General features: G+C 40.2%; 86 protein-coding genes and 1 riboswitch (2 of these 87 cut by a window edge). Of the genes, 44 read left to right on the top strand and 42 right to left on the bottom strand.

Features of this window, described 5'->3' with window-relative positions:
• The 4 genes from L0657_RS10050 to L0657_RS10065 form a co-directional block, all read right to left on the bottom strand.
• Positions 1–122, bottom strand: partial view of an NAD(P)-dependent oxidoreductase gene (locus tag L0657_RS10050; protein WP_235150485.1) — the 5' portion only. It extends 799 nt beyond the left edge of the window; only the first 122 of its 921 coding nucleotides appear in the window; its start codon is at positions 120–122; the stop codon falls past the left edge of the window.
• A gap of 111 nt (positions 123–233) precedes the next feature.
• Positions 234–941, bottom strand: a complete 708-nt coding sequence (locus L0657_RS10055) for a peptidylprolyl isomerase (protein WP_235150486.1) — start codon at positions 939–941, stop codon at positions 234–236.
• A 6-nt stretch (positions 942–947) separates the two neighbouring features.
• On the bottom strand, positions 948–1,541 hold the full coding sequence (locus tag L0657_RS10060) for a hypothetical protein (RefSeq protein WP_235150487.1): 594 nt from the start codon (positions 1,539–1,541) through the stop codon (positions 948–950).
• A gap of 183 nt (positions 1,542–1,724) precedes the next feature.
• On the bottom strand, positions 1,725–3,200 hold the full coding sequence (locus L0657_RS10065; protein ID WP_235150488.1) for a BamA/TamA family outer membrane protein: 1,476 nt from the start codon (positions 3,198–3,200) through the stop codon (positions 1,725–1,727).
• A gap of 187 nt (positions 3,201–3,387) precedes the next feature.
• Between L0657_RS10065 and L0657_RS10070 the strand changes: the two genes are divergently transcribed.
• The 5 genes from L0657_RS10070 (at position 3,388) to L0657_RS10090 (ending at position 12,074) form a co-directional block, all read left to right on the top strand.
• Positions 3,388–3,567 (top strand): hypothetical protein, encoded by a 180-nt coding sequence (locus L0657_RS10070; RefSeq protein WP_235150489.1) that lies wholly within the window; start codon positions 3,388–3,390, stop codon positions 3,565–3,567.
• A gap of 83 nt (positions 3,568–3,650) precedes the next feature.
• On the top strand, positions 3,651–7,079 hold the full coding sequence (locus L0657_RS10075; protein ID WP_235150490.1) for a SusC/RagA family TonB-linked outer membrane protein: 3,429 nt from the start codon (positions 3,651–3,653) through the stop codon (positions 7,077–7,079).
• Between the two features lie 33 nt (positions 7,080–7,112).
• Positions 7,113–8,756, top strand: coding sequence for a SusD/RagB family nutrient-binding outer membrane lipoprotein (locus tag L0657_RS10080; RefSeq protein ID WP_235150491.1), 1,644 nt, complete (start codon positions 7,113–7,115; stop codon positions 8,754–8,756).
• A 151-nt stretch (positions 8,757–8,907) separates the two neighbouring features.
• Complete coding sequence (locus L0657_RS10085) at positions 8,908–10,269, top strand: PhoPQ-activated pathogenicity-related family protein (protein WP_235151388.1); 1,362 nt, start codon at positions 8,908–8,910, stop codon at positions 10,267–10,269.
• Between the two features lie 17 nt (positions 10,270–10,286).
• Positions 10,287–12,074: a metallophosphoesterase family protein gene (locus L0657_RS10090; protein WP_235150492.1), complete on the top strand. Its 1,788-nt coding sequence runs from the start codon at positions 10,287–10,289 to the stop codon at positions 12,072–12,074.
• Positions 12,075–12,194: 120 nt separating this feature from the next.
• Here the strand turns inward: L0657_RS10090 and L0657_RS10095 are convergent, their stop codons facing one another.
• From L0657_RS10095 to L0657_RS10105, 3 genes are read right to left on the bottom strand one after another with little or no spacing between them, the layout of a single operon-like run.
• Positions 12,195–12,833 carry a hypothetical protein gene (locus L0657_RS10095; protein ID WP_235150493.1) on the bottom strand — a complete coding sequence of 213 codons (639 nt, stop codon included), beginning with the start codon at positions 12,831–12,833 and terminating at the stop codon, positions 12,195–12,197.
• Between the two features lie 4 nt (positions 12,834–12,837).
• Complete coding sequence (locus tag L0657_RS10100; RefSeq protein ID WP_235150494.1) at positions 12,838–13,593, bottom strand: hypothetical protein; 756 nt, start codon at positions 13,591–13,593, stop codon at positions 12,838–12,840.
• 20 nt (positions 13,594–13,613) lie between these two features.
• Positions 13,614–14,045 (bottom strand): hypothetical protein, encoded by a 432-nt coding sequence (locus tag L0657_RS10105; RefSeq protein WP_235150495.1) that lies wholly within the window; start codon positions 14,043–14,045, stop codon positions 13,614–13,616.
• A gap of 327 nt (positions 14,046–14,372) precedes the next feature.
• On the opposite strand from L0657_RS10105, the gene L0657_RS10110 reads away from it, so the two are divergent.
• The 3 genes from L0657_RS10110 (at position 14,373) to L0657_RS10120 (ending at position 18,902) form a co-directional block, all read left to right on the top strand.
• A complete protein-coding gene (locus tag L0657_RS10110) occupies positions 14,373–15,440 on the top strand; it encodes an efflux RND transporter periplasmic adaptor subunit (protein ID WP_235150496.1) in 1,068 nt (355 codons plus the stop codon).
• Between the two features lie 56 nt (positions 15,441–15,496).
• The gene (locus L0657_RS10115; RefSeq protein ID WP_235150497.1) at positions 15,497–18,613 is read left to right on the top strand and encodes an efflux RND transporter permease subunit; all 3,117 of its coding nucleotides are present in this window, start codon (positions 15,497–15,499) and stop codon (positions 18,611–18,613) included.
• 73 nt (positions 18,614–18,686) lie between these two features.
• Complete coding sequence (locus tag L0657_RS10120) at positions 18,687–18,902, top strand: hypothetical protein (protein WP_235150498.1); 216 nt, start codon at positions 18,687–18,689, stop codon at positions 18,900–18,902.
• 93 nt (positions 18,903–18,995) lie between these two features.
• On the opposite strand, the gene L0657_RS10125 is transcribed toward L0657_RS10120, so the two are convergent.
• The 4 genes from L0657_RS10125 to L0657_RS10140 all read right to left on the bottom strand — a co-directional run bounded on the left by L0657_RS10125 (position 18,996) and on the right by L0657_RS10140 (position 23,559).
• Positions 18,996–19,958 (bottom strand): acyl-CoA desaturase, encoded by a 963-nt coding sequence (locus L0657_RS10125; protein ID WP_235150499.1) that lies wholly within the window; start codon positions 19,956–19,958, stop codon positions 18,996–18,998.
• Positions 19,959–20,329: 371 nt separating this feature from the next.
• Entirely contained in the window at positions 20,330–21,610 is a 1,281-nt protein-coding gene (gene metK, locus L0657_RS10130; protein ID WP_235150500.1) for a methionine adenosyltransferase, read from the bottom strand.
• A gap of 235 nt (positions 21,611–21,845) precedes the next feature.
• Positions 21,846–22,724 carry a lipoyl synthase gene (gene lipA, locus L0657_RS10135; protein ID WP_235150501.1) on the bottom strand — a complete coding sequence of 293 codons (879 nt, stop codon included), beginning with the start codon at positions 22,722–22,724 and terminating at the stop codon, positions 21,846–21,848.
• A 70-nt stretch (positions 22,725–22,794) separates the two neighbouring features.
• Positions 22,795–23,559 carry a hypothetical protein gene (locus L0657_RS10140; RefSeq protein ID WP_235150502.1) on the bottom strand — a complete coding sequence of 255 codons (765 nt, stop codon included), beginning with the start codon at positions 23,557–23,559 and terminating at the stop codon, positions 22,795–22,797.
• A gap of 211 nt (positions 23,560–23,770) precedes the next feature.
• Between L0657_RS10140 and L0657_RS10145 the strand changes: the two genes are divergently transcribed.
• Positions 23,771–25,042, top strand: a complete 1,272-nt coding sequence (locus L0657_RS10145; protein WP_235150503.1) for a 3-deoxy-D-manno-octulosonic acid transferase — start codon at positions 23,771–23,773, stop codon at positions 25,040–25,042.
• A gap of 48 nt (positions 25,043–25,090) precedes the next feature.
• Here L0657_RS10145 and L0657_RS10150 read toward each other — a convergent pair whose 3' ends face one another.
• Complete coding sequence (locus tag L0657_RS10150) at positions 25,091–26,326, bottom strand: ROK family transcriptional regulator (RefSeq protein ID WP_235150504.1); 1,236 nt, start codon at positions 26,324–26,326, stop codon at positions 25,091–25,093.
• A 291-nt stretch (positions 26,327–26,617) separates the two neighbouring features.
• Between L0657_RS10150 and rsgA the strand changes: the two genes are divergently transcribed.
• Both rsgA and mce read left to right on the top strand, forming a co-directional pair.
• Positions 26,618–27,553, top strand: a complete 936-nt coding sequence (gene rsgA / locus L0657_RS10155) for a ribosome small subunit-dependent GTPase A (protein WP_235150505.1) — start codon at positions 26,618–26,620, stop codon at positions 27,551–27,553.
• A gap of 19 nt (positions 27,554–27,572) precedes the next feature.
• Entirely contained in the window at positions 27,573–27,986 is a 414-nt protein-coding gene (mce, locus tag L0657_RS10160; protein WP_235150506.1) for a methylmalonyl-CoA epimerase, read from the top strand.
• Between the two features lie 22 nt (positions 27,987–28,008).
• On the opposite strand, the gene L0657_RS10165 is transcribed toward mce, so the two are convergent.
• The 4 genes from L0657_RS10165 to L0657_RS10180 all read right to left on the bottom strand — a co-directional run bounded on the left by L0657_RS10165 (position 28,009) and on the right by L0657_RS10180 (position 39,021).
• Positions 28,009–30,462 (bottom strand): BamA/TamA family outer membrane protein, encoded by a 2,454-nt coding sequence (locus L0657_RS10165; protein ID WP_235150507.1) that lies wholly within the window; start codon positions 30,460–30,462, stop codon positions 28,009–28,011.
• On the bottom strand, positions 30,452–35,383 hold the full coding sequence (locus tag L0657_RS10170; protein ID WP_235150508.1) for a translocation/assembly module TamB: 4,932 nt from the start codon (positions 35,381–35,383) through the stop codon (positions 30,452–30,454). Before L0657_RS10170 ends, L0657_RS10165 begins: the two co-directional genes overlap by 11 nt.
• A 139-nt stretch (positions 35,384–35,522) precedes the next feature.
• Positions 35,523–36,239 (bottom strand): hypothetical protein, encoded by a 717-nt coding sequence (locus L0657_RS10175; RefSeq protein WP_235150509.1) that lies wholly within the window; start codon positions 36,237–36,239, stop codon positions 35,523–35,525.
• A gap of 352 nt (positions 36,240–36,591) precedes the next feature.
• A complete protein-coding gene (locus tag L0657_RS10180; RefSeq protein ID WP_235150510.1) occupies positions 36,592–39,021 on the bottom strand; it encodes an outer membrane beta-barrel family protein in 2,430 nt (809 codons plus the stop codon).
• A gap of 294 nt (positions 39,022–39,315) precedes the next feature.
• Between L0657_RS10180 and L0657_RS10185 the strand changes: the two genes are divergently transcribed.
• Positions 39,316–39,519 carry a hypothetical protein gene (locus L0657_RS10185; protein WP_235150511.1) on the top strand — a complete coding sequence of 68 codons (204 nt, stop codon included), beginning with the start codon at positions 39,316–39,318 and terminating at the stop codon, positions 39,517–39,519.
• Positions 39,510–39,971 (top strand): hypothetical protein, encoded by a 462-nt coding sequence (locus L0657_RS10190; protein WP_235150512.1) that lies wholly within the window; start codon positions 39,510–39,512, stop codon positions 39,969–39,971. Before L0657_RS10185 ends, L0657_RS10190 begins: the two co-directional genes overlap by 10 nt.
• Before the next feature lie 30 nt (positions 39,972–40,001).
• Here L0657_RS10190 and L0657_RS10195 read toward each other — a convergent pair whose 3' ends face one another.
• Entirely contained in the window at positions 40,002–41,618 is a 1,617-nt protein-coding gene (locus L0657_RS10195; protein ID WP_235150513.1) for a restriction endonuclease, read from the bottom strand.
• A 367-nt stretch (positions 41,619–41,985) separates the two neighbouring features.
• Between L0657_RS10195 and L0657_RS10200 the strand changes: the two genes are divergently transcribed.
• The 7 genes from L0657_RS10200 to L0657_RS10230 all read left to right on the top strand — a co-directional run bounded on the left by L0657_RS10200 (position 41,986) and on the right by L0657_RS10230 (position 50,513).
• A complete protein-coding gene (locus L0657_RS10200; protein ID WP_235150514.1) occupies positions 41,986–43,017 on the top strand; it encodes a quinone-dependent dihydroorotate dehydrogenase in 1,032 nt (343 codons plus the stop codon).
• Between the two features lie 65 nt (positions 43,018–43,082).
• Positions 43,083–45,662 (top strand): DNA translocase FtsK, encoded by a 2,580-nt coding sequence (locus L0657_RS10205; RefSeq protein WP_235150515.1) that lies wholly within the window; start codon positions 43,083–43,085, stop codon positions 45,660–45,662.
• Positions 45,663–45,826: 164 nt separating this feature from the next.
• Positions 45,827–46,267 (top strand): hypothetical protein, encoded by a 441-nt coding sequence (locus L0657_RS10210; RefSeq protein WP_235150516.1) that lies wholly within the window; start codon positions 45,827–45,829, stop codon positions 46,265–46,267.
• A gap of 187 nt (positions 46,268–46,454) precedes the next feature.
• On the top strand, positions 46,455–47,705 hold the full coding sequence (fucP, locus tag L0657_RS10215; protein WP_235150517.1) for an L-fucose:H+ symporter permease: 1,251 nt from the start codon (positions 46,455–46,457) through the stop codon (positions 47,703–47,705).
• Positions 47,706–47,711: 6 nt separating this feature from the next.
• Positions 47,712–48,611 (top strand): ROK family protein, encoded by a 900-nt coding sequence (locus L0657_RS10220; RefSeq protein ID WP_235150518.1) that lies wholly within the window; start codon positions 47,712–47,714, stop codon positions 48,609–48,611.
• A 184-nt stretch (positions 48,612–48,795) separates the two neighbouring features.
• Positions 48,796–49,446, top strand: a complete 651-nt coding sequence (locus L0657_RS10225; protein WP_235150519.1) for an outer membrane lipoprotein carrier protein LolA — start codon at positions 48,796–48,798, stop codon at positions 49,444–49,446.
• Positions 49,447–49,679: 233 nt separating this feature from the next.
• The gene (locus L0657_RS10230; RefSeq protein WP_235150520.1) at positions 49,680–50,513 is read left to right on the top strand and encodes a mechanosensitive ion channel family protein; all 834 of its coding nucleotides are present in this window, start codon (positions 49,680–49,682) and stop codon (positions 50,511–50,513) included.
• 379 nt (positions 50,514–50,892) lie between these two features.
• On the opposite strand, the gene ahcY is transcribed toward L0657_RS10230, so the two are convergent.
• From ahcY to murF, 4 genes are all read right to left on the bottom strand, one after another.
• Entirely contained in the window at positions 50,893–52,212 is a 1,320-nt protein-coding gene (gene ahcY / locus L0657_RS10235; RefSeq protein ID WP_235150521.1) for an adenosylhomocysteinase, read from the bottom strand.
• Positions 52,213–52,584: 372 nt separating this feature from the next.
• Positions 52,585–53,175 (bottom strand): carboxymuconolactone decarboxylase family protein, encoded by a 591-nt coding sequence (locus tag L0657_RS10240; protein ID WP_235150522.1) that lies wholly within the window; start codon positions 53,173–53,175, stop codon positions 52,585–52,587.
• Positions 53,176–53,281: 106 nt separating this feature from the next.
• Complete coding sequence (locus L0657_RS10245) at positions 53,282–53,833, bottom strand: peroxiredoxin (protein ID WP_235150523.1); 552 nt, start codon at positions 53,831–53,833, stop codon at positions 53,282–53,284.
• Between the two features lie 231 nt (positions 53,834–54,064).
• The gene (murF, locus tag L0657_RS10250) at positions 54,065–55,369 is read right to left on the bottom strand and encodes a UDP-N-acetylmuramoyl-tripeptide--D-alanyl-D-alanine ligase (protein WP_235150524.1); all 1,305 of its coding nucleotides are present in this window, start codon (positions 55,367–55,369) and stop codon (positions 54,065–54,067) included.
• A 225-nt stretch (positions 55,370–55,594) separates the two neighbouring features.
• On the opposite strand from murF, the gene L0657_RS10255 reads away from it, so the two are divergent.
• The 12 genes from L0657_RS10255 (at position 55,595) to L0657_RS10315 (ending at position 73,788) form a co-directional block, all read left to right on the top strand.
• Positions 55,595–57,730, top strand: a complete 2,136-nt coding sequence (locus L0657_RS10255; RefSeq protein WP_235150525.1) for a T9SS type A sorting domain-containing protein — start codon at positions 55,595–55,597, stop codon at positions 57,728–57,730.
• 274 nt (positions 57,731–58,004) lie between these two features.
• A complete protein-coding gene (gene rhaT / locus L0657_RS10260) occupies positions 58,005–59,087 on the top strand; it encodes an L-rhamnose/proton symporter RhaT (RefSeq protein ID WP_235150526.1) in 1,083 nt (360 codons plus the stop codon).
• 187 nt (positions 59,088–59,274) lie between these two features.
• Positions 59,275–60,465: a VCBS repeat-containing protein gene (locus L0657_RS10265; RefSeq protein WP_235150527.1), complete on the top strand. Its 1,191-nt coding sequence runs from the start codon at positions 59,275–59,277 to the stop codon at positions 60,463–60,465.
• A gap of 41 nt (positions 60,466–60,506) precedes the next feature.
• Positions 60,507–61,352 (top strand): sugar phosphate isomerase/epimerase, encoded by an 846-nt coding sequence (locus L0657_RS10270; protein WP_235150528.1) that lies wholly within the window; start codon positions 60,507–60,509, stop codon positions 61,350–61,352.
• 235 nt (positions 61,353–61,587) lie between these two features.
• A riboswitch (SAM riboswitch) is annotated at positions 61,588–61,680 on the top strand.
• Positions 61,681–61,831: 151 nt separating this feature from the next.
• Complete coding sequence (locus L0657_RS10275) at positions 61,832–63,085, top strand: peroxiredoxin (RefSeq protein ID WP_235150529.1); 1,254 nt, start codon at positions 61,832–61,834, stop codon at positions 63,083–63,085.
• A gap of 39 nt (positions 63,086–63,124) precedes the next feature.
• A complete protein-coding gene (locus L0657_RS10280; RefSeq protein WP_235150530.1) occupies positions 63,125–64,312 on the top strand; it encodes a cysteine desulfurase family protein in 1,188 nt (395 codons plus the stop codon).
• 37 nt (positions 64,313–64,349) lie between these two features.
• Positions 64,350–67,550 (top strand): SusC/RagA family TonB-linked outer membrane protein, encoded by a 3,201-nt coding sequence (locus tag L0657_RS10285; RefSeq protein WP_235150531.1) that lies wholly within the window; start codon positions 64,350–64,352, stop codon positions 67,548–67,550.
• A gap of 38 nt (positions 67,551–67,588) precedes the next feature.
• Complete coding sequence (locus tag L0657_RS10290; protein ID WP_235150532.1) at positions 67,589–69,034, top strand: SusD/RagB family nutrient-binding outer membrane lipoprotein; 1,446 nt, start codon at positions 67,589–67,591, stop codon at positions 69,032–69,034.
• Positions 69,035–69,283: 249 nt separating this feature from the next.
• Positions 69,284–69,562: an ACT domain-containing protein gene (locus L0657_RS10295; RefSeq protein ID WP_235150533.1), complete on the top strand. Its 279-nt coding sequence runs from the start codon at positions 69,284–69,286 to the stop codon at positions 69,560–69,562.
• Positions 69,563–69,747: 185 nt separating this feature from the next.
• A complete protein-coding gene (locus L0657_RS10300) occupies positions 69,748–70,242 on the top strand; it encodes a GNAT family N-acetyltransferase (RefSeq protein WP_235150534.1) in 495 nt (164 codons plus the stop codon).
• On the top strand, positions 70,239–71,162 hold the full coding sequence (locus L0657_RS28050; protein ID WP_310588277.1) for a GNAT family N-acetyltransferase: 924 nt from the start codon (positions 70,239–70,241) through the stop codon (positions 71,160–71,162). The genes L0657_RS10300 and L0657_RS28050 overlap by 4 nt, the downstream gene beginning before the upstream one ends.
• Positions 71,163–71,652: 490 nt before the next feature.
• Positions 71,653–73,788: a HAMP domain-containing sensor histidine kinase gene (locus L0657_RS10315; protein ID WP_235150535.1), complete on the top strand. Its 2,136-nt coding sequence runs from the start codon at positions 71,653–71,655 to the stop codon at positions 73,786–73,788.
• 77 nt (positions 73,789–73,865) lie between these two features.
• On the opposite strand, the gene L0657_RS10320 is transcribed toward L0657_RS10315, so the two are convergent.
• From L0657_RS10320 to L0657_RS10330, 3 genes are all read right to left on the bottom strand, one after another.
• A complete protein-coding gene (locus L0657_RS10320; RefSeq protein WP_235150536.1) occupies positions 73,866–75,395 on the bottom strand; it encodes a malate:quinone oxidoreductase in 1,530 nt (509 codons plus the stop codon).
• Positions 75,396–75,697: 302 nt separating this feature from the next.
• Positions 75,698–78,181: a T9SS type A sorting domain-containing protein gene (locus L0657_RS10325; RefSeq protein WP_235150537.1), complete on the bottom strand. Its 2,484-nt coding sequence runs from the start codon at positions 78,179–78,181 to the stop codon at positions 75,698–75,700.
• A gap of 102 nt (positions 78,182–78,283) precedes the next feature.
• Positions 78,284–79,054: a hypothetical protein gene (locus tag L0657_RS10330; RefSeq protein WP_235150538.1), complete on the bottom strand. Its 771-nt coding sequence runs from the start codon at positions 79,052–79,054 to the stop codon at positions 78,284–78,286.
• 417 nt (positions 79,055–79,471) lie between these two features.
• On the opposite strand from L0657_RS10330, the gene L0657_RS10335 reads away from it, so the two are divergent.
• Together L0657_RS10335 and L0657_RS10340 are read left to right on the top strand one after the other, a co-directional pair.
• Positions 79,472–80,704, top strand: coding sequence for a sensor histidine kinase (locus tag L0657_RS10335; RefSeq protein WP_235150539.1), 1,233 nt, complete (start codon positions 79,472–79,474; stop codon positions 80,702–80,704).
• A gap of 14 nt (positions 80,705–80,718) precedes the next feature.
• A complete protein-coding gene (locus L0657_RS10340; protein ID WP_235150540.1) occupies positions 80,719–81,354 on the top strand; it encodes a response regulator transcription factor in 636 nt (211 codons plus the stop codon).
• A gap of 42 nt (positions 81,355–81,396) precedes the next feature.
• On the opposite strand, the gene acpP is transcribed toward L0657_RS10340, so the two are convergent.
• Complete coding sequence (acpP, locus tag L0657_RS10345; RefSeq protein WP_235150541.1) at positions 81,397–81,630, bottom strand: acyl carrier protein; 234 nt, start codon at positions 81,628–81,630, stop codon at positions 81,397–81,399.
• A gap of 476 nt (positions 81,631–82,106) precedes the next feature.
• Between acpP and L0657_RS10350 the strand changes: the two genes are divergently transcribed.
• Both L0657_RS10350 and L0657_RS10355 read left to right on the top strand, forming a co-directional pair.
• Positions 82,107–85,121 (top strand): C25 family cysteine peptidase, encoded by a 3,015-nt coding sequence (locus tag L0657_RS10350; RefSeq protein WP_235150542.1) that lies wholly within the window; start codon positions 82,107–82,109, stop codon positions 85,119–85,121.
• A 25-nt stretch (positions 85,122–85,146) separates the two neighbouring features.
• Positions 85,147–88,557 (top strand): C25 family cysteine peptidase, encoded by a 3,411-nt coding sequence (locus L0657_RS10355; protein WP_235150543.1) that lies wholly within the window; start codon positions 85,147–85,149, stop codon positions 88,555–88,557.
• Between the two features lie 10 nt (positions 88,558–88,567).
• Here L0657_RS10355 and L0657_RS10360 read toward each other — a convergent pair whose 3' ends face one another.
• The 8 genes from L0657_RS10360 to gcvT form a co-directional block, all read right to left on the bottom strand.
• On the bottom strand, positions 88,568–90,562 hold the full coding sequence (locus L0657_RS10360) for an asparagine synthase-related protein (RefSeq protein WP_235150544.1): 1,995 nt from the start codon (positions 90,560–90,562) through the stop codon (positions 88,568–88,570).
• The gene (locus L0657_RS28155; RefSeq protein ID WP_409015033.1) at positions 90,522–90,659 is read right to left on the bottom strand and encodes a lasso RiPP family leader peptide-containing protein; all 138 of its coding nucleotides are present in this window, start codon (positions 90,657–90,659) and stop codon (positions 90,522–90,524) included. The genes L0657_RS10360 and L0657_RS28155 overlap by 41 nt, the downstream gene beginning before the upstream one ends.
• Before the next feature lie 138 nt (positions 90,660–90,797).
• Positions 90,798–91,532: a hypothetical protein gene (locus tag L0657_RS10365; protein WP_235150545.1), complete on the bottom strand. Its 735-nt coding sequence runs from the start codon at positions 91,530–91,532 to the stop codon at positions 90,798–90,800.
• A gap of 125 nt (positions 91,533–91,657) precedes the next feature.
• Positions 91,658–92,308: a uridine kinase gene (locus L0657_RS10370; RefSeq protein ID WP_235150546.1), complete on the bottom strand. Its 651-nt coding sequence runs from the start codon at positions 92,306–92,308 to the stop codon at positions 91,658–91,660.
• Positions 92,309–92,377: 69 nt separating this feature from the next.
• Positions 92,378–94,180, bottom strand: a complete 1,803-nt coding sequence (locus L0657_RS10375) for a T9SS type A sorting domain-containing protein (protein WP_235150547.1) — start codon at positions 94,178–94,180, stop codon at positions 92,378–92,380.
• A 26-nt stretch (positions 94,181–94,206) separates the two neighbouring features.
• The gene (locus L0657_RS10380) at positions 94,207–96,087 is read right to left on the bottom strand and encodes a hypothetical protein (RefSeq protein ID WP_235150548.1); all 1,881 of its coding nucleotides are present in this window, start codon (positions 96,085–96,087) and stop codon (positions 94,207–94,209) included.
• Positions 96,088–96,126: 39 nt separating this feature from the next.
• Positions 96,127–96,837: a 2-phosphosulfolactate phosphatase gene (locus L0657_RS10385; RefSeq protein ID WP_235150549.1), complete on the bottom strand. Its 711-nt coding sequence runs from the start codon at positions 96,835–96,837 to the stop codon at positions 96,127–96,129.
• A gap of 86 nt (positions 96,838–96,923) precedes the next feature.
• The gene (gene gcvT / locus L0657_RS10390) at positions 96,924–98,006 is read right to left on the bottom strand and encodes a glycine cleavage system aminomethyltransferase GcvT (protein ID WP_235150550.1); all 1,083 of its coding nucleotides are present in this window, start codon (positions 98,004–98,006) and stop codon (positions 96,924–96,926) included.
• 161 nt (positions 98,007–98,167) lie between these two features.
• On the opposite strand from gcvT, the gene L0657_RS10395 reads away from it, so the two are divergent.
• Positions 98,168–99,337: a VCBS repeat-containing protein gene (locus tag L0657_RS10395; RefSeq protein ID WP_235150551.1), complete on the top strand. Its 1,170-nt coding sequence runs from the start codon at positions 98,168–98,170 to the stop codon at positions 99,335–99,337.
• A gap of 304 nt (positions 99,338–99,641) precedes the next feature.
• Here L0657_RS10395 and L0657_RS10400 read toward each other — a convergent pair whose 3' ends face one another.
• The 4 genes from L0657_RS10400 to panD all read right to left on the bottom strand — a co-directional run bounded on the left by L0657_RS10400 (position 99,642) and on the right by panD (position 102,358).
• Complete coding sequence (locus L0657_RS10400) at positions 99,642–100,322, bottom strand: zinc metallopeptidase (RefSeq protein ID WP_235150552.1); 681 nt, start codon at positions 100,320–100,322, stop codon at positions 99,642–99,644.
• A gap of 87 nt (positions 100,323–100,409) precedes the next feature.
• Positions 100,410–100,895, bottom strand: a complete 486-nt coding sequence (rfaE2, locus tag L0657_RS10405) for a D-glycero-beta-D-manno-heptose 1-phosphate adenylyltransferase (protein WP_235150553.1) — start codon at positions 100,893–100,895, stop codon at positions 100,410–100,412.
• 31 nt (positions 100,896–100,926) lie between these two features.
• Entirely contained in the window at positions 100,927–101,961 is a 1,035-nt protein-coding gene (locus tag L0657_RS10410) for a lysylphosphatidylglycerol synthase transmembrane domain-containing protein (RefSeq protein ID WP_235150554.1), read from the bottom strand.
• 31 nt (positions 101,962–101,992) lie between these two features.
• A complete protein-coding gene (gene panD, locus L0657_RS10415) occupies positions 101,993–102,358 on the bottom strand; it encodes an aspartate 1-decarboxylase (protein WP_090332998.1) in 366 nt (121 codons plus the stop codon).
• Positions 102,359–102,706: 348 nt separating this feature from the next.
• On the opposite strand from panD, the gene L0657_RS10420 reads away from it, so the two are divergent.
• Complete coding sequence (locus L0657_RS10420; protein ID WP_235150555.1) at positions 102,707–104,182, top strand: Gfo/Idh/MocA family protein; 1,476 nt, start codon at positions 102,707–102,709, stop codon at positions 104,180–104,182.
• Between the two features lie 60 nt (positions 104,183–104,242).
• Here the strand turns inward: L0657_RS10420 and panC are convergent, their stop codons facing one another.
• Positions 104,243–105,085 (bottom strand): pantoate--beta-alanine ligase, encoded by an 843-nt coding sequence (panC, locus tag L0657_RS10425; protein ID WP_235150556.1) that lies wholly within the window; start codon positions 105,083–105,085, stop codon positions 104,243–104,245.
• Between the two features lie 231 nt (positions 105,086–105,316).
• Between panC and L0657_RS10430 the strand changes: the two genes are divergently transcribed.
• From L0657_RS10430 to L0657_RS10445, 4 genes are all read left to right on the top strand, one after another.
• Positions 105,317–106,123 carry a glycogen/starch synthase gene (locus L0657_RS10430; protein WP_235150557.1) on the top strand — a complete coding sequence of 269 codons (807 nt, stop codon included), beginning with the start codon at positions 105,317–105,319 and terminating at the stop codon, positions 106,121–106,123.
• Between the two features lie 300 nt (positions 106,124–106,423).
• A complete protein-coding gene (glmS, locus tag L0657_RS10435) occupies positions 106,424–108,262 on the top strand; it encodes a glutamine--fructose-6-phosphate transaminase (isomerizing) (protein ID WP_235150558.1) in 1,839 nt (612 codons plus the stop codon).
• A gap of 164 nt (positions 108,263–108,426) precedes the next feature.
• Positions 108,427–109,020, top strand: a complete 594-nt coding sequence (gldD, locus tag L0657_RS10440; RefSeq protein WP_235150559.1) for a gliding motility lipoprotein GldD — start codon at positions 108,427–108,429, stop codon at positions 109,018–109,020.
• Between the two features lie 72 nt (positions 109,021–109,092).
• Positions 109,093–109,815, top strand: coding sequence for a hypothetical protein (locus L0657_RS10445; RefSeq protein ID WP_235150560.1), 723 nt, complete (start codon positions 109,093–109,095; stop codon positions 109,813–109,815).
• A 7-nt stretch (positions 109,816–109,822) separates the two neighbouring features.
• On the opposite strand, the gene L0657_RS10450 is transcribed toward L0657_RS10445, so the two are convergent.
• The 3 genes from L0657_RS10450 to L0657_RS10460 form a co-directional block, all read right to left on the bottom strand.
• Positions 109,823–110,611: an SDR family NAD(P)-dependent oxidoreductase gene (locus L0657_RS10450; protein ID WP_235150561.1), complete on the bottom strand. Its 789-nt coding sequence runs from the start codon at positions 110,609–110,611 to the stop codon at positions 109,823–109,825.
• A gap of 186 nt (positions 110,612–110,797) precedes the next feature.
• Positions 110,798–111,298: a transposase gene (locus tag L0657_RS10455; protein ID WP_310588278.1), complete on the bottom strand. Its 501-nt coding sequence runs from the start codon at positions 111,296–111,298 to the stop codon at positions 110,798–110,800.
• A 227-nt stretch (positions 111,299–111,525) separates the two neighbouring features.
• Positions 111,526–113,244, bottom strand: coding sequence for an IlvD/Edd family dehydratase (locus tag L0657_RS10460; protein WP_235150563.1), 1,719 nt, complete (start codon positions 113,242–113,244; stop codon positions 111,526–111,528).
• Positions 113,245–113,362: 118 nt separating this feature from the next.
• Here L0657_RS10460 and L0657_RS10465 point away from each other — a divergent pair, with 118 nt between their 5' ends.
• On the top strand, positions 113,363–114,628 hold the full coding sequence (locus tag L0657_RS10465; RefSeq protein ID WP_235150564.1) for a serine hydrolase: 1,266 nt from the start codon (positions 113,363–113,365) through the stop codon (positions 114,626–114,628).
• Here the strand turns inward: L0657_RS10465 and L0657_RS10470 are convergent, their stop codons facing one another.
• Positions 114,629–115,024 (bottom strand): MerC domain-containing protein, encoded by a 396-nt coding sequence (locus L0657_RS10470; RefSeq protein WP_235150565.1) that lies wholly within the window; start codon positions 115,022–115,024, stop codon positions 114,629–114,631.
• A gap of 198 nt (positions 115,025–115,222) precedes the next feature.
• On the opposite strand from L0657_RS10470, the gene L0657_RS10475 reads away from it, so the two are divergent.
• Positions 115,223–115,343, top strand: partial view of a Fur family transcriptional regulator gene (locus L0657_RS10475; protein WP_235150566.1) — the start only. It continues 296 nt past the right edge of the window; 121 of the gene's 417 nt are visible here — the first part of the coding sequence; its start codon is at positions 115,223–115,225; the stop codon falls past the right edge of the window.

Genomic DNA, 115,343 nt, shown 5'->3' on the forward strand with positions numbered 1-115,343 from the left:
CCACGCGCTGTTGCTATCGTTTTTATGGAAGAATCCTGAATTAGTAATTCAACGAGTTTTTGCCCTAGAAGTCCGTTTGAACCCGTGATAAGAAAGCGTCTTTTATTGGAATCAGCTGCCATGAAAATGTAACGATGTTTGTCTGGTGCAATATAGAATATAAAAATCTAAAAAATAAAGCTGTCTCCCAGGTCGGGAAACAGCTTTATTCCGTTTTGTCAGCGCATCAAAATCTAACTTGCAAAAACGTAACCATATTTTTTAGTGATTTTTTTCTTCTTCATCTTTTTGACAGTGACCTTCATTTTTATGTCTTTATCCGGTCTGTCGCGCTCGTCTTTCGGCTTTGCACTTATCGCATCCACAACTTCCATTCCATCAATAACCTGACCGAAAACCGTATATGCGCCATCCAGGTGAGGCGTTCCACCTTCTGTTTCGTAAACCTTTCTCTGAGCATCAGTAATTTTTCTGGCTGCACGGGCAGCTTGCTTATCCAGCTCATTTTTGCTCCATTTTCTACCTTCCACGATATAAAACTGGCAACCGCTTGATTCTTTTTTAGGATTATTATCCCGTGCTGCGGCTAATGCTCCCTTCCGATGAAAAAGATTTGGTCTGATTTCTTCCGGAATTTTATATCCGTTTTCGCCTCTTCCCAAAACGTCATCTGCCTTAGCATTTTTCGAATCAGGATCACCACCCTGAATCATAAAATCTTTAATAACCCTATGAAAAAGAAGGTCGTTGTAAAACTTGTCTTTTGAAAGTTTAATAAAGTTTTCCTTGTGTTTGGGCGTCTCGTCATAGAGTATCACCCGCATTTTTCCCTGATCTGTATCAATCGTAACAAGGTAATCTTTTTTGGATTTTTTCTGGGCAAGTGTGTTTAAAGCAAGCAGACAGAAAACGGTCAATAACGTTAGTCGATTCAATTTCATTTTCAATTATTTAACGGCAAGTACATTTTTATCAGGCGTGAATTGAAATTTCAGGCCATAATCTTTCCCCTCCGACACATCTTCCATCGTCACATGCACGGAGTTTTTAAACCAGGATACGGTTTTATCTTTTTCTTTCGGAGTTTCGTAAAGTTCGGTGAAATGTCCTTTTGCAGCGTTCCATAGTTGTTTTGTTGCATCAGGACTGTTCAGGTATACATCTACCATAATTTTATTTACCTTTTTGTCGGAAGTAATAAAATACTGGATATCAATCGTTTCCAGCTTTTCAGTTTCTTTGGTAAAACCTACATGGTCAGCCGCATCTTCAAACATTTCATACGTTTCAGTAGCCTTAACTTTGCTCAGCGGATCGCCGAAAGAAATACTGCGAAAAACGCCGTCTGTCGATGTGCCAAGCACTTCCTGGAGCAATGCCGATTGGTCACTGTTAAGTTCTTCCGGCGCAGCCTTTACAACGGAAGATGAATCTTGTTTGGGTGTCTCTTCTTCATCTTTTGTCTTGGTATTACAATTTTGAAGCGTAACGGCCAGAAGAATTAGTACAAAAATGTTTCTAAGTGTGTTAGAGTATGTCATGTTTCGCTAAAAGAATATATACCGCAAATCTAACTATAATCAATATCTTTTTTCAAAGCCGCCATCATTTATACCAAAATGTTTGTCGGATTTTACCTGGGGAAACTAAAATTTTATGCCGTTTGATTCTGAAATAATCGAAAATGGAATATCAGGAAAATGTTACACAGCTTTTTGAGAGCATTAAAACTCTCTGCCTATGTTGAAGAAAAAACGACGTTCACCTTTTCCGTTGATGGTGAGGTTAAAACGTGCGACGATGTTATAAAAAGTGACAACGTCCAAGCCGGCACCTGCGCCATAGATAAATTTATTCCCCAATCTGGTGTTACTTAACTCAGGATAGCTGTTTTTAACATAAGCAGCATCTGCGAAAGTATTCAGGTAAGCAGCGAGCGGAATGGTGTTAAACTGACGAATTGGAATCCACGGTATTGTTTTCTGGGTAGAAAATATTTTGTATTTCAACTCATTTTTCAGCAACCCGTAACTTTGGCCGTCTATTACATACAATTCATATCCGCGCACAAGATCGTTGCGATATCCCAGTCCGATGGTCTGGAGATAAGGCTGTCGCTGCGGTATAGAAGTTCTTGCCCGGATACCGGAATTGGCAAAAAATCGCTCGCTTAATTGGAAAAACTGCTTGTAGGATGCATACACGTATGCCTGATTTATATTATCAGAAGGTAATAAACCAATCTTTGAAAACTGAACGCCGCCTACTTTTCCTCTCAAAGGATATTGAAAATTATCCCGCTTGTCGTAACTGAATGAATATGTCAGCTGAAAATACTTTTGATCTGTTCTGCTTTTTAGTAAATAATTTGGATTTAAGATAGCAATGGTATCCGAAATCTGCGTCGAACTCCATCGTAAATCCAGCGAATGAAAGGTATAATATTTATTCCTTCGTGTTAGAGAGACGAAGGTATAAAAACGTTTTTTGTTGATATCCTCACTATTCAGATAGCTCAACTTATCCCGCCAGGTCCGAAAAGCCATCGTTTTATTTGTTGAATAAGAAGCGCCTACTGTAATACCCGTTTTTTGTGCTTTATCAAGATAAGGTAAGGAATACGTCACCTCAAATTTTGGAATAAAACCAAATTCAGCCAGGACCCTTAATTTGTCAGCCCTCCCGGTAACATTACCGTAGCTCATATAAACACCGTAAATAATTCTGCTCAGGTCGCGGTTCCTGTCATACCACCATTCGTTGAAATTCCTGTCTGCCAGCTGAAAAACCGGCGTTGCAATAAAATACCAGCGCTCTTTGACCAAGATTCTGATATTGGTACGGATAGAATCTGCATTTGCCTCGGGGATCATTTCTACCGTTATGAACAAATTGGTATTAACCACTTTTCTTCGGTCAATTTCCAGTGTCTCAGCGAGTAAACTTGTCGGTATGGTGTCGCCGGACTTAATGACAAGTTCTCTTGTGATAATATTGGTTCGTGTGTGGTGATTGCCTTCCACGATGATATCTCCCAAAATAACCTGCGGTATGCTATCCGCAGGAATCTGAGCGTGCAATGCCGTAGAAAGAAGTGTAAATAAAAATATAAAGTAAATATCCTGATAGCGTAGGGTTCCCTTCATTCTGCTCTTTCCATGTTCTGTTTTGAAACGATCTTTAATTTTGGTCTGCTTCATATTTTGTCAAAAATACGCCTAAATCATTTGGAACAGTGCTTCTGCCTTAAATAAACTAACGGTTTTCTTCTGCAAGCCGGTCAGCTACCGAATGTTATGTAATTGTTAATAATTAAAAAACCAAGACAAATGATAGTCTGTTTTTTGACGACGCGAGTATCATATCACAAGACTAACAGGCGATCATATGACACCATCCCGTGCCGAAGATTTGATTAATAAACTGATCGCTAACAAGCTTTCCGGGGATGAATTGACCGAACTATTAGCCGGTATAAGTAATGAAAATGAAAAGCAAAAATATTCCGATGCTCTTGAAATTTATTTTAATCAGCTCCTGAGAGAAAACAGGGATGAGCATGAATAAAAGGAAAGTAAAGAAAAATGCATGAAGTCAAAAGTTCTGTCTAAATCTACAATCTATGTTTTTAACAATTACTCTCTTGTAAAATGAACACAAAAACAATTATTTTATCATCATTCCGATGTTTGCTTATCCTCCTGATGACGGTTGGATTTGGAGCTTCGGTTGTAGCCGCAGAAAAGCCAGCCGCGTTGTCAAAAACGACAAAATTGGCCCGGACGATTTCAGGTCGCGTAACTTCATCGAACGATGGAACAGCCATACCGGGAGTCAACATCATTTTAAAAGGGTCGCAGATAGGAACAACTTCTGATGCATCCGGTATGTATTCCATATCTATTGATGAAGCCAAAAATCCTGTTTTGGTGTTCTCTTTTATTGGCTTTGAAAATCAGGAAATTTCTGTCGGGAATGAATCTGTGATTAATGTTGCCCTAAAAGAGGGATCAGAAACGTTGCAGGAACATGTCGTGACAGCACTAGGTTTAAATCGTGAAAAGCGCTCGCTTGGCTATTCAGTCGGCCAGGTTGATGGAAAAGAAATCAGTAGAGTTGCCCAGGAAAACATTCTTAATTCCTTATCAGGAAAAGTTCCGGGCGTTTCGATCAGTGCAACAGGCGGAACAGGCTCTTCTGTCAGTATGATTATTCGCGGGGCAACTTCGCTGAGCGGTGATAATCAGCCGTTATTTGTGGTGGATGGTGTGCCGATAGCGAACACACTAAACAACATCAGCCAGGTTGGTAATGATAACCGTGTCGATTACGGAAATGCGATTTCAAGCATTAACCCGGACGATGTTGAAAGTGTTTCGATTCTGAAAGGCCCAAGTGCCGCAGCGCTTTATGGATCAAGAGCCGGTAGCGGTGTTGTCTTGATTACAACAAAAAGTGGCAGCAAAGCGAAGAAAATGACGGTGTCTATAACTTCAAATACTGTGTTTGATAAGCCTTATCGTTTTTTGAAAATGCATTCAAAATTTGCAACCGGGATTTTACCTTTTACACCTGATAATAATCCATATCCGGGCGGAGTTTTGCAGATAGATGAAGGTTCGGCAGGAGGCGTGGGCCCGGAACTGGATAAAGGTTATAAGGCAATTCAATGGAACAGCCCGCTTGATGCAGATGGAAATCCAGTCGCGACGGAACTGGTATCACATCCTAACAATGTGAAGAATTTTGTCCAAACTGGGATTACCACGACAAACGGCGTTTCTATTGCGAACAATACGGAATCGATTACTTATCGCCTTTCTTATTCCAATATGACCAATCGCGGTATCGTCCCGAATTCTGATTTGTTTCGTAATTCTTTGAACGTGAGTACTTCGCTGAAAGCAAGTAAAAAACTGACGATCAGTACAAACCTTGATTTTAGCAGAAACAATTCGAATAACCGTCCATCGGGAAACCGCGGAACGAATCCTTTGCAATGGGCTTACGCAGTTTCTCCGCATATTGACATTCGGGACCTGAAAAATTATTGGGTTCCCGGACAGGAAGGTTTACAGCAATTATCCCAGGCGCAGGGCGATTACAATAACCCATACTTTTTAGCTTATGAGGTAAACAACAGCTTTGTCCGTGATCGTGTTTTTGGAAACCTTAAAGCTGATTTGCAAATCACTCCGCATTTAAGTTTGATGGCCCGGTATGCTCTGGATACTTACAATGAGCAGCGGGAGACAAAAATCGGAAATAGTTATACCAATGATTCAAGAGGCGGATATGGTATTATTGATTTGAAGCGGTTCGAGCGTAATGCGGATTTCCTCGCTACTTATAAAAGAGATATCAGTGATTTTAGTTTATCTTTTTCAGCCGGGGGAAATACACGTTACCAAACAAATACAGATGTCAATAACGCTACGAAAAACGGTGCCGGTCTTATCATTCCCGGGTTGTTTACGATCGCTAACATTGCTCCTGCAAATCTTCGCTATGATAGTTATTTTTCTGAAAAAGCTGTTTTCAGCGTATATGGTCTGGCGAACTTCGGTTACCGCGATATGATTTTCCTTGACGTTACAGCGCGTAACGATTGGTCAAGCACGCTTCCGAAAGAAAACCGTTCCTATTTTTATCCGTCCGCGTCACTTAGTATTTTGTTAAACGAAATGATTCCTGTCTCTGAACAGATCAGCTTGTTTAAATTAAGAGGTGGTGCAGCGCAAGTTGGAAAGGATACCAATCCTTATAGTTTGTTTGCAACATTGGAGAATGCCGGTGCGTGGGACGGAGTTCCGCGTCTGTCAAAATCAGGTAAGATTTTGCTTCCTGATCTGAAACCGGAAATAGCAACGTCTTATGAAGCAGGTGTGGATTTGAATATGTTCCATAATAAATTACGTTTTGCCGGAACATATTATCAGGTTGAAAACAGAAATCAGATCATTCCGACAACCTTGCCGGGATCGAGTGGATTTACTTCTAAAAACATCAATGCAGGTTTGTTGGTAAGTAAGGGCGTTGAGCTTTCGCTGGGAGGAACACCTTTGGATAAAAACGGATGGCGCTGGGATATAACGGCCAACTGGTCGCGTAACCGGACTACAATCAAAGAATTGTCTGACGGATTGGAATTTTACGATTTGTGGGCAGACGCCAAAGGTGGTGCACGAACATATGTGGGCGAACAAATCGGAGATTTGTATGATGCAGAAGTTGTCACTGTTACGGATAAATCTTCAAAATATTTCGGATATCCGATCCTCGACAGTGATGGTTCGTGGCAAAGTGTGAGTTACTCAAACACCCGAAACAAGATCGGAAATTTTAATCCTGATTTTATACTGGGTATGCAAACATCACTTACTTACAAAGGATTTAGCTTGAACATGACCTTCGACTGGAGAAATGGCGGAAATTTTGTTTCTCAGACTTACCGTTATGCTGAGTCAGATTTGCGGTCTGAGAGATTCCTGGATCAGTTGATAAACCCGAACGGACTTTCAGGAGATGCCCTTGCCAATATGCTGACTTCTGATCCTGACAAGTATATAAAAATCAGCGGCAACCGTTTTCCAATCGTCGGTGGCCCGACCGCTGAATATGGTGGATTTCCTTACGAATATGGAGGGAATACCTACAATTATGCAGTATTCAATCCGGGTGTGATCGCAACGTATGACGAGGGCGGAAATATTACAGGTTACACTGAAAACCTTGGCGGAAAAGACACGAAATATATTCCTTATGGCGATAATTATCCATGGAGTTTTATGCGCGCGGCAACTTTTGACGCGTCGTTTATTAAACTACGTGAGGTTTCTCTTGGATATGATCTTCCAGCCAGTTTTGTGAAAAAGATCGGAGTCCAGGCTGCCAACGTTTCGGTATACAGCCGTAACATTATGTTATGGACAAAAGCCAAAATTGGTATTGATCCTGAAACGGCGTTCCAGCAGGAATCATCTGCGCAGGCAGGAACGCAGTTCCGTCAGGGAATTGAACGGTACAATGTGACGCCATGGGTTATACCTGTTGGTTTTAAACTTGGACTAACTTTCTGATAATCAAAACACAATTGTTTTAAAAATATCAATATGAAACTTATTAGCAAAAAAATAATAGCGTTCTCCTTACTTTTCTGCGGGCTTACATTTTCTTGTAAGGATCTGACGGAATTGAACGAGAATCCGAATGGAGTTGGACCTGAATCGGTAAACCCAAATCTTATTATGCCAACGGTCTTGACCGAAGCGGCCAGGACTTATGTAGAACTTGGTTATCAGGATATTGCCGGCGTTGTACAGCATACGCAGAAGGACGCTTGGTCAAGCGGACACAATGATTATGATTGGGGCGGCGACCAAAGCTGGAACCGTTACTATGACGTTTTAAGAAATAACGATTTGCTTTATAACAGAGCTGTCGAGATGAAACTGGAATTTCACCAGGGCGTTGCGCTGGTCATGAAATCGTTTATGTTCGGCCTGATCACGGATTTGTGGGGCGACGCTCCTTATACCAATGCGTTAAAAGGTGAACTGGGAAGTACTGCTGATATCAAACCTGTTTTTGATGACCAGTCGGTAATTTATGCAGGCATCATTGCCGATCTTGAAAAAGCAAATACCTTGTTGTCAAAATCAAAAAGTGAGTATTCCGGTATTGTTGATAATGTCGACGTTTATTACAGCGGTGATCCTGTAAAATGGAGAAAAATGGCCAATTCGCTGCTTTTAAGATATTACATGCGTATTTCTGCTAAACAACCTGACATTGCAAAAGCAGGAATTGAAAAAATAGCAGCGAGTGCTGATAAATATCCGATCATTTCGGTAAACACAGACGATGCCACGATGGGTTTTGCCGGAAATAGCGAAGGTGATTCCTGGCCTGCTGATACAGTTATTGATGCCAGCGGAAGTAATTACAGAAGATTAAAAATGTGTGCAACTTTCGTAGAAAAACTTCAGGCACTGAAAGATCCGAGACTTGCGATATGGGCAAATAAAGTTCAGGTTCCGTTGGTCGTTGATGCGACGCTTCCTGCAGGAACGGATAAAATTGTGAATGGAAAAAGAATGCTTTCTCCCGATAAAGTGGGAAGCGCGCAAATCGATACAGATCCGGAATATGTCGGATTGCCACCAAGTTTTTCAGCACTGCCGTCGGCCTATAATCTAAATCCGACTCCGGGGCAAACATCTTATAACCCGCACGTTTCATTTTTAAATAATATTTACAAATTCGCCAAAGGGCCGTTGTTAAGAGTACGCCTGATTTCTGCCGCGGAAGTTCATTTTATTCTTTCCGAAGCTGCGTTGAAAGGTTGGTCAGCGGGAAGTGCGAAAACACATTATGAGGAAGCTATCAAAGCTTCTTTCAATACCTGGACCGTTGCCAGTTCTTACGCAACTTATATGGCGCAACCGGGTGTTGTTTTTGATAATACGTTGAAGCAAGTGATCGAACAAAAGTGGATTGCAAGCTGGACAGCGGCCACAGAAGCGTGGTTTGATTACAGAAGAACAGGTTTGCCTGAATTGAAAGCTGGCCCTGCTGCGAAGAGACAAGTTTTGCCTGTGCGGTTCTACTATATGCGTAATGAGATAAATATCAACAAAGTCAATGCAGAACAGGCTTTAAGCAAATTACAGATTACCAGTTTCTCGCAAGCAGATAAGGAAAATAGTCCCTGGTCGAAGCAATGGCTGATTCAGGGTACCAATAAGCCTTGGTAGTCCTGATGCAATTCTAGTTTAAGCAAAAACGGGCCGATCATTGTCGCCCGTTTTTGCTTTTTAAAATGGCGACTGCTGTAATCGTTCTAAATGATCAACCTCAGCTTTTGAAAAAAACAACCATACTGACTTATCAATTAACCTCTGCATGATGAAAAGTAATATTCCAAAACTGATTTTTAATATACTGATTTTTTCTTTTTTGTTTGGCGTGAGCGTGAAAGCGCAGGAGCAGATAAAACCAGAAAATGCGCTTCAAAAATATCTTGACAATGGAGATAAATCTTTGAAATGGGAGATTAAAGAGACTTTCTTACAAGATGAAAATACATTTTACAACCTGCTCGTTACCTCTCAAAAATGGCGGGAATTTACATGGACGCATCAATTGACAATCATCGTTCCAAAGAAAAATAATTATGATGGAGCCCTCTTGTTTATTACCGGCGGGTCCAATAAGGAAGGACTTCCCAATTGGAGCAACAAGCGGGACGACAATTTACTCGTCTCTTTAAGTAATGTTGCCAAACAAAATCAGGCCATTGTAGCATTATTAAAACAAACACCCAATCAACCATTTTTCGGTGATCTTACCGAGGATGCTTTGATTTCTTACACCTTACACAATTTCAAAAAAGATAAAGACTATACATGGCCGCTGCTTTTCCCAATGGTGAAAAGTGCTGTGCGTGCAATGGATGTGGTTCAGGAATTTTCTAAGCAGAAATTGAAACATGATATAAATAGATTTGTAGTTTCCGGCGCTTCAAAAAGAGGATGGACAACCTGGCTCACGGGTGCGAATGACAAAAGAGTCGCAGCGATTGCACCGATGGTAATTGATATCCTGAACATGCCGGTAAGTCTGGATTATCAGATTAAATCCTGGGGAGATTACAGCGTCCAGATCGAGGATTATGTAAAACTGGGGATACCTCAAAACAGCAACACGCCGGACGGTTCTGCGATTACCACCATGATCGACCCTTATTCCTACCGTTCAAAACTTACAATGCCGAAATTAATCGTGATGGGAACCAATGACGAATACTGGGTTGTAGACAACATCAAAAATTATTTAAAAGAGATTCCCGGGAATAATATGCTTCACTATGTACCAAATGCCGGGCATGACCTCGGCGGTGGAAAACAGGCATTGGAAGCCTTGGGGGCATTTTTCGGTAATACGCTTACGGGGACGCCATATCCGGTTTGTGAATGGACACAATCGATTGATAAAAAGGGCGTCAACCTTTCTGTAAATGCCTCGGCGGATCCCTTGGTTGATGTGATTTTATGGTCGGCGGATTCGAAAGATCAGGATATTCGTGATGACAAATGGACTGGAAAAAGTCTGGGAATCAAAAATCAAGGCAAGGTTAAAGTGAGCCAGGCATTTCCTGCCAGCGGTTTTCGTGCATTTTATATTGATTTAAAATACAAGGATAAAAACGGCGGGACATATACTGAAAGCACCCGCGTATTTCTAACAAACAGTAAAGAACTGCTTTGAAAAAATTAATATTTAAAATGAAGCTAAATTTTAACCTTAATAATTTGACAGGTTCAATCCTGCTGATTTTTATTTGCTGTTCGGCAGTAAGGTATCAAACTGCAAATTCCGATACGGTGAAGAACGTGATTGATCATGTTGTAACAAGACTATATCAAGATCTTACTGTTCAACAGCTTGACGCTATCAATGATCGTTTTATTCTCAATTTTTTAACGAATGACGAAAAGCGCACACTGGCGACCAAATTCTGGACATTCGATGTAAATGTTCCAGTTACTGTATCACTGATGAGGCATACCAAACAGTTGGAAATTCCTTTTTGGATTAAAGAGAGCGGCTTTAAGAAAACAGGTTTGATCGTAAAAAATGAAGAATATGATTACGAGGTTTGGCAAAAAGATTTTGAGCAGGGGAAAGTTGAACTTGGGATAAATGGTTTTGACAAACATCGTCCTGTCTATTTTATAAGTGTTGCACCGCAGAAGAAGAGCGAGGAGCTAAAAGTAATGCACGTTTATCCGTCAGACTTTCCATTGTCGGTTATGAAAAAGGGTGCGTTTACCTACCATGACTGGGACGGTTTGGTTTTGACAGAAGTACCGGCCGAGCTGGACGGGCAGATTCTTTTTACAACCGTTCGTGGACGAGCGCGGGAGGCTCACCTGGTCGATGCTTTTCGTAAAACTATAACACCTTCGTCGACAAAACCGGATCAGATTTTGCTCACGATAAGTGATGATCCCAAAACGACCATGGATATTCAATGGCGGACAAATGGCACTACCGCTGGCGGTATGGTTAAATATTGGAATGAAAATGAGAAAGATACACTGTTGATCGAAGCCTCTTCGGAAAAAATGGAGGACAGACTACTGCAAAATGACCGATATATTTTTCGTCATACTTCGAAGCTCAAAAAACTTAAACCAGGGACTGTTTATAATTACAAGGTTGGATCTGAAAATGGAGTATGGTCAGATGTTTCTGGTTTTACAACAGAAGATTTATCTAATAATGGATTTTCATTCATTTGGTTTGGCGATACACACAAGTCTGAGATCTGGGGTGACATGGCTCAAAAGTCATTGAAACGACATCCTGAAATTTCGTTCTTTAATATTGCGGGAGATATTGTAAGCACGGGTCTGCACCGGGATGAATGGGATGAACTGTGGCAACATTCCGGCGAAGTTTTTCGATATAAACCGCTAATGCCAATACCGGGAAATCATGATAGCCAGGACGGATTAGGCGCTGAAATGTATCAAAATATGTTTAGCCTACCAGAAAATGGTCCTAACGGCTTGCCAAAAGAAATGACTTATGCTTTCAATTATCAGAATGCACTGTTTGTCATGATCGATGCGACGCTTTCGGTACCTGCACAGACGGCCTGGCTTGAACAAAAACTTAAAACTTCAAAAGCGAAATGGAAATTCGTTTTTTTTCATTTTCCTCCGTACAATTTTGTAGAGCCTTACGATGAAATCCGCAGGGAGTGGTGTACATTGTTTGATAAATATCATGTGGATATGGTTATGAGCGGGCACATGCACTATTATCTCAGAACCAAACCAATGAATAATGGGAAATCAATGAATTCACCTGCAAAAGGTACGATTTACACGATGTCGATAAGTATTCCTGGCAAACAGCCAGAATGGCCGGCAGAAGACTACGCAGTAAAAAGATATCCGGATGGCCCACTATATCAACACATTTCGATGAAAGGAAACAAGTTGACATATAAATGTCTGAATCCTGATGGTGTTGTGAAGGATGCTTTTGAGATAGTTAAGTAACCTGATTATTACAATACAATAAAGACAAAGGGAATTTTGTCTTTATTGTATTTTGGTTAGTTAGTGCCGAATTGTTTCAGTCAACAATAAGACTAAAATCTGCTCGTAAAGAATTATTAATCATGGCAGTCCTTGTCGAAAACTTCGTCGCTCGATTTCCATGCTGATAAACTTTCTTTTCTTTTTAAACTTGTTCTGAAATGCTAGCAATGGAATTCCAAGCGTTCCTGTAAATATCCCGCCCCTCAAAAATTCATGAGCTTGGTCGGAATTAAAAATGGTGGCAATTCCATGGCCAAACAGTACAGAACCAGTGACAATGGAAGTAATACCCAAAAATAGTGTGGTACCGGAAATATTCTGATAGCGTTTCTGTTCTGCAAACAATTTCTGATCTGGCCATTGCGCTATCGATTTTTGAAATGGCGTTGCCACAACCATTTTGTAATATTTTAAATCCGTTTGATCAGGTATTGTTTTATCCTGATATTGCGCAAAATTCAGGAATTCTTCTGTTTCTCCATTTCCATAAAATACCTTCAAAATTTGCGCTTTTGACATCAAACGGATTATCCCGTTGTCTGCTTCTTTATACTTTATTTCAGTAAGCCCCACTTCCAGAATGTTAACGGTTAGTGTGTCTTTTTTTACCGTAACAATTCTATCTGCATTTCTTTGCTGACCTATGGCTGGAAAACTAGCAATCGCAATTAATACCATGAAGGTAAAATTCGATTTTATACAACTTTTGAAATGCATACAATCAGAAATTTAGAGAAATAGACAATGAGCCGCTTCTGTTAAAGGGATTATAGCCAGGACAGATTTTAACATTAGAAATTGGTTCTTTTCGTTTAATCAGCTCTTCTTCGATAAGGATCATATTTCTGCTGTATTTTTTAGAAGTTGCAGTGCCAGCGATACCTACAACAAGCCCGGTTATGGCACCGCTAACAATTAAAGGAATGCCAATGTCCCTGTTTATGCTATTGTAGCGATAGCCATAAGGATCTTTCCGGCTACCGCTGATGACCAGGGCAATCCCGGTTATAGAAGCTGCGCCGCCTAACACACCAAAGATGATTGCAGCAGCTTTTGAAGATTTGGATCTGTCCTGATAAAATCGGTACGCGCCTTTCAAATCTTGCGGACGCCAAATGCTCAGATTGTCAACGAAATCTCTTTGAATCCACGGATTGGTTGGGTAGTAAATCACCGTACCGGTATTATTGTCTAATAAAACATTTGGTTGGGAAGGAAATGTCTGTGTTTCGCCGTTCCCATAATTGATAATGGCGATATCTGATTTAAGGATATGGAACGTTGGTCCATTCGGGTCACTGGCTTTTTTATACTGTACAATCCGTTCTTCGACAACCAGAATTTTACCCTCAATTTTGGTGCTGTCTTTTTTGATGATCAGGTCATTATGACGGACTTGGCCAAATGTGCTGTTAAGTGCGGTGAGGATAATTAATGAAATAGTGAAAATTCTAGTTTTCAGGGATAAAACATTCATGGAAAGTTAAGTTAGGCTGGTTATTTAAATTTGACGGATTTAAATATAGAAATTATCTCTGCTTCGTTCTTGCTTCTTCCAGTCAGAGACAATCGATTCATGTCATCGATTTTTGCATAAAAGCCAATAACTCCTTTGCCTGAAGTTTTAGGTTTTACAAGAAGTGCAGCGTGCCCGTCAATGATAATATTTTCCTTGTTGTGTGTTGCGGTTGTGATATCGTCAAAATTATAGGAATACCAACCATAGTCATAGTGTAAAGTATCAGCTTCATTTGTTATGATTCCTACTCGTGAATCTATACCCTGTCTGACGTAATGTTTCCAGTCGCGCGATGCGTTGATAGTAAACCCTGGCAAATCCATCGTTTGTGAAAGAGGATTATCAACAATACGCCCTTCTTTACAACTGTTGAGCCCAATCAGGGCAATCAGGAAAATGAGTTTTTTCATTGCGTTCGGGATTTGCTTCTACTATGTCTGATAGACTTAAAAATCCAATCAATAGTTGGAATAAGCGATTAAATAATATAAAATAATTGCTCATTGAATAATAAAACATTATAGGCTGGAAAGTATCCGAAGAATATTATCTCGATAAATTTAACCCGATGCCTAGACTTGTCTATTTATTGAATTTATCTATTTACATTTTGACAAATCGGAAAGTATAAAACCTTCCTTTTGTCCCTTTGTGCAATATGAAGTATATTTAAATACGGCATTCAGGAAATATAATTTATATACATACAAATTGTACAGAATTTAGTTTTATCAAATATGCGCACAGTTATTTTGATTGGCACAATCGTGATCGTTCTTGTTTTAGGGAAAATTTATGTGTTTCCTAAATCTGAAAGCGAGAAGTCCGCAGGTAATTCAGGTGGGAAATCAAGCGGGAAGTCTGCAAATGCGGCTGCTATTCCTGTCAGCGTATATGTCGTTGGTATGGAATCTCTCGATAATCAGATTTTTGCATCCGGAACCATACTGCCGAATGAAGAAGTGACACTTATGTCAGAAATCTCCGGCAGACTCGTAAAACTTAACATTCAGGAAGGTTCATCGATTTCGAAAGGCCAGTTGATCGCGAAGATTAATGACCGCGACTTAAAAGCGCAGCTTCAAAAAGTTGAATATAATCAGGAACTCGCCAGGAAAATAGAAACCCGTCAGCAGAAACTGCTGAAAGTGGAAGCAATAAACCTGGAAGAATACGATGTCACTTCAAACAATATCCGGGTGCTGGATGCAGAAAAAGAAGTTATAGAATCACAGCTTGAAAAAACAGAAATCCGTGCACCATTTAACGGACGAATTGGATTGAAAAATATCAGTGAAGGTGCATATCTCGCTCCGGGTACGCCAATCGTGACTATTATTCAAAGTAATCCGGTCAAAATTGATTTTACGGTTCCGGAAAAGTATACTTCCAACATTCGCGTAGGAAGTACGGTAACCTTCAATTTGGACGGAGATGACGTAAATCACTCAGCCAGGGTTATTGCATTGGATCCCAAGGTTGACGAAAGCCTGAGAACATTGCGGATTCGTGCAGTTGCTTCAAATCCGGCTGGCAAATTTGTGCCGGGTACTTTTGTAAAAGTTAAAGCCAACCTCGCAGCAAATAACAAAGCTGTGATGATCCCGACAGAAGCAATTGTTCCTGTGTTAAAAGGAAAAAAAGTTTTCATTGTTAGAAATGGTAAGGCAGAGGAAGGAATGGTAACGACTGGTTTGCGTACCGATAAAAAAATTCAGGTACTTGGTGGTTTACAGCAAGGTGATTCATTGATCACTTCCGGAATTATGGCTTTGAAACCCGGTTCGCCGGTCAAAGCCAGGTAGTTAGCCCGACAATTTCAGATACTTCTGCGGCTTATTCGCATCAAATAATATCAACTATGAGTATTTCTACGCTCTCTATCAAGCGACCGGTTTTAGCCATTGTGATGAATCTTCTCATCATACTTTTCGGATTTCTTGGTTATAAATTTCTGGGGATGAGGGAATTCCCCTCCATTGATCCGCCGGTAGTTTCCATTCGTACAAGTTATACCGGTGCCAATGCGGATATTATCGAGTCCCAAATAACAGAACCGCTTGAAAAACAGCTGAATAGTATCGAAGGGATTAAATCGATCAATTCGACAAGCAGCCAGGGAACAAGCCAGATCACGGTTGAATTTGATATTGGTGTCGATATGGAGCGCGCTGCCAATGATGTGCGCGATAAGGTCGGATCGGCGTCACGAACGCTGCCTTTGGATATTGACGGCCCGCCCGTAGTAAGTAAAGCCGATGCAAACTCGGAGCCGATCATTGTTTTAACCTTTAAAAGTAATACCAGATCACATCTTGAAGTAAGTGATTATGCTGAAAATGTGATAGCGCAGCGGCTGCAAACCATTGAAGGTGTAAGCGAAATACGCATATTTGGTCAGAAAAAATATGCGATGCGGATCTGGATGGATCCAGTAAAAATGGCTTCACTTGGCGTTACAACGCAAGATGTAAAGTCAGCTCTGGACAAAGAAAATGTGGAGCTGCCAAGTGGAAAACTGGCTGGTGATAATACGGAATTGACAGTAAAGACGGTTGGCCGTTTCAGAACGGAAGATGATTTTAATGATATGATCGTTAAAAATACAACCACGCAAACGATTCATTTAAAGGATATTGGTTACGCTCAATTAGGTCCTGAGAATGAAGAAACTGTTTTAAGACTTGATAACGTACCGATGATCGGTCTGGCTATTTCGCCTATGCCGGGAGCGAATTATATTAATATTTCCGAGGAGGTAAACAAACGGTTGGCGGAAATTAAAAAAGAGCTTCCGAAAGATTATGAACTCGGAACGCTGATTGATAATACTATTTTTGTAAAACGCTCGATTGAAGAGGTTGGAGAAACTTTACTGATTGCGATTATTCTGGTTGTGATCATTATTTACTTATTCTTCCGCGACTGGCTTATCGCTTTCCGCCCATTAATTGATATTCCGGTTTCCTTGATCGGGACGTTTTTTATCATGTATATCATGGGTTTTTCCATTAACGTACTCACGCTGCTGGCGATTGTTTTGGCGACTGGTTTGGTGGTAGATGATGGTATCGTGGTTACCGAAAATATTTTTAAGAAAATAGAAGAGGGTATGGGGCCGATTGAAGCGGCGATCAAAGGATCGAATGAAATCATTTTCGCTGTTCTTTCTACGTCAATTACGCTGGCCTCGGTTTTCCTGCCGGTAATTTTTATGCAGGGGTTTGTCGGGAAATTATTCCGGGAATTCGGTATCGTTATTTCCGCTGCTGTTCTTGTCTCCGCATTTGTGTCGCTTACGCTTACGCCAATGCTGAATGCTTATCTGGTTCGTAAAACGCATAAGAAAAGTTGGTTTTATGAAAAAACAGAGCCATTTTTTGTCAACATGACCAATAGTTATGGCGAAGCACTTGCTTCTTTTTTAAAAATAAGATGGGTTGCCATACCGCTTATTTTCTTAACACTTGGTATGATCTGGTTTTTTGGAAAAGATCTTCAATCAGAACTGGCACCTTTGGACGACCGTAACTGGTTTCGTATCCAAATGACTGCTCCCGAAGGTTCGTCATTCGAATTTACTGATAAATATGTACAGAGTATCAGCCAGATGCTGACGGATTCAATGCCTGGTAAAAAGGGGATAATGTTGATCACATCACCGGGAAATTCCGGCCTTGGCGCTGCGAATACAGGCAGCGGACGGATTGCACTGACTGACCGCATGGAGCGTAAGGAATCTCAACAGGAAATTGCGGATTTGGTAACAAAACAATTAAAACGTTTCCCGGACGCGAAATCCTTTGTAGTCCAGCAGCAGACAATTGCTGTGGATTCGCGAGGTGGTCTGCCGATTCAATACGTGATTCAGGCTCCGGATTTTGAAAAATTACGCGAATATCTACCCAGGTTTATGGAAGAGGCGTCGAATGATCCTACGTTCGCCATTACTGATGTCAACCTGAAATTCAGCAAGCCGGAATTGCAGATTATGATCGACCGGGAAAAAGCAAAGTCACTGGGAATTTCAGTACAGGATGTTGCACAAACGATGCAGTTCGCTTTTGCCGGACAGCGTTTTGGCTATTTTACGATGAATGGAAGGCAGTATCAGGTAATCGGACAATATGATCGTATCAATCGCGACGAGCCGCTTGATCTGAAAAGTATGTTTGTGAGAAGCAGCAACGGCAGTTTGATTCAGTTAGATAATATTGTAAAGACCGTTGAAGAAAGCAGTCCGCCGCAGCTTTTTCACTTTAACCGTTATATGAGTGCTACGGTGCAGGCTTCCTTAGCCCCCGGAAAAACGATTGGAGACGGTATTGCGGCCATGGATAAAATTAGGGATAAGCTGAAAGACGAGGCAATACAAACCTCGTTAAGCGGATCTTCACGTGATTATGCCGAAAGTTCTTCGAATACCATGTTCTCCTTTTTTCTGGCTCTGGTGTTGATTTATTTTATTTTGGCAGCACAGTTTGAAAGTTTTGTAGACCCGTTCATTATTATGATCACTGTGCCGTTAGCCATAGGTGGAGCGGTGTTTTCCTTGTGGTATTTCAACCAAACCTTAAATATTTTCAGCCAGATCGGAATGATCATGCTGATTGGTTTAGTAACGAAAAACGGTATTCTGATCGTAGAATTTGCAAACCAGTTACGGGAAACCGGTTTGGGCAAAAGAGAAGCTGCACTTGAAGCTGCGACTTTGCGTTTCCGGCCAATTTTAATGACAAGTTTAGCGACAATATTAGGAGCATTGCCAATTGCCATGGCTCTCGGTTCGGCAGGGAGAAGCCGGATGTCAATGGGTATTGTAATTATGGGAGGATTACTGTTCTCTCTTGTTTTGACGCTCTATGTTATTCCGGCTATGTATACTTTCCTGTCCAGAGAAAAGGATCTGAATAAAATGAAGATGATTGAAAGAATAGCCCGGGAAAGTGAAATGGACGAGCAGGCGGCGCATGCTTAATTGATGCCAAGTCAGTCCTTCAGCGCTTGAATTTAGAAATAGAATTCGTTAACTTCCAATAAAAACGGGTAATATGTCGACATTGATTAAATCTTCTTTTACAAATCTTCAGCAAGAGCTGTTAAAGCTTTATGCAAGAGAAATAAGTGAAGAAGATTTGGCTAATATTAGAGATTTAATAGGTCAATATTTCCTTCAAAGACTTACTACAATGGCAGACAGTGCCTGGGATAAAAATGGATGGGATCAACAGGATATGGAAAATATGCTTAATGAAAATAATCAATAAAATATGAATATCGTATTGGATACAGAAGTCCTTCTTGTGTCCTTGCCAAGCAAATCAATTTCTGGAAATAATAACACAGTCTTCCTGATCGCGTCAAACCAATTCCAACGCTGAACGCTCAGTTCCCATCTTCCGCAACATCCGAACATGTGATCCCAACGCATTCATAAAATCAGATTTAGCATTATACTCCAGACCAAACTCTTCGGCTGTCTGACTTACGATGGGGGAAAGTGCATGGTAATGAATATGTGAGATTGAAGGGAATAAATGGTGTTCAATCTGATAATCCAGCCCACCGATATACCAGGATAATATCCGGTTTTTGCCTGCAAAATTTGAAGTTGTTTGTAGCTGATGCACTGCCCAAGCATTTTCCACATTCCCAACATTATCAGGAACGGGTTGGTCAGTTCCTTCTACGACATGCGCCATTTGAAAAACAGTGCTCAAAATCATTCCTGCTGTGCAATGCATAGCCATAAATCCGATTGCCCATTCTCCAAAAGTTAGAGAAGTAAAAGCGAGCGGTATTATGCAGATAAATAAAACATAAGCCAGTTTGCTCACAATTAACCTGATTAATTCTTTTTTCGGATATGGCTTTGTCATGCCGGTCTCCGACATTTTATTGAACAAAGAAATCTCTTTGAAGTCTTTCCATAGAAAAGAAATCGTCATCAGGCTGTAAAGCAAAAATGCATAAATATGCTGAAAACGATGAATATATTTCTGTTTTTCCTGATAAGATAAACGAAGTAAAAATTTCCCGGTTATATCCTCATCAACTTCGTGGATATTGGTATAGGTGTGATGAAGCCTGTTATGCTGAACTTCCCAATTGTAAGCATTACCACCTAAAAGATATATTGAACCACCAAAAATTTTATTTAAAATATTGGAGTTTGCCAGTGAGCCATGTATTGCGTCATGCATGACAGACATTCCAACACCTGCAACTCCCACGCCCATCAGGACAGAAAGTGCCAGCATAGTCATGTCGGATAAAGATCCTGTTAATATTAAAAAGTATGGGATAAGGTAAAGGCTCAACATGAAAAAAGCCTTGAAGATTATTTGATTACCACCCGTTTTGCAAAGGTTATTTTCAGAAAAGTAGAGGTCAACTCGTTGTCTTAGCGTAGGAAAGAAAGTGGACTTTTCTTTGTTATTAAACTTGATTTTCTGGTACTGCATAAAAGGTATGACTTCTGGTCATGAAGAAGAATAATTTTTATCCCACTTCATAACAACGAATGAGAGTATTGATTATTAGCCAAAAGTAAACATTAAAAGAATATTCCAGTTAAATATTCTAAATAATGGTCAGAATTCATAATAAAATAATGTGGAAGCGCTTAAATCAAACAAAAAATTAGGCCGGCCATAATGGCTGGCCTAATACGCATCGATAATATTAAAAGAATTTACAGAGCAAACGCTTCTTTGATTTTATCTACGAAATCTAGTTTTTCCCAAGTGAAGAGTTCAACTTCAACTTCTTTTTCCTTTCCGTCAGCACCTTTAAATGATTTTTTGACAATTTCATTTTTACGACCCATGTGGCCATAAGCAGCTGTTTCCGAGTAAATTGGATTACGTAATTTTAGACGCTGCTCGATCGCGTATGGACGTAAGTCAAAGATCTGCTCAATTTTCGAAGCAATCTCTCCGTCATGTCCTGCAACCTTCGCTGTTCCATAAGTATTAACATACAATCCGCAAGGCTGAGCAACACCGATCGCGTAAGAAACCTGTACCAAAACTTCATCACAAAGTCCTGCTGCAACCATATTTTTAGCAATGTGACGGGTCGCATATGCAGCGGAGCGGTCAACTTTGGATGGATCTTTACCAGAGAATGCACCACCACCGTGCGCACCTTTACCACCGTAAGTATCCACGATAATTTTACGACCAGTAAGGCCGGTATCACCATGCGGACCTCCGATAACAAATTTACCAGTTGGGTTGATATGGAATGTTATATCGCCTGAGAATAATTCCTGAAGTGATTCAGTCAGTTTAGCCTTAACGCGTGGAATTACAATATTAATAACATCTTCTTTGATTTTAGCAAGCATAGTCGCCTCAGAATCAAAGTCATCATGCTGCGTAGAAACAACGATTGTGTCGATACGTAAAGGCACATTTTCGTCGCTATATTCGATCGTTACCTGAGATTTGGCATCAGGACGAAGGTATGGAATCAGCTCCGGTTCATTATTCCGGATATAAGACATCTCCTGAAGAATCTTATGTGCAAGATCCAGCGCAAGAGGCATGTAGTTTTCAGTTTCGCGGGTAGCGTAACCGAACATCATTCCCTGGTCACCGGCACCCTGTGCATTGGCTTTTTCTTCAAAAGTTTCGTTTGCAACAGCGCGATCAACTCCCTGGTTAATATCAGCACTCTGATCATGGATTGCTGATAAAATACCGCAAGAATTTGCTTCAAACATGTATTCGCTTTTAGTATATCCAATCTTACGGATTACTTCACGCGTGATTTTTTGTACATCCAGATAGGTGTTTGTTTTAACCTCTCCTGCCAATACTACTTGACCTGTTGTAACCAAAGTCTCACAGGCTACTTTACTGTTTGTATCCCAAGCTAAAAAATTGTCAATAAGGGCATCTGAAATCTGGTCAGCTACTTTGTCGGGATGTCCTTCAGACACGGACTCCGAAGTAAATAGATATGGCATAGTATGTACTAGGTTTTATTTACTATATTAAATTTATGCTAAATAATTAACGACTGTCTTAAGACTAACAAAATTGAATTTTTTTAAGACATTAACCAAATAATCAGCAGGGAAAAATTAAGAAGATAGGGGCATTACGCCATTTTGTAGAAGAATCTCTGGTCACTTGTAAAGAAGAAAGCCTGATTATATTAAAGTATAATCAGGCTTTCTAAAATATTGTTTATCGCAATGATCAGATTGGAACATTTACATGCCGTTCGGCATGATAGCTTGAACGAACCAAAGGACCCGACTCAACATATTTCAATCCGCGTCTCAAACCTTCTTCTCTGTATGTATCGAACATTTCCGGTGTGATCCATTCTATAACTTCATGGTGCATTTTGGTCGGCTGAAGATATTGCCCAAGCGTCAGAATATCCAGTCCGTTTGCAACCAGATCATCCATTGCTTTATAGACTTCATCCATTGTTTCACCTAAACCAAGCATAATCCCGGACTTGGTACGTTGTCCGAATTCCTTAGTTCTTCTGATCTGTTCGAGGCTTCTTTCGTATTTTGCCTGCGGTCTTACCGAACGATACAGGCGCTCAACGGTTTCCATGTTGTGTGAAACCACTTCCTGTCCGGCCTCGATCATGTGGATCAAAGCATCCCAGTTATTTTTAACATCAGGAATCAATGTTTCAATCGTTGTTTCCGGCGTAGTCTGTTTTACTTGAACAACGGTTTGATACCATATTTCTGCGCCACGATCTTTCAATTCATCCCGGTTTACAGAAGTAAGAACAGCATGTTTTACCTGCATTAACTTAATTGCTTCGGCAACACGGCGTGGTTCATCTACGTCATATTCATTTGGACGGCCAGTCGCCACGGCACAAAAGCTGCAACTCCGCGTACAAACATTACCCAAAATCATAAACGTAGCCGTTCCCGCTCCCCAGCATTCGCCCATATTAGGGCAGCTGCCACTTTCGCAAATTGTATGTAATTTATAGTTGTCAACTAACTGACGGACTTTTCTGAATTCTGGTCCTGCCGGTAGTTTTACGCGTAACCAGTCCGGGCGTTTTTTTCGTTCGGAAGGTATAACTGGAAGTTCAATCATGATTTTCTAATCAAAGTCAATAATCACCGGCTGCAATAACGAGCCGATGGAATACTATAAATTTAACGACTTATTTTTTGCTGCCAAAATAGAGTGTGATAAAGCCTGATGTATAGAAACTCTTGTTCTGCGCATAAGCCATAATATCAATCTTACGGGTAAAAGTCTCTGCAAGAAACCCGATTTCGACACCAGTAACATTTTCTCTAAATGCACTTAGCTCAAAGCTGAGAGCGGTTTTTATATGTAATCCCGGCACAACTTTACTTTGTCCAAAACCGGAAAAAAAGCTTCCAACACCTACAAAGCCTTCATAAGGATCTTGCGTGGAATTAGGATCAACACGTAAAGGAGTCGTAACCACTTGTCCTCCTGCTACTTGTCTTTGTATCATGTAAGGTTTTTCAAATCCCAGCGAAGGACCAGCGGCAACAATCGCACTGATCGCTATTCCTTCATCCTCATGCCGATTAAATAACGTGATTTCTCTTCCGTATTCCGGACGTAGAACAAAAAGATAATTTTGTTTTCCATAAACAAACCGTGCGCCGGTATTAAAACTTTGGGCAAGCTCCTTTGGATGTCTTACGTTCACCAGTTCTACGGCCAAATAACGATATTGGTTTTTACCAAATAATTTGCCGGGAATAGCACTCGAATTACGAAATACAGCTCCACCTAAAATTCCTGAGTTGGTATTGGTTGTCAGACCGAAGGAAGTAAATGATTTATATACCTCATCAATATCCTCGCCTTTTGCCCTGCGTTGGGCATATATATCCGTGGATAGGAAAACCAGAATACAGATCGAAAGTAAAAGTTTTACACGAATCATATTTACACGAATATATCTCTTTGTGATCACTAAATAAAAGCGAATTGAGGAGTGAAATTACAAAATTATCGTATATCCTTTCCCATCCTAATTCCACATTAACGGTTTTTTGTACATTTATGTTCTTTAAACGTAAAAAGAATCAAAAAAGCCTGTTTTAAGCTTCATTAGTTGTATAAATTGTCTTTTAATTTTTAATAAACCTATCGTTTTGTCGGAATTTTTGTATCAGTTGGCAATGAATGCCTTTTCCGGGCTTATGCATATTGCGGCAGCATTCAGCCCAAAAGTGAAATTGGGTGTAACAGGTCGTGAAGGACTCATTGAAAAACTTGAAAAGACGATTCCATCCCTGATCAATGGTCGGCCGGTGGCCTGGTTTCATGCCGCTTCTCTCGGAGAATTCGAGCAGGGAAGACCTGTAATGGAAGCCTTTAAAAGAGAATATCCGGATTTTTTTATCCTGTTGACATTCTTTTCTCCATCCGGATATGAAGTTCGGAAAAATTATGCCGGAGCAGATTATATCTGTTATCTGCCGATTGATACTGAAAGTAATGCAAAGAAATTTGTAACACTGTTTCAGCCAACCATTACCTTTTTTATTAAATACGAGTTCTGGTATAACTATTTGTCGGAGCTCAAAAAGAGCGGTTCTTATATTCTTTCGTTTTCAACAATATTTCGTCCGGATCAGCTTTTCTTCAAAACTTACGGTGGTTTTTATAGAAAAATGCTCTCTTATTTTGATCATCTTTTTGTCCAGAATGATGTGTCTTTACAACTATTGAGAGGTATCGACATTGACCAATGTTCGCTTGCTGGCGACACGCGTTTCGACCGTGTTTATGCCATTGCGAAAGGGATAAAAAATTTGCCAGAAATTGCTTCTTTCAAAAATAATACACTTTGTATGGTCGCCGGATCTGTCTGGGAAGCGGATATGCAGGTGCTGATTCCTACATTGAATGAAATTGAGAAGCCTTTGAAGGTCATTTTTGCGCCGCATGAAATTGACCAATCGCATATGGAAAGCTGGCAAAAGCAGTTGAAGGGAAAATCAATGTTATATTCTCAATATAAAAAAGCGGTTGATTCAAATTCACCAGTTGTGCCTTTCGATTATCTGTTTATTGACAATATCGGCATGTTGTCATCTTTATATAGTTACGGCGACATTGGTTACATCGGAGGATCTTTTGGCTCGGGTTTACACAATATACTTGAAGCCGCAACATTTGGGTTGCCGATTCTTTTTGGGAATAAAAAGTATCAAAAGTTTCAGGAAGCTGTTGATCTGATTAAGGAAGGAAGTGCAAAGGCAATCGCGGATTCTGATGAAGCAAAACGATATCTGGGAGAATGGATGACTGATGATGTAAAGCGAACTAAACTTAACGCGATCAGCGAAAACTATGTCGCTTCCAGAATCGGAGCAACGGAAATAGTTATGAAAAAGGTAAGGAATATTCTGACGAAATAATTTATAGATAACCGGGAAGACATAATTTTCATCTTCCCGGTAATAATTTTATCCCAAAGGAGACGAAAATTCTTTAACAATCAGGTGTTCAAACAAATGTGCCTGTGTTCCAAGCAATCTTGCTTTTGGACCCAATTTAGAAATATGAATGGAAAGCGTATTTTTGAAATCAGATAAGCAATATTTGTTGATCGCCTGCTCAATCGGATTGGATATAAACGGACCAGCTTCTGCCAATAAACCGCCTACGATAATTACTTCCGGATTAAAAAGATGCACAGCCGTCGCCAGCCCTTTACCCAATTCTGTTCCGACAGTGCTCAACAAATCGATTGAAAACTCATCACCTGCGTGAACGGCTTCAATAATATGGCTTGTATCCAATAAGTCAAGATTGTCATTTACCAATTGAGAGAGAATCGTGGCTTGCCCACTCGTAATACCTTCTTTTGCTCTGCGAATCAAAGCCATTGCAGAAGTTGTTGTATCAAGGCAGCCGATTTTTCCACAATGACAAAGTAAGCCATCAGGTTTGACCTGAATATGCCCTAATTCACCCGCAAAGCCGGACGCACCGTTAAAAACTTCACCATTTAACAAAATTCCTAAACCAACGCCCCAGTCAATATTAATCGTTAAAACCTGCGATTTATTGATTGCATAACCAAAACGATGTTCTCCGATTGTCGTAGCTTTTGTATCATTACATAAGCATACTGGCAGATTAAAATAATTTTTTAGATAGGTTGATAATGGAACACCAGGAGGTGTAAGATTAAGATAGGTCAGGTTTATTCCTTGTCCTGCATTAATCAAACCGGGCATTGAAACCCCGATTCCCCATAACTTTTCACGTGGTATATCGTGAAATTTCAAAAATGATTCAGTTTCCTGAAATAATTCTTCGAGAAAACTTGAAGAATCATCCAGCCTGATATCAACTTTACGCTTGACGATGATCTGATTATGTAAATCAAAAATTACCAGATGTGTATCATGGCGGTTGATATCCATGATCAAAGTCAAATATTTTTTACTATTCAATCCATATAAAACCGGAGGGCGGCCGGCTCGTGCTGGGCCAGTACCACTTTCGGTAATCCAGCCTTCACGGATAAGTTCGTTCACAATACCGGTTGCAGATGGTATACTGGCATGAAACAAACGGGCCATTTTATTAATGGAGGTATCGCCTGACTGGTATAATTCTAGTAAAAGATTACTTCTGAGACGGTTTTTTCTAATATCAATAACGGAATTTGGCTCCTCAACAGCAGAATTCATAGCATATTTAAAACATGTGGCAATTTAGGGGTTCAGACTATTATCAGCCAATTAAAATGATAGTCAGGGACTAATATATAAAATAATACATTAATTCACCCTATTTTATTAAAATAACTTAATAAACTATTTTCAATTTGTTAATAGTATATCAATATATCAGGAAAAGGCACATACGGCAAATAAACTACTTTATCTTTAACACCCTTTTTACAATAATTTCCATATCACGCCCGACTACCTAAAAGTTCTGTTATATTCGTCATCATATAAGTTATTGAAATCGTTAGAATGGAGTTTGAAAAAGGATTGGTAATTCGCTCGACAGGTTCCTGGTATGAAGTCCGGGACGACCGCGACGGACATATCTGGCAATGCCGGTTGAAGGGAAAATTTAAAACGATGGGTTTAAAAGTGACAAACCCAATCGCGGTGGGAGATTATGTGCGATTTGAAATTGAGGATGAAAATCAAAACTCAGGGATTATTTATGAAATTTTACCTCGGACCAACTATGTAGTCCGCGCTTCGGTGCATAAAACGGCGCATTCACATTTAATTGCGGCAAATGTTGACCAGGCTATACTAATTGCGACATTGGTTTTTCCACGTACCTCACTAGGTTTTATCGATCGTTTTCTGGTAGCCATTGAATCGTTCAGGATTCCCGGTGTTATTATTTTTAATAAGCAGGATTTGCTGAATGATGAAATCAAGGAATTTCAGACGCAGTTGATGGATCTGTATACCAGTCTGGGTTATACGTGCATGGCTACAACAGCTGTAACAGGCGAAGGACTGGAAGATTTCAGGCAGCTTTTGAAAGGAAAGGTTTCGCTTTTGTCAGGTCATTCAGGTGTTGGAAAATCAACATTGGTCAATACGATTGCGCCAACTTTGGATATTAAAACCCAGGAAGTTTCAACATTTGCTAACAAAGGGGTACACACGACAACGTTTGCAGAAATGTTTGAACTTGAACCCGGAACGTTCATCATCGATTCTCCGGGTATCAAAGAACTTGGTCTGGCAGATATGAAACCGGAAGAGATCAGTCACTATTTTCCTGAAATGCGTAAGCGGTTGAATGAGTGCCGGTTTAATAATTGTCAGCATATCAATGAACCAGGTTGCGCAATTAAAGACGCCGTAAGCAATGATGAAATCGCATTTAGTCGCTACGAAAGTTATTTAAGTATGGTTGGGGGAGGAGATAACCGCAGATAGGATTCTAAAATCTCTGAGCATGAAAAATGTTGAACATATTGGAATTGCGGTCAGAGATCTTGAAGCTGCTGAAAAATTGTTCGGTGCTTTGTTCAATAGTAAACCTTACAAAAAAGAGACAATCGCTTCTGAACTGGTAGAAACATCGTTTTTTAAAATAAATCAGACTAAAATTGAGCTGCTGCAAGCTATGGATGCTGACAGTGCGATTGCTAAGTTTATAGAAAAAAAAGGCGAAGGATTCCACCATGTTGCTTTTGAAGTAGATGATATCGTTTCAGAAATGGAGCGATTGAAAGGTGAAGGTTTTACCTTATTGAACGATAAACCAAAGCCGGGAGCGGATAATAAACTTGTTTGTTTTCTACATCCTAAGGGAACCAATGGCATACTGATTGAGCTATGCCAGGAAATAATAAAGCCGGATCGTTAAAAATCCGGCTTTATTATTTTGGTTAGAATGGAAGTCCTACTGCAATATTAAGTACTAAATTTTCTTTTCGCCAGGCCTGACTTCCAAAATTAATTTCTTTGAATACCCAGGGATTTTTATATTTCACGGGAGCATCAGGATCAAAAGGTGCATCCGGGTCTGTGGCGACGGGCGTATTAGTATACCATGGTTTCCTGAATGGTGTTGCAAGATCCAGACGGAAAACCAGAAATGAAAAATCCAGACGAAGACCTATACCACCGCCTACGGCAACCTGGTTTAAAAAGTTCTTCTTAAAAACAGATTCAGAGCCGTAGCCTTCCGATGCGTCTCCACGATAGGACCAGATATTTCCGGCATCAACAAATACAGCACCACCGATAATGTCAGTAAATTTCAAACGGACCTCCGAATTTGCTTCAAGCCTGATGTCGCCAAACGATTGATACCCAAACAGTCTGATTGAGGATGTATCCTGATAATATGCACCAGGTCCAATTGCTCTTGCCCTGAATGCACGAAGGCCGGTACTTCCTCCGCCAAAATATTGTTTAAACTGAGGCATTGGCATGGCTCTGGAATTTCCAAATGGGATACCCACCCCGCCCAGTAATCGGTTAGCCCACTTTATTCTTGAATTGATCGTTCTGTAATACCTAATGTCTCCATCAAATTTGACGAACTGTAAAATAGGTACGCCAAAGAGCTCTTTGGCAGGATTATCCGTCGTACTAGCATCTGGTTTTTTACCGAAAAGACTTAGTAAATTTCCGCCGTAGTCAATACCACCGAGCATGACAAACTGGTTTTTGCTAAATGGGCGGGGTGTTGGGCGGTAAGAGACAGAATAATTGGAGCCCATAATGATATATTTGGTTTCAAATAAGTCTATTAACCTCCTGGCTTCAAGAGGACTTAAATTAGGGCTATCAATAATTTCGGCATATTTCAGAACATCGACATTACGAGGCTCAACAAAGTTTATCGCAATCGGTGTCAGGTTATGTTCCAGTTTCGAACTTTTACTCCACACATAAGAATAATCAAAACGGATAGAGCGCGTTGTGTAAAAACCTCGCTGAATCCTGTTTTCATAGGTAAGAGCCATCACTGTTTTTGGTAAAACCTGGCTTCTTTCCGGACGGATTCTGACAAAAGGTACAACAAATCTTGGAAACGAAAGACTGGCAATAGCACCATATCTAACAAATTCATTTCCAACCCTGCCCGGGTTTTCTACCCGGTTTCCACCTAGCTGCACATCAAATCCAAAATAAGGGCTTAGTGTGAAAATCTCACCGCCGCGCAAAAAGTTTCTGTTTTTAAGGTTTACCCTAAGTTCAGAACCTCCGAGGTTGTTGGATTTTGTACTCGCACTCAATACCGTTTGCAACGATTTCTTTTTCAGCGGCGCCAGATTGTAATACACATTTAACATCGCAGAATCGGATCTTGGCACCAGTTCAAAGCTGTTTTTTACAAATTTGAAATTCTGGAAATTGACAAGTCTGGAAACCGAAAGATCCTGTTGGGTATTGGTATAAAGATTTCCCTTGCGAAAAGCGATCGCATCATAAAATATCCGGCGTTTGTAGAGCTTTCCAGGATCGTTAATATTCAAACCACGCCTTACAGGTCCTTTATTCGTCGCGCTGTCAGCACTTTTGTCCTCATTGGTACCGGTATTGACAAAAATATTATTGATATAATATTGTTTCAAAGCTGTTTGAGCAGTCTCCTTTTTCACCTCAAGGTATAAATTAACCTGTTGCTGAGCCAAAGTAGAATCCTGCTTACCAATCGTGGAATCAACGCGCATAATAAGATAATCAGGGTTGAAATAATAATAACCCTTTCCTTTCAGCAATTGCTCAATCCTGGAACGTTCAGCAGTAACGACATCAAGCCGAATCGGATCGCCTTTTCTGAGATAGGAGTCCTTTTTTGTTCTGACAAAGTCCTTATTAAATTGCGCGCTGTCGGGTACAACAAAATTAATTTCATTAATAAAATATCGCGGCATAACATAAGCCTCATACTCAGAGATCGCAGTCCTTTTCTTTTCGTTGTGTTTAATTACGCCTTTTGCTGAGGATTTGTAGTAACCTTCGTTGTCCATAAACCCAACCATATTGGCTGCATTAATGTCCACAATTCTCTGATTGGCATAAACCGGAGGCTGTCCAAGTTTTTTTCTAAACCAGCTGCGCAATCCACCTTCATCCTTTGGTTCGCCAATCCAATAGTAAAACCAAACTTTCCACGGAAAACCTAAAAGTGTACTATTCGGCGGCGGTTTTATTATAGCTTCGAGACTGGTTGCAAGCTCGCCGACTTTGGGCTTGCTCAGAGAGTCCGGTATTACCTTTACACTATTCCCAACATACAGGCTTTGGCCAGCCGGGACGTACTTTCTAACTGAGCAGCTGCCCAGCAAAATACAAATCACTAAGATGGCTAAAGAATTAATTTTCATTTTTTTGTTTTTGAAAAATTTCACGGAATAAATCGTAGTCGGCCGTTATAATAAAACTCACACCAGTTTCAATTATAAATCCTTCCAAAATTGACTGATATTGGTTTTTTCTGAATCCACGGAATAAGTACCGTCCATCTTTACTAAGTGAATAATCCAGCTGAATATTATCAAAGACTTCGGTAGAGCTTGGTGTTTGAGATTTACTTTCCAGTTCAAAGTTTTTACCCACAGAAATCTTTAATCTGTCACCCATAAAAGCCTTGCTCAAACCAACATTAAGGTCCGTCCTCGAACCCGCTATCTGGTCTGTTGAAGAATTTAGGTTAAGGTCAAGATTGACACCTTTTACCAAATCTCCCGCCAAATTATTCAGCTGATCGCTCAAAAGCTGGCTAACACTCTGACGTGCAATTTGCTCTGCGCTTGACCCAATGTTGAAACCTGGTGAAGCCTGGTCGGTAATAAATTTATTTGTAATCAACAAAGCAAAGGCCTGTTTGTTCATTTCGGAAGGACTTTGTTTCATGTCGGCCCAAAACGTCAGATTCGTAAGATCATTCTTAAAACTTTCCGGTGCCTCAATACCTGGCTCCACATTGAAGGTAATGTTCGGCGTGGAGAGATTTCCAGTAATGATAATCTGAACCTCAATTGGTACTTTTCTATCACCCTTGTAATTATTATCAATCGATCCAGGATCTACCATAACCGGATATACAGCCGTGATATTCAAATCCGCCTTCATCGGATCGCCTGTCCAGATCAAATTACTTCCTTTTCTGATCTCAAAGTTACGTTTAAGAATTTGCAACGTTAGGTCATATGAACCTTGCGTCACGTCATAGGCACCGATCAAATAAAGCTGCCCGTTTGGAGATATACCTGTGTTAAGCTTGGCATTTCCTTTTAGCTTGATATTATCTCCATTCAGCTCATCGATAACCACCGTAAACTGGGATTTGTCATCAACGTCAATATCCAGAGAAATTTGAGACGCAAAATCCACCATGATCTGCGCGGCAGCATCTGCCGAGTCCGCCTTGGCAACCTGTGTAGGGTCACTCATGTCCACAAATTCGATGACGCCTTTGCTCGCGTCACCGGCTTCTGTCACACTGTTTGACATGACCACGGTCACATTACTTTCCGGGTCAACTTTAATATTTCCATCCACGACAGATCTACTGCCCTTTCCTTTTACCGTTAAATTAGCATCAATAAGTGCCTTACCATAGAAAAGATCATTTTCCTTTTGGGTGGAATTCAGCACGCTGAAGTTTTTAGCATCTATTTTCAGATCATAAGCGACATCAGGAAGTGTGGCGATATTCACGCTCCCGTTAACCTTCAACTGTTGGTTAAGTGAATCTGCGACCGTGAAGTTATTAAAATTGATGCGCTGATCGGCGAATTGAAGTTTTTGGTTTGTTAAAGAATAACGCGTTCCAAGTTGTGTCACACTAAAAGCGACATCGTCAAAACCCATATTTCCATTTAACTTAGGGCTATCCGTTGATCCGGTAATCGCTACCTTTCCTGACAGATTTCCTGTTGCGCGTTTCAGTTGTCCGAAACTGAATGCTTCAATTGTTTCTGCCCCAAATTTCTTCATGTCCAATGTGAAATTCAGCGGCTCTTCTTCTTTCAGACGATAACTACCATATAGTCGCATATCGTTTTTATCACTGATAAGATTTACACCGACACGAATTCGGTCTTCGGTTTCATTGGTGGAACGGATCGATAAATTTCCAATCGGGATTTTGGTAAAGGCAAAATTATTAATATCCAGACGGCCGGTATAAACTGGCGAAGTCATGTAATTGCTTAACTTGATTTTTCCACTTAACGTACCCGTCGCCATCGTAGAATCCCGGGTCACAAGTGCGGCAAATGGTCCTATTGAAATGCTGTCTGCGACAATATCCAGAGGACTGTTTGGCTGATCTGTCGAAGAGTTAATAGAAATGGATTGATAATCCTGGCGGATGACAAAGTTTTTGACTAAAACACTATCCGGTGCATATTGTATGTAACCTTCCGTATCTGTCGCCCATTTACGATAATCGATCAACAACCCTTCACGAAGACGTAATTGATATCGATTGTCAACCAGCGCCAGATCGCCGTTAATTCCATGTCTGTCTGTCTGTACAGAATCCTTTACGATAAAATTGAATTTGATGTCGTTTTTGGCAATGTCAGTCGTTAATCCTGCATTTTGCATTCGAAAGCCACCCGTTTGAACATTTCCTATACTTGCAGTCATGGCTGCTTTCTCCTTAACGCTGCTCAGATTGACCAAAACGCGTTCGGTATGAATACTGTCATACTCAACCAGTGGAATATTCAGACTTGCGACAAGCGTAGAGTCCTGCTGGTTGTTCAATTTTGCGTGGAGTTGGACAGGCTTCAATTCTGTCAGCTGAGGAGCAAATATTTTGAATAACGGGTGATCTGTTACCGTAGCATCGAGCGTAAAATTTACCGGTTTGGTAACCGGTTTATAAGTCAAACCAGGAACGGAAAAGTGTTTGCTTGTTTCTGTAAAAATCGCATCTGCAATTTCAGTATAAACAAAATCACCTTCCATCTTTGCATTTAAGAAAGGAGAGGCAATAGTAGCTCTTTTATTTCCGGCCGTGTCGCTAAGCTGAACCGTCATATCGGAAATACTGACAGGCCTTTTATGATGCGTCAGAACAAAATCATTTACCGAAACAGTTCCGAGGGGATTTTCAGGATTCGTTGAGGGCATATCAATTTTGATATTTCCTTTGATCTGCAAAGAATCATTATATAGGTTCAATGCCGTAAGGTTCAGGTGATTTATATTCGCTTCACCTTTGACACTAGGAAATTCTTTCGAAAGATCAGCCTGTCCGTTCAGCGATAAATCGATATTCTGATCTTTCATATTGGCTGAAACATTCGCCAAGCTATGATCAATAGCTCCTTTAAGCACTAAATTATGATAAACATATCCCTTAATGTCAGCGCTTTGAATTGTTCCATCCAGGTTAGCTCTCATTCTGGAAGGCGTATAACCAGTTCCTTCAAGGCGGGTTGATAAGGTCAGTTTTCCGAATTCCTGAGGAGGCTGTTTCAGCATTTTCCCCATATCAAAATCTGTGAAACTCAGCGTTCCGTTATACTGCGCCTTGATGCTATCCGTGATATTCTGAAGATTTCCATCGAATGTTCCGTTTCCAAATGAAGTTGCGATGGTGGTATTCATGGTAAGATTAGCCATCGATCCGTTGACCTTGCCTGAAATCTTAATCTGTTCCGGAAGTTCAATACTGGAAGGAACTGCGCTGTCAGGAAGCATTTTCATCAAATCAGCTTTGGTTGATGACAATTCATTAATTGTCATATCTGCCGATAATTTGTTTGCATCTGGCAAACCTTTAATTCGTCCATCCAGACTCAAAACCGTTCCATCAAGCATACTGAAACGGGCCTTCGAAATCAGCATATCATCAACACTGCCTGTCACCAGGCCAGATCCTTCAACCATTCCGTTTGGCTCTTTGCTAAATGGTGGCGTAGTCGCAAGATCAGGAACGAGTAGTAATATATCTGAAAAGGCAAGTTTTGTATCTTTCAAGTTTAACCGGATTTTTACATTCGGCAAGTTATTCGTCAGATCGTCTATATTATTATAACGTAATGTCAGTTCATCACGCAAGGTTGTTTTTGGTGTTTTTACTAAAAGATTTCTCAGGTAAGTCTGTTTTGAACCATATCCAAAATCAGTTTGAAGTGTCAGAAGTTTGAATCCGCTTTTTTCTTCAAACGATCCTTTTTTTAATTTTCCTGTAATGTTGTCGGATGAAAAAAGAAAATCTTTAAGATCAACATTTAATTTTTTTACATTTAAATGAGCGTAGTCAAGACCTTTGGCAATTGGTTTGGAATTGAAGTCATCGTAACGCAGGCTATTATTAACCAACTGAATATCTTTCACAACTGCAAACCAGCCAGGCGTTTCCGTTGAGTCCGTTTTGGTATCGGGAGGACTTGTTTTTGCAGCTTCTTTTTTAGCAAATTCTGCGTAGGCCGTCATGTTTTCAATCAGAACACTTTCTACATTTACGCGCTGACTGCCCAGATATATGCTATTGATTTTTCCTTTCAACTGACCAACAGTTATGCCATTATTTAGTCCCGAAGTTTCATCCGTGAAGACCCAGTTAAAATTATTGATGTCAATGTCACTCAACTTCAAATCCAGAGAATCAGCAGGATTTGAGGCACTTTCGGTGGTGTCAACCTTTAACGCCTGATACATCCTGACCTTCGCAGCGCTATTGTACAAAGCAATTTTTGTCGGATGATATTGTGATAGGGTAGGATTGAACTTATCAAACTGTACATTCGCAGAATCAATATTAGCGTCTGCGTCAGTACCAATCACTGCATCTTTATATGAAAGACGAACTTGTTTCAATAATATTCTGTCCAAACGCATTTCCATTGGCGCTGCTGTTGTGTCAACAGGAGCATCCGGGTCGGAACTTGCAAATGCGTCAGCGATAAATTGAAAATTGAAAACAGTATCAGGTAAGGTCCGGGAGATATTGGCCACAGCTCCTTCTAACTCAATTTTATTAATTCCTACATTTCCTTTGATCAGAGAATACATATCCAAATCGACACGCAGCATCTTACCGGAAACAAGTGTGTCACCTTTTTGATCGGCAAAGAAAACCCCTTCTAAGACAATCCAGTCAGGAACATCGAAGCGTATTTTTTCAACATTGAGTTTTGTTTTAAGCTTTTTGCGCAAATAAGTATTTGCCTGAGCGGTTAGAAAGTTTTGCCCTGCGGGAGTTTGTATTCCCCATATCATTACACCAATCAGGATTAAAACTGTCAGTACGATTATAGCCAATACTTTTAGTGCTTTCTTCATTCTATCAAGTTATTCCATCCGTTTCAAAAAATCAGGATGGGTGAAGTTTTCGTAACAGCGTATCTATTTAAATAAATGAGTAGTATATTTTCTGGCTGGCAGACAAATATGCTACTCATCAGGAAGTCGTGATGAAAATCTAACGCTTAAATAACTCCGGACTAACTGCGTCGTTGATAGTCACTGAGGAAGTTATCGAGATTGGCTTTTTATCAGTACTGTTCGTTTCTACAAGCTTTGCAGGGTACAAAATGCCAAAAGCAGATTTCGTGTAATTAGAAAGATCCGTCACGGTTTCAACCCCGGCAAGCGTTTCTCTCTGACGTACCAAAAGTCCCGAGTTTGCATCGAAATATAAATTATACTTGATGCCTTTTCCTTGGAGTTCAACATTATTGGTTGCCACGCCGTTGATTGTCTCGGTGCCGACAGTTGAGGCAATTAAACCACGGCTCTGGTAATTGATGAACGGAGCAAGATTTTCGTACAGTTCAAAAGTCATATTGTCTTTATCAGCCTGACTCAAATCTCTTACTTCCACTTTGTTACCCATCGGTACTTTTATCCATCCCTCAGCACCTTTTACCGCATAAACAAAACTTCTGTTCATAATAGTCTTCGATTTGTAAATCGATTGGTCAGCCATGGAAGCAGAAATACTTGCTGTATAGGGAGTTGCCGTGGCAGAAGTATAATTACGCTTTAAGTTATAAGTTTTGACACCATCCCAAAGCGATTTCCCGCCTGTTGCTTTGTAATATTTAGCGAAAATTGAATCAGCCGGTATTCTTGTCTGGGCAAATGTAAGCGTTGCGAACATCAGAAGGACCAACGAAATACTTATGGATTTTTTCATGTGAACGGGTTGTGTTATAAGTTAAAATAATGGTACGGTTTAACTTAAAATAAGTAACCAAATTTTACAGATATGCAGTTATACGTTAAGCGTATTTCTGGTGAAAGTAAAAATACCATATTTATAGTAGCATGTGGCAAAAACTGTTCCAGAGGCTGTCTTGGAAACGTGTATGTACGGTGAAAATTATAGATAAAAGTTTAACTTGTACGTATAGTTATGAAATTGCATGAAATTATACTGGTTTTGAATTTTTAAGTTTCAATTTGAAATTGATTAAAAATAAAAGGAAGAACGATGATTTCGTCCTTCCCCCGGGCAATAATAAATTATCTATTGAATCAGACACAAATCAAGATTCGTTGCCAGCCATAGAAATTTTTCCGAAGCGATATTGGAAGGTCAAGTTAACAAGCCGGTTCGTTTGTTGCCACAGTGAATTCTGCATGTAAGTATCCGTTGCAAGCTGGCTTTTATAGGCTCTTGACAAAAATATGTCCTGAATATTAAATGAAAGTGTTGCCTTTTTTTCCAGCAAATCTTTTCTAATTCCCATATTAGCTACAAATACACCCTGACGTGTTCCTTGCGCAATTGCTCTTGGACCTTCGTAGTTGATATATGCGGAAGCACGAAAATCCATAGGTAATGTTACAAACGCGTTCAGATTTCCTGAATAACTCCACGTGCGGTTGTCAATATTCGCCATAGTTGATACTACTTCACTTCTGAAAAACCGGCCGCTTCCATTGATCTTCAGGATATCTCCGATCTTCCTTGAAAAATCGGTTTCAAATCCATATGCCATTTCTTTTCCTACGTTATCGTATTGCGTTAGTGAGATTCCTTCTGCATCTACCGTTCTGATTCTGGTGATTGCGTTATTTGAATAATCCATAAACAAAGATGGTCCCCAGCCACCGGCATCTTCATAATTTGAGTATGCCATTTCAGCTTTGTGCGTAAATTCCGGGCGGAGCTCAGGATTTCCTGTTTGAAGATTTCTCGGATCCGATACGTCGGTGAAAGGATTAAGCCAATCCGCTTGCGGGCGCTGCACACGACGGCTATAATTGAATTTTAACAATGAATTTTCGTCCAGTTTTCTGGATAATGAAAGTGACGGAACCAAAGTTAAAAATTGTACCGAAAACTGTCTGTTTGCATTGACCTGATCAATTTGCTGATCAGAATCCGTAAGACGCAGACCGGCCCTCATTCCCCACAGATCCGTTTTCTTAGAGAAAGTCATGTACCCCGTGTAGATCGAATTCTTATAATTAAAGATGTTACTGATGTTATTATCAAATTCGAAAGTTCCGGTTTCTGTATTCAACAAATAGAAATTATTCGTGTTGTCATTGGTGTTGATCCGCGTCCGGAATCCCACCTCCAAAGTAGCTTTTGGTGTGATCGGCCAGGTGTAATCAGAATTCAGGAAAATGGATCTGCTGTTGTTGTTTCTGAAATTCTGCTGAAAACGGCTCAAACTGTCAATCACATTTTGCTGATCATAATCTGACTGCGCTTCGGATTCTCCTTGTGAGTAATTGGCTGTGAAAGTTAGAAGCTGATCCGTTTTGTTAAACTTATGACGATAGTCAAAACTGGTACTAAGATTATTTCCGTTTCCTCTGCTGCTGTTTATTCTGTCAAACCGATCCAGAATCGGCCCTGTTAAAAGCTCCGAGTTATTCAGCAGGTTACTCTTATTCCGGTTTTGGTCCCGGGAGTAATTAATACCCACTTCAACAGAGTTTTTATCATCAATATCATAGTTGGCTCCAATCCGGCCAAAAAGATTTTTATTGTTATTATTCCCGGTTCCGCTTTGTTCAAGTCTTGATGGCTGATCGCCAAGAAAGTTATCCCGGTTCAATTCACGTTTCCAAAAAGTATTTCGTGCCTGTCCGTTTACTGAGGCATTTAAACCAAGTTTTCCGGTCCTGAAACTTATATTTCCATTTGCATTGTTATTTTCTTTAAGGCCAAGACTTAAACGGCTGCTGCCATTTATTCCCTGGATTTTATTCTTCTTCGTGATAATATCAATAACACCGGAGGCACCTTCACCTTCATATTTGGCCGAAGGTGTGGTTGAAACATCAATTCGTTCGATCAAATCTGCCGGAAACGACTGCAAGACAGTTGGCAGATCACTTCCATACAATGTCGAAGGTTTTCCATCAATTAAAACAATCACATTACCTTTTCCACGAATCTGTGGATTTCCATTTTCATCCAGCGAAACTGCCGGCACCTTTTCGAGCAAATCACTTACGTTGTTACTTGTAGCCAGCATATCTTTTCCAACATTGATCATCTTTTTATCAATGTCTTCCACGATCATACTTTTCTCTCCTTTAACTATAACTTCATTCAATTTTTGAGCAGAAACAATAACCGTTAACGTACCCAAATCAACAATGTTGGATTCGGCTGCAACACGGATATCAGGTACGAAAAGTGTTTCATATCCCATATTCGTTACTCTCAATATGTAATTTCCCGGTTTAACTTCCGGAACTGTGAAAACTCCATTTTCATCAGTAATCACGCCGTCCGTCACTGTCGAATCTTTGGCAGATAACACGGCAACCGTAGCAAAACTTACAGGCGTATTTTTTGGCGATTCAACAATTTTTCCTACCAGCTTTCCCCCGTCGATCAGGAAATGTTCAGGATGTTTTTCGGAAGCGAAACCTTGCAGGTTGGTAGTAATTAGAAACCCTGAAATGGCGAGGACATGGAGCCTTTGAGGATTAAATAAATTTTTAATCATTATTAACTTTTATAGTTGTTAGGGATAGGAATTTTTCAGGATTGGGAATCAAATTAGTATATATTCAATTGATATATACTCAATAAAGCGTTTTAGCTCTTAAATATAATCAACGGGTCGCGATAAAATTTAATTGCACCAAATGTTAAAAATTTAAGATGTAGTATTGCTTAGCGTACAGGTATGGAGAGAGTGCTCCCGGATTATTTGTATGTGGATTATTCTGTAAAAAAAGCCATTTCGCTGTTTGGGATGCTTTTTGTTATATTTACGTAATCAATACTTTACCGGAATATGGAAAAGAAAAAACGGATAATTATATATAAAGACAAAAACGATCCCTACCTCGAATCCTTGGGCGAAGGAAGGAAGGAATCGCCTGAGGAACGTTATATTAAGTTCTTCGAGAACAGGAGAAAGTTTAATGAATTTATGGGGATAAAAAAAGATCCTAATGCTAAAAAAACCATTGAAATAAAAAAAGTAACATGGATTTAGAAAACAATGAGTTTCTCGAATTCACTAGATGTGCTCAGAAGTATAAGTTGGAGTACATGATCATAGGTGGTTTTGCCATGTTTTTAAATGGTTTGAATCGAGCCACAGAGGATGTAGACATTTGGATCAAACCAACAAAAAAAAATGGAGAGGTTTTGATTCAGGTGGTTTCTTGTATGAATTATGACGATGATGATTTAGAACAATTGAGACGGCTTGATTTTACCCAGGTTCAGGTTTTCGGTTTAAATCAGGAATTAGATATTTTGACATATGTTCACAATAAATTTGATTTTGACGTACTTTTTGAACGATCCAGAATGACGACTAACGCGCAAGGAAGCGTAATTCACTTTTTACATTTAAATGATTTGCGAGAACTAAAAGTACTTGCTCGCAGGCCACAAGACATGAGAGATGTTATTATGATTGATGATTTTTTGAGTGAATAAATTAAATGAATGGAAGTGAAAATGCCTATGTCAAAGTTCCAAGGGCATAATTATTTTTGCTTCAATCCCGGCTTCATGCAATAGATATAGAAGGCCGCTACCATCAATTAACTCAATCGGTTTATTTTTTGAAAATTCGTACGCATCCGGACCATACCAGCTTGTAGTAACTAATAAGCCTTTTGTTGCTCCTTCATTAAGCATAGTGCCGTATAAGTCTCTAACTGCAGATACCCCCACTATGTTTTTATATCTTTTGGCTTGAATGACGATTTTTCCACCCAAGATTGGTCTTAAATCAAAGGCAACCGCATCAATTCCACCATCTTTTGATGATCTTGTTTGCTTAGTATCAAGTCCCATTCTTGAAAACAAGTTTGTTACTAGGTTCTCAAATTCATATGGATTTAACTCCATAAGATTTGGTTGGTGATCAAGTGATGATAGGATGTCTTCTTCTGGAACATACCTTTTATCTACCATTGAAAATTCTTTAATAGGTTTTATAGGGATAAACTCACTTGGTGAAGATGATATCTTTGCTGACAATCCCTTTACACAATTTATGGGCTCAATTCGTGAAAGATTTATTTGCTCAAACTCTCTTTTTGTTACCGAGATACTTAGTAATGTTGGTGAAATGGCGTTTCCATTTGTTTTATTTATGGTTTCGACATAACCGTTAAAAATTACAACAGCGATTGCATTCGATAAGTCAGATTCAAGTATTTCATGTATGGTTCTAATTGCGATACTTGTTATTAGATTTTTGTAACATCTATCAATATCAATCTTTTTTCGATACTTCTCCTCAATTATGTCTTTTGTTTTGATATATCTGTATTCTAAAATCGAGGGAATGATTTCTATCGTAGGAAGCTTAAAATCAACTAGAAGCTCATTTGAATCTTTGTTATATGCAATCTTAAAATCTCGGTCCCAATCAACAAGATAGTTTGATTTTTCAAGAATAATACCTGTATACGCAGATATTGCTTCTTCATCACCTAAAAAATATATATGTTTAAAATCTTCGACTTCCCGGCATTTATTAATAAATTCTAATTCATATTTTCTTCTTTCCTCTTTCAAATTTAATTTATAGCGTTCAATAATACCTTCTTTTTCCTTTATATCCATTTTCCATTGGAGTACTGCCATTTGATAATCTGATTTTGATTTCTCTACGTTATCTAGCCAACGCTGCTTGACTGGTACAAAAAAGTATCCCCAAAAAGGCATTTTACGGTGATTTTCTAAGAAGGATAATTCAGATGGCTCTGATGGAAATACAAGTAGTTCAGATGGCAGGTTTTCAGAAGGAGGCAAGTATTGGGGCTTTAACGTTTCGAAATTTAAAGCGTTATTAATTTTAAGTGCTTCATTTATAGTTTCTGAATTAAGATAGGTGAATTTCTCTCTGTCTTCATTTGTTAATTCTTCGACTTCTGTAAGTCTAGATTCCAGATATTCTTGTTTAGCGATTTTAAGATTCTCTTTCTCAATCTTTAAGAATTGGCTATGTGATGCTTTTTCATATCTAAGTCGCGCAGACTCTTCCCTACGCTGAGTAGCTTCGTACCTTCTTGATGCCCGGGCTCCGGCTCTTGCTGCTGATACCAATACTTTTGTGAAACTTTGAGCCATAATCAATAATTTTTATCGCTTTTATCCTTAAATTAATTGTAAAAGCTGTGTTTCAGAGGAGATTGCAGATTTTACCTTTGGTCCATTAAATATCTGGCACAAATGAATTCGTAATTAACAAATTCATTTTGAATAATGGTAGTTTTATGCTAAAAGCATTGATTATTACCGAAATAATGTTTCTACGACTCTTGATTTAACTTTTTATAGTAGATCGCTAAAAATCGGACAAAATGGTGAGAGCCCAATCCTATCAAAATCTTTATAAAGAGATTAATTTCAAAAAACGATTCTAAATTATTAAGCTGCAAAAAATAAAAAACCCACACCTTCCTTCCCTTCCCCTCAAACATTCTATTTTTGCAGAATGTATAAATATATTCTTCTCCCCATCTTTTTCAGGTTCGATGCCGAGCAAATTCATTACTTCGTTTGTGATCTGCTGAAATTCGCATTTAAAATTCCTGGCGTTCCGGCTTTGATGAAGAGCTTGTACACTTTTGAACATCCGGATCTTGTGCAGGAAGTGGCAGGTTTGCGTTTTCGTAATCCCATCGGTCTTGCCGCAGGTTTTGATAAAAATGCTGAAATGGTCGATCAGCTTGAAGCGTTGGGTTTTGGTTTTATTGAAATCGGGACAGTAACGCCGCGACCACAGCCAGGAAACGATAAGCCGCGCCTGTTTCGTGTAAAAGAGGATGAAGGGCTGATCAACCGGATGGGATTCAATAACAAGGGCGCCGCAGTAGCTGCTGCAAAACTGCGTTATAGAAAATCTTCTATTTTGGTTGGAGGAAATATTGGTAAAAATAAAGATACGCCTAATGAACAGGCACTTAGTGACTACATCATTTGCTTTAATGAATTGTTTGAGGTTGTAGATTATTTCGTAGTGAACGTAAGTTCGCCGAATACGCCTGGCCTGCGTGATTTGCAGGAAAAAGGTCCGCTGACGGAATTGCTTCGGGAACTTCAAATCCGTAATAAACAAAGACCCAACCCCAAACCAATATTTCTTAAAATCGCGCCGGATCTAACGTTCAGTCAGCTTGATGACATTATCGATATTGTTAAAGAAACCGGAATTGCTGGTGTTATCGCTACCAACACAACGATCAGTCGTGAGAATTTGAAGACTTCAAAAGAAACGCTTGATAAGATTGGTGCGGGTGGCCTAAGTGGGAAGCCGCTCAAATACCGTGCTACTGAGGTTATTCGTTACCTTTGTGAAAAGTCAGGTAATGCGTTTCCGGTAATTGGTGTCGGTGGGATTGCTTCACCAGCCGATGCACTGGAAAAACGCGATGCCGGAGCGGCGCTTTTACAGATTTATTCCAGCTTTATTTACGAAGGACCTGGGCTGGTTAAGAAAATTTGTAAGGCGATGTTGGCAAAATAATAGCCAGCCTGATTGACAAAGTAGAAAGCACTTCATACATTCATAAAAAATTAGAGCCGAGATAAATGTCTGTAAATAAGCCGAGAGGAAACACACAACGACCAAAAGGAGAGGAGGGCGTACGACCAGGTTTTCAATTAGCGCTGGATTGGGACAGTATTTTTTCTAGTCCGAAAAGTACATTGGCCTGGGGGATTTTTTTCCTGATGACCGGAGTAATTCTGGAAGTTTCTTTTTTATCCTATATCGTTACCGGACTCGCTGATCAAAGCGTTGTTGATGCTTTCGGGCAGGAATCTATCCGGGATGCCGGCAGACAAACGCGTAATTTTCTTGGGGTAGTCGGTGCCACTTTTTCACATATTTTTGTCTATCGATGGTTTGGTGTGGGCGCCTTGCTGGTTCCGATTGTGCCGATACTGGCAGGTTGGAAAATTGCTTTTGGGAAAGAATTGCTGCCATTAACCAGAGCTACCAAGGAAGTCGTTTTTTACGTCTTGTGGGTAAGTGCGTTGATGGGTTACATTGTTTTAATGAGCAATACCGAAAATACCCTAAGCTTTGTCTCCGGTGGAATCGGTTATATGGTTAATGTCTGGCTGTTCGACTGGCTGAAATGGGGTAGTATTTTGCCAATTATTTTTGCACTTTTTGTTTTTGCTGTCTATTTCTATGACGCGAAAAATCTTTTGGATCAATGGCAGGCCAGCAGATCTGAAAAAGAAGCATTGGCGGGAACATCCGTAGCTGGAAATCAGCAGATGACCGTTGATGAGCAGGAGGCTGAGATTGAAGTTGAAACTGTACAAGTAAAAGAATCGGAGTATGTTTCTGTTGTAAATGATACCTACGACGACGATGTTGTCCCGGAAGTTGAAGAAAATACGGAAGAAGAAGAATTACCTGTTACCCAAAACAACGGTCATGTTTTGGAAGTCATTAATAAAGAAGAAGTCAGCAAACTGGCTGTCACGCCGGTGATTGTTCCGTTTGTGCCCACGCAGGTAAACGGTTCTCATGTTGATGTGGAACTTGAACTGGAAGTCGCGGACGGTCCCCCGGCCAAAGAAGTAATCGAAATTCCTGACGATGAAGATTTAAATGCGTCGGTGCTGCGGGAATTCGGTCAATATGATCCAATGCTGGATTTGCCTTCTTATCAGTTTCCGACTTATAACTTATTGAGTGATGTAATTGATAATCAGCACGAGAAGGTTACGCAGGAAGAACTTGAAAGTAATAAAACCAAGATCGTAGAAACCTTGGGAAGTTATGGAATCAATATTTCCAAAATTAAAGCAACGATCGGTCCGACGGTTACACTGTATGAGATTATCCCGGAAGCTGGTGTCCGTATCTCAAAAATTAAAAACCTTGAAGGCGATATCGCGCTGAGTTTGGCTGCGTTGGGTATTCGTATCATTGCGCCGATGCCAGGCCGCGGTACGATTGGGATTGAGGTTCCGAATAAAAACAGGGAGACTGTATTTATTCGCTCGGTCCTGATGAATGAAAGATTCCAGAAATCTACGTATGATTTGCCGATCGTTCTCGGAAAAACAATTTCCAATGAAATCCATATTGCCGATCTCGCAAAAATGCCTCACTTATTGATGGCAGGGGCGACAGGACAAGGGAAATCGGTCGGATTGAACGTAATTCTGGCTTCGTTGATTTATAAAAAACATCCGGCGGAGTTGAAATTTGTTCTTGTTGATCCAAAAAAGGTGGAATTAACGCTTTTCAATAAACTGGAAAGACATTTTCTTGCGAAACTTCCAAATGCAGACGAAGCGATTATAACTGATACTAAAAAGGTAATTTTTACGCTGAATTCCTTGTGTATTGAAATGGATTCCCGTTATGACCTTTTGAAAGAAGCGGCGGTAAGAAACCTGAAAGAATATAACGCAAAATTTGCACAACGCCGATTGAACCCTGAAAAAGGCCACCGTTTCCTTCCCTACATTGTGCTGGTGATTGATGAGCTTGCGGATTTAATGATGACAGCAGGAAAAGAAGTTGAAACGCCGATTGCGCGTTTGGCCCAGCTTGCACGTGCCGTTGGAATTCACCTGGTTGTTGCCACGCAGCGGCCTTCTGTGAAAGTTATTACTGGTTTGATCAAAGCCAACTTCCCGGCGCGTTTATCGTTCCGTGTAACATCCAGCATTGACTCCCGGACAATTCTTGATATGGGTGGTGCTGAACAATTGGTGGGACAAGGGGATATGCTTCTGGCAATTAATTCAGAAGTTATACGGTTACAATGCCCATTTATTGATACCAGAGAGATTGAAGATGTCTGCGAATTTATTGGCGGACAGCGGGGATATGACGAAGCTTACGCACTACCGGAATATGAAGGAGACGAAGGATCAGAGTCAAGAAGTGAAGTCAATACGGACGATTTCGATCAATTACTTCCGGAAGCAGCCCGTTTGATCGTAACACATCAGCAGGGAAGCACCTCGCTTATTCAGCGTAAAATGAAATTAGGATATAACCGCGCCGGTCGAATCATGGATCAGCTGGAATTAATTGGCGTTGTCGGGCCGTTCACCGGAAGCAAAGCGCGGGATGTGATGTTCCATGATTTGAATGGGGTGGATGACCACATGCGTTCAATGGGAATAAGTGGATAAATTTTTTAGATGTCAATTGAACTGCCGGTTTTGAGCATAATTTAAGTGCGACAAAGCCGGCAGTTTTTTATTTTAACTCCACTATAATTAGTCAGTTTTGAAATAGCATAAATCAGTAAACGAAATTTAATATGTGCTTTTGATCAAATAATAAGATTTCAAATTTGATATCAAGCTCAGCTGCCTGGGGATTGGCACTGAGCCGTGGAATGGATTATCTGGAAACGGACAAGGATATTAATTCAAAAAAAGTTGCTGTTTTTGGATTTTCAAGATTGGGCAAAGCAGCGCTCTGGGCGGTGGCAAATGACAGTCGTTTTGCTATGGTAATCAGTAGCGAATCTGGTGCTGGAGGAGCAAAATTATTTCACCGTGGAATAGGTGAAAATATCCGCAGATTAGTTAACGCATTCCCACATTGGTATGCCAAAAGTTTTAGAAAACATATTGATAAAGATACACTAATGCCTTTTGATCAGTACTTTATCATGGATCTGATAGCGCCTCGCCAGTCTACATTGCAAGTGCCGAAGGAGATAAAGGCTCTGATCCGGCGGGTGAATTTGCCAGCACTCTCGAAGCGGATAAAGTCTACCGCTTTTTGAAAACAAAAGGGCTGCCGGTGACGGAAATGCCTCGGTTAAATCAACCTGTTATGGGACAAATTGGATACCATATTCGGGAGGGCGGACATGATGTTACAAGTTTTGATTGGAAACAGTTCTTAATTTTCTCTAATTTACATCTCCAAAAATAAAAACATCTAAACAACTAATCTTACAAAATATCTCAATGCAAACAACTTCCTCGTCTGGTAAGGAACTTACCAAGGCCCGATTTACAGAAGACAGATACCTGGTTACCCTCATTTTTGTCACCTCCCTTTTTATGTTTTGGGGTATTGCCATCACAATGGGTGACATTTTAAACAAACATTTTCAGACTGTGCTCAGCCTTACCAAAACGCAGTCGGCCTTCGTACAATTTGCAATTTTTGGTGCATATGGTGTGATGGGTATTCCTGCCGGACTCTTCATGAAGCGTTTTGGTTATAAAAACGGCGTTCTTTTTGGGTTATCCCTTTTTGCTGGTGGTGCGTTCTTATTTGTTCCAGCCGCTGCGGCTGCGTCTTTCCCGTTTTTTGGAATTGCCTTGTTTGTTCTGGGTTGTGGAATTTCCACACTGGAAACAGTAGCACATCCGTTTGTAGCCTCTTTGGGCGACCAGCGGACCAGTGATATGCGTATCAATTTTGCACAGGCTTTCAACGCACTCGGCACGATCATCGGGCCTTGGATGGGTTCATACTTTCTTTTTGGAAATCATGTTCAGGGAAGCACTGATCTTACTTCGGTTAAGATGTTGTACATCGCTATCGGAACGGTAATCGCTACGATCGCTGTGTTGTTTTCGTTCGTAAAAGTACCGGCATTGATCGATCCACACGTGGCTGTAGCAAACCCTGATGGTGTTAATGTAGATGCGCATCCTGAAAAAGGACTTTTTGAACACAGACATTTTAAATGGGCCGTTGTCGCGCAGTTTTTCAATGTGGCGGCACAGGCAGGTACCTGGGCGTTTTTCATCAATTATGGTCATGAAAAAATGGGATTTACGGATGCTGTTGCCAGTAAATGGATGATCCTCTTTTTTGTGCTGATGCTTACCGGCCGTTTTGTAGGTACTTTTCTGATGCGATACATTGCACCTCCTAGATTGCTGGCTATTTTTGCAGCATGCAATATTGTGATGTGTCTGGTGATCAGCCAAAGCTTTGGATGGCCTTCTTTTATTGCATTACTCATGCTAAACTTCTTTTTTAGTATCATGTTCCCAACGATTTTTAGTTTAGGATTAAAAAACCTGGGAGCACACACGCAGCAAGCTTCGTCATTCATTTCGATGGGTGTTGTAGGTGGAGCGCTGTTTCCATTTGCAATGGGTGCAGTGGCTGAACATGATGTAGCCGCGGCATACTACTTGCCAATCATCTGCTATTTCGTGATATTTTTGTTTGGTTATAAGTTTTACAAAGTTCAATAGTATTTAATGAAACTCTGGGGAATAGATTTAGGAGGCACGAAGATCGAATGTGCCGTATTGGATTCTGAAAATGATTTAGCAGTTGTTATCCGTAAAAGGCTTCCGACTGAGTCAGATAAGGGATATGACCACATTTTATCCCAAATAAAAAAACTGATTGACCTTGTTGCAGAGGAAATTGGTGAGAAGCCTGTTAAAATTGGGTTTGCTACGCCGGGCGTTTCGGAGCCGGATACCAATCTAATGAAAAACTCCAATACGACTTGTCTGAACGGCAAGCCGATGCAAAAAGATCTCGAAGATCGTTTAGGTATCCCTGTTAAACTGGCCAATGATGCAAATTGTTTTGCACTGGCAGAAGCATTAATGGGTGCCGGAAAAGATTTCCCACAGGCAGAGGTCGTTTTCGGTGTTATTATGGGCACAGGCGTCGGTGGAGGATTGGTTGTCAATAAAAAAATTATTGGCGGTCACCATGGTATCGGCGGTGAGTGGGGACATAATATTCTTGAAGAAAATGGTCAGCCTTGTTATTGTGGGAAAAAAGGTTGTGTGGAACAAGTTATTTCCGGTCCTGCTCTGGAGCGTTTTTATATGCAGCAAAGCGGTGAGAAGATGTCTCTTAAAACGATTCTGGAACAATATCGTGAAGGAACAAATGCTCATGCTTCGGCAACAATCGAGCGTATGCTTGAATTTTATGGCCGCGCAGTTTCTACGCTCATCAATGTGCTTGATCCTGGATTAATCGTGATTGGCGGCGGGGTTGGTAATATTGATTTGTTGTATGCCGAAGGTTACGAGCGGATCAAGAAATATATTTTTAACAACGGTGTTATCACCACTCCGATTTTGAAGCCAAAATTGGGAGATAGTGCCGGTGTCTTTGGCGCGGCATTGTTATAAAATTCGAAATAAAAAATAAAGATAGTCCTGGTTATATTGCCGGATGCTGAAAACAGCGTTTGACAATGTGGCCAGGACTTCTTTTGCTGTTTAAACCAACGTCTCGCAGTTTTGTCTAAATTTGTAGTCACCTTTCAACCTGGCATAATTTTTAAAGAATTTAATTAGAATTAAATAATTGATTATGAAAAAAATAACAATTTTCTCTTTTGTACTTGCAGTTTTCACTTTTTCAAATGTGTTTACGACAACAGTTCAGGCGCAGGGAGATAAAAAATCAACTGCGATTTTGGAGGCAATGAGTAATAAGTACCAAAAAATAAAATCGTTCAAGGCGATCTTTACATACACACCGGATGGCGGAAAACCACTTAAAGGTGACGCGACAGTGAAAGGGACCAAGTTTCGTTTGAAAATGGCCGGACAGGAAATTTACAATGATGGAAAGTTAATGGCTACGTATATCAAAGAAACAAACGAAGTAAACTTGCAGGACTTCGATCCTTCGGCAGGAGGAGATCTGGATCCGACAAGAATTTATTCAGCATATAAAAAAGGTTTTAAATATGCTTACCTGCAAGAAAAGAAAGAGGGTACTCAGACCTACGAAGTGGTTGAGTTAACTTCAACAGGGAAAAATAGCCAGGTGGATAAAGTTCAGATCCAGGTTAACAAAGCGGACAAATCGATTAATAGCTGGAAAATTTTCCAGAAAAACGGACAAAAGGTAACTTATAAAGTGGAACAATTCCAGCCTGATGTTACTGTGCCGGATACCTATTTTACATTCAATTCGAAACAATTTCCAGGCGTAGAAGTTGTTGATCTGCGATAAGCGATAAGCGATAAGGGTTAGATAATTTATTTATAGTTGGGGAGGCTGATATCAGCTTCCTTTTTTTGTTCCCACTGAAAAATAAATTTCGACAAACAAAATGATGTCGACAGTACAACATTTAAGCAGTAAGTTTGTTTACATTTTAAATATCCGAAAACGACAGCTTCTGATTTTCGGCGCAGTAAATTCTTTGAGTGTAGTACATGTTGTTGATTGAAATTTCAAAAAAAGTGGATCCTGTTTTCGTTAAACTCGATAAATGGTTTGATCTCAGTATTGGGTATATCCCCAATGTTGTTATGGCAATTTTGTTGCTCGTTGTTTTTCGATATCTTGCTGGATATGGTGGTCGGATAATGGCCAAAGGGCTTTCGAAAGCCACTGAAAACGAGGCTTTGGTTAGTCTTATTTCCGCGCTTACCAGAATCGTTATTCTGACTGCTGGGTTATTTTTTGCCTTAGGCATTTTGGGTTTGGAAAAAACGGTTACGTCTATGGTAGCGGGTGCGGGTGTCATAGCGCTTGCACTTGGGTTCGCATTTCAGGATTTGACTACTAATTTTATTTCCGGTGCCTTCATAGCGATACAACGTCCGATCAAAGTTGGGGACATTATTGAAACCAATGGTTTTACGGGAAGAGTGAAGTCGATCAACCTGCGTTCAGTGGTTATAGATAATCTGGCCGGACAGCAAATTGAGATTCCAAGCAAAGATATTTTCCAAAAACCGATCACTAATTTTACTTATTCAGGTGAGCGTAGGGTTCAGGTTGACTGCGGGATTTCATTTACTGAGGACCTTGCTTTAATTGAAAAAATTAGTTTGCAGGCGATTCAGTCTCTCGGATTTTTAAGCACAACCAGGCAAGTTGATTTTAGCTATACCAAATTCGGAACCAGCACCATTGATTTTCAGATTCAGTTTTGGATTGACCAGGTAAAAATTGGGCCGGGCGCAGCGAAAAGTGAAGCGATTAAAGCGTTGAAAACTGCTTTTGATATTCATGGGATTTCGATTCCTGCCCGACCGGCAGAAGTTGCTGGCGATGTTAAAAAGGAATAGTTGTAGGATTTTTGATTGAAATAAGAACATCCAGCCAGAATTATGTCACCCTTTCGGGGTTCATACAAATTCAGAAATTCCGGCTTACTATAATAATATCATCCCTTCGGGATTTTAGCTAAATAAATAGCTTTTGATAATAAGAAATTTAGGAAATAGTTTCTACTTAATTCCCGCAGAATAATCCCGAAGGGATGACATTATTATAGAAAATGCCAGAACAGCCTTAAAGAAACCCTAAAAGGGCGGCCCGCGCAGGGTGACATAACAAATCTTCGAAAAACTTACACCGGGCAAAATCAAAAATCCCGGCCCGGAAATAATTTCCAGGCCGGGATTTTGAGCTAAAAGCAGACCGCTAAAAGCCAATACCTAAATATTAATATCTGTAAGTATCTGCTTTGTAAGGACCTTCTGTTGGAACACCAATGTAAGCAGCTTGTTCATCAGAAAGAGTTTCAAGTTTCGCACCAACGTGTGCCAAGTGGAAAGCAGCAACTTTTTCATCCAAAGCTTTTGGAAGAACGTATACTTTTTTCTCGTAAGCAGCCGTGTTAGTCCAAAGTTCGATCTGTGCAAGCGTCTGGTTAGAGAACGAGCATGACATCACGAAAGATGGGTGACCCATTGCACAACCCAGGTTCACCAAACGTCCTTCTGCAAGGATGATAATATCTTTTCCTTCTACTGAATAGATATCAACCTGTGGTTTGATCTGAGATTTTGTAGAACCATAAGCAGAGTTTAACCAAGCCATATCGATTTCGTTATCGAAGTGACCGATGTTACAAACTACTGCCTTATCACGCATTTTAAGGAAATGTCTTTCAGTAATGATACGGAAGTTACCAGTTGCTGTAACGATGATGTTAGCACGCTCAACAGCTTCGTCCATAGTCACAACTTCAAAACCGTCCATTGCAGCCTGAAGCGCACAGATTGGATCGATTTCAGTAACCAGAACACGGCATCCAGCGCCACGAAGCGATTCTGCAGAACCTTTTCCTACATCACCGTAACCTGCTACTACTGCAACTTTACCAGCAAGCATCAAGTCAGTTGCACGACGGATTGAATCAACAAGTGATTCACGGCAACCGTATTTGTTATCAAATTTAGATTTAGTAACCGAGTCATTTACATTGATTGCAGGCAAATGAAGCGTACCATTTTTAAGACGATCGTACAAACGAAGAACACCCGTTGTCGTTTCTTCTGAAAGACCTTTAATGCCTTCGATTAATTCAGGGTATTGGTCGAAAACCATGTTAGTAAGGTCACCACCATCATCAAGGATCATGTTCAATGGCTGACGATCTTCACCGAAGAAAAGCGTTTGTTCGATACACCAGTTGAATTCTTCCTCGTTCATACCTTTCCAGGCATATACAGGGATACCAGCTGCCGCGATTGCCGCTGCTGCGTGATCCTGCGTTGAGAAAATGTTACATGAAGACCAGGTAACTTCTGCACCCAAAGCTGTAAGTGTTTCGATCAACACAGCAGTTTGGATCGTCATGTGAAGACAACCCGCAACACGTGCACCTTTCAAAGGCTGTGACGGACCGTATTCAGTGCGAATTGCCATAAGACCTGGCATTTCAGCCTCTGCCAATGTAATTTCTTTGCGACCCCATTCGGCCAGCGATATGTCTTTAACCTTGTAAGGAATGTACGTTGTTTCTGTTGACGTAGCCATTTTCTATTTGGATTTTTGTTTTCTAATTAATAACACAAAATTAAGTAGAAAAACCATCAGGATTCAAATTTGTAGATGAATATTGGGGTTTTGATTTAAAAATTAGATATTCTATCTGAAATCGGTAGTGATATCTACATTTTAAAGCGATTAAGGTATCCTATAATTGGGTGTGTAGATATTTTGTCTGCTTGTAAAAGTTCAAAGACTTTCGCTCTTGGCAACATTTAAGATTTTTTGATCGTTGAAATGTTTTTTCTGCCTGATTATCAAAATAGTTGCTGCCAGGCTAACAAAAAAGCGCTGCCTTTTGAGCAACGCCTTATATATAAAAATTATCAATCTGGTTGTGAAACCGCCTTGATAAGAAGTTTAAATTAAAACAGTGAAACTCTTGAAGATTGCACCGATACGAACTGCGTCGAAGATACGTGCCTGAGTTCCGCCATGATTAATTACGGATTGTTCATGAGAAGTAACACACATTTCACAGCCATTCAGCGCGGAAACTACAAGGCTTAACAATTCAAAAAACTCTTTGCCCAGCACAGGATTAACCATAATGCTCATTTTAATTCCGGCAGGAGCATTGTTGTAAAACTCTTTGTCCATAAAGTGTCTGAAACGGTAGAACACATTATTCGCATTCATCAGAGATACACAGGCAGTTACTTCTGCGATCTCTTTTTCGTCAGCGCCTTCCGCTACCGCAAGTTCTTCAATAGCCGAAATAAGTGCTGCGTTTTTCTCATTTATAGCAACAGAAAGAGCAATCAAAAGAGCCTCTTTGCGGTTGATGTTCTGAGATTTTAAAACATTACCAATGTTGATTTTCAAGTCTTTAAGGTAACGGTGGTCTAACGCCGCCAACTTATTCATAAGCACGCTTTCAAATTCTGCGGGCAAATTAATTTCTTTATACAGAGAATCTTGCGTATTCCCTGTGGCTGCAAATGGATACATTTTAGGTTGGATTGGAAGTGTGAAAGAGTTTAGAGTTTAGAGTTAAAAGTTTAATGTCGGCTTACTGTCAACTTTGAACTTTTAACTCTGAACTTTGAACTCAAAATTAAGCTAACGTAGCTTCTCCTTTAACCCAGTTACATGGGCAAAGTTCGTCAGTTTGCAAAGCGTCAAGTACACGAAGAACTTCATCAACGTTACGTCCAACAGAAAGATCGTTGATACATACCCAACGAATAATTCCTTGTGGATCAACGATGTAAGTTGCGCGGTAAGCAATTTTTTCGTTTGCTTCAAGAATTCCTAATTCTTCTGCAAGAGATTTGGAAGTATCTGCAAGCATTGGGAATTGAAGATCACGAAGATCGTCATGGCTTTTTCTCCAGGCCAAATGAACATTTTCGCTGTCTGTTGAAGCACCGATCAGGATTGCATCACGGTCAGCAAAATCAGCAGTTTTTTTGTTGAATTCAGCAATTTCAGTAGGACAAACGAAAGTAAAATCCTTAGGCCACCAGAACATCACCATCCATTTTTCCGCATTGATGTGATCTTCAGAAGTGATATCATAAAATTCGTTTCCTTTTTCAAGAGAAACTACTGAGATTTTTTTGAATTCAGGGAATTTTGATCCAACGGATACAATTGTATTTTTCATTGTTATTATGGTTGCTTTGGTTTGTACTATTTCTTGTTACAAAACTAATCACAACCACAACGCATGGCAAGATTTGACATGGTACAATTCCAGGCAATGCTTGAATTAAATAAATGAATTTATGTTTTCTATTGAAAATACAGTCTCTATAAATTTCACCTATATATGTATCAATTTGTACTATATGATTATATTAACAAAATAGATAATTATACAAATCTAAGATTGCTACTACGCCATCACACTCAAAACCGACTCCAAAGCCATTCCTCTTGATCCTTTTATAAGAATCAGCGTTTCATGCTGCGGATTGTCCATCACCCAGTTATGCAGTGAAAATTTATCAGGGAAATAGTATGCTTTTGGTAGTGCCGGCAGTGCGGCCTGCATATGTTTTCCGGTAAGAATAACGAGATCAAATTTGGCATCTGCAACCAATTTTCCTAATTCTAAATGTTCCTCTTCCGAAGCGCCGCCCAGCTCAAACATATCACCCAGGATAACCATCTTATGTTTGGCTTCCATGTTGGCAAAATTGGTGATAGCAGCGGCCATTGATGATGGATTTGCGTTATAGGCATCCATGATGATTGTATTGGTCCCGCGCTTGACAATCTGTGAACGGTTATTGTCGGGCTGATAATTTCCGACAGCCTCGTATGCATCTTCATCCGTTACTCCAAAATGATTCCCAACCGCCAGTGCGGCGCAGATATTATCAAAATTATACTGACCTGGAATATGCGTCGTTACGATTTTTCCTTTATTTCCTTCAAAAGTAACCACCGGACTTTCTTGAATTAATCTCGGGTTCACTGGACTGCTTTCTGTGTTATAGAAAACAATTTCGCCAAAAGCTCTGCGCTTGCTGACCATTTCCATAACAGCTTCATTTTCTACATTGACAAAAACAATTCCTTTCTTTTTGGACAAATAATCAAGAAGTTCACCTTTGCCTTTGATAATACCCTTTACACCGCCAAAACCTTCCAAATGCGCTTTCCCAATATTTGTGATCAAGCCATGCGTAGGCTGTGCAATACTGCTCAACAAAGCAATTTCTTCCTGATGATTTGCACCCATTTCAACAACTGCCATTTCATATTTTGAAGCGTCGATAGAAAGTAGCGTCAATGGGACACCGATGTGATTATTTAGATTACCTTTCGTTGCGTAAATTTTGTATTTCATGGACAACACCTTCGCAATCAACTCTTTTGTTGTTGTTTTTCCGTTCGAGCCTGTCAAAGCAATGACGGGAAAAGTAAATGTTTTACGATGGTGGCGGGCAAGATCCTGAAGAGCGGTCAATACGTCTTCGACCAATAAAAATTTATCTCCTGTTACTACATCCGGATTATCCACAACTGCATAAGCAGCTCCTTTTTTTAATGCTTCTGAGGCATAGGTATTACCATCGAAAGTATCTCCTTTCAGAGCAAAAAATATACATCCGGGTGTTATTTGGCGGGTGTCGGTACTGATGGTGTGGCCTTCCAGGTAAATATCGTAAAGCTGTTCCAGAGAGGTATGCATGGGAATTTTCAGAAAGTAAAAAATCGGTTCATAAACTTTGCCCGTTCAGCTCAATCAAATGCTTTGTAATTTCGTTAGGTTTACGGTAGCTGTGATCGGCCAGACGGGCTGACAAAATTAATAGATTATTATTCAACGATGCGTACGAAATTTACCTGCCTCTTATTCTTTATATTTTCGGTTATTCTCATTTCGCCAGGGCATGCTCAAAATCCATGGTTTAAAATGGATACGACCACCGCACTTTCGGTGAATGCAAAAAAGTTGATCAATCCGTGGGCTGGTGGTTTGAATGCTGCACAGTATACAAAAATGGATCTGAACGGCGACGGCGTTGAAGATCTCATTGTTTTCGAGAGAACAAGCGGTAATATTTCTACGTTCCTTGCCGGTGTCGATCCGGAAAACGCGCAAAAAAAAGCCTGGGTACATGCTCCGGTTTATCAATATCGTTTTCCTAAAATCGACAACTGGATGATCCTCGCCGATTATGACAACGACGGTTATAAGGATCTTTTTACATTTACCCCACTTGGAATAAAGATTTATAAGCAGATGCAGGATGGCGGAATCTGGTCGTGGAAGCTTATTAAAGATGGATTATATACGGAGGGTTTTTCTGGTTTAGTAAATTTGCAGGTTTCCAGCCAGGATATTCCTGGTATTGTTGATCTTGATAATGACGGAGATCTGGACGTAATTACCTTTGACTCGCAAGGCGCATACATAGAATTTCACCAGAACATGAGCATGGAGCGTTACAACGTTCCGGACAGTTTAGTTTACAAAAGAAATGGAAATTGCTGGGGTAATTTCCACAAAGGTAATGGTGAGGATTTTGTGTTGGGCGAAGACTGCGGCGTTGTCAATAATTCACCTAGACGGGTTATGCACGCCGGCAATTCTATTTTGCTCCACGACTTTGACGGTGATGGAAAAAAAGATCTGATCATCGGTCACGTGAGCAATGACCATATCTCATTTTTAAAAAATACCGGCGAAAACCTTATTGCTAATTTTACGAGTTATACGCATAATTATCCCACAGTTGATCCAATATCGTTTTATATATTCCCATCCGCGTACTACGAAGATGTAGATTTTGACGGCATAAAGGATTTGATCGCTGCGCCAAATGTGCCGAACAATGACGGAAATCTGATGAACTACCAATCGTCAAACTGGTTATATCATAATGCTGGTACAAGTGACAATGCCAGTTTTAGTCTTGTCCAAAAGAACTTTCTTCAGGATCAAATGCTCGATGTAGGTGAAAATGCCGCACCTTCGTTTTTCGATGTTGATGGCGACGGAGATCTGGATATGGTCGTGGGAGCCGGTGGAACACGGGATGGAAATAATTTTCGCGGGCGTTTTTGGCTGCTTAGAAATGTAGGGGATCGGTTAAATCCAGTTTACGAAATTGCTTCTGATAATTACCTGAATATTCCGGCGGCTTTGGATTTGTATAACATAAAACCGCAATGGGCAGATTTTAATGGTGACGGTGTTCCTGATCTTGGTTTTGCAGGAACAACAATTCGTGGTTTGGCATATTATTATATTCCGAACAAGGCAGCGAAGGGACAAGCAGTTCAACTGAATGTTGCCGAAATGGTTGCGATCGCTATGCCTGCGCAATCCCAAATTGCAGATTATCCGCTTTTTTATGATGTAGATAACGATGGAGATCTGGATTTGCTGGTGGGGAAACCGCAGGGAAATGTTAATTATTATAAAAATACAGGTACAAATTCACAATTTTCCTTACAGCTGGAAACCGAAGCTTTTGCCGGAATCACGCCGAATTATGAAGGAAGAAATGTTCAGTTGTCTGTTGCAGACATTGATCTTGACGGCAAGCAAGATCTGGTGACGGTAGACTTTTCCGGGAAATTAAGAATTTTTCACTCAGCAGAGTTCGGCAGTTGGACGGAGCGGGAAAGTTCGCTGATTGATTATAACGGCATAGGCGCCTCGTCACTTTTTGGAGCTTATTTATATGCAGCAATTGGAGATTATAATGGTGATGGAAAACCGGATATCGCCATTGGTAACGGAGCGGGAGGTTTAATACTGCTTCAAAATAAATTGAATATAACCATTACACCCGTTGAACCGCCAATTGAACAAAGCGTAAAAGTATATCCAAATCCGGCCAGAGAATTTGTAAAAGTGCTCTCTACACAAAACGCAACTGTTACAGTATTTTCTGTTAATGGTATCATGATTCAGAAAGATGTACCCGTCAGAGCGAACCAGGAAAAAGAGATTTCGACGTCAAAATGGATACCCGGCTTATATCTTCTGGAATTCAATACCGGCTCGGCAAGCGTGGTCAGGAAGATTGTTATTCAGTAACAGATCTGTTTCAATGATCAATGCTGCGTTGAATTAATTCTAAAAAATAATCAAAAATTATAAATATTGGTTTTTTTAAGTAAATACTTAATCTCAGGTACTTACCCTACTGCAACCGCGGAATTATTTAAAACTTAATTCGAAAAACCTTATTTGAAGCAGTACGGTACAGGATGCGCTAATTCCTTATGGATAGCAATTTACCGGTTAAATGAATGATATAGTTCGCGTTATACATTCATTGACCATAAAAACATTAAATTCCTGTAACCTCATGCAAGCACTTCTTGGTGTAATTTTTCATTTTATTGGTGGCTTTGCTTCCGGCAGTTTTTATATTCCTTACAAAAAAGTAAAAGGTTGGGCCTGGGAAACTTACTGGATTGTCGGTGGGTTATTTTCCTGGCTGATCGTTCCTCCGCTTGCTGCATATCTTACCATTCCGGGTTATATGGACATCATTGCCCATACCGATGGTGGTATTTTATTTCTTACCTATTTCTTCGGCGTGCTTTGGGGAATCGGCGGTTTGACTTATGGATTGGGTGTCCGTTATCTGGGGGTATCGCTGGGTAGTTCAATTATTCTCGGACTTTGTTCCGTTTTCGGTGCACTGATTCCTTCCGTTTATTATTTATTTGAACCAACGCCTGGAAAGGATTCAATCAAAGATCTGATCAATAGTGATTGGGGACAAATGGTTTTGTTAGGTTTGCTTGTCTGCGTGATTGGAATTATCATTTGCGGAAAAGCTGGTGCCATGAAAGACAACGACTTGAAAAAAAGTGGTATCGTTTCTGATGGTAATACTGAATTTAAGATCGGTTTAGGGTTAACCGTTTCCATCATTTCAGGTATACTGAGTGCTTGTTTTGCCTTTGGTATAGATGCCGGAAAAGTCATGGCAGACGAAGCGAATACGATCTGGCAGGCGTCAAATCCTGGACAAGGAAATTTCCTTTTCCAAAATAATGTAACCTATATTATTATCCTTTTAGGCGGTTTAACTACAAATTTTATCTGGTGTATGCTGCTGAATGCGCGCAATAAGACGTTCAGTAATTATACGGATAAAAGTACGCCGCTCCTGTCAAACTATATCTTTTCAGCCCTGGCCGGAACGACCTGGTTTTTGCAATTTTTCTTTTACGGAATGGGTGAAAGCAAATTAGGTAATGGACCAAGCTCCTGGATTCTGCATATGGCATTTATCATTTTGATTGCAAACACCTGGGGCCTTGTTTTAAATGAATGGAAAGGGGTTACAAAGAAAACGTTAAACACAATTATTGCAGGAATTTTGGTTATCGTTTTATCTGTATTGATTGTCGGATACGGAAATTATCTGCACGAGTGATTTTTTGTTATTGAAAACTACAGGAGAAAATGGACCGGCCAGGAAGTACCTTTGGGTATAACCTGGCCATTTTTGCAAATTGTCACCAGTGCTTTTAGTTATTCAATATTTCTTAATTTAGGATTGTCTTTTCAGGTATAATTTTAGTGCATAATACTTATGTAAACGAACCAAATGCTGAATAGCTATGAAAATGAAATTTGAAAAGTATATCAGTTTGTTTTGTTTGACAACAATATTTATTCTTGGAGCATCCGCCTCATTTGCCCAGAAGAACGCAAGGCCAACGAGTTTCGAGAAACATGTGGTCACAACCGACTTTATTGCAGAGGGTGCTGCTATCGGGGATGTTAACAAAGACGGGAAAAAGGATATTCTTTCCGGTGCTTTCTGGTTCGAAGCACCCAAATGGACAAAGCATGAAATTATGCCGCCAAAAACTTTTTCATGGAAAGACGGTTACAGCGATTCGTTTTTAGATTTCAGCGCAGATGTGAACCAGGATGGATGGGTTGATCTGATACGTATCGACATTGCTGCAAAACCTGCGGTATGGTATGAAAATCCGAAGGGGAAACCGGGGCACTGGGTTGCCCGCCAGATTTATCCGTCTATCGGAAATGAATCGCCTATGTTTGTTGATATTGACGGCGATGGACGTCTGGATTTGCTGGCGAACGATCCTGAGAGCAAACAAGTAATATGGTTGAGCCCGCCCAGAAAAAAAGGAAGTTATGAATGGGAGAAATATATAATCAGCAGCGACCCGGAACTCGCAACGCACATGTATACGCACGGGCTTGGCTATGGTGATATCAACGGAGACGGCAAATCGGATGTGCTCGTGAAAAATGGCTGGTGGGAGGGTACGGGAAATCCCAAAACCCGGGACTGGAAATTTCATCCTACTAATTTGAGTCAGGATTGCGCACAAATGTATGTTTACGATGTTAATAAGGATGGTTTAAATGATGTGCTTAGTTCGTCAGCACATAATTACGGCGTTTGGTGGCATGAGCAGGGAAAAGATGAGCAGGGAAATACTATCTGGACTGAACATGAAATTGGCAGAGAATTTTCTCAGTCGCATGGTTTGGGATTCAAGGATATGAACGGGGATGGTGTTCCAGATCTGATAACAGGAAAGCGCTGGTATGCCCACAATGGTGGTGACCCGGGTGCTCAGGATGCGTCACTGACCTATTGGTATGAATTAAAACCCGGCAAAAATCCAACATGGACTGCTCATCAGATCGACACAGAAGCGGGTGCTGGATTGCACGTTGAAGTTGAGGATATGAATAAAGATGGCTTACCGGATATTGTTGTAGGAAATAAAAAGGGTGTTCATTATTTTGAGAATCGAAGTACAAAATAATTTCAAATCGTCGCCAGTTACACACTTTCAATTCCATATTCATGAAATTCGGTATTAATACCTATCTGTTTTCCTCTCCATTTACGAACGAGAGTGTGAGTTTTTTCCCAAAGTTTAAAGAATGGGGTTTTGATTTTGTAGAAATTGCAGTTGAAGATCCGGCTAACTTCGATCCGGTTTTGATCAGAAAAGCATTAGATGATAACGGACTCGAATGCCGTTCCGTTTGTGCCGCAACCGGCCCTGGCCGCGATTTGCGTGGAAACCGGAAGGAGCAGGTTGTTTCCCTGGAATACATAAAGAAGTTGATTGATATTGCTCCGATTTTAGGAAGTTCTCTCGTCGCCGGCCCGATTTACTCAGCAGTTGGAAGAGCTGAACTGGTATCCGAAGACGAGCATAGAAAACAATGGCTCACGGTTGTAAAACATTTAAAATCGCTTTGCGACGAAGCTGAAAAACAGCAGATAAGGTTGGCTATTGAGCCCTTGAACCGCTACGAAACAGATTTTATTAATACCTGCGAGCAGGCGATGAATCTGATAAAAGATGTCGACTCTGGTTCGCTTTATGTCCATCTTGATTCTTTTCACATGAATCTCGAAGAAAAAGATCCGGCTCTGGCAATTATAAGAGCAGGAAAAAAACTGGCACTTCTTCACGCATCTGGTAGCGACCGGGGTACCCCTGGCGGCGACCAGATCAACTGGGAAAGAATTTTTGTCGCGCTCGATAAAATTGATTACTTGGGTGATATCGTCATAGAATCTTTTACACCAGACGTAAAAATTATCGCCAAAGCAGCATCCATCTGGCGCAAGATTGAACCATCCAAAGAGTCAATCGCGACCGAAGGTCTGAAATTCCTCAAATCATTAAACTTATAATTTTTTACCATCTAAGACATATAAGACAACCTAAGATTATACTGCAATACTAAGGTTATCTTATATGTCTTAGATGGTAGATAAAACAAAACCTCACAAATGTTTTTCAGAAACAGAAGAATTTAAAATCTTGCATTATGTAGTCGTTTCTCCCGAATCCCAAATTGCTAAAAATTTTTAGGAAAATATTTGCACCGGAATTTTTTCTGTCACAACTTTACCTATCGAATTAGTAGATTTATAAAGAACGAAGGGAGAGGTTAGGCTCAATGATCTTCTGGCAACCTATGACTCATAAGGTGCCCCAACCTAATTCTAATGATAAATCTTTAGAATCCACTGAAACAAAATACCAATAAGTTTTCAACAGATTTCCCTGTTGAGAATAAACAGACCTACAAATGGTTAAATTATTCGACTTTTGTCTAGTTAGATGGTAGAGAATATATATTAAAAGTTTATAGATTAAATTTAAATGTATGAAATTCAATAATTTATTATTTATACTGACAGTATCAGTTTTGTTTTCGGGAGTATCTGTAAAATCTCAGGCGCAAAATAAGCCGGTTAAGGAAGGCATTTGGCGGGGCGTATTTAAAATAGGTGAGTTGGATGTACCCTTCAATTTTGAAGTCAAAAAAAAGCAGGGTAATGAGCTTGTTGTAACGGCTGTCAACGGGGATCGACGAGATGATTTCAACGCAAAATACATCACTCCGGATTCACTTCTGGTTACGTTGAATACTTTCGAGGCTGGACTTTTTGCCAAGATAGAAAATGACGGAAGTTTAACTGGTGTCCACAAAAGTCTGGTACCTGGTGCTGGCCGGGTAATTCCGTTTATAGCAAAGGCGGGACAAGCATACCGTTTTATTGAACCGGGAAAAGAGATAAAACCAACAGCTGATATTAGCGGGAAATGGCTGATAAAAATTCAAGGTGATAAGCCGACGGCTGACCGCGTAGCTGTTTTTGAGCAGAAGGGGAATAAACTGAACGGTATCATTCTTTCAATCACAGGTGACAGCCGCGAGTTGCAGGGGAATGTTCAGGGCGATGAATTTGTACTTTCCGGATATACTGGTTCTGGTCCTTCTTATGTTAAAGGAAAAATCATTGACGGAAAAACAATTGAAGGAGCGATTGGAGCAAGCGCAACACCGACTAAATTCAGCGGTACCAAAGATGACAATGCAGCGCTTGCTGATGCGTACGCACTGACTTTTTTGAAGCCGGGTTATGACAAACTGGACTTTACGTTTCCGGATCTGAACGGAAATCAGGTTTCTCTTAGTGACGAAAAATACAAAGGGAAGGTGGTGATTATTGAATTGCTTGGAACATGGTGTCCGAATTGTATTGATCAGGTCCAGTTTATGGCACCCTGGTATAAAGAAAATAAACACCTTGGCGTTGAGGCAATCGGTCTGGCTTTTGAAGCAAAAGACGATCTTGAATTTGCGAAAAAGACCTTGACGAAATTAAAAAACCGCTACGACATTCAGTACGATTTGCTTTTTGCTGGTAAAGCAGACAAAGAGGTCGTAGCACAAAAACTGGTTGCTTTGAAAGAATTTTTAGCTTTTCCAACGACGATCATCGTGGGTCGTGACGGTAAGGTAAAAGAAATTCACACCGGATTTTCGGGAAAAGGGACGGGCCAATTTTATAATGACTATGTAAAAAAATGGAATGCAGATCTTGCTAAACTTATTGCTGAGCCGCTTCCTTGATAAATACTCAAGTTAAATCTTCAAACTAAAAACCTTACTATGGAAATTTACTCTGATAGCGCTGCGACAACCGCCATTGATCCTGAGGTAATTGAAACAATGCTGCCTTTTTTGACAACAAATTTTGGGAATCCTTCGTCAAGTCACTGGGCTGGGCGTAAGGTCAGGGAAGCGATAGATCAGTCGCGCAAGAAAATTGCCAAGTTGCTGAATGTTACACCCGAAGAAATATTTTTTGTTTCCGGCGCTACGGAGGGGAATAATCTTGCTTTGTCAGAATCGATCAGAGAATATGGTTTAAACCATGCAATTACCAGTAAAATCGAACACAAAGCAGTTTTAGAGCCGCTTCTCAGACATGAAAGAGAAGGTGATATTGAGATTAGTTATGTGAAACTGGACAAAAAAGGAAATGTTGATCTTGAACATCTGGAAAGGCTGCTAGATGCTAACCCTCAATCCTTGATCAGCTTAATGCACGGAAATAACGAGATTGGAAATCTTACTGATATTCAGGTAATAAGCAGATTAGCAAAAAAATACAATGCTGTTTTCCACACGGACACGACACAGACAATTGGTAAAGTTCAATTGAATCTGAGCGAGTTCCCAGTCGATTTTTTGGTCGGATCTGCTCATAAGTTTCATGGACCAAAAGGAGTGGGATTTATTTTCATTAATATGAGGCATAAGTTAAAGCCCCGGATTCTGGGCGGCGGTCAGGAAAACGGACAAAGAGGCGGAACGGAAAACGTTATCGGCATAGTGGGTTTGGCAAAAGCGCTGGAAATTGCATACCGCGATTTTGACCTGATTAAGGAAAAAACCTCAGCTTTAAAAAGGCGTTTTATCTCCGAAATCGAAAATAGCGGGATTGAGAATGTTGGTTACAATGGCGAAAGCAGATCGGAAACCAAAAGTCTTGGCTCTATTGTAAATGTATCATTTCCCTGTCTTCAATCAGGCAGTCTTGTCAGTAAGCTTGATCAGTTCGGTATCGCAGTGTCCGGCGGAAGCGCCTGTTCGAATCTTGGAAATGGCGGATCACACGTGATCAGGGCAATTAATAACGAAGCAGATAAGGAAAATGTGCGTTTTTCTTTTAGCAAATTTAATACGGCTGAGGAAGTTGAGCATATCGTGCAGACCATCGTGAATATCTACAATGCAGACTCAATACCTATTGAGCCAAATGTTTTGCATCAATCTTTCACCTGGATTCACTAATTGAGAATTATTTATCTTACACCAGTACCCAAATTATATGAAAAAAAATTTAGTTTATTTATTCCTGATCATGTTTGTCGGGCAAATAAATAGTGCCTTCGCTCAGAATATCCCGGTGACAGGAACGGTTACTTCGCAGACAGATAAGGAGGCTTTGCCGGGTGTTTCTATTTTAGTGAAAGGAACTTCCCGTGGGACGACGACAAATGTAGAGGGAACTTACAGTATCGAAACGGAAGTGGGCTCAACGCTTATTTTTTCTTTTATTGGTTTAAAAACGACGGAAGTTGTAGTGCCGGCAAATGGAAAACTGGACGTAGTTCTTGACAATGATAATACGATTTTGCAGGAAGTGGTGGTGACAGCTTTGGGTATCGCCAAAGAAAAAAAATCGCTGGGATATGCGGTGCAGGAATTAAAAACAAAAGATTTGGCGGAGGCGAGAGAAGGAAACCTGGTGAATGCATTGGCCGGAAAAATTGCCGGTGTAAATATTACCAGCAGCCAGGGAGGAATGGGTTCGTCAAGAATTGTGATACGCGGGGAAACCTCGATTGCCGGGAACAATCAACCGTTATTTGTAGTAGACGGAATTCCGGTTGACAACTCACAACTGGGCGCGGGAGCAAACGGATCACGTGATTTTGCAAATGCCATAGCAGATATCAATCCTGATAATATCGAATCTATCAGTGTTTTAAAAGGCCCAAATGCAGCTGCATTATACGGTTCACGCGCCTCAAACGGGGTTATTTTAATCAAAACGAAATCAGGGAAGTCTGCTCAGAAAGGGGTGGGCGTGACGTTAAATATTGGTTACACACTTGACAAGCTTCTGGTTTTACCAGAATATCAAAATCTTTTCGGGCAAGGAACCGGCGGACAGTTTTCCTATAAAGATGGAAAAGGTGGCGGAATTAATGATGCTACTGACGAAAGCTGGGGGCCAAAAATGGATGGTCGCCTGATACCGCAATTTTTCTCAAATGGTGAAGCTGTTCCTTTTGTAGCGCATCCGGACAACGTTAAAAATTTCTTTGAAACAGGTCATACAAGAACAACAGGCATATCGGTTTCTGGATCAAATGAAAAATTAGATTATCGTTTTTCATTCAACAACAGCAAACAAACCGGTGTTATTCCTAATACAGATATCTCCAAAAACGCTTTTGGGGTTAACACAACATACAGGCTTAACGATAAACTGACTTTATCAACGAGTGCGAATTTCGTTCGTACGGGTTCTGACAACTTACCCGGAACTTCTGGCCGGGGAAGTAGTGTGATGCTTCAATTTTTATGGTTCGGTCGTCAGGTTGACACGGAATTGCTGAAAGATTATAACAAAGGTGGATTCGATTACAACTGGAACCACAGCTATTACAGCAATCCTTATTTACTTCAATACGAAAATACAGTGCAGCAGCGCCGCGATAGATTTTTTGGTAACGTGAACCTGAACTACAAAATTACAGACTGGCTGACTGCAACCATTCGTACAGGAAATGACTATTACACAGACAGACGTAAATTTAAAGTTGCATACGGGACGAACGGAACACCATTTGGTTCGTATACGGAAGATGGTTACGCTGTAAATGAGAACAATACAGATTTTAATTTTAACCTGCACAAAGCCATCGGAGCTGATTTTGAAATTGACTGGTTAGTCGGCGGAAGCTTTCGATATAATTTTAACGAACAGAATTACCAGCAGGCACCAAAGCTGGCGGTTAGTAATTTATACACTTTAAATAACTCGCGCGATCCGTTAGTTTCTTATAATGTTTTGCGAAAACAAAAAGTTTACAGCGGATTTTCTTCGGCCCAGATCGGTTTCAGAAACTATGCTTTCCTGAATCTTACAGCGAGAAATGACTGGTCGTCGACGCTTCCGGCTGGAAATAATTCTTATTTCTATCCCTCAATTAATGCAAGTTTGGTACTTACCGATGCATTTAATATCAAAAGCAACGTACTGACATTTGCGAAAATCCGGGGTGGTTGGGCGGAAGTTGGAAAGGATACAGATCCTTATCAGCTGATCAATACTTATCCATTTAACCAGCCATATGGAAGCAGCCCTTTACTGACAGTTTCAGATGTGCTTTTAAACTCAAATCTGAAACCGGAAATTACCCGTTCTACGGAAGTAGGTTTAGATCTTGCTTTATTCAAAAACAGAGCTCGTCTTGATTTTAGCTACTACAATACGGATAGTTACAACCAGATACTTAAAGCGGATGTAAGCCCGACGACAGGTTACAAACAAAAACTTTTAAACGCTGGCCACATCAACAACCGCGGTTTTGAGGCGATGCTGAATATTAAACCAATTGAAACAGCTTCGGGATTCAAATGGGATGTAGGTATCAATTTTTCTAAAAACGTAAGCAAGGTAATTTCACTTGATGATGAAGGATTTTTGAATGACTATAAACTCGGATCCAATGGTTCGGCGACAGTTTACGCAAGTAAGGGGTTAGGTTATGGAGCTATTTTTGGAACGGCTTACACAAGAGATGCGACGGGAAATATTGTTATAGGCGCAAACGGATTACCGGTTCGGGACGCAAACCTGAAAGTTTTGGGACATTATACACCAAAATGGCTGGGCGGGATTACAAACTCTTTTTCGTTCAAAGGATTTAATTTGAGCGTGTTAATTGATACAAAACAAGGTGGGTCAATTTATTCAGCTACGAATGCAACCGGAAAATATACGGGTGTCTTGGTTCAGACACTGGAAGGGCGTGACGCGGCACATGGCGGTCTGACCTATTATTATCCTGGAAATAACAAATCAGGCGCGGCTGTTCAATTGGCTACGGGCGGAAGTGCGCCGGCGGGTGAAGCGGTATATGACGATGGAATTATTGCAAAAGGTGTGACTGCGGATGGAAAACCAAATGCTACAATTGTTTCCGCTGAACGTTATTATAAAGGCGTTTACAGTAACAGTGCCGGTATCAACGAAGCCAGTGTTTTAGACGCTTCTTTTATTAAACTGAGAGAAGTGAAACTTAGTTATGCTTTCCCGCAAAGCTGGGTTGGGAAATACAGTTTACAGAATGTGGTGCTCTCCGTATATGGTCGTAATCTGGCATTTTTGCAGAAAAAAGCGGATAATATCGATCCGGAAACTGCCTTTAATACAGGCAATACGGGACAAGGTTTGGAGTCATTGCAATTGCCGACCACCAGTTCTTACGGATTTAACTTGTCAATCGGATTTTAATTGCAGACGTCACAGTTCCATTTTTAATTACAGAAATAATGAATCATAAAAATATAATTTTCAGAAGCATTTTCACTTTGGCTCTTGCAGGATTCCTCGGTGCTTGCCAGGATGATCTTGAAGAAGTGAATAATAATCCAAACGAAGCAGTAATTGCTCAGCCGGAATATTTGCTTGCAAATGCTATTAAATCCAACGCTGATATAATTCTGGGGTCCGATGCTTCAATGGAAACCACAACTTTGTATGTGCAGCATTGGGCGAAAATCCAGTATACCGATCCTGATAAATACACGGCCAGCGTTACCAACATCCAGAATGTCTGGACGAACTTTTATTCGCTTGGACTTACTGATTTTGATAAGGTTATCAAGCTGGGCGAAGAATCCGGAAATGTGAATTATCAGGCTGTTGGTCTGATCTTGAAATCCTGGTCTTTTCAACTACTTACGGATCTTTATGGCGACATTCCTTACAGCCAGGCAGTTAAGATTGATCAATTTCTGACACCAAAATACGATGCGCAAAAAGAAGTCTATCTGGGTTTGCTGAATGATTTGAAGAAAGCCGGTGAGTTGATCAATACGAGTGGGAGTCCGATCAGCGGTGATTTGATTTATAACGGAAATCTTACAAGATGGAAAAAGTTTGCAAAATCGCTTCGTTTACGTATTGCTCTTCGTATTGCCGATAAAGAGCCGGCGGCTGCAAAAGCGGTAGTTGCAGAATTGGCTGCAAATCCAGCACTGCTGATCGCCAGCAATGATGAAATTGCACAGCTGGTTTATCTAAGCTCGCCAAATCAAAATCCGGTTTCAAGAGATCGCGAAACACGTGATGATTACAGAGTGAGCAAGTCGGTGGTTGATAAATTACTGGAATTGAAAGATCCGCGTTTGGCAATTTTTGCAAATAAAACGGTGGATGCTACTCCAAATAATTATGTTGGTGTAACCAACGGCTTGCCGGCAGATTCCGCGGCAAAACTTGGTTTTACAAAAACTTCCAAGCTTGGTGATTATTTCACAGCTCCAACTTCACCGGCAGTATTTTTAAGTTATTCAGAAGTGCTTTTCAATCTTGCGGAAGCAGCGCAACGTGGATTTATCACGGATGATGCAGCCACTTTATACAAAAATGCCATTACTGCTTCATTGCAGCAATTCAAAGTAAACAGCGGTGATATTGCCACGTATCTTGCCCAGCCTGCGGTTGAATACAATGCTGCCAATTATAAAAAATCAATAGGCGAGCAAAAATGGATTGCCTTATTTAGTCAGGGTCTGGAAGCGTATACTGAGTGGAGAAGACTGGATTATCCACAATTAAAACCAGCATACGCCGGTGTTTTGAACGGAAAATTCCCACTGCGTCTCACATACCCGACGGGCGAACAGGCACTCAACAGCGCTAATTATAAAGCGGCAGTGGCCAGTCAGGGGGAAGATAAATTGACAACCAGATTATGGTTTGATGTTCAGTAACTGCGATATTTTTTTCGTGTAATTATTTTTAAATGTTCTCTGTCGGAAGCCGCACTTCCGGCAGAGAACATTTTTTATTGGATTCCAGAACATACTTTGGGTACGATACCAGATTTATTTATGTTATTAATATATAAAACTAGTAGACTATATAGGATAATAGAAAAGAGTTTGTAAATTTGAATATTCAAACAGAGGAAAAGATTGAAACAATTGCTCAAACATCAATGGCTTTAAACTTCCTAATCAATGAAAAGCACATATCAAATAAAAATAGCTTACCGTAACAGTTTAAGCCTTCACAAGATTACCACGCTGATAGAATCTGTCAAAGGTGTTAAAATCAAACATCTGAATTTAATGAGTAAAGGAAAAGACACCGTCGGTGTTCTTACTGTTGAAGTTTCTCATTTAAATGAACTGGATTCTGTTGTAAGATTAATTCAAGCCAACCGCGAAGTGTCGGCCGTCGAAAAAGTATATCCAAATCCATTTGCGGCGTCGACTGAAATGTGGTGCACGCTCTGATATATCTTCTACCAAAATCTGACTATAATATTTTGACAGCCACCTTATAGTTGGATTCTTTCTTTGTCTGCTTACCTGAAATCTTAAATATCACTCTGCCATTTTTTTCGATTAATTTAAAAATTATCAAGATTTATCATTTTATGTAGTCAACTACATATATTTGTACATAAAATGATAAAGCGATGATCAGTAAACCAAATATTGAACCCGTCTACAATTTGTATTCTCAACAAATTGTAGACTTAATTATCCCGATTCAGCAGATTGAATTCGGCGTCCCGATCACATTGGCAGACCAGCCGGATTTGATGGATATTGAAAAAAACTACCACTCAACTGGCGGGAATTTTTGGGCAGCCTTTCACGAAAGGAAAGTTGTCGGCACGATTGCGTTAATTGCGATTGGCGATGGAAAAGGTGTTATCCGCAAGATGTTTGTCAATAAAGATTTTCGGGGAAAGGAATTTGGAATTGCCCAGAATCTGTTGAATGAGCTTATCGATTACAGTAATTCAAAGGGAATTACCGATCTGTATCTGGGAACCGTTGATATCCTGAAAGCAGCGATTCGTTTTTATGAAAGAAATGGATTTGTAGCAGTTGAAAAGAATAATCTTCCAGAGACATTTCCAATTATGTCTGCGGACAATGTTTTTTATCATCTTGAAATAAAATGAACAGTATCGATCAATCCGGAATTCTGGCACTTTCCACACGGCTGCAACGGATCAGCGACAGGCTGCGAAAGGATGGTTTTCAGATTTACAAAGAAAACGGTATCGATTTTGAGCCAAAGTGGTTTCCCGTTATCTATACTTTATATGAAAAAAACTGTCTGAGTGTTGGCGAAATTGCTTCCGAGATCGGTTATGCTCATCCGTCTACAATCAGCTTATTGAAAGAACTTGAAAAGCAAAAGTTGATTTTTTCTGTTAAGGACAAAACCGATGACAGGAAAAGGTTGATACAACTGACACCGAAAGCGGAAGATTTGATAGAAAAAATGAAACCGGTCTGGGGTATTATGGTTGAGGCTATGACGGATCTGACCGATACAAAAAATAACATAATGCTTGCGATCAATGAAGTGGAAGCAGCATTTAAAAAAATGAGTTTTCTGGAAAGAGCTTTAACAATTATGGAAAATAATAAATCAAGTTTAGCACCTGAAAACCTGAATGAGGTGCGAGTTGAAAAAATCACGAATCCGGAAGATCTGAAAACTGCGTTCGCAATACGCAGGCAGGTATTTGTGGTTGGGCAAAATGTGAATGCTGCGGCCGAAGAAGACGGAAATGACGAAGCCACGCATTTTCTTGCAAAAGTTAATGATCTTCCTGCGGGCACTGCACGCTGGCGGAAAACAAAGGATGGTTATAAGCTTGAACGATTTGCAGTGCTGAATGCGTACAGAGGCAGCGGGGTGGGGGGAGTTTTGGTTCAAGCCTTGCTAGCGGATTTGCCAAAAGGTTCAAGAACTTATCTTCATGCACAAATGCGGGCAGCTAAATTTTACGAAAAAAATGGCTTCTCTCCATTTGGAGAAACATTTGTTGAAGAAAATATTGAACATATTAAAATGGAGAGGCATATCTAACATGACCCTCAACCGGAAAAAATTGGTTAATTAGATAAAATCTGGTTGATTGGATTCCAAATAAATTTAATAAAAAGCGACAATTAAAAGCTGTGTATAAAATAATTCTGTGTGTTGACGTATATTAATATAGGTTCAATTGACAGGTTATCAGTCGTGTGGCCTATGAGCTCATTTATGCATGTTTAAAGGCTAAGTATTAGTCTCAGATCTTATTGAAATCGGCCTATTCTACTGAGATTTTTGGGGTAGAATTTAGTTAGCTCCTGCATAACATAAATTTGAACAAATTTATTCTCGTTGCTCTTTGATTACTTCTACGTTCAATAGTAACTAAAATCAGACAGAGCTTAAAATTGTAATAGAATAAAATCTACAATTAAATGTTGTCAGGGCTTTTTAATATACTGGTAATGAAGTAATTTTATTGTCTTGATTATTTGTTTAATAGAAATTTTTCAACAAAGTTCATAATCCTCATAAGGAATTTATGCTGAAGTGTTTTTCTGCCAGTTTTGCATCAACAAATTGTAAGGTCGGCAGGACCGTTATTATCGCTTTTCTTGCAATTTTTTTATATTCCTGTGACGATCAGGAGCGGAAGGATTCTGATCATATTGTTTATGTAGACAATATTCGGGAAGAGGCGAGCCGGATGATGGATAAAGGAGAGACGACGAGGGCGCTGGCCTTTTTTGATTCGGCATATCAGGCTATCGAAAATCCTGGTACGGGGGATGAAATCAGAAAATTTACTTTTAAAGGACAAAATTATTATAAGAAACTAAAAGATTACAATAGTGCGATAACCCAAATGGACAGCATTTTTCTCTTGCTGTCAAACGAGGATTTGAAGAAGGAATATATCCGGGATTATTCTACTGCACTTTTTCAAAAAGGTGACTTGTTATTTGAAATGAGGCGTTTTAACGATGCATATCAATATTATTATCGTGGAAAATTGATAGCCCAGACGATTCTTGATCCTTGTGCTGTAAGTGAATATACCTATCGGCTTGGTATGGTCAGTTTCAAGCAATCGAAGTTCAATGAATCGATTAACAATTTCAAGCAGTGTTTTGAACATTCTGCCTATTGTATCAAAGACTTTCCGAATTTTGCTTTAAGACAAGAATTGCTTTCTAACATTGCGCTGAGCTACGGCAAACTGGGAATGATTGATAGCTCATTGAATTACAGCTACAAAGCGCTCGCTTTTATAGCAGAGGGAAGTACAGAATATCCGGATAGAAAGGATTATGTTGATATGGCCAGAGCAGTGGTTTTCGGTAATCAGTCTGAGCAGTATTACAAAAAAGGTGATACGCTCACAGCCATTTCTTTATTGCAAAAGAGTATTGAGACAAATACCCGGAAAGGATTTGATCTGCCTGACGCTCAGATCGCAATGGCTAAACTGGGAGAAATTTATGTCGATTCGGACATGCTTTATGAGGCCTGCGAGATCGGAGAGCGATTAAAGGTGTCGCTGGATACGAGTTATAATCTGTTTGTTGACATCGGTTTTAATAAGTTAAACTGGAAGTATAACGACAAACTGCAAAAACCTGACGAAGCTTATGTATATCTTCAAAAGTATATCAGACTAAAAGATTCATTGGATCTGATGAATAAAAAGCTGGTCAGTGCCGATGTTGACAGGGAGTTTGAAAATATTGAACAGCAGTATAATTATTCGCTGCTAAGCAAGGCAAACGATTTGAAAAAAGGATATTTGTATATAGCGTTGATTTTTGCCGTTATGGCTTTGGTAATTCTTTTACTAATCTGGTACAACTGGCGAAATACGAAATCCAATATCGCGGCTTTGACCAAATTAAATAAGCAGATCATATTTCAAAACACGCAGCTTGGGCAAACGCTGGATGATTTAAGACAGAGCAATAGTGACAAAGATAAAATTCTTAAAATTGTAGCACATGATCTTCGTAATCCGTTAGGTGCAATCGTTTCCATTTCTTCTTTGCTTTTAGATGAAAATAATTTCACCGAAGAACAACGGGAATTAGGGAAAATGCTAAAAACGCTTGGTTTGCAATCCGTTGATATGATCAGCGATTTGTTGGCAGCGAATCTAAGTTACAGGGCTGAGGAAATGAAAATGGAATCAATCGACGTATCAGCCTTGGTGCAAGAATGCCTGGAACAATTGAAATTTAAGGCTGATGAAAAAGATCAAAAGCTGGAATTGGAGATCTGGAATGATGTCAAAATCATGGGTGATCGGGAAAAATTGTCGCGCGTTTTAAGTAACCTTGTGGTTAATGCGATAAAATTCAGCGATCTTAAAGCAACTGTCAAAGTTAAGATGCAAGTGAAAGATGAAAAGCTGGAGCTCGCAATTCTGGATCAGGGAATAGGGATCCCGGATAATCTGAAAGATAAAATATTCGACCCGTTCACGGAAGCCAAACGTGCAGGAACGTCCGGAGAACAACCATTCGGTCTGGGATTATCAATTTCCAGACAAATCGTTGAGGCGCACGGCGGCAGCATATGGTTTGAAAGTCAGGAAAATCAAGGGACGACCTTTTATATTGCGCTTCCATTAGTTCTGGATAGGCCGGATGTAGAAGAGAAATCGGCGCAGAAGGAATTGACATAATTCATATAGCTATAAATGAAAAATCCCCGGATGACCAAAGTCGTCCAGGGATTTTTCATTTATTTAAAACGCATTTCTTATGCGTGTATCTCTTCTTCCTTTCTTGAAGCACTAAGTTTTAATACTTCTGTCGTCCTGCTGCGTGTTTTGGCTGCCAGTTTCGCATCCTTTGCAAGAGAACTTCCAAATGAAGGGATCAGCTTTGTAAGCTGCTGTTTCCATTCAGAACTTTGTGTTTCTTTTGCATAACAGCGGTGGATCAGATCAAGCATGATTGAAACAGATGTAGAAGCGCCGGGAGACGCACCCAGCAAAGCCGCAAGCGAACCATCCGAGGCTGTTACCATTTCAGTTCCAAATTCCAGAACCCCGCCTTCTTTTTTATCTTTTTTAATTACCTGAACACGCTGACCTGCTTTTTCCAGATCCCAGTCTTCCAGTCGCGCTTTAGGCATATAATCTCTCAAAGCCGCCAAACGATCTTCAGGCGATTGTCTCACCTGATCGATCAGATATTTTGTCAATGGTATGTTATGGATACCAGCCGCAAGCATTGGCTTAATATTATTCAACTTGATTGAACGAGGAAGATCAAGGTATGAACCGTTTTTCAGGAATTTTGTTGAAAAACCTGCATAAGGTCCAAAAAGCAACGCTTTTTTGCCATCAATAACCCGGGTGTCAAGGTGAGGTACCGACATTGGAGGAGAACCGACCGCAGCCTTTCCATAAACTTTCGCCTGGTGACGTTCAACAATTTCAGGCTTATTACAAACCAGCCATTGTCCGCTTACAGGAAATCCTCCAAATCCCTTACCTTCCGGAATTCCGGATTTTTCAAGCAAAGGAAGTGAACCGCCACCGGCACCAATAAAGACAAATGGCGTCGTGACCTTTTGTGATTTCTTTGTCTCTAAATTTTTAACAGCGATTGTCCACGTGCCGTCAGATTCATGCTTGAAATCTTCAACTTCGTGGTTCAGGTAAAGATTTACACCGTCCTGTTTTTCAAGATAATCAAAAATATTTCTGGTCAGCGATCCGAAATTTACATCCGTACCGAGTTCCATACGTGTTGCGGCAACCGCTTCGTTTGGATCTCTTCCATCCATAATCAACGGAACCCAGCTTTCAATTTCTGCATTATCCTCAGAATATTTCATTCCTTCGAATAAATGGTGAGCAGTAAGCGCTTCAAAACGTTTTTTCAGATAGTCTACATTTTCAGCACCCCAAACAAAACTCATGTGAGGAATGTGGCGGATAAATTCTTCCGGAGACTCAATGATCTTATTTTCTACAAGATACGCCCAGAACTCTTTTGACACTTCAAAAGATTCGGCGATTTTGATAGCCTTTGATATTTCGACAGAACCGTCAGCATTTTGAGGCGTATAATTTAGCTCACAAAAGGCAGAGTGCCCTGTTCCTGCATTGTTCCAGGCATCGGAACTTTCAGCAGTCACGCGGTCCAGTCTCTCAAAAATAGAGATTGTAAAAGCAGGATTTAACTTTTTAAGTAAAATGCCCAGCGTTGCACTCATGATACCGGCCCCAATCAGTACGACATCAGGAGTAATCGATTTTATAGATTTTATGGTACTCATTGTGTAAGAAAGAATTATAGTTCATTAGGCATGTCAGCCCGGAAAAATCCAAAATCTCTATAATGAACAATATTGCTTGTACTAATTGTTTCCAAAATAAGCTAATTGAAAAAATAAATTAGTCTATACGTGAAAAGTTCTTTTTTAAGATCAATTAAAACATCTAAGGATTCTATTAATTTCCGGACAAAAGTAGATTTTAAAAAGTTTAGCCACAAATAAAAAAATGTTGCCAGAATTAATCTGACAACATTTTATGTAACATAAATTTTTATGTCACTGAAATTATATAAGTGCAATACTTAATTCTTCACGATTTTATATACTTGATCATTGATCTTAACCAGATATAAACCTGTCGGATAATTGGTCATATCAAAAGAGTAAAAGTTAGATTTAACCCTAACAGAATTTAACCTGACACCAGCGGAATTGAAAATTTCAACTGAGTTTATTTCTATTTCTGACTGAACGGTTAAGAAGTCTTTAACTGGGTTTGGAAATATTTTTAAGGCTAATCCGGATTCAACTTTTACCCCAATAATACGGCTGAACTCAAATGATTCATCTCTGTCAACCTGCTTCAGGCGATAGTAATAAAGTCCTGTCGGTAAAGCGCTGTCAAGATAATTGTACTGTTTTTCTGTGTGAGAATCACCCGCCGCGATAACCTTTCCAAGTGCATCAAAATTGATTGCGTCCGAACTTCTTTCAATTACGAAATGTGATGCATCAACCTCTGATGATGTCGCCCATTCCAATGAAACTGACTTGCCGTTGGTGCTTCCTGAAAAACGAGTAAGAGTGACCGGCAGCGCGTTGTTATTTACGCTAACAAAAAAGCCACCGGCGGCATTCATGTCAAAGCTGATTTCCCAGCTATTGAGCGTTGCGTTCCATATTATGCCAGAAGGCGTGATGTCAGTGCGGCTTCCATTATAACTTCCAAGAGATCCGTTTGATGAAGTTCCCTGGAATTGTACAACCCGCAAATTGTCTTTTCCGGTCTGATCGGTAGGGTTTTTTGGTAACTGAATGTTGCTATTGACATTATAGGCATCAAATTCGGACTGCAAGGCATAAATAACAACCTTCGAATTTAAATTTGTCCTGTCTGTTTTTAAATCAAAATGGCGCTGTAAATATTTATTATTAAGATAGGTGCCGGGTGTCGCATCAATAATTGTTTTCGTAGTCAATGTTCCGTTTATCAAGCCTGAATTTGACTGCGGGGCAATCGTTGCGATAATGCGGCAGTCGCTTCCTAACAATTTATTTTTTGCATTGTAAATTACCTGCTGGGCCAAATCGTTGTTCTTCGCAATGGCAGTAGGCGTTGTGTTTGCAGGAATTCGCAAAGCTGGAGAAAAAACAGTATTATTCAGGTTGTCTGTTACTTTCAGTTTAAAATCTCCTGAGGATGAAGTCCATTGCTGGTTACCTGACAAAGTATTGTTGCAGTTATTTGCGGACAACCAATTGTAATTAAGCCAGCCGTTGGGAGCGTTAAGGGTAACATCAGCTGTTTCCGAACGAAATACAGAAACGTTTGGCGGAGGAGTAGCCGAGTAGGGTGTGGATTGAGCAAAAAAGTCGGTATTCAGTTTTTCTGCCCACCAATCAGCAAGGCTTATAAGTCCCGGGCCCGAGAAGTGAACCTGATCCCTTCTGTAATTGATATCATAAAAAGGATCCGTTTCGGGACCCGCAAAAACTCCGGGTAATTTATATGCCGGGTCTGCACCGTTACTACCAATTCCTATCACATCATTTTGTGCATCAATAACAGGCTGCCAGGTACGCGTACTTCCGCCAACATTAAAACGGGATACTCTGGCCACAACCCATGCAAGATTGCTTTTTCCGGACAGATCACGCGATGCTTGAATCACGTCTCGAATATCTTTTAAGTAATCAACCCGAGTCCGGTTTGCAAGATTATCCGTTTCTCCCTGATGCCACAAAATTGCCCGTACGCCAAGTTGGGCCACATAATTATTCAAAGTTACACGCATGTGGCCAAAAGGAAGGCCAGTAGGAAATGTATAGCTGAATTCACTGGTTGTAACACCATTCGGATTGATTGTTTCCTGCCAGTTTTTGATTCCTGTGCTAGACCATCCCGCGTTAAAAATCATAACCGGAACCTGTAATTTTTGAACCATCTTATCACCAAAAGCTCCCCAACACCAGGCGTAATTACCAAAAGGAGCAGTTTTTGTTTCTGCATCCAGGTGAACAAATTCAGGACAAGGAAGCTTGAGTTCAGAATACGGAGCAATCCCAGAGTAGCCATTTGCATTGAAATTCTGAAAATTTACACTATTGACACGGTCGTCAGTAGAGCCCGGCCCGTTGGGGTTGTCATCGCCACCGGTTGCGTTGGATTGTCCGGCAACAACAAAAACTTCACCCACGCCCACATGTTCAACTGAACTTGTGCCCACCGGGTTATTATCTAAAATGGCTCTAACTTCAAGCTTATACCAGCCACCGCTAACAGGCATAGTACCGTAAAAATTACCGCCAACAGGATTGTTTTGAATAACAGCCCAACTTCCGTCAGCAGGGGTTTGGGTGCCCTGTCCGGCGACCCGGGGTACGAAACGCGCTTCAACACGATCAACGCAACCTGAGAAAAATCCTGCAACGGCAAGTACTGCCTGGTTTGAATTATCACGCTGGAAAACAACGCGGTCGGAAGGAAATGTTACCGAGACTTGGGCAAAACTTATTTTTGAAATACAAAGGAGGATAACAAAAACTTGTAGAAATTTTAATTTCATAAAAATATGTTGATCATGTTTTACATAACGCAAAGACTTCCGAAGAGCAAACCTTTGCAAATTGAGTACTATATAGGTTGATTATTATTCTTTGGAATACTATTATTTAATTGACAATGGAAAAAAACTACAACCTTTTTCCATCACAATGGCTTTACCATACCCTCCGACCGAATTTGATAATGGACGGATTTCTGCGGCTGGCCCCGGGCAGATAGTAAGATTAGAACTTAATGTTAGTGATTTGGACAATTGCGCATATCCGGCCTGACCTAATTTGGCAGTGCCCTGCGGCACGGTCACTTTGTTGTCATTGGTGCTGATCAGATTTGTTACATTCGTTAAAGAATTGTTGCCCAAAATGACTTTCGCTCCTCTGCCTTCAATCCTTAACGTTCCTATCGAGGCAGTGCCGTTGTTGGTAAAAGTAGAATTTCCTCCGGCCATATTGAGCTCAGAAGATCCCCAATCCATTCTGCTTTCAGTATTTTCATTTATGACATAATTATTTCCCGAAGACATGTTTACGTTACCCATATACGTAATGGCGCCACCATTACTAAGCGTAACATCGTTCATTGTCATCGGTGGTAAAAGCGCAGAACTTGACTTTGAAATCACTATTTTGCCGCCATCAATTGCGAGGTTATTGATCCTCGCATTTCCGTCGATAATGAGGGTTCCACCCTCTAATGTGAGATAGGTAATGGTGGTATTTCCGGTAATACATTTTGTATCACCTTTTTTTATCACTGAATAGTCTTTCGCTGGTTCACAGGACGTTAGGAGACTGCTTTGAGCTTTTGAAAGTAAGGGAATAAAAATATATGCCAAGAGTATTATGGTAAAATTAGTCGTAATTTTTTTTTGCATTTTATTGAGGTGGAATTGACATCCACGTTAAGATTATAGTGTGTGTTATGAATACAGAAAGATGTGCAATACAGAATTCTCCTGTAAAGCTATTGATAAAAAAAATATTTTTTTGTAGAATAAAATCGACAACTCCTTAGAGATGAATCGATACAGATAGTCCTGTAAGTGGAGATTTACTTATGCTGGTAGCCTGGATAGCTACCAGCGTTTACTGCTTGCTCAATTTTTTGAGCTTATGGAGGAGGGTTTTAATGAGATAAACGATGGCATATGTGTGTATAGAACTGAATTCAAAATTATAAGCATATTCTACGGTAAGCAATCACCCAAAATGGGTGATTTTGTATTTTACTTAGTTTAGATCCTGAAAAATGAAGTTGCACTGCTTAATTTTGTAATGCCAATATTGAAAGCATGATTCCTGAAAGACTTATACATTATTTCCTGACGCCCGCCATGCGTAACCAACTGCATCCGGAATATGATCAGGTTCGTACCATTGTGAGTGGTGGTATAGTTGCAACAGCGCTTCTGCTGATTTTGCCAATTCCGTTATTCTTTTTTCCGCCTCCTCTTATTGGTTATTATGTACTTGCCTTTTTAGGGATTTGTACGTTATTATCTCTTAAATTTTTTGGAATTTACTGGCCTCCGTTAATTCTGGTACTGCTGACAAGTTATTTTGTTATCATAACGGATACATTAGAAACAGGCGGCATTAATTCCCCGGCTGTCACGACACTATATCTTGTATTACTGACCGGTTTTTGGTTTAATAGAAAAATTGGTCTTGTCATGATCGGTTTGAACATTATTGCGATAACGGTTATTTATTACGCCATACCCGAAGCCAGTGGTCAGAGTTTGTATGCTGCGGTATCACATACTGTTCTGACGATTTTTTTTGGAGCCTTCTTTTGGTTTGTTCAGGAACAGCACGACGCCGCTCGTTTACAGATACGAGAGCAGCAGCATATCAGAATAGATTTATTGAACAGGGCGGTAAAAGACCGGACGCAGCAGCTGTCGACAATGCGTCAGAATCTGGCAAGTGACTTTCACGATGAAACCGGAAATATGCTGTCCGCAATTACGCGACAGGCGGCCATGCTTAAGTTAAAATTAAAAGACAACCCGGCCGTAATCCCAGTTGTAGATACCATAATAGCAAACAGCGATCAGTTGTACGCTTCCAGCCGGGATTTTTTATGGAGTGTAAATAATAACAGTGACGATCCTGAGGAGCTTTTTGCTTATCTTACATCGTTTGGACAAGTATTTTATAATCAGTTTGATATCGCGTTTTCTGTGAATTCGTCGGTTAATTCCGGGAATGAATCTGCACAGTTGGAGCCCTTTGCTTCACGTCATATCATTTTCATTTTTAAGGAAGCGATGACCAATGTTGCAAAACATGCGGGAGCGACTGAGGTTGTCCTGGAAATGTCGGTTTATCAAAAACATATCAGCATCGCTCTGCAGGATGACGGTACCTGGAAAGAGCCAGATAATGGATCACGCCATAATGGATTGCATAACATGCAAAAGAGATCGAAGGACAACGGATTCAAGCTGAATGTCTATGGAAGTCCGCAAGGGACAAGGCTGCAATTGGAAGCGCCTGTTCATTTCACAATTATTGAATAGCTAAAAACTCACGCATGAGGAAGAGGATAATTATTATTGAAGACAATTCTTCCATCCGGGAAGGGTTCAGTGCCGTGCTCGATACTGTTGAAAGTTACGAAGTAGTAAATTTATACGATAACTGTGAGGACGCACTGTCTAATATCGATAAAGATAATCCGGACATTGTGTTGATGGATATCGAGCTTCCGGGCATGGACGGTATCGCCGGAACTGTCAGAATGAAAAAACAGATTCCAAACTGTATCGTGCTGATTATTACGGTGCTTGAAGATAGTGAAAAAGTTTTTCGTTCCTTGTGCGCGGGAGCGGGCGGATACATTGTAAAAAATTCAAACCTCTCTGAAATTGTCCAGAACATTGACGAGGCACTTGCCGGCGGTGCTCCCATGAGTTTATCGATCGCTAAAATGGTCGTTCAATCATTTCGCCAGCAGCAGGATTCTCCGTTAACAGAAAGAGAGACTGAGGTTTTGCAAAGTATAGCTCAAGGCAAAAGTTATTCTAAAATAGCGTTAGATCTTTTTGTTAGTAAAGAGACAATCAGGACCCATATCAAAAATATTTATCGGAAACTGGAAGTATCCAGTAAAGCTGACGCAATAAAAATTGCGAACTCGAATAAATGGGTGATTGGGAGACCATTATAAGTCGATGTCAGGCACCGACTTATGAAGAAATTTGGAAATTGATTAAGCCATTATACTTTGACGTTCTTCAAGATATTCGACCAGGCTTTTTAAAGTGACAATTTTAGGATAATCATCATCAGGAATCGCGATATTAAATTCCTGCTCAACCTGCATCATCAGATCAACCGTATCCAGACTATCAAATCCCAGATCTTTAATAAAATTGGCATCATCTGAAACCGCGCTGTTATCAACGCCAAAATTATTCAGTATTTTAATAATACGTTCTCTCATGATTTCTCTGGCTAATATAAAAGTTTTAACAATTTTAACGGGCTACCGATTTTTTTATGAACGTATTTAATGTGGGATTAGTACTGTGAAATAGTGCAAATTAGATTAATCAGCGTTTTATATATTTTATTTTTAAATGGCGTTTCCTTCAAAAAGGCAGTAGACTAAATATTAACAGAATATGATATTTGTAGAATAACATGCATAGCTCACATGGAATAGCATGTATAGCTGACTAAGAATCCATTGAAAACAAATTGTTTAGGTAGTTTTTCTGCCATGGAAAGGATCAAAGTATGGTAACTAATAGTACTTATTATAATCTTTACTTGTACAGATATTTAACTTGTTGTAATTTTATCCTCAATTGATTAACTTCTACGATCCGCTATCCTTCTTTAATCTGAGGTTTTAGGCAATAGTATGGCTATTAATCAGTTAAATAAAAAATATCGTAACATAAACGAGTCCACATTATGCACAACAAATTTACTTTACAGGCAATTAGACTGATTGTTATTGCAGCTATTACGCTTTTTAATTTTATGCTCCCGATTTCAGATTCCTTGGCGCAGAGCCCTTGGAGTGGAGTTTATGGGAATGAGTGGCTTGCTGGGAAGTTTGGGCCTAATTGGATCAAAATAAGTGTTAGGCAGAAGGGAATTCATAAAGTTACCCTGCCCGCTGGGTTCCAAAATAAGGCTAATCAATTACATCTTTATCATAGAGGTGTTGAAGTGGCAATCACCAGTGCAACAAATACTGAAATTCAATTTTACGGTGTTCCGAATGATGGTGCTTCGGATGCGCTATTTTACAGAGATAAAAATCACAATGTAGATCCAAGTCAGCGTACAAACGATAAGTATAGCATGTTTTCTGATGTTAGTGCTTATTTTCTTACTTATTTTTCTTCGACCAATGGGGAAAGAGCAGTTTTGCTTAATGATGCGGTTACTGCTATTGAAGCAGAAAAATATCATTTGCAAACAGAGTTGAAACTTTTTACTGACGAGTATTCATACAGTATAGATAAAAATTTCTTCACTCAATCACTGCAGCAAAGTTATCTGGAGAATGGAAAGGGAATGACAAGTACCACTTATGGAAAGCACGCTACACTAACTAACCCCTTGCTGTTAAGTGACCCAACGATTCTTTTCCCTGTAAAGAATTTATATGCAAGCACGGAAGCTAATGCAGAGGTTGAAGTGTTGCTCTATAGTAGAACGCCAACAACCAATGATGTAAGTGTTCAGGCTGGGAAAGATGCTGGAACCTTGAGGTCTTTGGGCTCATCAATGACCTTTGCTGGGTTCGCAGGCATTAAAAGACAATATGTATTAAATGTTTCAGATCAACCTGCAAATTCAGATTTACCAGTAAATGGTAATCTTAGTGTTAAACTCGTTACAAATAAAATTACGTCCGATTATAATACCGTTGGGATATATTCAATGACGTATATTCAGGTAAAGTACCCTCAACAATTTAACATGAGTGGACAAACTTCAGCTTTATTGAATTTGCCAGCGAAACCATCCGGGACGACGATGAGTAAGGTGACTGTTACGAACGCGCCAGCTTCTGCAAAAGTTTTTGATGTAACAAATCCCGACAAGCCTATTGAGTTGACGGCTTCCTACACTGGATCAGAGTTAAACGTGATGGTTCGCAGACAAGCAAATCAACCTGTTACGTTGTTGGTAAATTCGGCAGCTGCAACTGATATTACGTCTACCATAGCTACTCCTGTTATGGTTGATTATGATCCACTGGGATATAATTATCTTATAGTGACAACAAATAACTTAAAAGTTGCCGCTGAGGAATATAAAACATACCGGGCTTCTACCGCAGGTGGATCGTACAGTCCCTTGGTTATTGACGTTGTTGACGTATACAATCAATTTAATTACGGAGAGCCCAGTCCTGTGGCTATTCGTCGGTTTGTTGATTTTATGATCTCCAAAGGTATAAGGAGCACACATAACTTACTTCTTGTTGGACATTCAATTACAGAAGGTGATCAGACTCAAACTAATAAAGAACTTCCTAATCAGGTACCTAGTATAGGTTTCCCCGGATCGGATGTATTATTAGTTGAAGGGTTGGGCGGTGTGGCAAAAGATGTGCCGGCAATTCCTGTTGGCAGGATTACAGCTACCACTGTCGAGCAGGTTAGAAATTACCTTGAGAAAGTCAGTTCTTATGAGCATAGTACCGAAAATCTTACTTATCGCAAAAGGTCCATGCACATCAACGGTGGTGTTAACAATGGCGAAAGCGACCGCTTCGGTGCTTATTACACAAATACGTTGAATACAAAAGTTACTTCTGCACCGTTCCTAGGAAGTGTTATCACTCAAAAAAAGCCAAATAACCTGCTGGGGAGCCCTGAAGCGCTGGATATAACACAAGATGTCAATTCGGGTCTGGGCTTTATGAGCTATTTTGGCCATGGTAATCCTCATTACACAGATTATAATTTAGGCTATATCTCAGATAGTAGGAAAGGATACACCGCTAACGACAGATATCCGGTCATGTATTTTAATGGTTGCGGAGTCGGAAATATATTCAAAGGCAGTACTACAAGTTATCCAGCGGGATATACAGGCAGTGATAAGAATCTTGCGAAAGAGATTATGCCTATGACCGCAGACTGGATGCTTTCAAAAAGGGCAGGTGCTATTGCCATTATTGGAAATAGTTTTTACGCTTTTGAGTCCTCTTCCAGGGATTATTTATTTGCACTATACGATCAAATATTTCCGAAAAGTGAGAATGAAAGACCAAATATTGGCAAAATTCACCAAAGTACAGCTAGTTACATTATCACTGTCAGATCAAATAACGCACCGGATGATTACACTCTGGCAAACACGCACCAATCACTGCTACAAGGTGATCCGGCTCTTCGAATTTTATCAACATCAGCAACACCATTCCCTGTCGAGCTTTTCGGGTTTAAAGGGAAGTATGAATCAGATAAGGTTAGACTGGATTGGAACACAGCATGGGAGATCAACAACCGTAGGTTCGTTATAGAGCGCAGTTACAACGCCAAAAACTTTGAGGAAATTGGTAGTGTCGAAGGAAAGGGGGACTCAAATCAAGAAAGTGCCTACCAATTTTTTGATGCCAGTCCATCTAAAGGCACTAACTACTATCGCCTAAAACAGGTGGATTTTATGACTACTGGTAGTGATGTAGAAAAAGCAACGTATTCAAATATCATATCAGTTAACGTATCTAAAGAAGGTGCAATATCGGTTTATCCTAACCCAACAAATGATTTGGTGAATGTTGAAATGGGTGTTCCTGCATCCCTCCAATCTTGGGAATTGATCGATGTTAATGGACGCATTTTATCACGAGGAACTTCTTCGAATGAAATATCTTTGAGAAACCTTCAGCAAGGAGAGTACATATTGAAAATGATTACCAGCAATGGTGACGTATACAGTAAAAAGTTGATAAAAAATTAGAAAATACATACTATTCTTAATAATTATGTCTAGGAAGCACTCTATTGTGTCAATTATTGCCGTTCTATTTTGTTTCTTATGTAACACGGACTCGAATGCACAATGGGGTGCCCCTTATTCCAATAGCTGGTTAAACGATCGCTATAAACAAGAATTTGTAAAAGTTGCAGTTAATAAAGATGGAATATATAGGATTCCAGTCGCCTCCCTTCCCGCCTCGTTTCCTAAGAGCGATCCATCAAGGTTTCAACTATGGAGGCGCGGTAAAGAGGTAGCGATTATTAGTGCTAACAGCACTGAGATTGTTTTTTATGGAGTCAAAAATGACGGTAAATCAGATGAGTTGCTTTATAGAAATAGCTCATTTCAACCAGATCCTGCTGCGAGAACAAATCCATATTTAAGTATATATTCTGATGAGAGTGCATATTTTCTTACAAATGCAGCTAGTGGCTCTACAAGTAGAGCAAAGAATATTTCGAGACCTATTGATAATGGACAGGTGCCTGTAAGTTATCACTTACAAACGGAGATTATCACTTTTACCGATCAAGACTCTTACAGTCCTCAAAATAACTTTTTTACATTGAATTTAATTTATAGTTTTCTGGAGAGAGGGAAAGGTATGACGAGTAAGATTTATGGTAAAAACGCTACTTTAACCCATCCATTATTATTTGGCGATCCTGTTTTTTCTTACAAGTTTGACAATCTTGTCAGAGCCGAAAATCAGAAACCGGAAATAGAATTGTTGGTATACGGTAGAACGAATACGAATAATGACATATCACTTCAAGTAGGGAAAAATCCGGAAGTGTTGAGAACCCTTTCCGGAAATTTAACAGTTCAGGGTTTTGGTGACGGAAAAAAGAAGTATCAATTAAATGTTGCAGATGATTCTGATATTTCGTCTGATGGAAGTTTTACTTTTAAATTGTTTTCAAATAAAGTTTCAACTGACTGGAACGCAGTCGGGATGTATTCTCTTACCTATTACAAAATAGTATATCCTCAGTCTTTTGATATGAAGGATAAAAAAAGTAAACTTTTTACTCTGCTACCGACTGCTGAAAATTATAGTCGGATAAGAATAACTAATCCAGTTGACAGTCCATTAATTTATGATGTAACTGACTCTGAAAATCCAGTTTTATTAACTGGCTCTTTGATTGGCGGTATGCTCGAAGTGACAGTGCCACGTACTTCCACGCAATCTCTTTCTCTTTTAGTAACAAATGAAAAAAGCGAGGTAGCATCTGCAAAGATGGAGATTGTTCACATGCCACTAATAGAACCTTCAGAGTATGACTATTTAATCCTGACGACTGAAAAGCTTAAAGATGGCGCGATTGAGTATGCCAATTACAGGAAGTCGGCCGCCGGAAATTCTTATAACCCATTGGTAATATCGATTAATGATGTCTACAATCAATTCAACTACGGAGAGCCAAGTCCGGTAGCTATACGAAGATTTGTTGATTATATGCTTTCGAAAGGAATAAAGACAAAACATAATTTATTGCTGATCGGTAATTCAATTTCCTATGGTGATTCAACCATCAAAAATAAAGAGTTGAAAAATCAGGTTCCAACAGTTGGTTATCCGGGATCAGACCTCTTATTAGTTAGCGGTCTGGCAGGTGCCAAACTTGATGTTCCTGCTATTCCTGTTGGACGAATTTCCGCGACAAATATAACTCAGATACGAAATTATCTGGACAAAGTGAAGAGTTATGAGGGAGAATCAAACATAGATGTTGGCTGGAAAAAAAATGTGCTGCATTTGTCAGGAGGTAAATCAGCAGGTGAAATTATTCAGTTAAGAAGTGCATTAGAGTCCTTGGTACCTTTGGTAGAAAATGGAAGTGTGGGAGGTTCAGTAAAGGTGTTTCAGAAACAAAGTACAATTGATGTAGAAAAGGTAAACATTACTCCCGAAGTGAATGATGGTGTAGGGATGATTTCTTATTTTGGGCATGGTTCTCCAACAATTACTGATTTGGACATGGGCTACGTATCAGATGCAACGAGGGGCTATCAAAACATTAATAAATACCCATTAATGTATTTCAACGGCTGCGGCGTAGGAAACATTTTTAAAGGAAATACAGATGAGGATTATTCTTCGTCACTGCGAGAGCCATTATCAGCTGACTGGCTATGTGCAAGGCAAAAAGGAGCAATAGCAATCATTGCCAACTCTTATTACACTTTCTTAACATCATCCTCTATTTACATAAAAGAACTGTATACAAGAGTTTTTGAAGATCCATTAGGCGCTGGTTCGTCTATTGGTTTGATTCAGAAAGATATGGCAGCAAAAATTACGAGCGGCTCATACGGTGCTTATGAGCTTTCTAATTTACATCAATCTGTTCTACAGGGAGATCCGTCAATGATCCTGATTCGTGAAGAATTGCCTGACTATACTGTAAATCGGAATTTAGGTATTGTAATTCGTGCAGAAGAGAATAAAACAATTGCTCAGTCTTCGAAGCTTAGCGTTGAAGTAGCTCTACAAAATCTTGGAAGAAATGAGAGTAAGATATTGCCAGTGAGGGTGAGATACGTCTATTCTGACGGATCAATAGATACCAGAACTGAAAGTGCCGGCCCTATTTCTAATAATGATACGGTTCGTCTGACATTTGCCAACACACGTCCGCTACAACGCATTGAAGTAAAGCTAGATCCAGCGAATACAATTCAAGAAAGTAACAAAGCTAATAACGACTCGGAATTGCTTATTGACTGGGATCTGGTCAAAAATGAAAAGAGTTTCCCGGGTGGACCAGTCAAAGATGTTATCGCTCCAATTTTAAATGTCAGATTTAATAGTGAGATTCTTAAAAATGGCGAAACGGTTGGAAAAAATCCTGTTATAAGTATAGTCTTAGAAGATAATTCTCTTCTCTTAGGGGATACTTCATTAGTTGATATCTCGCTAAAACTATGTGGAGACAATTCATGTGATTTTAAACGTGTAACATACTCCGGCAATCAGATGCAATGGTCATTAATATCCGAAAAAGTTTTTGGTGTCGAATATTTACCTGCCGACTTAGTTGCTGGAGAATATGAACTCCTTGTTAGTGCCAGAGATCTAGCAGGAAATATTGCGTCATACCAATATAGGATAATGTTCAAAGTGTCTGATTCGCAAAATGGACTGATAGTTATAGCCAGTCCTAACCCTGCTACGGATTATGTTCAATTTAGAATTGATGAAGACCATAACACAACATTAGGCTCTGTAGAAAGCTACATATATGATACTCGCGGAAACATCATCGAAAGTAAAACTGTGATCGATGGCAGAAGAAGCTGGTATTGGATCCCAACGGGGCAATCTGGGCTTTACTTATACAAAATAGTATTTAAAGATAGCGCGGGAGAGCGAAGTTCAGTAACCGGAAAGATTATTGTAGTTAAATAGCCTGCAAAAACTAAGAGTATTTATTTTTACACCAATCCAACCACACGGCCAACGATATAACTCTTAGAACAGGAGAAGTTGCTCTTCCTGGCTGTTTGTCTCTATGGAGTAGGGTTACAAATGAATTGAATTTTTTCATATCCACAAAATTCCATATGTGACTTTGAGGTGTTAAAAAGTCAGCAGACTGCTTGTACAACCTTATAGCAGCGTCTCTGCCGTACAAACTAAATTTGCCTTTATCTCCTCGGTTTCTGATACTTTCTGGCAGAATGTCCTTCATTCCTTCTCTTAAATAGCCTCTTCGTTTTCCCTGACTATATTTAATTTCTAAGGGAACAGACATCGTCAATTCGAATAGATTGTGGTCGAAAAACGGAAATTTTTCGACTACTCCATAATGTTTTCGAAGCGCATAAAGATGTTCTGCCGCAGATAAGGATTCGCCACCATAAATATCTTGAAAAGATATATTATCAATACCTTGCAAACCACGTGACATAATCTTGGGAAGATCTATTGTGTAACTGTCAATCTTAAGATTGTTGGAAAACTCTTTGTTTAGGACAGTATTCGGATAAATCTCTCTATTCCTTAATTTTTTTGATGCGACAGATGCAATCTTGAGGAACAACGAGACGGTAGAAGACATACCAAAAAAATCATGAACCTTGTAAACATGCATTATAAAATCAGAAATACTTAGTTGACTCATTTTTCTTTGCAGCTGCCTATAAAGAAAATGATTCAAATAGACTTCTTTCTTCCTTTTACCTGAGAAAGTATTCCATTGTATATCAATATGATAATATGGATAGACACACGCAGCGATATTAAGGATCTCAGTTAATTCAGTCCACTTAAATTGATCGTAAAGAATCTCTGGATATTCAACTCCAATCCCTACTATACCATCTCCATCGTGCCCGTTGAACATCGTACTTCCTCCGAGTTCACTAGCTTTTTTCAAAAGTGTATGTGTAATTGCAGATCCAGAGATCATATGTTCAGGGTAGCCGTATAGTGAGGTATGAAGTATCAGAGCGTCCAGGTCATGTTCAGAGGGAGGAATGACATGATGCTCGGATTGAATTTTTTTAGCAACTTCATGCGCCAGATGTTTCTCACTTTGTACTATTTTTTGCAGGTCGAGAAATAAGGTATGGATAGGCTGGTTGGGATATAATGCTCGTACCATACAAGAAATTGACGAAGAATCTAACCCACCGCTTAACTGAGCAATAATTGGTTTGTTATCTATTATACCACGTTCAATGGATTTGGCAAATAAACTCTTAAATGCCTCTCCATACTCTCCAACAGATTTAAGATTTGACCACTTTTCCGGATTAAAAGTGAAATATGGAGTTTGCTTGAAGTTGTTTCCAGACTTATTAACCAGGATATTATGCCCCGGCAAGAGCCTTTTGATGTGGGAATATGCCGTATCTGGATTATAGTAATGACTGTCATTGCTGATCAGATAATTTGATACCCAGCTGTCATTGATTGACACCCTATCAACAAAACCACCTATCCTTACCAAAGAATGAATTTCTGTCGAGAAAGCAAATAGGGAAGAAGGTATGTATACGTAATACAACGGTATCACACCGAGTGCGTGTCTTGATATGCTGATTTCAGCAGTGGTGTCATCATACCAGATTGATAAATATGGCTGACGTTGACTTGATTTGACAACTTCGTCAAAATCAAAACGACTTGTAAATTTCGAATCTTGGATCAGATTAGAATTTACAAGTCGTAAAGAACTTTCCTTAGAGTTAATGACTATATAATTATGGTCATCTGGCTGCTCCTCAACAGAACAAATAATTAAAGAAATATTTTCTAAATGAAAGTTATCTCGTTTTAATCTGTCTATGAATAATCCTTTTTCTGATTTATTTTCTCTGAAAAAGATTGAGCCCTCAATTACCACAATTCTTTGTCCTAAGAAAGGATTAGCCGTTTTTCTGAGTTTGGAAATTATCTGATGATCCACCAGTACCTCCTCTTGTCAATTTAGCAACATTTCCTCTTTTAACTAATACCGGTTTGCGGTAAGATTTTTTCGTCTGTGTAGAGTGCAAATTTGTCATTTCTAGCGTTTTTAATGGTTTACAATATATCCGGTGTAAAATTAATAGGATTTTTTTTATTTCCAAATTTTAAAATCAAAACAGTATCCTATTGCAGTGATTTTCAGGTTCTGTATGGTACGACCTATAATAAAAAAATTATTGTAATCCACCGAATTCTACAATCGTTCTTATCTTTCTTGATCCGGAATCAACGATACCTTGCCCAATACAATCGGGGGTCGATTGGCAGTATTCAAAGGAAGCCTGTTCGTCATAAATCAGGCCTGCATCGAGTCCATAACGTTTTATTCCGAGGGAATATGTAATAACAGATGTTGTATCGCTCTGTTCCACCACTGTTATGCCTTTTTCAAAAGACAAATTGCCAGACTGTAAGGGCTGATCAATCTCTTCGTAACGATACTCTTTGCTATCCAGTGTGTTATACATATTTCCATTCCATTTTAATTTTGAATCAATTGGGAAAATAAAAGGAACGGTTATTTGATTATCTATATTTAATATTAATTTATCTGGAAATTGCTCTATGGAATATTCTTTAACTTTTAACCAGCTATCTGTCGCTGTATTGCGGGAGTATCTGGAAATGATGAAAGTGGATATCCCGTTTGCATTTTTCGTCTCACGCACTACTTCATCTCTTTCCTGCCACGTCTTAACGGATGGGCCCGTCTGTCCGGATGAATAAACTTCCTCTTTTACATCATAGATCTGATATACCCCAATCGATAACGGGAAATAACTACGAGAATTTACCGGCTCAGTCGATGAATCACCGCAAGATGTGAACCAGTAAGCTGAGAGTAGAATTAGGGCAACTTTTAACCAGTTACGATTAATACGTGTGTGATATATGTAAAAGTGGTGCATACTATTATTCGAAATATGAAAGGTTTTCTTCTGTAAATTTAGCTTATACCGGAATCAAAAAATAATTTTTGGTGTCAATAAAAAATACCTGCTTGTGAGATAATTAGTGCCGATCAAACTGATGTTTAGTTTGCTGCATCATTCCGTTCCGCCAACTTCTTCTTTAGAAAACCAACCAAAACATCCAATCCCGTATCAAAACGTGTGTTGTTGTTGATAATCATATCAGCTTCCGAACGCAATGGCAAAATATATTTGTCATACGTTGGTGCCACGTGATGTTCCCATCGATACAAAACATCGTCCAGGTCATAACCCCGCTCGTTATTATCACGAATAATCCGCCTTTTTATTTTAACATGTTCTTTCGCATCAACGAATATTTTTAAATCAATAAGACGCGCAATATCAGGAAAGTAAAGAACGAAAATTCCTTCCACAATGATAATGGGGCGGGGCTCAAAAACTAAAATTTCAGGTTTGATCAGCGGATTATTGAATGTATATTCTTTCTGTTGAACTTCACGGCCTGCTCTTAAAACTGCAATATGTTCCGCAAAAAGATGATGGTCGATTGTTTCCGGCAGGTCAAAATTTTCAACCCCGTTTTCGTCTCTCGGGATTTCGTGAATAGGACGGTAATAATTGTCCTGGGAAATCCGGCAAACATCTTCTGGCGCGAACGAGTCGATCAGGCATTTCATGAAAAAAGTTTTTCCGGAAGCGCTGCCGCCAGTGATACCGATGATGTAAGGTTGTTTATCGTGGGGTGTCATTTTCGTTAATTTTCGGATTCGCTCCGGATTTGCACACAATGTGTGATTTATAACTTTAGTCAGGTATGTTTAATCGATGATCGCAAGTTTCCCCGCTGTTTTTTCAGTTCTATCGGAAGATACAACGATTATTAAATAAATTCCGCCCCTTGCCCGTCTGCCAGTGTAATCATTCAAATTCCAGGACGCGGTTCCTCCTTGTGATCGCGTCTCGAAAACCAGTCTGCCGGAAAGGTCTGTTATTTTAACAATAGCATTATCAGTTAGTCCTTTAAGTCCAAGATTTCCTTCAAATTCTGGTCTGACCGGATTTGGGAAAATCGTTACGAATGATAAATTTTCCTGCGCAACGGAGGCATCACTTTGATAGGCAACCATACCGTTTGGCGTATCAACAAACAGTAAACCGGTTTCCGCCTCGAATGACAAATCGTTAATCAAAGTGGAAGGCAAAGGGCTGTTCTCAGACGTGAACTGTCTGAGAAGTTCTGTTCCATCCGCTGAAAACTGAAATAAGCCAGTCTCAGTTCCAATCCATTTGCGATTTCCCGGTTCAACGGCAATTGCGTTACATCGTTCGTTGGCAAATAATCTACGCTGGCCATAAATCGGAAAAATCGCATCCTGCCGCGAGCCGTTTAAAACCTCATCAGGGACAAAATATCCAATGCCACGTTCACTGGCAAACCAGATTAATCCATCATCGTCAACGGCCAGACTATTGATGATCGACGAGGGCAAACCGCCATTTCCTGCTGCCACTGAAAGAATGCGCTGCTGATTGCTTAACGGATTTTTGACTGAAATTCCACCGCCTAAATAGGAGGGAAGTTTTGTCCATACCAATCCATTGAGATCAATAACGGACGAATCCTTCTTGACAATAATTGTCGTATCTCCTTCCGAGGGACTGTAAGATTTGAAAGCTCCGTCTTTATTGCTCAACAAACCTTGCCTTGCATCTGCAGTCCAGAAATCTGTATTGTTTAATAATGATGAACCTAAAAAGTTAAATAAAGGATTTTCGTAAACATCAGGTTTTTCTTTACCGATATCCAGGATTTTGTCTGATAAAGTAACAAGATTTTCGGAGAAGGAAATTGTCGGGCTCGAAGAAGCGTAGACCAATTCCCAGTTTCCATTTTTTCTCTTAAAGATTCCCTGACCAGTTAAACCTGCATATAAATTTCCATTTTGAAACGAAACAGATACCGCCTTATAGGGTGTTGTAATATTTTTCCAATTTGCAAAATATTGCCTGTTAATATTGGCAGACAATGAAGTTCCGAGTAAACCCTGGGAGGTTGCGGCGAATAGCGAATCATTCGTAAAAGTTATGTCGGTGACCCGTGCCTCGGCACCATCTGCTCCGATATAACGATAATTTTCAACCACCTCTCTTAATTTAGGATCAGTAACAATAATCCCGAAACTGGTCGTCAGGTATGCCCTGTTTTCTCTAAATAGTATTTTGCCGATTTTTTTGTTGGCAGGAAGGTCAGGAGAATCCAGCAAAAACGGCCAGTTGATCACTTGATCTGCTTCCTGATTCTCATTTAAATAAACAAGATCCACATTTCCGTTACGATAGGCCAGCAACAGCAACTTTTCTGTGGAATCGTATGCCATAGCACTGATCCCAACATCATGCAGGCCGGTTGCTTTTGAAAAGATTTTAATCTGATCATTATCCGGATCGATACTAAAAAGTCCGTTGTAAGATGAACAGAAAATTTTGTTTTCAACTTTTAAAACTTGCCTGGCAGAGCGGTAACTGAAATGCGTTTCCCAGGATCCCAGCGGGATAGTTTGAGCGATCGAACAGGTATTTAAAAAACCCAAAAGCAAAAGCAGTTTAAAGGTGCGTATCATTCCGCTTCTTCGTTTGGGTTTGTAAGTTATTTATCAACGGTAACAATGGCTGAGCCTGTGGCAACGCCAGTTCCGCAACCACTTTTCAAAGAACTGATAGTATATTCCGTTGTAACTTTTGGGGAAACAGTAATTAAATATGGATTTAAAAAAGTACCATTCACAGCTGTTCCATCCGATAAAGTGAAAGACCAGGGCGGCAAGCCGTTTTTAAATTTAAGTGTGATACGCGTAGATCTGCCTCCCGAAATAAATGCTTTTCCGGATACTTCACCCACAGCTTTATTATTAGCAATCACTCTGATTTCCTCTTCTTTACTCGAAACCGCAGGCGACGACGATATAATTCTGATTTTCTGAGCTCTGACTGTATCGCCGGGTGAAACGGCGGAGGTGACTTTTGCGGTAAAAGTGGTCGGTGTTACCGTCGTAGGCAGGTCAACGAAGCGTCCGCTTTTATCCGTTATCTGCACTACAAACCGGTTGGTTGTGGAATACCTGCCAACGGTTTTGTACGGAATTTCAATTGTACTTCCTGCGCATACCATCGATTGTGGTAATTTTTCCATCGTGATACTGGCCGGCGGAGTAGTAACCGTCACTTTCGCTCGTCCAGAGAATTTTCCAACACCGCAAAGTCCTCCTGCTGATGAAATCTGGAAATTTGTATCGTGATAAGGTTTCACCGTAATCTTATGCGGAGAGTCCATGATATTATTTTCATAAGTGCCATCAGACAATAACACGAACCAGGGTCCCCCACCTTCAAAACGAACGTGTAAGTCTCCTGATCCATTTTCCGGCAGATGCAGAGAATCCCTTTGTAATGTTGCTACGGTTGGTGCGGCAATGCTGATATTGGCAACCTGGCTAATTAAATAAGGCGCAGACGACATTACGCGCAAACGATAGTCGCCCGGCTTGTACGTCGTGGGGATTTGCGTCGTGATATAACCTGTTGTATCCGGTGAAGATATTGTTTTGAAAGCACCTGCGCGCTCTGCAATCTGGACTACAAATTTATTTCCGGCTTTAAATTTTCCGGTTGCACTAAACGGAACCTGAAAAGGAATACCGGAACAAAGTCTGACAAGTTTGTCAACTTCTTTCAGTTCCAGTTTTGGTTCAGGATTGTCATCCACATTGACGATCGGTTCGCCTGTTGACGTTCCGCTCCCGCAAGCATTGGAAATGCCAACAATGCTGTAAGCCTGAACGTGCGTCGGTTTGACAGTCAGGTAATGCGGATTTGATAAGGTTTGGTATACTGTTGTACTATCCGAAAGGCGGAAAGACCAGGGCGCGGTGCCTTGAAGATTAATTTTCAGTTGAACCTCACGTCCTGGCATTACCCGAACAGCCTGAGTTCCATCAATAATTTCAATCCGGGCCGTTGGTGTTTGTAACAAACGGATAGGAACTTCCTGACTTTTAATAACGGGAATTGTGCTTAGCACCTGAATCTTATATACTTCCCCGCCAATTTTATAGGAGGGAATAACGGCACGAATCGGCCCTTCTTTGCTAGGCAATGAAATTGGGATGGATCTTCCAGCCGGATCAATCAGGTGAACGATAAAGTTATTGTCAGCATCAAAAGGCCCTTCCGGGATAAATGGAACGGTAATTGTCGTCCCAGGACAAACGGTCAGATAGGACAAGTCGGCGGTTGTAATTTTATAAGCATAAACGGTATCACCATTTGCCTTTGCAGCCTTCAAAACCTGCTCCTCTGCCTGTGCTTCTGATAAGGTATCAGCAACAACTTCATTTGAAATTTTATCCTTTTTTTCCTTCGGATTGGTTAAAGTACTGTCGGTTTGCGGCGTAGAAGGTACTTCCTGCGCGTGAACCCACGTCGTGCTTATGGACAAAGCAAGGAAAGCAATGATGAAGAATTTTGACATGTATAGTTGTTGAAACTTAATAATTTACGATTTTGAATATCAATTCATGGCAACAAGTGTGGTCCCTCTTAAAACAGGAACAACATCGTATAGATCTTTCTGCAAACAATAGGCAATGTCTTTATGAATGCCTAACCGCTGTAATCGCCTCACGTGCGATGAATTTGAAACGGCAGCAAGCAAGTTGTCCTTGCTCTGATTGTAAAGTCTTTGTGCCATCAGCGTACCATCTTCTCTCAACATAAACTGATCTTTCAGCTCTTCAGCCAGGGCTCCTGCAAACAAAGTGTCTTCCAGGTTTGGCCGGCCTTTCCAGCCTGCGCAAAGCACCAAAACATCGTATTGTTCCGATCTTAAATGATTTGCCAACGCACCAAGATTTAAGAAAGCACCTACCATCACTTTTACAGCAGATGCCCGTGCTTTTGCAATAGACAACGTTCCATTGGTCGTCGTCATTGCAATTTCGGATCCAATTAATCGCTCGTTCATATAACTGAACGGAGAATTGTCAAGATCAAAACCTTCAACTTTGTGCGCATCACGCTCAGCGGCTGCGATGAAACCTCTGTCTTGCAGGAGTTTACATTCTTCAATGGTTGCAACTGGTGTTATACATTTTACACCATAGGCCAGGCCGGTGACCATGCAGGACGTCGCCCGAAATATATCGGCAACGACAACAATTGAATTATCAAGTTTATGTAAATGCAGTAAATCAGGCGTTAAACAAACATCAAGGTGTTTCATAATAAAACAAATACGGAAATATAAGTATCAAAGTTTTAGAGATAATGGATGATACCGGATATTGGTTTTTGATCCGGTATCAGATTTTAACCTTTTACGAAAGGTAATTTTACAACTTTCGCTTTCAAAAGGCGGTCTCTCACCTTAACAAAAACTTCGGTATCCGGTTTGCTGTAAGCGGTTGGAACATAACCCAAACCAATTCCTTTCTGCAAAGTTGGCGATTGTGTTCCGGAAGTCACGTCACCTAATTTATTTCCTTCGGCGTCGCACAGTTCATAATGTCCGCGCGGGATACCGCGATCGATCATTTCAAAACCAACCAGTTTATTTTTTAAACCAGCTTCTTTCTGGCCTTTCAGATTTTCCGAGTTGATAAAATCTTTTGTGAATTTAGTCACCCAGCCTAAACCAGCTTCCAAAGGTGAAGTTTTGTCATCAATATCATTTCCATACAAACAGAAGCCTTTTTCAAGTCGCAAAGTATCTCGAGCACCCAGACCAACCGGTTGTATATTAAATTCTTTACCTGCTTCAAAAATGGCGTTCCACATTTTTTCGGCATCTTCTTTTTGAATATAAATTTCAAATCCGCCTGCACCGGTATATCCCGTTGCTGAAATAATTACACCATCAATATCAGCCATTTTTCCGATTTGGAATGTGTAATATTCCATGGAAGCCAGGTCAACTTCCGTAAGTTTTTGCAAAGTTGCTGTCGCATTTGGTCCCTGAACAGCCAGCAGACATAAATCATCAGAAAGGTTTTTCATTTCAACGCCTTCTGTATTATGGCTCTGGATCCAGTTCCAGTCTTTCTCTATGTTGGAAGCATTTACCACAAGAAGATATTCCTCAGCATTGTAACGGTAAACCAACAAATCGTCTACGACACCGCCATCTGCATTTGGTAAATAACTATACTGCACTTTTCCATCAAACAAAACAGAAGCATCGTTAGCTGATACTTTCTGGATCAAATCCAGTGCTTTGGGGCCTTTAACACTGAATTCCCCCATGTGTGACACATCGAAAACGCCTACATTATTGCGGACCGTGTGATGCTCTTCCATATCAGAAGAATAACGTACTGGCATCTCAAAACCTGCAAAGGGTACTATTTTGGCACCTAGTTGAACATGGACCTGATGTAGGGGAACAGTTTTCATAAAATGGTTTTTGGTTCTCTTTAAAGTACAAAAGTATGAAAAGCAGAACAAAGCGACGCAAAAATGTATGTTTAGAAATATAGCGAACGAGGTTTTTGAAGTATATTGTGAAAAAGTAGGCTTTAAGGCTTCTATTGAGGTCAAAATTGAAAAATTAATCTATGAAAAAACAAATATTACCATTCGTTATCCTCTCACTTTTCCATCTGAGTACCAATGCACAAACAGCAACTTTCAAAGGAGAAGTGATTGATGACCAAATAAGCATCGGATATGGTGTTGTGACGGGTGATGTGGATGGAGATGGCAAGCCGGATATTCTGCTCGCGGATAAAAAAGAGATTGTGTGGTATAAAAATCCAGGAGCAAAAGCCGGCAAGTGGATTCGCCACGTGATCGCAAAAGATTTAACAGAGCAGGATAATGTCTGCATAGCGGCCCGTGACATTGATGGTGATGGAAAAGTTGAAGTTGCCGTTGGCGCGCAATGGAATCCTGGTGAGACAAAAAATAGTAAACTTTCAGGAGCTGTATTTTATTTATCGCCGACCGAAGATCGCACCCAGCTTTGGGAGCCGGTACGCCTGCATCATGAAGTTACAATTCATAGAATGCATTGGGTGAAAAGAACGGATGATACTTTCCAGCTCATCGTGTTGCCTTTACATGGTGAGGGAAATGTGAATGGAGTAGGAGCGGGCGTAAAAATGATTGCCTTTGATGTGCCGGAAAACCGCAAAGGTCTTTGGGGTTATGACCTTATTGAAACAAATATGCACATGACGCATAATTTTCAACCGATGGAAGTTTCCGGGCGGTTTGCGGGTTTGGCTGTTGGAAGTAAGGAAGGTGTTCAGGTTTTTCTGAATGGTGCAGATGGCTGGGCTCCTTCTGGAAACTGGATGGTGCCCGGACAAGGTGTTGGTGAAATCCGAATGGGGACTCTTGGCAAAAATCAATTATTTTCTACAACTGTTGAACCTATGCACGGTAACTCGCTGGTTGTTTACTCGAAAGATAACCGGGCAGTATTGACTGATAAAATGAAAGAAGGACACGCGTTGGCCTGCGCCGATTTTTTCGGACAAGGCCGTGACCAGATAGTTGCTGGTTGGCGAAATCCAAACGTCGCTGATATTATGGGTGTACGCATGTTCGTAGGTATGGATCCGGAAGGAAAAAAATGGCAGGAATATTCCCTGGACGATAAAATTAAAATTGCCTGTGAAGATTTGACAGTAGCGGATCTGGATGGAGACGGAGATCTGGATGTCATAGCTTCCGGACGTTCCACGCATAACGTCGTGGTATATTGGAATCAGAAGAAGTAAATTGAAGAAATTATAAAAAATTCGAAGCATAACATTTTAACTTTTCAGTGTCGCGTTCCACATTTTCACTTAAAAAGAATCTAGGCTACCGCGGGACTAAGTTTTTGCTTCGTCCACTTAATATTTCTTTGGCATTAGCTAAATGGCGACGGGCTTCTGAAATTGAATCCATGTCTTAGATCTTTTGATTTAGTGTTGTGTGTTTTTTGGTCGTCTTTTATCAAAGATAAAAAATAAAAAAGAAACGTCAACCCGTTGAAGGTTGACGTTTCAGTATGTATTCCAAATTCGCTTAATCTTCCAATTAATCTCTTCTTCCCATTAACAGACTTACATAATATAACAAAGTTGCAAGAGAACCGATTGCGGCTACGAGATAAGTTCTTGCTGCCCATTTCAAGGCATCAGCAGCCATTACATATTCTCTTTCATTGACAATCCTGTTGTTCTGAATCCAGGCCAAAGCTCTGTTACTCGCATCGTATTCCACAGGAAGAGTGATGAAACTGAACAATGTTGTCACAGCGAACAATGCAACACCGATCGCTAATGGAATTGGCGTTGTGTTCAACAATAAAACACCACCCAAAATAACCCACTGCATATAACGAGATGAGATGCTCAAAAACGGCACCATCTGTGAACGGAATTTCAACCATTGGTAAGCCGTTGCGTGCTGCACAGCATGACCACATTCGTGTGACGCAACAGCCGCTGCAGAAACGCTTCGGCCATGAAATACATCGGGACTAAGGTTGACCGTTTTGTCCTGAGGGTTGTAATGGTCAGTCAGTTGCCCTTCCACCGATACTACTCTCACATCAAAAATATTACTATCCCGGAGCATTTTCTCGGCAATCTCACGGCCGCTCATGCCATTGCTCAGGCCAACTTGTGAATACTCTTCAAACTTACTCTTCAATCTCCATTGCACATACATGCTCACGGCCATGACGAGTATAATAATTACATATGAACCAGCCATATTTCTTTTTTAGTTTTGTTAAGAAAATTACATTTTACGACAAAATGAGCGTAAATATTTCTGCCTTAAATCTAAGAAATCCTATTTCTAATATCCTTCCTTAATCTTTTCAATAAGCGCCGAAGTTGAATAACCTTTTACCAAAGCTATTGTTTTTACCTCTCCTCCATTAGCAAGAACAAAATCTGCGCCAGCGATTGTTTCGACTGTATAATCGTCACCTTTTACCAAAATGTCAGGTTTTAATGCCTCAATTAACTGACTTGGGGTTTGTTCATCGAACAAAATGACAGCATCAACAAAGGACAAAGCTGCCATCAAACGTGCTCTGGCATATTCATTTACAACCGGACGAAGAGGCCCTTTTAAGCGGCTCACGGAGGCGTCAGTATTTAATCCCAAAACGAGACGACCTCCCAAAGCGTGTGCTTTTTCAAGATAATCGATATGTCCCAAATGTACGATATCAAAACAACCGTTAGTAAAAACCACCTTTTGACCGGCTCTCTGCCAGTCTTCTATAACTGTTTGGGCTTCTTCTAACCGTAATATTTTATTTTCTGTTGCATTCATCTTTGAACTGATTTCGGATTGTATGACGGACTTAGCTATTTTGGGTAACAACCACAGGTTCCTCTTCTGTCTTATTCTGTATCAAAACGTAGAGGAATGCAAGTGCGCCAACCACGAGCATGAATAACATTTGTGTGCCGTGGATGAAAGTTGCCAGCGTAATCCCGTCTTTCTGTGTCAAACCGTAAAGCACCATAACACTTCCAACCAGTAAATGATAAGCACCAATTCCGCCTTGCGTGGGTGCGGTCATGCCGATGGAACCAACAACAAGCAGGGTTAGTCCGGCCAATAAGCCAAGCTGAGAAGTTTCAGGAATACAGAAAAATAACACATAAGATACCAGGTAATAAAATACCCAGATCATTACAGTACTCAGAAAAAACATGCCTGGGTTTTTCAATTTTCTGACGCTCAACAACCCTTCAAGCATGCCTTGCAGAAAAACAGCTATTTTTTGAACGATGGCATTTTCCATCAGTTTGTTACGCAAAGATGCACTGCGGATAATAACAATTGCTCCGATAATAACAGCAAGGATAAGCACACCAATAATAATTAGTATCGGGCTTATGCCAGTGCTCGGCTGTCCGTTTCCCTGAATTTTGCTCTGAAAAATTTCTGTAAAAAAGCCGCTCAAACGATCAAATTCGAGAATGAAATTTAGACCGATCAGTCCTAAAAGAATGATAACATCAAAAATACGTTCAGCCACGACGGTACCGAAGCTAAGATTGACCGGAATTTTTTCAAGTCTGTATAAGGTTCCGCAACGGGTAACTTCGCCCATTCTTGGTACTATGTAATTGGCAAAATAACCTGTTAAGACAGAAATCGAGCTATTAACAATTCCCGGTTTGTAGCCAAGCGGCTCCATCAGCATGCCCCACCTCCATGCTCTGGTCACGTGGGCGCAAATCAGAAGAAAACATGAAATCGCCATCCAACGCCAATCGGCCTGACTGAATCTGTCGAGCATATCTGCCAGATTGATATCCTTGAATACGAACCAAATCAGACCACCCGCCAGTCCCAGCGAGATAATGTAGCGTAGAGCGCTTTTCATAAATTAAATATTGATGATGAGTAAGTTCGTTTTAACCTCGTGCTGTGACGCTGATAATCTCGTTGTTCTGGTCAGGAAAAACAACCATCGGTTTGAAGGTTTTAGCTTCCTCCGGCGTCATGCTCGCGTATGCAATGATGATGATGATATCGCCAATCTGCACTTTTCGGGCCGCAGCACCATTCAGGCAAATCATTCCTGTTTTGCGCTCTCCTTTAATAACATACGTAACAAAACGTTCGCCATTATTATTATTCACGATATGTACTTGCTCGTTTTCAATTAATCCGGCAGCATCCATCAAATCTTCGTCAATCGTGATACTTCCTACGTAATTCAATTCTGCCTGAGTCACCTTCACACGGTGAATCTTCGATTTCATTATGGTTATTTGCATTACTCAGCTAGATGAGTGAATATTAATATTTTCGCATATCAGTCCGGCAAAGTTACAGGAATAATACACAGCCTTCAAAACATCAGGCTATCAGGCGTAGTTCCAATTTTAAAATGAGGTTTTGTTGAAAGGATTCGGGGTGCATTAAATACCTGTGAATCAATTTGGTAGGTTATAATTTTGGCGAAATCAAATCCTGATTGAAATCTTAATTATGAATTAATTGAATATGCTGTTCACTTATATCCGAACATCATTATATTTAAGCCCTGATTAATTCAATTCAGTATGATTTAATGAACCAACGCTTTTGATCAATATTAACCTTTATTTTAATACCAAAACCCGATGAATACAGAGAATGAACCAAAAGGGGTCACCCGTCGTGACTTTATACAGAAAACGACCGCAGCGGCTGTGGGAAGTTTCTTTATTGTTCCCAGAAACGTTCTGGGAAAAGGATTTATAGCGCCAAGTGACAAGTTGAATATTGCTGGTATTGGCGTGGGAGGAAAAGGATTCTCGGATACAAATAACGCATGGAATAAAGGAGCTGAAAATCTGGTTGCGCTTTGTGATGTGGACTGGAACCAGGCTCAAAAGAATTTCGAGCTGCATCCTACTGCCAAGAAATACAAAGATTTCAGACGCATGTTTGATGAGATGGAAAAAGATATAGATGCAGTGACGGTTTCAACTACCGACCACATGCATGCTATCATTGCGATGGCTGCGATGCAAAGAGGAAAACACGTGTATGTGCAGAAACCGCTGACGCATGATATATATGAAGCACGTATGCTTACCGAAGCGGCAAGAAAATATAAAGTCGTGACGCAAATGGGAAATCAGGGCGCTTCGAACCCTGCTCAGACCCAGATGAAAGAGTGGTTTAAAAAAGGCCTGATTGGTAATGTGCATGAAGCGCACGTTTGGACAAACCGCCCGGTATGGCCTCAGGGGATTCCGGTACCCGTTGGCAAAATGCCGACGCCGGAAGGATTGGATTGGGACCTTTGGGTTGGTTCTGCTGATTGGGTAGATTATAACCCGGCCTGGCATCCATTCAAATGGCGTGGCTGGTGGAATTTCGGAACCGGTGCGTTGGGCGATATGGGATGTCACCTCATTGACCCTGCGTTTAGAACACTAGGTTTGGGCTATCCGACAGAATTGGAATGCAGCGCGGGTTCAGTGTTTATTAAAGACTGGACACCGGAATATATTCCAGAAGGTTGCCCGCCATCGTCGCGTGTGCAATTGAAATTTCCTGCAAACAAAGTCAACAAATCAGAAGTTACGCTTACCTGGCATGACGGCGGGTTACGTCCTTTCCATCCGGATTTGATACCTGCGAATGATCCGCTGGGCGAGCCGGATAGCAGCAATGGAGTTTTGCTAATTGGTGAAAAAGGAGTAATGACTTGCGGAACGTATGGAAAAGATCCGAAAGTGTATCTTAAAAACGGAACAAAACTTGAATACAAGGATGGCGATTTCGGTAATAAATACACCGTAATGCCAGAGTTTGGGCATCATGTTTCCTGGTCTGACGCCTGTAAGGCGGGTTACCAAAGTAAGGAGCACAAAGCGCTGACTTCATCTTTCGACTACGCCGGACCTTTGACTGAAACCGTCATTATGGGTAACTTGGGTATTCGTAGTTATAACCTTCGTCAGGCCAGGGCTGATGGAAAAGGCTTTGACTATCCAGGACGTAAGAAACTATTGTGGGATGGTAAAAACATGAAGATTACCAATTTCGAAGAAGCAAATCAGTTTGTGAAACGCACTTATCGCGGTGACTGGAAGTTGGAATCATAAAATTATTTCTAACCAAAAAAGGCCTCAAACGAGGCCTTTTTTGGTTAGAAATATAAAAGTCTAAAAAATGATGTTATCGATCAATCGAACCGGGCCGAGGTGAGTAGCGATACAAAGTGCTGTGGTTCCTTCGTTTCCGATAGTATGGATTGGCTGTAAAGTTTTTGTATTCACAACTTCAAAATAATCAAGTTCGAAACCGGCAAGTGCGTGAAATTCCAGTTGAACAGATTCTTTCACCTCGCCGATATCTTCGCTAGCGTTAAGTCTCTTTTTTGCGTCCAGAAGTATCTTGTAAATAATCGGAGCATGCGCTCTTTCTACTTCACTAAGACGTCTGTTGCGTGACGACATCGCGAGGCCATCCGTTTCTCTTATCGTAGGACAAATGATCAGTTCAAGATTAAAAGAAAGATCTTCAACCATTCTCTTGACGATTGTCACCTGCTGTAAATCTTTTTGTCCAAAGTAAGCACGATTCGGTTCGACGATGTTAAACAGCTTTGATACGACAATTCCAACGCCGTTAAAATGGCCCGGTCTTGAAGCGCCTTCCATTACTGTTTCCAGCAATCCGAAATTGATTGTTAGCAATGATTTTTCTGGATACATTTCCTCAACCGATGGAGCAAATACGGCGGAACATCCAGCTTTTTCCAGCATCGCGCAATCTTCCTCTAATGTTCTCGGATATTTTGCCAGATCTTCCGGATTGTTAAACTGCGTAGGATTAACGAAGATGCTGCAGACAACAATATCATTTTGTATTTTTGCAGCTTCTATCAGAGAAATGTGGCCTTCGTGCAGCGCGCCCATGGTCGGGATTAAACCGACGGATTGATTTTGGAGACGTAATTGAAGAAGGTAATTTTTTAAACTGTGTATTGAAGTAAAAACTTCCATGAAATGGCTTATAAAGTAGGGAAGGTGCAGGATTAATACCAACTGAACCTGTTTTTCCTAGTTATGAAAAAATGGTTAATCCGGCTTGCTCGCAGGGGGTTTCTAAAATATTTGGCATAGATAAGCCCAAACTCTGCGCAATATTACAATTAGTTTTGAATTTCTATTGAAAATGCAGATTTTTTTAGGTAATTTTGCAAAACTTTTTTTCACAAACTGCTTTTAATATCTATGGACAAACTACGAATCTTGTATGTAGCCAGTGAAATCAATCCTTTTCTCCAGACCACAGATGTTGCCGATTATGTAAGAAGACTTCCGCAGGCAATGCAGGAGCGCGGAGCAGAGATAAGAATTTTGGTACCTCGATTTGGTCTAATCAATGAGCGTAAAAACAGGCTTCACGAAGTAGTTCGATTGTCAGGAATTAATATTACGGTTGGTGACGAAGAAAAACCTCTTATAATTAAGGTTGCTTCTATTCCAAACGCAAAGCTTCAAGTTTATTTTATAGATAACGATGATTATTTTCACCGTAAATCTGTATTCTTCGACAAGGAGAATAATTTCTACGATGATAACGACGAACGTGCAATTTTCTTTTGTAAAGGCGTTTTAGAAACAGTTAAGAAACTAGGATGGGCCCCTGATGTTGTTCATTGCAACGACTGGATGACTGCTTTGATACCGATGTATCTTAAAACAACTTATCGTAACGATCCTATGTTTAAGGATACGAAAAGTGTTTTTACTGTTCATAATAATGCTTTCGATTATAAATTCGATGCAGATTTGATGAGCAAAGCAAAAGCGATTGATGTGAGTGATGAGGCTTTGTCACACCTTCATTCAGCTGATTTCGAAGGATTCGTTAAAATTGGATGTGCCTACGCTGATGCAGTTGTTAAAGCGGAGGAACATTGCAGCGATAGTCTGAACCAGATTTTCAATGACGCACCTAAGCGTGTAGAGCTTGACGAAGAGGATGAAAAATTCTCTGAATCTTACTACAATCTGTATACTGATTTGATGAACTAGTCAAATAAAATATTATTAAAGCGGCGGCCAGATTCTGGTCGCCGCTTTTTTTTGCCAATGTTTTTATGCAATCCGCCGGATTGTTGCATAAAGGTAAATTTCCAGATCATCACGGAATGATACAATCTTTATTTTTTAATATTTTTTAAGATGTAAATCCTTCATAATGAATATGCTAGGGTGTGTTCGAGCACTCACTAGAAATTGGATAATTTTTAGTATTTTATTTGTTATCGACCTTATATTGGCATTTATTTGCATCTAATATTATACACACATTTACTAAACATTTACAAATTTATGTGCGGAATTGTCGCTTATATTGGATGTAGGGAAGCGTATCCACTAATTATCAAAGGCCTGAAAAGACTTGAATACCGGGGATATGACAGCTCAGGCGTTGCATTGCTGGAAGATGCAGAATTGAATATTTATAAGAAAAAAGGCAAAGTTGTCGACCTGGAAAGCCAGCTGGTTGATAAAAAGCTAAGTGCAAAAATTGGTATTGGCCACACGCGTTGGGCAACACATGGTGAGCCAAATGATGTAAATGCACACCCGCACTTTTCAAATGATCATAAACTGGCCATAATCCATAACGGTATTATTGAAAACTACGCTTCGATTAAGCAAAACCTGATCAATAAGGGTCACGTTTTTCAAAGCGCTACGGATACAGAAGTTCTTATTCATTTTATTGAAGATATTCAAAAAGAAACTGGCACTTCGCTTGAAGAAGCTGTAAGACTTGCGCTGTTAGAAGTTGTGGGGGCTTATGCAATTGTCGTTATGTCGGTAGATTTTCCCGACCAGCTTATTGCTGCGAGAAAGGGAAGTCCATTGGTTATCGGTGTTGGTAAGGATGAATTTTTCTTTGCTTCCGATGCTACACCAATAATTGAATATACCAAAGACGTTGTTTATCTGGATGATTATGAAGTTGCGGTTATTCGTGATGGAAAACTTAGTATTCAAAATCTGGATAACACACAGAAAGTGCCCTATATTCAAAAACTTGAAATGGAATTGGAAACCATCGAAAAAGGTGGTTACGATCATTTCATGATCAAGGAAATTTTTGAACAGCCACGCTCGATTGCTGACAGTATGCGTGGGCGTGTAAGGGCTGATGAAGGACATTTGCAGCTTGGTGGATTGGCTAATTATATTGACAAACTTGCCGCTTCCGACAGGATTGTAATTGTTGGCTGCGGTACTTCCTGGCATGCTGGTTTAGTTGCTGAGTATCTTTTCGAAGAGCTGGCCAGAATTAATGTGGAAGTAGAATATGCTTCTGAATTTCGTTACAGAAATCCGGTAATTAAAGAAAATGATATTGTTATCGCAATTTCCCAGTCTGGTGAAACAGCTGATACGCTGGCTGCGATTGAACTTGCAAAATCTAAAGGTGCAACCATATTTGGCGTTTGTAATGTCGTCGGGTCATCCATCGCAAGGGCTTCTCATGCAGGTGCCTACACGCACGCAGGCCCGGAAATTGGTGTTGCGAGTACGAAAGCATTTACTGCGCAAGTGACCGTATTGACACTGATCGCCATCGCAACTGCAAAACGCAAAGGCACGATTTCAGAAGAAACGTATCGTCAGCTTCTGGTTGAACTGGAAACAATTCCGGCAAAAGTGGAACAGGTGTTTGAAAATGCAGCGAAAATAAAAGAGATCGCTTTCATCTTTACGTACGCCAGAAACTTTATTTACCTCGGCCGTGGTTTGAATTTTCCGGTTGCTCTGGAAGGCGCGCTAAAATTGAAAGAAATTTCCTACATCCATGCGGAAGGATATCCAGCTGCGGAAATGAAACACGGGCCGATTGCGCTGATAGATGAGGATATGCCGGTTGTTTTTCTGGCAACAAAAGATAGTTCCTACGAGAAAATCGTATCCAATATTCAGGAGGTGAAAGCACGGAAGGGACGTGTTATTGCAATTGTTACAGAAGGTGACACACTTATTCCAACAATGGTCGATTTTGTAATTGAAGTGCCCAAAGTACACGAAATACTGACGCCGCTCGTATCTGTAATTCCATTGCAATTATTATCTTATTACATCGCCGTCATGCGTGGGCGAAATGTGGATCAGCCTAGAAATCTTGCAAAATCGGTTACGGTAGAATAAATCTTATCATTTCTCTCCTTGAATAAAAATAAGAAACCAGTCCCTGCGACTTTGGTTTCTTATTTTCTTAAGACAGGTTCGGTTCGTCAATAAGTCAAAATATTGTAAAACTCTTTTCGTTAGCTTTGCAGGCAAAATTTCCTTTAAGAGAAATCACCATATCAATGTTTAATCGTCTCCCTGCTTTTCTAATTTATATCATTGTAACAACGCTGTTTTTTTCCTGTGGAAAGGAAGAACAGGCTTATGTTCCCAAACCAAAAGGATTTAATCGTATTAATTTGCCGCTGCAGCTTTACCAGAAGCTAACTGAGGAACGGCCTTATTCATTTGAATATTCCAAATCGGCAAGAATTCTCCCTGATACATTTGCGCTGGCAGGAAAAGACTGGATATTTATTTACTATCCGCAATTTAATGCCAACATCCAGCTGACCTACAAGCCGGTGAAAAACAGCCAGCTATTGTTGAAAGATTACATCAACGATTCTTTTAAACTGACTGGAAAACATCAGGTCAGAGCGTCATCTATTCAGGAGCAGAGATTGTTGACAGACAACAATCTGACAGCGATGATTTTCAAGATAGAAGGTGATGTCCCCAGCCCGTATCAATTTTATACGACAGATAGTACCAGGCACTTTTTACGTGGTGCGATCTATTTTTCAACGGCGACAAAAAATGATTCTTTAACTCCGGTTATTAACTTTATACAAAAAGATATGATTCACCTTCTCAACACCTTGCAGTGGAGATAATCTCAACAAGAATATTGTTGTGAATAATTTAAGGGCGTATCTTTGAAATTAATACTTAACACTTCTCAAAAAATGGCCAGAAAGCAAATCAAAAATCAGCTCCCACTTGATTTTTCAGTACGCGGAAACAGAATTATTCTGCATCTGGGACAAACTGAAAGTCAGCGCGCTGCCAACCAGCTTTTTGAGGGTTTGGTAAATGGAGACTGGGTTATTGAACCAGCCGGAGAAGTCGCAGATGTTTCCTATGCGCAGGATATTGTGCATCAAATAGGTCATAAGTTGCCATACCCCGAAGGTATTAAAATAGCACAGCTTCATAACATTGATCCGATCTTCAAGGGTTTTTCATGTATGTACCATCAAAAAGGATGGGTTTTTGTGAATGCGGCTTCTGAGATTAATGAGCGTAATTACCATATTCACTTGCTAACCGTTTCGCTCGGTCTGCATAGTTCTTACGCAAATCCGGGTTCACTTGCTAACCGGTCCGAGCAATTGATTTTTGAGGCGTTGCTGCCATACAAAGATGTTGAAAGTTTTTTCAGAGATGATATTTCAAAAATTCCTGCATTTTTAGCATCTGACATTGCTAATTTTTTCAAAGTCCCTTTCCCAATGGTGCTGAAACGAGCGCTGCAATTAAGGATTATTACAGACGAACAATACCGCAATTTCATGACTGTTAAACCTGCATCTTCCGCAAAACCAAGAGAACTTTTTATTTCCAAAGAGGGGAATATTGATGATCTGGAAGCTCAGTTATTTGCGGAAGGTTTGGGCGAAGGAGAATGATTTATTTCTAAACATCCATATTACTCAGGTCGGGTAGCGGACTAACGGACGACCAGCCTCCATCTACGATCAGGCTCTGACCGGTGATATGTCCGGAATGCGGAGAAAGTAAAAAAAGTGCTGCATTGGCTATGTCTTCACAAATTGCAGGTCTGCCCATGGGCGTAATTGCCGACCAGGTTTTCGGGTATGTCGGATCTGTTGTTAATGTCCTTTCGGTTAAGGTCGCGCCGGGTGCCACCGCGTTGATCGTGATTCCGTGAGGAGATAACTCCAAAACCAGGTTTTTTGCCAGCATTTCCAATCCTGCTTTTGTCATGGCATAGGCGCCCAGAAACTGATGCGACTGGTGTCCAACAACAGAAGACATCAACAATATTCTCCCACCTGATTTTTGTGAACGCATCTGTCGGGACGCTGCCTGGGTAAGCAGGAAAGACCCCATCAAATTTACTTCAAGTACTTTTTGTAAATTCTCTTTTGGATACTCAAAAAAATCTCCAAAAAGTGTAATGCCTGCATTGGCAACGGCTATGGTAAGTTTGCCAAAACAGCGGACAGCCTCCTCAACCATGCCATCTATAATTTCTGAATTTGACGCGTCGCCCGCAAACGCAATACATTCTCCACCCAGACCACGGATCGTTTTAGCTGCTTGTGCGGCAAGTTCAGCATCTGCATCATTTAAAATTACTCCTGCTCCCTTTGCAGCCAGTTGTTTCGCTATTTCAAATCCAATTCCCTGTCCCGCGCCGGTTACAATAGCTACGTGATTATTGAATAATTGGGTGCTCATAATTTTTGTGGGTTAGGTTTTATTTTTTGCCTGCTGATTTTGCTTAATCTATCTGGACTTTTGGTTTTTTACCGGTCGGACGGCGAAAAAGCCGTCCGACCGGGTCGCTCAAATTCAGATCTGTCTATGTGCCACCGGTCCGACGGTTTTTTTTACCGTCGGACCGGTAACAAACCACTGCAATAATTACATTATTTTATCTAAATTTTCCTTTAAAATAATTCCGTAAGAAAGTTTCAGAAAAGCCGAACCATCATCAGGCAGATCAAATAATAAACGTGCTTTTGCCAAATTGCAAATTGTATAACTTCTTAAAAACGCATAGTCTTTTACAGAACTAAACTCCCAATTTTCAATATCTCTAACAAGTCCAGCTCTCAGTGGATTCTGGTGAATATAGTGAAAACAAGTTTCAGCATATATAGCATTACTTTCTAACGATTTTGTTTTTGTATGCTGCTGAAATAACGAGCCAGTCCGGTTTTCTTGTTTATTAATGGCTTGTGAATACGAACTTAAAATGGTTTGAATAGCCTTATTAATCAGGTCATCGGACAAATTTACCTTCGTTGCTATTAGTAAATGAAAGTGATTTGGCATCAGGCAATATGCTAGCAAATCACAGTGTTTTTGTAAGTGTGTTTCTATTTTTTTAAGAAAAAAAGATAGTTTGCATAAGAAAAAAATATCTTTTGGCTGTTATTTCCCCGGTTATACACGTGGTATAGTGTGTGTGCTTTGAATTCTATAAGTGTGTGTTGTGTAATGTTTTTTACCGGTCGGACAGCGAAAAAGCCGTCCGACCGGGTCGCTCGAATTCAGATCTGTCTATGTGCCAGCGGTCCGACAGTTTTTTCTACCGTCGGACCGGTAATAGAAACTTTAATGCTCGCCAACAAATCAATCCAAACGCATCAATGAGAATCCCTTGTCACCTTGTCTCCCGATCCTCCTTTCAAGAAATCAAGATCGGCACCCTCATGAGCTTGCATCACATGTTTTATATGCAGATTAACGTAACCACGATTGTAACCCATATCCAGAGGTTTCCATAATTTGCGGCGCTCTTCAAGTTCTTCGTCAGAAACTTCAAGGTTCAGTTTCCTGTTTTCGACATCCAGTTCGATGAAATCACCATCCCTTACCAAAGCAAGAACACCCCCAACAGCTGCTTCCGGAGATACATGCAGCACAACAGTTCCGAAGCCCGTTCCGCTCATCCTTCCATCAGAAATCCGTACCATATCAATAACTCCTTTTTCCAAAAGTTTTTTAGGCAACGACATATTTCCAACTTCCGGCATACCCGGATAACCTTTTGGACCAACATTTTTCAGCACAAGAATGCTGTTTTCATCCACATCCAGATTTGGATCATCCAGACGTGCCTTATAATCGTCAATATCTTCAAAAACTACTGCCTTTCCGCGATGCTGCATTAATTCAGGTTTTAGCGAAGCCGACGGCTTGATCACGGCACCATGAATGCTCAAATTCCCCCGAACGACTGCCAGCCCGGTAAGATCTTTTACAGGTTCTTCCAGTGTTGCAATAACTTCCGGATCGAAACACTCGGCGGATTCGCAATTTTCAGCTACTGTTTTTCCATTTGCCGTTATCGCATCTTTATGTAAAAGAGAAATCATTTCTTTGATTACCACCGGAAGGCCACCCGCATAATAGAAATCCTCCATAAAATATCCACCTGATGGTTGCAGGTTAAGAAGCAATGGGATTTTTTCGCATAATGCGTTAAAGTCGTCCAAAGAAAGCTCTACACCGATTCGGCCTGCAATCGCCAGCAAATGGATTACAAAATTTGTCGAACCACCAATCGCAGCGTTTAACATAATCGCATTCTCAAAAGCTTCGCGCGTTAATATTTGCGATAATCTCAGATCATCTTTTACCATCTGAACAATGCGACGGCCGGACAATTGTGCAATCACTTTCCTGCGGGAGTCGGCGGCTGGAATTGCAGCATTCTCTGGTAACGTCAGACCAAGCGATTCCACCATACAGGCCATCGTTGAGGCGGTTCCCATCACCGCGCAATGTCCCTGGCTGCGGCACATACACGCTTCTGCCGTCGTCAGTTCGTCCTGTGAAATTTCACCCTTCCTATACATTTCACTAAAACGCCATACGTCGCTGGTCCCAATTGTTTTTCCACGATAACGGCCGGTCAGCATCGGTCCTCCCGATACGACGATCGTAGGAATATCCACACTTGCAGCACCCATTACCAGCGAAGGCGTTGTTTTGTCGCAACCACAAAGCAGCACAACTCCGTCAAGCGGATTGGCGCGGATAGATTCTTCCACGTCCATACTAGCCAGATTTCTGTACAGCATCGCCGTTGGTTTTATCAATGTTTCACCCAGCGACATTACCGGAAATTCTAATGGAAATCCGCCAGCTTCCCAAACCCCTCTTTTCACAGATTCAGCCAATTCACGGAAATGACCGTTGCAGGGTGTCAGTTCAGAAAATGTATTACAAATACCAATGACAGGTCGTCCTTCGAATTCATCCGCTGGAAATCCCTGATTTTTCATCCATGCTCTGTATATAAAACCGTCCTTTCCTGACTTACCAAACCAGCCGCGGCTGCGCAATTTATTTTCTTCCATTATTCGCCAATGTTTATATTCGTTTAAGTAAAGGCATAAAGTAGTTAAATATAATTCCGCTCGCCCTTTAAAAAGTAAAATATAGTATCTTCGTTAAAACACGTGCTCCCGGTTACCTATGATTTCATCAGATAATATCAGATCACTTTCGTTAAAATTACTTACCTGCTTTCTTTCTGGCATGCTTGCAATTCCGGCATCTGCGCAAATTCACAACGGACAATTTCTTGAAAAGCTTCTTAAAAAGCACTCACAGCATTTGACAAGTGTCCTGGATAACCCTGATAAGTACGAAGTCCAGATTCTGTATACTAAAATTGACAGGAATAAGAAAAACGAGCCGCATTTTACGACCTACGGATATCATCTAAATAACAAACAATATTTTTATCCGGCGAGTACGGTCAAATTACCTGCCGTTTTGCTGGCTTTGGAAAAAGTCAATAAACTTAAAATTGACAAAAACACACCGATGCTTACCGGTGCAGACAGACCGGAACAAACAGATGTCAAAACGGATACCACCGCAGAAAATAAACTGCCCTCAGTCGCTCACTATGCAAAAAAGATTTTGCTGGCAAGTGATAACGATGCTTTTAACAGGTTGTACGAATTTATAGGACAGGCAGATTTTAATGATTCTCTGCATGCGAAGGGATACAAAAATGTAAGAATTACGCATCGGTTGGAATCATCCATTGGGACGGAGAATAATCGTTATACCAATCCTGTAAAATTTGAGAAAGATGGAAAGGTGATTTATGAACAGCCAGGAAAATATTCAGATAAAAAATATACTGGAACTGAGACAATCAAAAAGGGTAAGGGATATCTGAAAAATGGCATTCTGGTAAACGAGCCGTTTGATTTTACTGAGAAAAACTTTTTCGCATTAGACGAACAGCATAAGCTTTTGAAAGCTATATTTTTCCCGGAGTCGGTTCCGGCACGTGAACGATTTGATCTCTCAAAAGAAGATTACAGTTTTCTGTATCAATATATGTCGCAGTTTCCGGTCGAAACTGAGTTTCCGGCGCATTATACGGATGATTATTACGATGGTTACTGTAAATTTCTTCTATTCGGCGGAACAAAAACCCGCTTACCAAGACATATTCGATTATTTAACAAAGCAGGAGATGCTTACGGGTATCTGCTGGATAATGCCTATATCGCAGATTTTGAGAAGGGTATTGAATTTATGCTGACTGCGGTGATTTATTGTAATGAAGACCAAATCTTCAACGATGATAAATACGATTATGAGACAGTTGGCCTGCCATTTATGCGTGATCTCGGAAAAGCAGTTTTTGATTATGAATTAGGCAGACACCGGTCGACGCGCCCGGATTTAAGTAACTTTGAGGTCAGATACGACAAATAATCAGGACACTTTGAGTTTCGGCTGCGGAGCGATCTGGCAAATATATAAATTGATCAAATGTCCGGTTATTAATAACGCTGAACCAAGGTATCCCAGCCATTGGAAAACAATATTGCGTTCTTCAAAAATTAGTGAAACAGCAAAAATCGCCAGTGCAACCCATAAGAAAAGGTTCACAAAAGATTTCTTGTGCCCGCGTGTTGCAAAATATACGGCTACGGCGTTTATTAAAATAAATAAGTAATCAAGGGAAATAAAGCCAATGTGCGCGTGGTGGTCGTGACCAAAAGTTGAGCCTAATGCAAGAACCGGCATAGCGATACAATGCACAATACAGAGCACTGAGCCAAGTATTCCTATATAATCCGCTTTGTTGTGAGTATGGCTGATTTTCATGCGCAAATACAATAAGGTTGCAAAAGTAACAGTAATCCGTATTATCTGCAACGATGTTGCAGAATATTTTGTTCAATATTTATGTGAATCTTGAAAAGAATTTATCTTTTCAAGGGTTTTGCTAAACTTAGAACTTAACTTTGGAACGCTAGGTTTTAGAATGAAGAGAACCAGACAAAGAATCTAACTTGGTTGAAAATGGAGCAGTTAAGAGAAACATTGAAAGGCCATCACCTGCGTACGACCACGTGCAGGGAAGATGTACTTTCTACATTTATAAATAGAAAAAATGCCCTTTCTCACGGAGATCTTGAAGGAG

The sequence above is a fragment of the Dyadobacter sp. CY345 genome, assembly GCF_021502725.1.
Lineage (GTDB): Bacteria > Bacteroidota > Bacteroidia > Cytophagales > Spirosomataceae > Dyadobacter.

Excerpts from the sequence above, each read along its gene's own strand:
- L0657_RS10055 (WP_235150486.1), bottom strand. The coding sequence starts at position 941 with ATGAAATTGAATCGACTAACGTTATTGACCGTTTTCTGTCTGCTTGCT.
- L0657_RS10240 (WP_235150522.1), bottom strand. The coding sequence starts at position 53,175 with ATGTATCCATTTGCAGCCACAGGGAATACGCAAGATTCTCTGTATAAA.
- L0657_RS28155 (WP_409015033.1), bottom strand. The coding sequence starts at position 90,659 with ATGACAAATTTGCACTCTACACAGACGAAAAAATCTTACCGCAAACCG.
- mce (WP_235150506.1), top strand. The coding sequence starts at position 27,573 with ATGAAAAATGTTGAACATATTGGAATTGCGGTCAGAGATCTTGAAGCT.
- fucP (WP_235150517.1), top strand. The coding sequence starts at position 46,455 with ATGCAAACAACTTCCTCGTCTGGTAAGGAACTTACCAAGGCCCGATTT.
- metK (WP_235150500.1), bottom strand. The coding sequence starts at position 21,610 with ATGCCATATCTATTTACTTCGGAGTCCGTGTCTGAAGGACATCCCGAC.
- L0657_RS10300 (WP_235150534.1), top strand. The coding sequence starts at position 69,748 with ATGATCAGTAAACCAAATATTGAACCCGTCTACAATTTGTATTCTCAA.
- L0657_RS10115 (WP_235150497.1), top strand. The coding sequence starts at position 15,497 with ATGAGTATTTCTACGCTCTCTATCAAGCGACCGGTTTTAGCCATTGTG.
- L0657_RS10445 (WP_235150560.1), top strand. The coding sequence starts at position 109,093 with ATGGCCAGAAAGCAAATCAAAAATCAGCTCCCACTTGATTTTTCAGTA.
- L0657_RS10220 (WP_235150518.1), top strand. The coding sequence starts at position 47,712 with ATGAAACTCTGGGGAATAGATTTAGGAGGCACGAAGATCGAATGTGCC.
- L0657_RS10065 (WP_235150488.1), bottom strand. The coding sequence starts at position 3,200 with ATGAAGCAGACCAAAATTAAAGATCGTTTCAAAACAGAACATGGAAAG.
- L0657_RS10380 (WP_235150548.1), bottom strand. The coding sequence starts at position 96,087 with ATGTCAAAATTCTTCATCATTGCTTTCCTTGCTTTGTCCATAAGCACG.
- L0657_RS10255 (WP_235150525.1), top strand. The coding sequence starts at position 55,595 with ATGGATACGACCACCGCACTTTCGGTGAATGCAAAAAAGTTGATCAAT.
- rhaT (WP_235150526.1), top strand. The coding sequence starts at position 58,005 with ATGCAAGCACTTCTTGGTGTAATTTTTCATTTTATTGGTGGCTTTGCT.
- L0657_RS10315 (WP_235150535.1), top strand. The coding sequence starts at position 71,653 with ATGCTGAAGTGTTTTTCTGCCAGTTTTGCATCAACAAATTGTAAGGTC.
- lipA (WP_235150501.1), bottom strand. The coding sequence starts at position 22,724 with ATGATTGAACTTCCAGTTATACCTTCCGAACGAAAAAAACGCCCGGAC.
- L0657_RS10190 (WP_235150512.1), top strand. The coding sequence starts at position 39,510 with ATGGATTTAGAAAACAATGAGTTTCTCGAATTCACTAGATGTGCTCAG.
- L0657_RS10370 (WP_235150546.1), bottom strand. The coding sequence starts at position 92,308 with ATGACACCCCACGATAAACAACCTTACATCATCGGTATCACTGGCGGC.
- L0657_RS10340 (WP_235150540.1), top strand. The coding sequence starts at position 80,719 with ATGAGGAAGAGGATAATTATTATTGAAGACAATTCTTCCATCCGGGAA.
- L0657_RS10320 (WP_235150536.1), bottom strand. The coding sequence starts at position 75,395 with ATGAGTACCATAAAATCTATAAAATCGATTACTCCTGATGTCGTACTG.
- rfaE2 (WP_235150553.1), bottom strand. The coding sequence starts at position 100,895 with ATGAATGCAACAGAAAATAAAATATTACGGTTAGAAGAAGCCCAAACA.
- L0657_RS10450 (WP_235150561.1), bottom strand. The coding sequence starts at position 110,611 with ATGAGCACCCAATTATTCAATAATCACGTAGCTATTGTAACCGGCGCG.
- gcvT (WP_235150550.1), bottom strand. The coding sequence starts at position 98,006 with ATGAAAACTGTTCCCCTACATCAGGTCCATGTTCAACTAGGTGCCAAA.
- L0657_RS10225 (WP_235150519.1), top strand. The coding sequence starts at position 48,796 with ATGAAAAAAATAACAATTTTCTCTTTTGTACTTGCAGTTTTCACTTTT.
- L0657_RS10290 (WP_235150532.1), top strand. The coding sequence starts at position 67,589 with ATGAATCATAAAAATATAATTTTCAGAAGCATTTTCACTTTGGCTCTT.
- glmS (WP_235150558.1), top strand. The coding sequence starts at position 106,424 with ATGTGCGGAATTGTCGCTTATATTGGATGTAGGGAAGCGTATCCACTA.
- L0657_RS10095 (WP_235150493.1), bottom strand. The coding sequence starts at position 12,833 with ATGCATTTCAAAAGTTGTATAAAATCGAATTTTACCTTCATGGTATTA.
- L0657_RS10180 (WP_235150510.1), bottom strand. The coding sequence starts at position 39,021 with ATGATTAAAAATTTATTTAATCCTCAAAGGCTCCATGTCCTCGCCATT.
- L0657_RS10140 (WP_235150502.1), bottom strand. The coding sequence starts at position 23,559 with ATGATTCGTGTAAAACTTTTACTTTCGATCTGTATTCTGGTTTTCCTA.
- L0657_RS10295 (WP_235150533.1), top strand. The coding sequence starts at position 69,284 with ATGAAAAGCACATATCAAATAAAAATAGCTTACCGTAACAGTTTAAGC.
- L0657_RS10125 (WP_235150499.1), bottom strand. The coding sequence starts at position 19,958 with ATGTTGAGCCTTTACCTTATCCCATACTTTTTAATATTAACAGGATCT.
- L0657_RS10060 (WP_235150487.1), bottom strand. The coding sequence starts at position 1,541 with ATGACATACTCTAACACACTTAGAAACATTTTTGTACTAATTCTTCTG.
- L0657_RS10150 (WP_235150504.1), bottom strand. The coding sequence starts at position 26,326 with ATGAATTCTGCTGTTGAGGAGCCAAATTCCGTTATTGATATTAGAAAA.
- L0657_RS10085 (WP_235151388.1), top strand. The coding sequence starts at position 8,908 with ATGAAAAGTAATATTCCAAAACTGATTTTTAATATACTGATTTTTTCT.
- L0657_RS10400 (WP_235150552.1), bottom strand. The coding sequence starts at position 100,322 with ATGGCTGGTTCATATGTAATTATTATACTCGTCATGGCCGTGAGCATG.
- L0657_RS10395 (WP_235150551.1), top strand. The coding sequence starts at position 98,168 with ATGAAAAAACAAATATTACCATTCGTTATCCTCTCACTTTTCCATCTG.
- L0657_RS10105 (WP_235150495.1), bottom strand. The coding sequence starts at position 14,045 with ATGAAAAAACTCATTTTCCTGATTGCCCTGATTGGGCTCAACAGTTGT.
- acpP (WP_235150541.1), bottom strand. The coding sequence starts at position 81,630 with ATGAGAGAACGTATTATTAAAATACTGAATAATTTTGGCGTTGATAAC.
- L0657_RS10375 (WP_235150547.1), bottom strand. The coding sequence starts at position 94,180 with ATGATACGCACCTTTAAACTGCTTTTGCTTTTGGGTTTTTTAAATACC.
- L0657_RS10460 (WP_235150563.1), bottom strand. The coding sequence starts at position 113,244 with ATGGAAGAAAATAAATTGCGCAGCCGCGGCTGGTTTGGTAAGTCAGGA.
- L0657_RS10175 (WP_235150509.1), bottom strand. The coding sequence starts at position 36,239 with ATGAAAAAATCCATAAGTATTTCGTTGGTCCTTCTGATGTTCGCAACG.
- L0657_RS10170 (WP_235150508.1), bottom strand. The coding sequence starts at position 35,383 with ATGAAGAAAGCACTAAAAGTATTGGCTATAATCGTACTGACAGTTTTA.
- L0657_RS10350 (WP_235150542.1), top strand. The coding sequence starts at position 82,107 with ATGCACAACAAATTTACTTTACAGGCAATTAGACTGATTGTTATTGCA.
- L0657_RS10080 (WP_235150491.1), top strand. The coding sequence starts at position 7,113 with ATGAAACTTATTAGCAAAAAAATAATAGCGTTCTCCTTACTTTTCTGC.
- L0657_RS10385 (WP_235150549.1), bottom strand. The coding sequence starts at position 96,837 with ATGAAACACCTTGATGTTTGTTTAACGCCTGATTTACTGCATTTACAT.
- L0657_RS10420 (WP_235150555.1), top strand. The coding sequence starts at position 102,707 with ATGAATACAGAGAATGAACCAAAAGGGGTCACCCGTCGTGACTTTATA.
- L0657_RS10200 (WP_235150514.1), top strand. The coding sequence starts at position 41,986 with ATGTATAAATATATTCTTCTCCCCATCTTTTTCAGGTTCGATGCCGAG.
- L0657_RS10410 (WP_235150554.1), bottom strand. The coding sequence starts at position 101,961 with ATGAAAAGCGCTCTACGCTACATTATCTCGCTGGGACTGGCGGGTGGT.
- L0657_RS10075 (WP_235150490.1), top strand. The coding sequence starts at position 3,651 with ATGAACACAAAAACAATTATTTTATCATCATTCCGATGTTTGCTTATC.
- L0657_RS10430 (WP_235150557.1), top strand. The coding sequence starts at position 105,317 with ATGGACAAACTACGAATCTTGTATGTAGCCAGTGAAATCAATCCTTTT.
- L0657_RS10280 (WP_235150530.1), top strand. The coding sequence starts at position 63,125 with ATGGAAATTTACTCTGATAGCGCTGCGACAACCGCCATTGATCCTGAG.
- L0657_RS10110 (WP_235150496.1), top strand. The coding sequence starts at position 14,373 with ATGCGCACAGTTATTTTGATTGGCACAATCGTGATCGTTCTTGTTTTA.
- L0657_RS10185 (WP_235150511.1), top strand. The coding sequence starts at position 39,316 with ATGGAAAAGAAAAAACGGATAATTATATATAAAGACAAAAACGATCCC.
- L0657_RS10470 (WP_235150565.1), bottom strand. The coding sequence starts at position 115,024 with ATGAAAATCAGCCATACTCACAACAAAGCGGATTATATAGGAATACTT.
- L0657_RS10335 (WP_235150539.1), top strand. The coding sequence starts at position 79,472 with ATGATTCCTGAAAGACTTATACATTATTTCCTGACGCCCGCCATGCGT.
- L0657_RS10195 (WP_235150513.1), bottom strand. The coding sequence starts at position 41,618 with ATGGCTCAAAGTTTCACAAAAGTATTGGTATCAGCAGCAAGAGCCGGA.
- L0657_RS10355 (WP_235150543.1), top strand. The coding sequence starts at position 85,147 with ATGTCTAGGAAGCACTCTATTGTGTCAATTATTGCCGTTCTATTTTGT.
- L0657_RS10465 (WP_235150564.1), top strand. The coding sequence starts at position 113,363 with ATGATTTCATCAGATAATATCAGATCACTTTCGTTAAAATTACTTACC.
- panD (WP_090332998.1), bottom strand. The coding sequence starts at position 102,358 with ATGCAAATAACCATAATGAAATCGAAGATTCACCGTGTGAAGGTGACT.
- L0657_RS10090 (WP_235150492.1), top strand. The coding sequence starts at position 10,287 with ATGAAGCTAAATTTTAACCTTAATAATTTGACAGGTTCAATCCTGCTG.
- L0657_RS10330 (WP_235150538.1), bottom strand. The coding sequence starts at position 79,054 with ATGCAAAAAAAAATTACGACTAATTTTACCATAATACTCTTGGCATAT.
- L0657_RS10325 (WP_235150537.1), bottom strand. The coding sequence starts at position 78,181 with ATGAAATTAAAATTTCTACAAGTTTTTGTTATCCTCCTTTGTATTTCA.
- L0657_RS28050 (WP_310588277.1), top strand. The coding sequence starts at position 70,239 with ATGAACAGTATCGATCAATCCGGAATTCTGGCACTTTCCACACGGCTG.
- gldD (WP_235150559.1), top strand. The coding sequence starts at position 108,427 with ATGTTTAATCGTCTCCCTGCTTTTCTAATTTATATCATTGTAACAACG.
- L0657_RS10285 (WP_235150531.1), top strand. The coding sequence starts at position 64,350 with ATGAAAAAAAATTTAGTTTATTTATTCCTGATCATGTTTGTCGGGCAA.
- L0657_RS10120 (WP_235150498.1), top strand. The coding sequence starts at position 18,687 with ATGTCGACATTGATTAAATCTTCTTTTACAAATCTTCAGCAAGAGCTG.
- L0657_RS10070 (WP_235150489.1), top strand. The coding sequence starts at position 3,388 with ATGACACCATCCCGTGCCGAAGATTTGATTAATAAACTGATCGCTAAC.
- L0657_RS10265 (WP_235150527.1), top strand. The coding sequence starts at position 59,275 with ATGAAAATGAAATTTGAAAAGTATATCAGTTTGTTTTGTTTGACAACA.
- L0657_RS10205 (WP_235150515.1), top strand. The coding sequence starts at position 43,083 with ATGTCTGTAAATAAGCCGAGAGGAAACACACAACGACCAAAAGGAGAG.
- L0657_RS10365 (WP_235150545.1), bottom strand. The coding sequence starts at position 91,532 with ATGCACCACTTTTACATATATCACACACGTATTAATCGTAACTGGTTA.
- L0657_RS10165 (WP_235150507.1), bottom strand. The coding sequence starts at position 30,462 with ATGAAAATTAATTCTTTAGCCATCTTAGTGATTTGTATTTTGCTGGGC.
- ahcY (WP_235150521.1), bottom strand. The coding sequence starts at position 52,212 with ATGGCTACGTCAACAGAAACAACGTACATTCCTTACAAGGTTAAAGAC.
- panC (WP_235150556.1), bottom strand. The coding sequence starts at position 105,085 with ATGGAAGTTTTTACTTCAATACACAGTTTAAAAAATTACCTTCTTCAA.
- L0657_RS10245 (WP_235150523.1), bottom strand. The coding sequence starts at position 53,833 with ATGAAAAATACAATTGTATCCGTTGGATCAAAATTCCCTGAATTCAAA.
- murF (WP_235150524.1), bottom strand. The coding sequence starts at position 55,369 with ATGCATACCTCTCTGGAACAGCTTTACGATATTTACCTGGAAGGCCAC.
- L0657_RS10270 (WP_235150528.1), top strand. The coding sequence starts at position 60,507 with ATGAAATTCGGTATTAATACCTATCTGTTTTCCTCTCCATTTACGAAC.
- L0657_RS10275 (WP_235150529.1), top strand. The coding sequence starts at position 61,832 with ATGAAATTCAATAATTTATTATTTATACTGACAGTATCAGTTTTGTTT.
- rsgA (WP_235150505.1), top strand. The coding sequence starts at position 26,618 with ATGGAGTTTGAAAAAGGATTGGTAATTCGCTCGACAGGTTCCTGGTAT.
- L0657_RS10100 (WP_235150494.1), bottom strand. The coding sequence starts at position 13,593 with ATGAATGTTTTATCCCTGAAAACTAGAATTTTCACTATTTCATTAATT.